97 protein-coding genes and 4 pseudogenes are annotated in these 100,367 nt (G+C 36.2%); all 101 read right to left on the bottom strand.

What is annotated here, in order from left to right:
* Positions 1–88 precede the first annotated feature (88 nt).
* Entirely contained in the window at positions 89–886 is a 798-nt protein-coding gene (locus tag KTHG_RS03355) for a TIGR00282 family metallophosphoesterase (protein ID WP_020189513.1), read from the bottom strand.
* Between the two features lie 110 nt (positions 887–996).
* Entirely contained in the window at positions 997–2,556 is a 1,560-nt protein-coding gene (gene rny / locus KTHG_RS03350; protein WP_020189512.1) for a ribonuclease Y, read from the bottom strand.
* 285 nt (positions 2,557–2,841) lie between these two features.
* On the bottom strand, positions 2,842–3,909 hold the full coding sequence (recA, locus tag KTHG_RS03345) for a recombinase RecA (protein ID WP_020189511.1): 1,068 nt from the start codon (positions 3,907–3,909) through the stop codon (positions 2,842–2,844).
* A gap of 164 nt (positions 3,910–4,073) precedes the next feature.
* Entirely contained in the window at positions 4,074–5,333 is a 1,260-nt protein-coding gene (locus KTHG_RS03340; protein WP_020189510.1) for a competence/damage-inducible protein A, read from the bottom strand.
* An 83-nt stretch (positions 5,334–5,416) separates the two neighbouring features.
* Positions 5,417–5,995, bottom strand: a complete 579-nt coding sequence (gene pgsA, locus KTHG_RS03335) for a CDP-diacylglycerol--glycerol-3-phosphate 3-phosphatidyltransferase (protein ID WP_020189509.1) — start codon at positions 5,993–5,995, stop codon at positions 5,417–5,419.
* A 55-nt stretch (positions 5,996–6,050) separates the two neighbouring features.
* The gene (locus KTHG_RS03330) at positions 6,051–7,022 is read right to left on the bottom strand and encodes a helix-turn-helix domain-containing protein (RefSeq protein WP_020189508.1); all 972 of its coding nucleotides are present in this window, start codon (positions 7,020–7,022) and stop codon (positions 6,051–6,053) included.
* Positions 7,023–7,038: 16 nt separating this feature from the next.
* Positions 7,039–7,848 (bottom strand): DUF3388 domain-containing protein, encoded by an 810-nt coding sequence (locus tag KTHG_RS03325; RefSeq protein ID WP_020189507.1) that lies wholly within the window; start codon positions 7,846–7,848, stop codon positions 7,039–7,041.
* A 219-nt stretch (positions 7,849–8,067) separates the two neighbouring features.
* On the bottom strand, positions 8,068–8,790 hold the full coding sequence (gene ymfI / locus KTHG_RS03320; RefSeq protein ID WP_020189506.1) for an elongation factor P 5-aminopentanone reductase: 723 nt from the start codon (positions 8,788–8,790) through the stop codon (positions 8,068–8,070).
* A complete protein-coding gene (gene yfmH / locus KTHG_RS03315; protein ID WP_020189505.1) occupies positions 8,790–10,094 on the bottom strand; it encodes an EF-P 5-aminopentanol modification-associated protein YfmH in 1,305 nt (434 codons plus the stop codon). Before yfmH ends, ymfI begins: the two co-directional genes overlap by 1 nt.
* A 2-nt stretch (positions 10,095–10,096) precedes the next feature.
* On the bottom strand, positions 10,097–11,359 hold the full coding sequence (gene yfmF / locus KTHG_RS03310) for an EF-P 5-aminopentanol modification-associated protein YfmF (protein ID WP_020189504.1): 1,263 nt from the start codon (positions 11,357–11,359) through the stop codon (positions 10,097–10,099).
* A gap of 153 nt (positions 11,360–11,512) precedes the next feature.
* Positions 11,513–12,472: an ABC transporter permease gene (locus KTHG_RS03305; protein WP_020189503.1), complete on the bottom strand. Its 960-nt coding sequence runs from the start codon at positions 12,470–12,472 to the stop codon at positions 11,513–11,515.
* Position 12,473: 1 nt separating this feature from the next.
* A complete protein-coding gene (locus KTHG_RS03300) occupies positions 12,474–13,541 on the bottom strand; it encodes an ABC transporter permease (RefSeq protein ID WP_020189502.1) in 1,068 nt (355 codons plus the stop codon).
* Positions 13,541–15,082, bottom strand: a complete 1,542-nt coding sequence (locus KTHG_RS03295; protein WP_020189501.1) for an ABC transporter ATP-binding protein — start codon at positions 15,080–15,082, stop codon at positions 13,541–13,543. The genes KTHG_RS03300 and KTHG_RS03295 overlap by 1 nt, the downstream gene beginning before the upstream one ends.
* 189 nt (positions 15,083–15,271) lie before the next feature.
* Positions 15,272–16,333: a BMP family lipoprotein gene (locus KTHG_RS03290; protein WP_020189500.1), complete on the bottom strand. Its 1,062-nt coding sequence runs from the start codon at positions 16,331–16,333 to the stop codon at positions 15,272–15,274.
* A gap of 75 nt (positions 16,334–16,408) precedes the next feature.
* Entirely contained in the window at positions 16,409–17,137 is a 729-nt protein-coding gene (locus KTHG_RS03285) for a GntR family transcriptional regulator (protein ID WP_020189499.1), read from the bottom strand.
* A 210-nt stretch (positions 17,138–17,347) separates the two neighbouring features.
* The gene (locus tag KTHG_RS03280; RefSeq protein WP_049894850.1) at positions 17,348–19,633 is read right to left on the bottom strand and encodes an FtsK/SpoIIIE family DNA translocase; all 2,286 of its coding nucleotides are present in this window, start codon (positions 19,631–19,633) and stop codon (positions 17,348–17,350) included.
* A 191-nt stretch (positions 19,634–19,824) separates the two neighbouring features.
* Positions 19,825–21,492, bottom strand: a complete 1,668-nt coding sequence (locus KTHG_RS03275; protein ID WP_020189497.1) for a ribonuclease J — start codon at positions 21,490–21,492, stop codon at positions 19,825–19,827.
* Positions 21,493–21,660: 168 nt separating this feature from the next.
* Positions 21,661–22,563: a 4-hydroxy-tetrahydrodipicolinate synthase gene (dapA, locus tag KTHG_RS03270; protein ID WP_020189496.1), complete on the bottom strand. Its 903-nt coding sequence runs from the start codon at positions 22,561–22,563 to the stop codon at positions 21,661–21,663.
* Between the two features lie 20 nt (positions 22,564–22,583).
* Positions 22,584–23,624: an aspartate-semialdehyde dehydrogenase gene (locus tag KTHG_RS03265; protein WP_020189495.1), complete on the bottom strand. Its 1,041-nt coding sequence runs from the start codon at positions 23,622–23,624 to the stop codon at positions 22,584–22,586.
* Positions 23,625–23,820: 196 nt separating this feature from the next.
* Complete coding sequence (locus KTHG_RS21755) at positions 23,821–24,525, bottom strand: M16 family metallopeptidase (RefSeq protein WP_020189494.1); 705 nt, start codon at positions 24,523–24,525, stop codon at positions 23,821–23,823.
* Entirely contained in the window at positions 24,522–25,046 is a 525-nt protein-coding gene (locus KTHG_RS21750) for a M16 family metallopeptidase (RefSeq protein ID WP_020189493.1), read from the bottom strand. The genes KTHG_RS21755 and KTHG_RS21750 overlap by 4 nt, the downstream gene beginning before the upstream one ends.
* A gap of 141 nt (positions 25,047–25,187) precedes the next feature.
* Positions 25,188–27,311: a polyribonucleotide nucleotidyltransferase gene (gene pnp / locus KTHG_RS03255; protein ID WP_020189491.1), complete on the bottom strand. Its 2,124-nt coding sequence runs from the start codon at positions 27,309–27,311 to the stop codon at positions 25,188–25,190.
* Positions 27,312–27,464: 153 nt separating this feature from the next.
* A complete protein-coding gene (rpsO, locus tag KTHG_RS03250; RefSeq protein WP_010286308.1) occupies positions 27,465–27,734 on the bottom strand; it encodes a 30S ribosomal protein S15 in 270 nt (89 codons plus the stop codon).
* A gap of 200 nt (positions 27,735–27,934) precedes the next feature.
* Positions 27,935–28,885, bottom strand: coding sequence for a bifunctional riboflavin kinase/FAD synthetase (locus KTHG_RS03245; RefSeq protein ID WP_020189490.1), 951 nt, complete (start codon positions 28,883–28,885; stop codon positions 27,935–27,937).
* A gap of 12 nt (positions 28,886–28,897) precedes the next feature.
* A pseudogene (gene truB / locus KTHG_RS03240) lies at positions 28,898–29,808 on the bottom strand (tRNA pseudouridine(55) synthase TruB).
* Positions 29,809–29,910: 102 nt separating this feature from the next.
* Positions 29,911–30,267: a 30S ribosome-binding factor RbfA gene (gene rbfA, locus KTHG_RS03235; protein WP_020189488.1), complete on the bottom strand. Its 357-nt coding sequence runs from the start codon at positions 30,265–30,267 to the stop codon at positions 29,911–29,913.
* A gap of 18 nt (positions 30,268–30,285) precedes the next feature.
* Positions 30,286–30,564, bottom strand: a complete 279-nt coding sequence (locus tag KTHG_RS03230; protein WP_020189487.1) for a DUF503 domain-containing protein — start codon at positions 30,562–30,564, stop codon at positions 30,286–30,288.
* Positions 30,564–32,516, bottom strand: coding sequence for a translation initiation factor IF-2 (gene infB, locus KTHG_RS03225; RefSeq protein WP_020189486.1), 1,953 nt, complete (start codon positions 32,514–32,516; stop codon positions 30,564–30,566). The genes KTHG_RS03230 and infB overlap by 1 nt, the downstream gene beginning before the upstream one ends.
* Positions 32,517–32,670: 154 nt before the next feature.
* Positions 32,671–32,985 (bottom strand): YlxQ family RNA-binding protein, encoded by a 315-nt coding sequence (locus KTHG_RS03220; protein ID WP_020189485.1) that lies wholly within the window; start codon positions 32,983–32,985, stop codon positions 32,671–32,673.
* Between the two features lies 1 nt (position 32,986).
* Positions 32,987–33,259 carry an RNase P modulator RnpM gene (rnpM, locus tag KTHG_RS03215; protein ID WP_020189484.1) on the bottom strand — a complete coding sequence of 91 codons (273 nt, stop codon included), beginning with the start codon at positions 33,257–33,259 and terminating at the stop codon, positions 32,987–32,989.
* Positions 33,260–33,289: 30 nt separating this feature from the next.
* Positions 33,290–34,429: a transcription termination factor NusA gene (gene nusA / locus KTHG_RS03210; protein ID WP_020189483.1), complete on the bottom strand. Its 1,140-nt coding sequence runs from the start codon at positions 34,427–34,429 to the stop codon at positions 33,290–33,292.
* A gap of 24 nt (positions 34,430–34,453) precedes the next feature.
* On the bottom strand, positions 34,454–34,942 hold the full coding sequence (rimP, locus tag KTHG_RS03205) for a ribosome maturation factor RimP (protein ID WP_020189482.1): 489 nt from the start codon (positions 34,940–34,942) through the stop codon (positions 34,454–34,456).
* Positions 34,943–35,074: 132 nt separating this feature from the next.
* The gene (locus tag KTHG_RS03200; RefSeq protein WP_044527265.1) at positions 35,075–39,406 is read right to left on the bottom strand and encodes a PolC-type DNA polymerase III; all 4,332 of its coding nucleotides are present in this window, start codon (positions 39,404–39,406) and stop codon (positions 35,075–35,077) included.
* Between the two features lie 134 nt (positions 39,407–39,540).
* Positions 39,541–41,250, bottom strand: a complete 1,710-nt coding sequence (locus KTHG_RS03195) for a proline--tRNA ligase (RefSeq protein ID WP_020189480.1) — start codon at positions 41,248–41,250, stop codon at positions 39,541–39,543.
* Between the two features lie 115 nt (positions 41,251–41,365).
* Entirely contained in the window at positions 41,366–42,625 is a 1,260-nt protein-coding gene (rseP, locus tag KTHG_RS03190; protein ID WP_020189479.1) for an RIP metalloprotease RseP, read from the bottom strand.
* Positions 42,626–42,689: 64 nt separating this feature from the next.
* Positions 42,690–43,835: a 1-deoxy-D-xylulose-5-phosphate reductoisomerase gene (gene dxr / locus KTHG_RS03185; RefSeq protein WP_020189478.1), complete on the bottom strand. Its 1,146-nt coding sequence runs from the start codon at positions 43,833–43,835 to the stop codon at positions 42,690–42,692.
* A gap of 12 nt (positions 43,836–43,847) precedes the next feature.
* Positions 43,848–44,648 (bottom strand): phosphatidate cytidylyltransferase, encoded by an 801-nt coding sequence (locus KTHG_RS03180; RefSeq protein WP_020189477.1) that lies wholly within the window; start codon positions 44,646–44,648, stop codon positions 43,848–43,850.
* Between the two features lie 3 nt (positions 44,649–44,651).
* Positions 44,652–45,437, bottom strand: a complete 786-nt coding sequence (locus KTHG_RS03175) for an undecaprenyl pyrophosphate synthase (RefSeq protein WP_020189476.1) — start codon at positions 45,435–45,437, stop codon at positions 44,652–44,654.
* A gap of 137 nt (positions 45,438–45,574) precedes the next feature.
* Positions 45,575–46,132: a ribosome recycling factor gene (gene frr / locus KTHG_RS03170; protein WP_020189475.1), complete on the bottom strand. Its 558-nt coding sequence runs from the start codon at positions 46,130–46,132 to the stop codon at positions 45,575–45,577.
* Positions 46,133–46,150: 18 nt separating this feature from the next.
* Positions 46,151–46,867, bottom strand: coding sequence for a UMP kinase (pyrH, locus tag KTHG_RS03165; RefSeq protein WP_020189474.1), 717 nt, complete (start codon positions 46,865–46,867; stop codon positions 46,151–46,153).
* A 93-nt stretch (positions 46,868–46,960) separates the two neighbouring features.
* Entirely contained in the window at positions 46,961–47,839 is an 879-nt protein-coding gene (gene tsf / locus KTHG_RS03160) for a translation elongation factor Ts (RefSeq protein WP_020189473.1), read from the bottom strand.
* Between the two features lie 95 nt (positions 47,840–47,934).
* Complete coding sequence (rpsB, locus tag KTHG_RS03155) at positions 47,935–48,663, bottom strand: 30S ribosomal protein S2 (RefSeq protein WP_020189472.1); 729 nt, start codon at positions 48,661–48,663, stop codon at positions 47,935–47,937.
* A gap of 171 nt (positions 48,664–48,834) precedes the next feature.
* Positions 48,835–49,338 carry a hypothetical protein gene (locus tag KTHG_RS03150; protein ID WP_186439487.1) on the bottom strand — a complete coding sequence of 168 codons (504 nt, stop codon included), beginning with the start codon at positions 49,336–49,338 and terminating at the stop codon, positions 48,835–48,837.
* Between the two features lie 8 nt (positions 49,339–49,346).
* Positions 49,347–49,655 carry a hypothetical protein gene (locus KTHG_RS03145; protein WP_020189470.1) on the bottom strand — a complete coding sequence of 103 codons (309 nt, stop codon included), beginning with the start codon at positions 49,653–49,655 and terminating at the stop codon, positions 49,347–49,349.
* An 18-nt stretch (positions 49,656–49,673) separates the two neighbouring features.
* The gene (locus tag KTHG_RS03140) at positions 49,674–50,441 is read right to left on the bottom strand and encodes a FliA/WhiG family RNA polymerase sigma factor (protein ID WP_020189469.1); all 768 of its coding nucleotides are present in this window, start codon (positions 50,439–50,441) and stop codon (positions 49,674–49,676) included.
* Between the two features lie 229 nt (positions 50,442–50,670).
* The gene (locus KTHG_RS03135; RefSeq protein WP_020189468.1) at positions 50,671–51,015 is read right to left on the bottom strand and encodes a hypothetical protein; all 345 of its coding nucleotides are present in this window, start codon (positions 51,013–51,015) and stop codon (positions 50,671–50,673) included.
* Positions 51,015–51,512, bottom strand: coding sequence for a chemotaxis protein CheD (locus tag KTHG_RS03130; RefSeq protein ID WP_020189467.1), 498 nt, complete (start codon positions 51,510–51,512; stop codon positions 51,015–51,017). The genes KTHG_RS03135 and KTHG_RS03130 overlap by 1 nt, the downstream gene beginning before the upstream one ends.
* Before the next feature lies 1 nt (position 51,513).
* Positions 51,514–52,143 (bottom strand): chemotaxis protein CheC, encoded by a 630-nt coding sequence (locus tag KTHG_RS03125; protein WP_020189466.1) that lies wholly within the window; start codon positions 52,141–52,143, stop codon positions 51,514–51,516.
* Between the two features lie 14 nt (positions 52,144–52,157).
* The gene (locus KTHG_RS03120; RefSeq protein ID WP_020189465.1) at positions 52,158–52,610 is read right to left on the bottom strand and encodes a chemotaxis protein CheW; all 453 of its coding nucleotides are present in this window, start codon (positions 52,608–52,610) and stop codon (positions 52,158–52,160) included.
* A 14-nt stretch (positions 52,611–52,624) separates the two neighbouring features.
* Positions 52,625–54,691 (bottom strand): chemotaxis protein CheA, encoded by a 2,067-nt coding sequence (locus tag KTHG_RS03115; protein WP_020189464.1) that lies wholly within the window; start codon positions 54,689–54,691, stop codon positions 52,625–52,627.
* A 15-nt stretch (positions 54,692–54,706) separates the two neighbouring features.
* Positions 54,707–55,831 carry a protein-glutamate methylesterase/protein-glutamine glutaminase gene (locus tag KTHG_RS03110; RefSeq protein ID WP_020189463.1) on the bottom strand — a complete coding sequence of 375 codons (1,125 nt, stop codon included), beginning with the start codon at positions 55,829–55,831 and terminating at the stop codon, positions 54,707–54,709.
* A gap of 1 nt (position 55,832) precedes the next feature.
* Positions 55,833–56,696, bottom strand: coding sequence for a MinD/ParA family protein (locus tag KTHG_RS03105; protein ID WP_020189462.1), 864 nt, complete (start codon positions 56,694–56,696; stop codon positions 55,833–55,835).
* Between the two features lie 3 nt (positions 56,697–56,699).
* Complete coding sequence (flhF, locus tag KTHG_RS03100) at positions 56,700–57,812, bottom strand: flagellar biosynthesis GTPase FlhF (protein WP_020189461.1); 1,113 nt, start codon at positions 57,810–57,812, stop codon at positions 56,700–56,702.
* Positions 57,809–59,842 (bottom strand): flagellar biosynthesis protein FlhA, encoded by a 2,034-nt coding sequence (gene flhA, locus KTHG_RS03095; RefSeq protein WP_020189460.1) that lies wholly within the window; start codon positions 59,840–59,842, stop codon positions 57,809–57,811. Before flhA ends, flhF begins: the two co-directional genes overlap by 4 nt.
* Positions 59,843–59,858: 16 nt before the next feature.
* Positions 59,859–60,947 carry a flagellar biosynthesis protein FlhB gene (gene flhB, locus KTHG_RS03090; protein WP_044527264.1) on the bottom strand — a complete coding sequence of 363 codons (1,089 nt, stop codon included), beginning with the start codon at positions 60,945–60,947 and terminating at the stop codon, positions 59,859–59,861.
* 1 nt (position 60,948) lies between these two features.
* Positions 60,949–61,725, bottom strand: a complete 777-nt coding sequence (gene fliR, locus KTHG_RS03085) for a flagellar biosynthetic protein FliR (RefSeq protein WP_020189458.1) — start codon at positions 61,723–61,725, stop codon at positions 60,949–60,951.
* A gap of 4 nt (positions 61,726–61,729) precedes the next feature.
* The gene (gene fliQ / locus KTHG_RS03080) at positions 61,730–61,999 is read right to left on the bottom strand and encodes a flagellar biosynthesis protein FliQ (RefSeq protein WP_020189457.1); all 270 of its coding nucleotides are present in this window, start codon (positions 61,997–61,999) and stop codon (positions 61,730–61,732) included.
* Positions 62,000–62,012: 13 nt separating this feature from the next.
* Positions 62,013–62,678, bottom strand: coding sequence for a flagellar type III secretion system pore protein FliP (fliP, locus tag KTHG_RS03075; RefSeq protein WP_020189456.1), 666 nt, complete (start codon positions 62,676–62,678; stop codon positions 62,013–62,015).
* Positions 62,671–63,339, bottom strand: a complete 669-nt coding sequence (locus tag KTHG_RS03070; RefSeq protein WP_044527204.1) for a flagellar biosynthetic protein FliO — start codon at positions 63,337–63,339, stop codon at positions 62,671–62,673. Before KTHG_RS03070 ends, fliP begins: the two co-directional genes overlap by 8 nt.
* A 4-nt stretch (positions 63,340–63,343) precedes the next feature.
* On the bottom strand, positions 63,344–63,706 hold the full coding sequence (locus KTHG_RS03065) for a response regulator (protein WP_020189454.1): 363 nt from the start codon (positions 63,704–63,706) through the stop codon (positions 63,344–63,346).
* Between the two features lie 20 nt (positions 63,707–63,726).
* Entirely contained in the window at positions 63,727–64,905 is a 1,179-nt protein-coding gene (gene fliY, locus KTHG_RS03060; RefSeq protein ID WP_044527263.1) for a flagellar motor switch phosphatase FliY, read from the bottom strand.
* Complete coding sequence (gene fliM / locus KTHG_RS03055; RefSeq protein WP_020189452.1) at positions 64,898–65,896, bottom strand: flagellar motor switch protein FliM; 999 nt, start codon at positions 65,894–65,896, stop codon at positions 64,898–64,900. Before fliM ends, fliY begins: the two co-directional genes overlap by 8 nt.
* A gap of 31 nt (positions 65,897–65,927) precedes the next feature.
* A pseudogene (gene fliL, locus KTHG_RS03050) lies at positions 65,928–66,358 on the bottom strand (flagellar basal body-associated protein FliL).
* Positions 66,351–66,569 (bottom strand): flagellar FlbD family protein, encoded by a 219-nt coding sequence (locus tag KTHG_RS03045; protein WP_020189450.1) that lies wholly within the window; start codon positions 66,567–66,569, stop codon positions 66,351–66,353. The pseudogene fliL and the gene KTHG_RS03045 overlap by 8 nt, the downstream one beginning before the upstream one ends.
* A gap of 62 nt (positions 66,570–66,631) precedes the next feature.
* Positions 66,632–67,423, bottom strand: a complete 792-nt coding sequence (flgG, locus tag KTHG_RS03040; RefSeq protein WP_020189449.1) for a flagellar basal body rod protein FlgG — start codon at positions 67,421–67,423, stop codon at positions 66,632–66,634.
* Between the two features lie 82 nt (positions 67,424–67,505).
* Complete coding sequence (locus KTHG_RS03035) at positions 67,506–67,874, bottom strand: TIGR02530 family flagellar biosynthesis protein (protein ID WP_020189448.1); 369 nt, start codon at positions 67,872–67,874, stop codon at positions 67,506–67,508.
* Between the two features lie 5 nt (positions 67,875–67,879).
* On the bottom strand, positions 67,880–68,581 hold the full coding sequence (locus tag KTHG_RS03030) for a flagellar hook capping FlgD N-terminal domain-containing protein (RefSeq protein WP_020189447.1): 702 nt from the start codon (positions 68,579–68,581) through the stop codon (positions 67,880–67,882).
* Between the two features lie 3 nt (positions 68,582–68,584).
* A complete protein-coding gene (locus tag KTHG_RS03025) occupies positions 68,585–69,952 on the bottom strand; it encodes a flagellar hook-length control protein FliK (protein WP_020189446.1) in 1,368 nt (455 codons plus the stop codon).
* A 22-nt stretch (positions 69,953–69,974) separates the two neighbouring features.
* Positions 69,975–70,469: a MotE family protein gene (locus KTHG_RS03020; protein ID WP_020189445.1), complete on the bottom strand. Its 495-nt coding sequence runs from the start codon at positions 70,467–70,469 to the stop codon at positions 69,975–69,977.
* An 11-nt stretch (positions 70,470–70,480) separates the two neighbouring features.
* Positions 70,481–70,630, bottom strand: a complete 150-nt coding sequence (locus KTHG_RS21745; protein WP_255512337.1) for a hypothetical protein — start codon at positions 70,628–70,630, stop codon at positions 70,481–70,483.
* A gap of 5 nt (positions 70,631–70,635) precedes the next feature.
* Positions 70,636–71,085: a flagellar export protein FliJ gene (gene fliJ / locus KTHG_RS03015; protein ID WP_020189444.1), complete on the bottom strand. Its 450-nt coding sequence runs from the start codon at positions 71,083–71,085 to the stop codon at positions 70,636–70,638.
* Between the two features lie 3 nt (positions 71,086–71,088).
* A complete protein-coding gene (gene fliI, locus KTHG_RS03010; RefSeq protein ID WP_020189443.1) occupies positions 71,089–72,411 on the bottom strand; it encodes a flagellar protein export ATPase FliI in 1,323 nt (440 codons plus the stop codon).
* A 6-nt stretch (positions 72,412–72,417) separates the two neighbouring features.
* Positions 72,418–73,203 carry a FliH/SctL family protein gene (locus KTHG_RS03005; protein WP_044527203.1) on the bottom strand — a complete coding sequence of 262 codons (786 nt, stop codon included), beginning with the start codon at positions 73,201–73,203 and terminating at the stop codon, positions 72,418–72,420.
* Positions 73,187–74,203 carry a flagellar motor switch protein FliG gene (gene fliG / locus KTHG_RS03000; RefSeq protein ID WP_020189441.1) on the bottom strand — a complete coding sequence of 339 codons (1,017 nt, stop codon included), beginning with the start codon at positions 74,201–74,203 and terminating at the stop codon, positions 73,187–73,189. Before fliG ends, KTHG_RS03005 begins: the two co-directional genes overlap by 17 nt.
* A 15-nt stretch (positions 74,204–74,218) precedes the next feature.
* Positions 74,219–75,825: pseudogene (gene fliF / locus KTHG_RS02995) on the bottom strand (flagellar basal-body MS-ring/collar protein FliF).
* A gap of 47 nt (positions 75,826–75,872) precedes the next feature.
* Positions 75,873–76,175 (bottom strand): flagellar hook-basal body complex protein FliE, encoded by a 303-nt coding sequence (gene fliE, locus KTHG_RS02990; protein WP_020189440.1) that lies wholly within the window; start codon positions 76,173–76,175, stop codon positions 75,873–75,875.
* A 24-nt stretch (positions 76,176–76,199) separates the two neighbouring features.
* Entirely contained in the window at positions 76,200–76,664 is a 465-nt protein-coding gene (gene flgC, locus KTHG_RS02985; protein WP_020189439.1) for a flagellar basal body rod protein FlgC, read from the bottom strand.
* A 2-nt stretch (positions 76,665–76,666) separates the two neighbouring features.
* Entirely contained in the window at positions 76,667–77,062 is a 396-nt protein-coding gene (gene flgB / locus KTHG_RS02980; RefSeq protein ID WP_020189438.1) for a flagellar basal body rod protein FlgB, read from the bottom strand.
* A gap of 474 nt (positions 77,063–77,536) precedes the next feature.
* Entirely contained in the window at positions 77,537–78,316 is a 780-nt protein-coding gene (gene codY, locus KTHG_RS02975; protein ID WP_020189437.1) for a GTP-sensing pleiotropic transcriptional regulator CodY, read from the bottom strand.
* Between the two features lie 77 nt (positions 78,317–78,393).
* On the bottom strand, positions 78,394–79,788 hold the full coding sequence (hslU, locus tag KTHG_RS02970; RefSeq protein ID WP_020189436.1) for an ATP-dependent protease ATPase subunit HslU: 1,395 nt from the start codon (positions 79,786–79,788) through the stop codon (positions 78,394–78,396).
* Positions 79,785–80,330, bottom strand: coding sequence for an ATP-dependent protease subunit HslV (hslV, locus tag KTHG_RS02965; RefSeq protein ID WP_044527260.1), 546 nt, complete (start codon positions 80,328–80,330; stop codon positions 79,785–79,787). The genes hslU and hslV overlap by 4 nt, the downstream gene beginning before the upstream one ends.
* Before the next feature lie 27 nt (positions 80,331–80,357).
* A complete protein-coding gene (gene xerC / locus KTHG_RS02960; RefSeq protein WP_020189434.1) occupies positions 80,358–81,254 on the bottom strand; it encodes a tyrosine recombinase XerC in 897 nt (298 codons plus the stop codon).
* Between the two features lie 256 nt (positions 81,255–81,510).
* Positions 81,511–82,821: an FADH(2)-oxidizing methylenetetrahydrofolate--tRNA-(uracil(54)-C(5))-methyltransferase TrmFO gene (gene trmFO, locus KTHG_RS02955; protein WP_020189433.1), complete on the bottom strand. Its 1,311-nt coding sequence runs from the start codon at positions 82,819–82,821 to the stop codon at positions 81,511–81,513.
* Between the two features lie 306 nt (positions 82,822–83,127).
* Positions 83,128–85,215, bottom strand: a complete 2,088-nt coding sequence (gene topA, locus KTHG_RS02950; RefSeq protein ID WP_020189432.1) for a type I DNA topoisomerase — start codon at positions 85,213–85,215, stop codon at positions 83,128–83,130.
* A 93-nt stretch (positions 85,216–85,308) separates the two neighbouring features.
* Positions 85,309–86,193, bottom strand: a complete 885-nt coding sequence (gene dprA, locus KTHG_RS02945) for a DNA-processing protein DprA (RefSeq protein ID WP_020189431.1) — start codon at positions 86,191–86,193, stop codon at positions 85,309–85,311.
* 73 nt (positions 86,194–86,266) lie between these two features.
* Positions 86,267–87,187: a succinate--CoA ligase subunit alpha gene (gene sucD / locus KTHG_RS02940; protein ID WP_020189430.1), complete on the bottom strand. Its 921-nt coding sequence runs from the start codon at positions 87,185–87,187 to the stop codon at positions 86,267–86,269.
* A gap of 17 nt (positions 87,188–87,204) precedes the next feature.
* Positions 87,205–88,365 (bottom strand): ADP-forming succinate--CoA ligase subunit beta, encoded by a 1,161-nt coding sequence (sucC, locus tag KTHG_RS02935; protein WP_020189429.1) that lies wholly within the window; start codon positions 88,363–88,365, stop codon positions 87,205–87,207.
* 156 nt (positions 88,366–88,521) lie between these two features.
* Positions 88,522–88,818, bottom strand: a complete 297-nt coding sequence (locus tag KTHG_RS02930) for an EscU/YscU/HrcU family type III secretion system export apparatus switch protein (protein ID WP_020189428.1) — start codon at positions 88,816–88,818, stop codon at positions 88,522–88,524.
* Positions 88,815–90,899 (bottom strand): hypothetical protein, encoded by a 2,085-nt coding sequence (locus KTHG_RS02925; protein WP_020189427.1) that lies wholly within the window; start codon positions 90,897–90,899, stop codon positions 88,815–88,817. Before KTHG_RS02925 ends, KTHG_RS02930 begins: the two co-directional genes overlap by 4 nt.
* A gap of 4 nt (positions 90,900–90,903) precedes the next feature.
* Positions 90,904–91,677, bottom strand: coding sequence for a ribonuclease HII (locus tag KTHG_RS02920; protein WP_020189426.1), 774 nt, complete (start codon positions 91,675–91,677; stop codon positions 90,904–90,906).
* An 88-nt stretch (positions 91,678–91,765) separates the two neighbouring features.
* Positions 91,766–92,621 (bottom strand): annotated as a pseudogene (ylqF, locus tag KTHG_RS02915) (ribosome biogenesis GTPase YlqF).
* A gap of 13 nt (positions 92,622–92,634) precedes the next feature.
* The gene (gene lepB, locus KTHG_RS02910) at positions 92,635–93,207 is read right to left on the bottom strand and encodes a signal peptidase I (protein ID WP_020189425.1); all 573 of its coding nucleotides are present in this window, start codon (positions 93,205–93,207) and stop codon (positions 92,635–92,637) included.
* A gap of 127 nt (positions 93,208–93,334) precedes the next feature.
* Positions 93,335–93,679, bottom strand: a complete 345-nt coding sequence (gene rplS, locus KTHG_RS02905; protein WP_020189424.1) for a 50S ribosomal protein L19 — start codon at positions 93,677–93,679, stop codon at positions 93,335–93,337.
* Positions 93,680–93,827: 148 nt separating this feature from the next.
* Positions 93,828–94,559, bottom strand: a complete 732-nt coding sequence (trmD, locus tag KTHG_RS02900) for a tRNA (guanosine(37)-N1)-methyltransferase TrmD (RefSeq protein ID WP_044527259.1) — start codon at positions 94,557–94,559, stop codon at positions 93,828–93,830.
* The gene (gene rimM, locus KTHG_RS02895; RefSeq protein ID WP_020189422.1) at positions 94,559–95,074 is read right to left on the bottom strand and encodes a ribosome maturation factor RimM; all 516 of its coding nucleotides are present in this window, start codon (positions 95,072–95,074) and stop codon (positions 94,559–94,561) included. The genes trmD and rimM overlap by 1 nt, the downstream gene beginning before the upstream one ends.
* 69 nt (positions 95,075–95,143) lie before the next feature.
* Positions 95,144–95,377 (bottom strand): KH domain-containing protein, encoded by a 234-nt coding sequence (locus KTHG_RS02890; RefSeq protein ID WP_020189421.1) that lies wholly within the window; start codon positions 95,375–95,377, stop codon positions 95,144–95,146.
* 31 nt (positions 95,378–95,408) lie between these two features.
* Positions 95,409–95,681, bottom strand: a complete 273-nt coding sequence (gene rpsP / locus KTHG_RS02885) for a 30S ribosomal protein S16 (protein ID WP_020189420.1) — start codon at positions 95,679–95,681, stop codon at positions 95,409–95,411.
* 222 nt (positions 95,682–95,903) lie between these two features.
* Positions 95,904–97,274 (bottom strand): signal recognition particle protein, encoded by a 1,371-nt coding sequence (ffh, locus tag KTHG_RS02880; protein WP_020189419.1) that lies wholly within the window; start codon positions 97,272–97,274, stop codon positions 95,904–95,906.
* 12 nt (positions 97,275–97,286) lie between these two features.
* Positions 97,287–97,619 carry a putative DNA-binding protein gene (locus KTHG_RS02875; protein ID WP_020189418.1) on the bottom strand — a complete coding sequence of 111 codons (333 nt, stop codon included), beginning with the start codon at positions 97,617–97,619 and terminating at the stop codon, positions 97,287–97,289.
* A gap of 121 nt (positions 97,620–97,740) precedes the next feature.
* Complete coding sequence (gene ftsY, locus KTHG_RS02870) at positions 97,741–99,021, bottom strand: signal recognition particle-docking protein FtsY (protein ID WP_020189417.1); 1,281 nt, start codon at positions 99,019–99,021, stop codon at positions 97,741–97,743.
* A 16-nt stretch (positions 99,022–99,037) separates the two neighbouring features.
* The coding region (locus KTHG_RS02865; RefSeq protein ID WP_044527202.1) for a chromosome segregation protein SMC at positions 99,038–100,367 on the bottom strand (1,330 nt) is incomplete at its 5' end.

Genomic DNA, 100,367 nt, shown 5'->3' with positions numbered 1-100,367 from the left:
AAAAGAAGGAATCACGCCCACGCGCGATTCCTTCTTTTTTATTGCGAACCATAATAAAATCAATCCAGAATTTACCTTGGATTTTTTATTAGCCCTTAAATGGATTATCTGGATTAATATAAATACGTTCCATTTGTTTCGCTTGACCTGTTTTATCATCCAGCTCAACAAATACAGCACTTAATACCGCGTCGCCTTTTGTTGGTACTTCAAAACGAACAGGTAAATTTGTTTGGAAGCGATAAAGGACACTTTCTTTTTTCATCCCTAATACTTCATTATAAGGACCTGTCATTCCTACATCACTAATATAGGCTGTTCCGCCTGGTAAAATGCGAGAATCAGCTGTTTGAACATGTGTATGCGTGCCGACAACACATGATGCTTCTCCTGCTAGATGCCACCCAAGCGCAATTTTTTCACTCGTTGTTTCAGCATGGAAATCAACGAAAACAAGTGGTGATACTTTTTTTGCTTCTGCTACAAGCTCTTTCCCCACTTTAAACGGATCTTCATGCGGTGGTAAAAAGACACGACCATGTAAGTTAATAATTGAAATGGTTTGACCATTTTTTGTTACTGTCGTCATCCCTTTACCTGGCGCATCCTCTGAGAAGTTTGCTGGACGTACTAAATAATCTGCGTCATCGATAAAATCAAAAATTTCGCGTTGGTCCCACGTATGATTCCCCATTGTCATAGCATCGACACCCATCATTAATAAATCTTGATAAATACGACGTGTTAACCCGCGTCCTTTTGCGGCATTTTCTGCATTTGCGATGACAACATCAATAGCATATTTACGCTTTAATTTTGGTAGATATTTCTCTACAGCATCTAAACCGATGTCCCCTACGATATCGCCGATAAATAAAACTTTCATTGTTTAAGCTCCTTAATAATACAAGTTATCTTTACTTTACCACAATACGCTTCTGCTTTGGAAAATGCATTAAAAAAGAAGAGATTTGCCTAAGCACTCTCTTCTTCCATTTACTTTGCATATTCAACAGCGCGTGTTTCACGAATGACCGTAATTTTAATATGTCCTGGGTAATCCAGTTCATCTTCAATACGTTTTCGAATATCGCGTGCAAGACGATGTGATGATAAATCATCTACAGCATCTGGACGTACAATAATACGAATTTCACGACCTGCTTGAATCGCATATGATTTTTCGACACCTTCATAAGATTCGGAAATCTCTTCTAGCTTTTCAAGACGACGAATATAGTTTTCAAGCGTTTCACTACGAGCACCTGGGCGTGCAGCTGATAAGGCATCAGCGGCCGCTACAAGCACCGCAATAACAGATGTTGCTTCTGTATCACCGTGGTGAGAAGCAATACTATTAATAACGACTGGATGCTCTTTGTATTTTGTAGCAAGCTCTACGCCGATTTCAACGTGTGAGCCTTCTACTTCATGATCAATTGCTTTACCGATATCGTGCAGTAACCCTGCACGCTTCGCAAGCATCACATCTTCACCAAGTTCAGCAGCAAGTAACCCTGTTAAATGCGCTACTTCGATTGAGTGTTTTAAAACATTTTGACCGTAACTTGTGCGATACTTCATACGACCTAAAATTTTCATTAAATCTGGATGTAAATTGTGAATGCCAAGGTCAAATGTTGTTTGTTCCCCAGTTTCACGAATTTGTTCATCAATTTCACGACGAGATTTTTCCACCATTTCCTCGATACGCGCTGGGTGAATACGGCCGTCTTGTACTAATTTTTCAAGAGCTAGGCGGGCTGTTTCACGGCGAATCGGATCAAAGCCTGAAAGAATAACTGCTTCTGGTGTATCATCGATAATCAAATCAATACCTGTCAATGTTTCAAGTGTACGAATGTTACGACCTTCGCGGCCAATAATACGGCCTTTCATTTCATCGTTTGGTAAATTCACGACCGAAACGGTTGTTTCAGCCACATGATCTGCAGCAAAACGTTGAATTGCTAATGATAAAATTTCGCGCGCTTTCTTATCTGCTGTTTCTTTAGCACTTGATTCCGCTTCCTTTGTCATAACAGCGATATCAGTAGTAAGTTCTGTTTCTACGTCTTTAAGAATAATTTCTTTTGCTTCATCGCGTGTTAGAGCTGAAATACGTTCAAGTTCAGCGCTTTGTTTAGCTACAAGCTCTTCTGCTTTGCCTTCCATCTGTTCAATATGCTGTTGTCTGTCAGCTAGAGACGTTTCCTTACGCTCTAAAGCTGTCTCTCGATTATCGAGAGATTCATCCTTACGATCTAAGTTTTCTTCACGCATTAACAAGCGGTTTTCTTGTTTTTGTAATTCAGAACGACGATCACGGATTTCAGTTTCTGCTTCTGTTCGAAGTTTGTGAGTTTCATCTTTTGCTTCAAGAAGTGCTTCCTTCTTCAGTGCTTCCGCTTCTCTTTTACCATCTTCGATAATCATTTCTGCGGTACTTTTAGCACCTGTCACTTTTGAATCATTCACTTTTTTCATGACGAAATAGATAACAGCGGCACCGACGATGAGTCCAAGCAAAGCGGAGATTATGATTTCAATGCCCATTCGAACACCTCCTCTTGCTATTTTAAAAAAACATTTCAGTCGGCTATACATTGCATATTACAATATACTGCCTATTTCATTTCAGTTTAGAAATAATACAATTTCATTGTATAGATGAAGAAAAGGACTGTCAAGGATTCACAGTATTTGGATATTCTTTTCTTTCGTCACACGAATTATTTTCATATTATAAAAAATGTGTATTTTTTTATTAAAAACACATAAAAAGAGAGCTGTTCTGATAAGAAGATACTTACAGAACAGCTCACTTATAAATCGATAGTCTTATTCTTTGTCTAAACCTAAATCAGCAGCTAATGCTGGATCCATTTTTTCTTCCTCTTCTTCAGGGACAACATATTCTTCGCTGGCAATACCTGCTGCCACACGAATTTTTTGTGCGATTTCTGCGCAAACTTCTGGATTTTCTTTTAAGAATTGTTTTGCATTTTCACGGCCTTGACCTAAACGTTCGTCACCGTAAGCAAACCATGAACCTGATTTTTGAACGATTTCATATTCAACACCAAGGTCAACTACTTCCCCAACGTATGAAATCCCTTCACCATACATAATATCAACTTCTGCTACTTTAAATGGTGGCGCTACTTTATTTTTCACGACTTTAATCTTTGTACGGTTACCGACCATGTCACTACCTTGTTTAATTGTTTCAGCACGACGCACTTCTAAACGAATTGTTGAATAGAATTTAAGTGCACGACCACCTGTAGTTGTTTCAGGGTTACCAAACATAACACCGATCTTTTCACGTACTTGGTTAATGAAAATAGCGATACAGTTCGATTTGTTAATGATACCTGATAATTTACGTAAAGCTTGAGACATTAAACGAGCTTGTAGACCCATGTGAGAGTCGCCCATTTCACCTTCGATTTCAGCTTTTGGTACTAATGCTGCAACAGAGTCAATGATGATAATATCGATAGCTCCACTACGTACTAATGCTTCAGTAATTTCAAGTGCTTGTTCACCTGTATCTGGTTGAGATAGTAATAGTTCGTCGATATTAACGCCTAATTTTTCTGCATATGCCGGGTCTAATGCGTGCTCAGCATCGATGAATGCTGCTTGACCACCATTGCGTTGTACTTCAGCAATTGCATGAAGCGCAACCGTTGTTTTACCTGATGATTCGGGTCCATATACTTCAATAATACGACCTTTAGGGAAACCACCAACTCCAAGAGATAAATCAAGTGTTAATGAACCAGTTGATGATGTAGAAATTTTTCTATCTGCTTGTTCCCCTAATTTCATTACTGAACCTTTACCAAATTGTTTTTCAATTTGCTTTAATGCCATATCTAAGGCAGCTTTACGATCGTTCAATGTATTTCCTCCTTCATTACACGTCTGTTGTGTCTATACATATACTATACTTCAATTTCATAAAATACTCAAGAAAAAAGCGAACATTTATTCGCACTTTTTTCTGCTGTTCTGTAATTATAAGTTGTTTTTTTTATCCATTCAAACGAAACGGCCCAAATTTACTAGCTATTTTTTAATTTTGAATAACCCTGTTCACTTAATAACTGGATAATAAAATTTTGACATGCTTTGACAGCTAACAAACGATTGGTATTGCGCTGAGCTGACAGCTGAAGCTTATACGTATGCACTGTATCTTTTATCGCAATTCCAATCCATACCGTACCAGCTGGGCTACCATCATGTGCATCAGGACCTGCAGCACCCGTCAAACCAACTCCAATATCCGCATCAAATTTCTCACGGGCACTTAAAGCCATTGCTTCTGCACACTGTGAGCTCACAACCGTATATTCTTCAAGAAGTTCTCGAGAGATATCTAGTTGTTTAATTTTCATTTCTTCATTATAAACAACAACACCACCTTGTAATGCTTCTCCTACTCCAGGAATATCCGCTAATGTTGCCATAAAACGTCCTGCAGTTAAGCTTTCTGCAGCAGCTATTGTTAACTTATTATCGATAAGCATTTCCACTAGCTTAGACGATAGTGAATCGTCATTAATACCGTAAAAGTGTTTCCCAACACGTTGTAAAATTTCTTGTTGAATTGGTTCAATTAACTCACGGGCACGTATTTCACTCTCTGCTTGAGCTGTAATTCGTAGCATGACTTCTCCGTCACTAGCAAGCGGTGCAACCGTTGGATTCGTTAAATCTAACAAGTCCGATACTTCTACCTCGAGTGCGGATTCCCCAATACCATAAAAATGAAGCACCTGCGATACGATTTGCTCGCCATCACTAACAATCGATGCTAATAAAGGTTTTGCCTCAAATTGAAACATTGGTTCTAACTCACTCGGTGGCCCAGGTAATAACATATAGAAATGCTTATCTGTTTCATAAAACATCCCGGGTGCCATCCCATGACGATTTGTCAACACCGTCGCACCGTCTAGGACAAGTGCTTGTTTTTTATTATTGTCTGTCATCACGCGATTTCTCACATCAAAAAAATGTTGAATACTCGCCATCGCCTGATCGTTTTGTACAAGATTTACATTTAAATGCTGTGCAATGGTCTCCTTCGTTAAGTCATCCTTTGTTGGACCCAATCCACCACTAAAAATAATGATATCTGCTCGGCTCTCAGCAATCTCAATCGCTTGCAACAATCGTCTCGGATTATCCCCAACAACTGTATGATTGTAAATATGAATTCCTAATTCCGTTAATTGACTTGAAATAAATCGTGCATTCGTGTTATTGATTTGCCCAAGTAATAGCTCCGAACCTACCGCAATAATTTCTGCATTCATGCGTTTTCTCCTCCAAATAAAAAAATACTTTCTATACATATTTACCATAAAGTATAGAAAGTATTCAAAATTGATTAATTAAATTACATTGAGTCTAATAAAAGACGACGATTTTTCCAGAAATAATCGAGACCTGATAACAATGTAAAGAAGAATGCTACATATAACATGATTTGGTCAAATGGGAAATTCCACATTTCAAAAATGATGTTGTGCAATAGTAAAAACGCTAATGCTACCATTTGAGACCATGTTTTAAGCTTTCCTAAGTTACTTGCAGCAATAATGACATTTTGCTCCGCGCCAATTGAACGAAGGCCTGTAACAGCAAACTCACGCGCTACAATGACGATGATTACCCATGCAGGTGCTACACCCCATTGCACTAAAATAATAAATGCTGCTGTGACTAATAATTTGTCCGCTAATGGGTCTAAAAATTTCCCCATATTCGTTACTAAATTATATTTACGAGCTAAGTGACCATCAAAGAAATCGGTAATTGATGCAATAATAAATACAATCGCACCGACTAAATGTTCAATTGGCATTGTAGCGCCAAGTAACGTAATGTTACCCCATCCAAAATTGACAACCATTAAAATAACGAAAATCGGAATCATCACGACACGAGAAACGGTTATTTTGTTTGGTAAATTCATTTCTTTCACCCTTTTTCAAAGAAAATAGCCATCAAATGATGACTATCTTCTGACATTATTTCATTTCAATAACAATATTTTGCGTTGGACGACTTGAAGCAGGAACTAATAGTTTTACTTCTTTGTTGTTAATAAATACTTTCCCTGCTGAAGCAGCACCTAAACGAATTCGAATTGATTCTTGGTCTTTTGCATTATATTCTAACTTTTGACCACTTGAATACATTTTACCTGTTACAAGATTTGCACCTGCAGCAGTTGTAATACCAACCCAGTTTTCGCCAGTCATTTCAACACGAACTTTGAAGTTTTTCGTATTAGATAATGTGTATTTCGTTGTTGCACCATCGCCAGCATCTGTACCTTTTGATAACTTACCAGCTTTTTTCTTTTCTTTCGCTGCTTTTTCTTTAGCAGCTTTCTCTTTCGCCGCTTTTTTCTTAGCAGCAGCTTCTTTTTTCGCTGCTTTTTCTTCTGCTTCTTGATCTTTTACTTCTTGTTCTTTCGTTGTATCTACTTTAGTTTCTGTAGATGTAGCTGCTTTTTGTTCTTGCTTCACGTCATCTGTTACATCATTATTTTTAGATTGATGATTCGCTAAGAACCAAATAACTGCAATCACAACAATGACAACGACAGCCACCGCAATTTTTGGCATTAAATCGGTCATTTTACGTTGTTGCTTAGCTGTTTGCTTAATTTTCGCTGCAGGTTGTGCTGTACGTTGATTCGTACCACCTTTTGGTTGCTGAATCGCAGTTGATACTGTTCCAGCCGCCTCTGCTGCTTTATTCGCAGGAATTTCAGATTTATATGTTTCTAAAATTTCATTGGCATCTAATCCGACTGCCTCTGCGTATTGTTTAATAAATGCACGTACATAAAATGCACCGGGCATTACGCTAAAATTGCCTTCCTCGATGGCAGACAAATAGCGTTTTTGGATTTTTGTGATTTCTTGTAAATCTTCCAAACTATACCCTTTGGCCATTCTCGCTTCTTTTAAGCGAGTACCTAGTTCTGCCAAGTTAAACACCTACCTGTTAAAAGTTAAAGTCTCCAAAACCGCCGAAACCACCTGATTCGTTGAAGAAATCATTTTGTTGCTCATGCTTTTCAAGAATCTGATATGTAATTTCTTCCTCTGGATGATGTCTCAATTCGATTATATAATCGAAATCTTCTAGCGTGTATTCCGAATGTTGAACGAAAATATCAGGATGCTCCACTACTTTAATGGATGGTTGTTGCATCATTTCTCGCACTAATTGTTGATGTCGTTCGTCTGGCGAACGACGCGTCACTGCTCCGTCAATAATAAATACATTATTACCACCATATTCATCACCATGTAGCTTCTGACGCACCGTCTGTTTAATCATTGTAGACGATAAAAAGAGCCATTTTTTGTTCGCACAAACACTGGCTGCTACAATAGATTCCGTTTTTCCAACACGAGGCATACCACGTACCCCAATTAATTTATGTCCTTCTTTTTTAAATAGTTCGGCCATAAAATCAACTAAAATCCCTAGTTCATCGCGTACAAAACGAAATGTCTTCGTTTCGTCGCCCTCACGTTGAATGTAACGACCATGACGAATTGCTAACCGATCTCGCGTTGTTGGTTTTCTAAATTTTGTCACACGAATCATTTCCATCGTAGAGACAATATTTCGAAATCGTTCAATTTGCTCAGCCTTTTCAGCGCGAATCAACATACCGCGACGCACTAAATCGACACCATTAATTGTAACAATATTGACACGCAGCATACCTAATAGCGACGCAATATCTCCTAATAAACCCGGACGATTTACCTGTATCTCATATTCAAAATACCATTCGTTCATACAAGGTTCTCCCTTCATATATAACGATTAAAACATTTCTATGTTTCATAATAGCGGATTTTGTAACAGATTAAAAGAAAAAAAGGAAAACTACGACAAAACGATGACATTCCTTTCATTTTCAAAATCTATTTCATACTTTTTTTATGTACATTGCCAAATACTTGTTGAATGAAAAAAAGCTGAAATCGTCACCTTGTACGTTTCCAGCTTTTTTCATTAAATATACCAGCCACCATTAACACGCATGATTTGTCCGGTCATATAGTCTGCTTTTCCAGATAATAAAAATGATACAAAATGTGCCACTTCTTGTGGTTGGCCTGCTCGTGCCATCGGAATTTCCGATACAACATCCGCAAGCTCTTGCTCGGTTAAATGCCCATTCATCGATGTTTGAATCATCCCCGGTGACACAGCATTTACTTTCATACCATTAAAAGCGACTTCCTGTGCATAGGCTTTTACAAAACTATGCACCGCACCCTTAACCGCTGAATACATCACTTCGCCAGCGCCACCCGCTTCGCCCCAAATTGAGCCAATCATGGCGATATAGCTCGATTCATGACGACGCATTTTAGGTGCTAGTTCTCGAATAATTTCTACAGGCGATTGCACATGCACCATCCAAAGCGACTGCATATCACTCGCAGTTGTATCATCAATTAATTTATATAAGGCTTGCCCACTCGCTACAACAATCGCTTCGATATCAAAAATAGACTGTGCAAGCTTTTCTGCAGCTCCTGGTATACTGAGCTCCGCTTGAATCATCATAAATTCTTGCTCAGGATAACACGCCATTAATTCTTCAGCTAATGCTGTCACGGGATGGCGATTGTATTGTAAGTATAAGCTAAAACCATCCTTCGCAAGCTCACGAGCCGTCGCCGAACCAATTGCACCTGAAGCACCTAACACTAAACAAAAGCGTTTCATTAAGCTTGCGCCTCTTTTGTTAATGGATTAATCGTAAAGACAGATTGTTGGCTTTCACCTGTGATCGATGTTAATGCTTGCTCGACATCCGCTATCGTTAACTCTTCAATAACTGGGACAATATCAAATAGATTCATATCATTGAATTTATAACGTGTAAATTGGTTCGCAATAAACTCGATTGAATTTAATGCACGTAAATTAAAGCCAATTTTACGACGTTTCACACGGTCTAAATCTTCTTGTGTAAATGGTAGTTGTACGGCTGCATCCTCCATAACTTGTTTCATTGCTGCAATCAATTCAGTCGGATAAGCAGTATCTGAACCTACCATTGCAAAACCGAAACCTTCTTCTAATGAAAAGTCATAGGAATACGATTCATCAATCCAGCCTTGTTGGTACACTTCTTCATAAAATGCAGAAGAGCGACCATATAATAAATCAAGCGCTAACTGGATAGCTAATTCATGCTTCATCATTTCCGCACCCTGCAAGCTCACTTCACGCGCTTTAAATGATACATACGCTTTCGGTTTTAATACGTCCATTTCTAATGTACGTTCTTTTACCGCTACATCCGATGCTTCCTCTACATGAATACGATTGATTGGCTGTGGCGCTGCGAATGTTTTCGTTTGTTGATTATCACGAATCGTTTGCATCATTTCCTCTGGATCCACATTCCCAATCGCAAATAATAGCATATTTGATGGATGGTAGAATGTGTTGTAGCACGTATATAAATGCTCTGCTGTAATGCCATCAATCGATTCAACAGTACCCGCAATATCAATTTTCACAGGATGCTCGTGGTAAAGATTTTCGATTGAGCCAAAATAAACGCGCCAATCTGGTTGGTCATCGTACATTTGGATTTCTTGTCCAATGATGCCTTTTTCTTTATTAACCGTTTGCTCTGTGAAATAAGGCTGTTGCACGAAATCTAATAATGTATTCGTGCTTTCCTTAATATGGTCCGTTGCTGAGAATAAATACGCTGTACGTGTAAATGACGTAAAGGCATTTGCTGAAGCCCCGTACTCACTAAATTTTTGGAAAATATCGCCCTCTTCTTTTTCAAACATTTTATGCTCTAAGAAATGCGCGATACCATCTGGTACAGTTACTGCCTCTTCCTCACCTAATGGCACGAATGAACGGTCAATTGAACCATATTTTGTTGTAAAGGTAACGAATGTTTTCGAGAAGCCTTTTTTCGGTAAAATATAGACCTCTAAACCATTCGGTAATTTTTCATAATGTAATGTTTCTTCTAATTGATCAAAGTGGATTTTTTCCATTACTATGCATCCTCCCCGCTTAAGAAGTAAACAGTTTCTTTTTTCAATTGTGCTGCCATTGCTACAACATCCTCTTTCGACACTGCATCCCATTTCGCACTCATATTTTCAACTGTAAATTCTTCTGGTAATTCACGATATTGATTGTAAAGCTCGATTTGGCCACGAGCTGAATCTAATGCTTCTTTTAATTGATTTTTCAGCATTGCCTTTGTTTGCATAATTTCTAAATCCGAAATATCACCTTGACGGATTGCTTCTAATTGTTCATCGATTAAACGACGCGCTTTTTCTTCATTTTCTGCTTCAATTCCTGACATCACGTACATTAAACCGTACTGTGCTGAGTATGAGCTTGAGCAGTAGTAAGCCAGACTTTCTTTTTCACGCACATTCATAAATAATTTCGCATGTGGGTAACCACCAAAAATCCCGTTAAAGATTTGCATTTTCGGGAAATCCGGGCTTGTAAACTGCACCGGCGTTGAATAACCGATATGTAGTTTCCCTTGGCGTGTATCAAATGTTTCTTTTGTGTAGTCTGCTGTTGCATGTGATTCTGGTAATGCAGGTGCCACTTTTGGTTTACGTGCACTAAATGGGAATACTTCTTTCAGCGATTGAATCATTTGTTGTTCGTCAATGTCACCAATAACGAAAATATCAATTTCATCTTCATTTAGCATCGCTTCGTATGCTTCTTTTAAGCTCGCTGGTGTAACAGCTTGAACCGTTTCAACCGTACCATTTACTGATGTTGATACTGGATGATTTGGACGTAAGATTTCTTGCAGACGTTTTTGTGCATAACGTGATTTATCGTCAAATACAGATTGAATACGTTCAACAACCATTTCGCGTTCACGTTCGACAATCGTTTGTTGGAAAAGTCCTTGTTCATCAAGATTTGGTTCAAACAGCACCGTATGCATTAATGATAATACTTCATTCAATACATCGCCTGTTTTTAAATAATGGTCATTTACTGTTTCAACATTTAATAAAACGATTTGCTCATTTCCTTGTTTTGTCGTATCTAAGTAGAGCACCGTACCATATAAATCATCTAATTTCATGCGCATCGCTGCCGCTGATTGGAATTTCGCATTACTATGTTGTAATACATTTGTCAGCACTGTACGATTTGCCGCTTCTTCTGTATTTAATGGTCGCTTTAATTTAATTGAAAAATTAATTGTTTTAAATTGCTCTGATTTACGCGTGAAAATTGTAACACCTTCCGCGATTTCCGTTCTGTTAAACATGTGACCCCTCCTAATTCTCCTGGGTAAAACACCATTAGTACCACTATATATGAGTTTTCTTTGCTTTGGCAACTAATGGTGGCTAAAAACACTAAAAAACGAAGCACAACGCAAAAACACTGTGCTTCGTTCTTTATTTTATGCGAAAAACCACTAACGTTTTCCTTTAATATAAGGCTTACCAGACGCCTTTGGTGCATTGGCTTTCCCAATGAATCCTGCAAGCGCTAGAATCGTTAAGACATACGGTAAAATCAATAAGATTACTTCCGGAATATCTTTTACGTACGGAATCGAAGCACCCGCGATACTTAATGACTGCGCTAAACCGAAGAATAACGCCGCACCTAATGCACCTAGTGGATGCCACTTACCAAAGATCATCGCCGCAATGGCCATGAAACCTTGTCCTGAAATGGTTAATGCACTGAAGTTACCAGCGATAGCCTGTGCATAGATTGCGCCACCAATACCACCTAGTGCACCTGAAATCATTACCGCGATATAACGCATTTTCGTTACATTAACACCCATTGTATCTGCGGCAACAGGATGTTCCCCTACTGCACGTAGACGTAAACCAAATGGCGTTTTATAAATAACGAACCATGCAAGAAATGCAACAGCAATTGCTAACACAGATGTCATGTGTAAATCATGGAAGAACATACGGCCAATAACAGGAATATCGCCTAATACTGGCACATCATAACGTCCAAAACGCTCTGAAATCGAATCCGTTTGTCCCTTATCATAAATCATTTTCACAGAGAATACAGCAAGCGCTAACCCTAACATGTTAAGCGCTACCCCAGTTACGGTTTGATCCGCTCGGAATGAAATCGCTGCAACAGCTAATAATAGTGAGAAGATGGCACCGACTACCATGGCAACTACTAAGCCTAACCAAGGGGCCCATCCTGCTAGTTTATCTGCAAATGTTAAGTTGAAAATAATACTAATGAAGGCACCGATAATCATAATACCTTCAAGCCCGATATTAACAACACCTGAACGCTCCGTGAATACACCACCGATAGCTGTCATAATAAGCGGGGCCGCATAGAAAATGGCAGAAGGGATGATGAAGTATAACACATCTAAAAAACTCATGTTATTTTCCCTCCTTTATTTTCTGAGTATCTTTATTTTTCTTGCCGAATTTTTCAAGACCTAATCGAATAAGGTAACCTGATGCGACGAAGAAGATGATTAATGCGATAACAATCGATACGATTTCTGTTGGAATACCTGCTTCATTTGGCATATTCAAACCACCATTTTTCAGTGCACCGAATAAAATGGCACCTAATAGCACACCAAACGGTTGGTTAGCGCCTAATAATGCAACGGCGATACCATCAAAACCAATACCTGTTGCAGCGGTCATTTTCATCATGTTGCCGAATGTACCAAGTGCTTCCATCGCACCACCAACACCCGCAAACATACCTGAGATGACCATTGCTAAAATAATATTACGACTAACATTCATCCCTGCATACTCAGAGGCATTCTTGTTGAAACCAACTGATTTCAACTCATAACCTAATGTTGTTTTTTCTAATAAAATCCACATAATAATAACAGCTAAAATTGCGACAACAAAGCCCCAGTGTAAACGAGAGAATTGTGTCATTGATGATAGCCATTCAGATGCAAGTGACGCAGATGGATAAATTTTATCCGTTTTCTCGCCGCCATCGCTAATTGCTGAAATGGCTGCGTTAGCTGTATGAAGAGCAATATAGTTCATCATAATTGTTACGATAACTTCATGCACTTGTAATTTTGCTTTTAATAATCCTGGAATAAAGGCCCAAATACCACCCGCTACTGCAGCCGCTAAAATTGCGACAACAGCATGTAAGCCTGTTGGCATTTCGAAGGCTTGACCAACATACGCTGCTGCAAGCCATCCCATAATTAATTGGCCTTCAACACCGATATTAAACATCCCTGTACGGAATGCAAAAGCGACCGCTAAACCAGAAAAAACATACGGTGTAATCGTACGAACGGTTTCACCTATATTATAAGTGTCACCAAATATCCCATTCCAAAGCGCTGAATACCCTGCTACTGGATTAAATCCTGAAACAAGCATCACAATCGCGCCGACAATTAATCCTAAAATAACTGAAACAACTGGCACGAGAATATTGACCATACGTTGTGACATTATTCTCCACCTACCTTATCTAATGATGGTTTTTTCACTGTTTGACCAGCCATTAATAAACCAAGCTGTTGTTCTGTTGTTTCTTGTGGTTTTACCGTATCAATAATATGTCCGTCATGAATAACTGCAATTGTATCCGATACGTTCATAACCTCGTCTAATTCAAACGAAATCAGTAATACGGCTTTTCCTTTATCACGTTGCTCGATTAGACGGCGGTGAATAAATTCGATTGCCCCTACATCCAACCCACGTGTTGGTAATGCCGCAATCAATAACTCTGGGTCACGATCGATTTCACGACCAATAATTGCTTTTTGTTGGTTACCACCTGATAATGCACGTGCCTCAGTTGATACACTTGGTGTACGCACATCAAATTCTTGAATGATTTTTTCTGCTAATTTATCGATTTTTTTATAATCGATAATACCACCTTTAGAAATAGGCGATTGATAATAGGTTTGAAGTGCAATATTATGTCCAATTGGGAAATCCAATACCAGACCATGCTTATGACGGTCTTGTGGAATATGCCCCAAGCCAGATTCTGTAATCTTACGTGGCTTCAACCCTGTAAGTTCTTGACCTTTTAAGAGTACCTTACCTGAAGATATCTTTCGAAGACCGGTGATTGCTTCGATTAGCTCGGATTGTCCATTACCATCAATACCAGCAATCCCCACAATCTCTCCAGCTCGGACGGTCAAACTTAAATCTTTCACGCGATCGACGCCTCGATTGTCTTTCACATTTAAACCTGTCACTTCTAAAATCGTTTCTTTCGGCGTAGCAGCCGTTTTTTCTGTTTTAAATACTACTTGACGACCTACCATCATCTCAGCTAGTTCATCTGGATTTGTCTGTGCAGTTGTCACAGTACCAATCCCTTGCCCTTTACGAATAATTGTTACACGATCTGAAACTTCCATAATTTCTTTTAGCTTATGCGTAATTAAGATAATCGACTTACCTTCTGAAATTAAGCGCTTCATAATTTGAATTAATTCCGTAATTTCTTGCGGTGTTAACGAAGCGGTTGGTTCATCGAAAATCAAAATCTCTGCACCACGGTAAAGCGTTTTTAGAATTTCCACACGTTGCTGCATACCTACTGAAATATCTTCAATTTTTGCATAGGCATCAACATTCAAACTATATTGTTCTGACAGTTGTTGCACTTTTTTAGCAGCTTTTTTAATATTTACTGTGCCGAACGCTGTTGGCTCATTTCCCAAAATAATATTTTCCGTCACCGTGAAGTTTTCAACTAACATAAAGTGTTGGTGAACCATGCCGATACCTAAATCATTCGCTTTGTTTGGATCTGAAATCTTCACTTCTTCTCCACGAACTTTAATCGTACCTGCTTCCGGTTGATATAAACCAAACAGAACATTCATCAACGTCGATTTCCCTGCACCATTTTCTCCTAATAATGCATGAATTTCTCCTTTTGCTAATTGAAGGGTGATATTATCATTTGCTACAAAATCCCCAAATTGCTTACGGATATTAAGCATTTCGATCACATATTCCAATGTGCTCACTCCTTCAAAATTCTCTTAAAAATAGTTTGTAATGGATTTATAAGGTTAATTAAATTAACACATGTAAAAATTCGAAATGTTCAAATTTTTACATGCAATAAATTAAAAATTTATTACAAAATAAACATGAGGGCAGACATTTGCCCTCATGAAATACCGGACATAATCGCGGCAATACTACTATTTTTCTGGTTGCTCAGGAACTTCAATTTTACCAGCGATGATATCTTCTTTTGCTGCGTCAACTTCTTTTTGTGTTTTATCAGAAATTGCACCGTGTGAATCAGCAAGACCTACACCATCATCTTTAAGACCGTAAGTTACTGTTTCGCCACCTGGGAAATCACCATCAGCTGAACGTTTGATCATATCTTGCGCAGCAACGTCAACGCGTTTTAATACAGATGTCATCACAATATTTGTTTTATCGTCAACTTTACCTTCATCATATTGGTCACGGTCTACACCGATTGCCCATACGTCATTACCAGATTTTTTCTGAGCAATTGCTTCAGTGAATAAACCTTGACCTGTACCACCAGCTGCATGGAATACGATATCCGCGCCACCGTCATACATACGTTTAGAGATTGCTTGGCCTTTCGCTGCGTCACCAAATGAACCAGCATATTGAACGTCAACTTTCACTTTAGGATCAGCTGCTTTAGCACCTGCTACGAAACCTGCTTCAAAACCACCGATGATATTACCTTCCATACCACCTAAGAAGCCAACTTTACCAGTTTTTGATTCTAATGCTGCGGCAACACCCGCTAAGTAAGAAGCTTCGTTTGCTTTAAACATAATTGATGTAACATTATCTAAATCTGGTACTACTGAATCGATAATAGCGATTTTCGCATCTTTTTGTTGAGCGGCTACTTCTTTCACTGAGTCTTCTAATTTAAATCCTACTGCAAATACTAAGTCAAAGTCACGACGAACTAAGTTGTTAATATTTGTTGTAAAATCAGAGTCAGAAGCTGATTGTAAATAATCGTAACCACCATCGCCTTTTTTCAGACCAGCCTCTTTCCCATAAGCTTGTAGACCTTCCCAAGTTGATTGGTTAAATGAACGGTCATCAATACCACCTGTATCCGTTACCATTGCTACTGAGAATGAATCTTTGTTGTCTCCACCTTTAGAATCGTCTTTCGAATCACTTGAACCACAAGCTGCCAATAAAGTACCTGACGCTAATAATGCTGTCAATGCTAAACCAATTTTACGCTTTTTCAATTTGGAGTCCTCCCAAAAAAGTGAAATTTTTATTTTTTGTATTGCTACGATAGCAGAAATAAATACGCTGATTTGTTATACACGCTTACGAACTACATGAAAGCTAAATTTATCAGCTCGGAAATAGTTGCGTGAGTAAAGAACCACTCGATCGTTATCATCATAGTGGAACTGCTTTAATACGAGTAAAGCTTGATCTGCTTTACAATTTAAGATTGGAGATACTTCATTGTGATAGCCAATAGGGTCAATATATGTCACTGCATATGACACGTGAATATCACCTGATTGTTCTAAAGATTGAAAAATCGATGGATTCTCCATTGTTAAAAAATCTGCCGATAGATAACTACTTGGCACTTGGTCTACACAATAGACGACGGGTTCCCCATCCGCTGTACGAACACGTTTAATCGTCATTATAGATTCATCTTCATCGCATTGAAAGCGCTTAATATCTTCTTCAGTCGAAATAGAAGCCGTGGAACTAATATATGTTGTGCCAGGCTCCATGCCTACTTCTTCGATCATTGAAGAAATGCTCGAAAGTTGTTCAATTCCTGATGTGAACACGGGTTTTGGGTTAACGAAAGTACCTACACCATGCCTGCGAACAATGATATTTTCCTCTTCCAACAGTCGCAATGCTTCACGAAGCGTTGCGCGACTGACTCCTAATGATTTAGAAAGTTCAAATTCTGATGGTAGTTTTTCATTTTCTTTAAAAACACCATTTTCAATATCCGTCTTTAAATGATCAATTACTTGGAGATACAGATGACGATGATCTGATTTTATAGCCATTCAAATCACCACCAATCAGTCATCAGACATCAGACGTAGAACATTTCTGCTAATCAGACAATACTATATCACTTTTAATTTAATAAATAAATAGCTTTAAACAAAAACTGTGTTAAAACAGCGAAAATTTTCTAACATTTATAATTTTTTCGTCAATTGTATAGTAAAAAAATGCAGGGATTCCAAAAACTTCCCTGCATTTATATCAATTTACTTACTTATTAATATTTGACGTGGCTTACTTTTTTCCGCAGGACCTACAACACCATGTTCTTCCATCTGATCCATGATGCGAGCAGCTCTCGCATAGCCAATTTTTAACTTGCGCTGTAAAAATGATACAGATGCATTGTCCTGTTCTACAACAAGGCGCACCGCTTCATTATAAAGCTCATCTGTATCCTCATCTGCCTCAGGTGCAATGTCCTCATCTGTTGGAATCATTTCTTCTTGGTATTGTGCTTTTTGCTGACTAATGACATATGCGACAATATCTTGTACTTCTTCATCTGAAACAAATGCACCTTGAACACGTGTCGGTTTTGATTCACCAGAAGGTAGGAATAGCATATCCCCACGTCCTAGTAAACGCTCTGCCCCGCCCATATCCAAAATAGTACGTGAATCAATTTGTGACGATACAGCGAATGCAATACGAGATGGAATATTCGCCTTAATAACCCCCGTTAACACATTTACAGAAGGTCTTTGAGTGGCAATAATTAAATGAATGCCTGCCGCACGCGCCATTTGTGCTAAACGCATAATCGAATCTTCTACATCGCCTGCTGCTACAAGCATTAAATCAGCAAGTTCATCCACAATCACAACAATAAAAGGTAAATGTGGATGCTTTTCATTATTTTCTTCGTTAAATCGATCTACATGTTTATTATAACCTTCAATATTTCTTGTGCCTGTATGTGAAAATAAATCATAGCGTCGTTCCATCTCACTAACTACTTTCTTTAGGGCTTCAGAAGCTTTGCGTGGGTCCGTTACAACGGGTGCCAATAGATGCGGCACACCATTATAAACACTTAATTCAACCATTTTAGGGTCAATCATCATCATTTTTACTTCATGTGGTTTAGCCCGCATTAAAATACTAATAATAATACTATTAATACAAACTGATTTACCACTACCAGTAGAACCTGCTACTAATAAATGTGGCATTTTGTTTAATTTTGTTAGTTTTGCCTCTCCTGAAATATCGCGACCTAAGCCAACAACCAATTTTTCATCTGGTTTATTACTTGGAGAAGCTTCTAATACAGAACGTAAGCTAACCATTGAAATTTCTTTATTCGGCACTTCAATCCCCACAGCAGATTTACCTGGAATTGGCGCTTCAATACGAATATCTTTTGCAGCTAATGCCAATGCCATATCATCTTGTAAATTAACGATTTTACTAACCTTCACGCCACGTTCAGGTAAAACTTCATATTCTGTAACAGCTGGCCCCAAATGCACTTCTGTCACATTAGCCTGAACACCAAAAGCATCTAATGTTTGCTCAATCGTTCTAGCATTTTGTTCAATAACTTCAAATTCAGCAGACTGATCTTTTACGGGCGGCAAGGCGAGTAAATCCATTTTTGGTAAATCATAAGCCTCATTTTGTACTATACCCGCTTCTGACATAATAGTATCTTGTTGTTTCTGTGAATTTTTGTCTATTTTTTCCTCTTCTTTAACTACTGGTTGTTCTTCTTCGACTGCAATATTTTGCGTATAAGCTGAAATGTTCAACGCTGGTTTTTTTATACTGTCAGATTTACTATCTGCTATAACAGTTTCTTCTTTAGCTTTCTGACTAGTTTTGTGTTGTTTTGACTTATCAGAAATAACTGGCTCTAGCTCTTCTTCCATTTTTTCTTCACGAGCATACATAACCTCGTCACGTCTTTTAGCAATTTCCTCACGCCACTTTGGAATTTGTTCCATTAAATACGGTACAAGTGCTTTCCCTGTCAATAAGATGATGCCAATCGCAATAAATAATACAGCTACTATTTTCGACCCTGTCATGTCCACGAGATTGTGAAATACTGCATACAAAACTGTTCCTAAAAGGCCGCCTCCAAGAAACCCATCTGGTTCTATATACGATTTTTCATGTACAATTAAGCCCCAGCTTTCGCTTAAAATACTTGTATTACGGTCAATCGATTCTCCATTATATAAATCATTAAACATCGCAATATGACTAAACAATGTCACACTACATAATAAACTGACGACACCCCAAATATAGCGATTTTTAAATGCTGGTAGCGTACGTCGCATCATCAAATAAACCGCATACCAAATCATAAAGATTGGTAATAATAAATACCAATTACCAATTAATAATTTACTGAGTCCTTGAAAAAAACGCCCAATTAAACCAAACTGAAACATTGTAATAAAAGCAACTGCTATTAAAACTAGTCCGACAATTTCATAAGACAAGGAAGGTCGCTTTTTTGCTGTCGCTTGTTTTTTCATCGGTGTTTTACGAGCATTAGGCTTCTTTGAAGACTCACGCTTCGTTGTTGTCGTTTGTTGTTTGCGAGTCGTCGTTTGCTTTGTCTTGTTCGACGCCATGCCGTCACCTACTTTCTTTCTTCATTATACCTTGTAGTAAAAATGAAAAAAAGGATTCCCTGCCAAGAGGCAAGGAATCCCTTTTAGAATAATTAATATTCCATGATAATTGGAATAATCATTGGACGACGTTTTGTTTTTTGGTATAAGTAACCATTTAACGTATCACGAATTTCTTGTTTAATACTTGTCCATTCATAAGAACCTTTTGTTACGTATTTTTCAACAACGCCTCGTACAAGTTTTGCTGATTCATCCATTAGCTCTTCAGATTCACGTACATACACGAACCCACGAGATAAGATTTCTGGACCTGAGGCAATTTTTTTCAATTTACGATTAATTGTTACAACAACGATGAAAATACCATCTTGTGATAGTAATTTACGATCACGCAATACGATGTTACCCACATCGCCGACACCAATACCATCGATTAAAACGTTCCCCGCTGTTACGCGGCCAGCCATACGCATTTTACCATTTTTGTATTCGACAATATCACCTTTATCCGCGATAAAGATTTGTGATTTTTGTAAACCGACATCTTGCGCTAATTTTGAATGCGTAATTAACATACGATATTCACCTTGGATTGGGATAAAGTATTTAGGTTGCATTAGATTTAGCATTAATTTTAAATCTTCTTGTGAACCATGTCCTGATACGTGAACTTTTTTATCTGCTGAGAATACTTTTGCACCTAGCTTAGATAATTCATTCATTGTATCAGCCATTTGCACTTCCATGCTTGGAGATGGTGTAAATGTAATTAAAACCGTATCATTTTGTTTAATGCGTAAATCGCGGTGGTGTTTACGGATAATTTTTTCTAATCCTTCAAGTGGTTCACCTTGATTACCTGTAATAATTGCAACGATTTCATTATCTTCATAATCAGACATTTTATTAACTGGAATGATTTTTTCTGAATCAATTTCTAAATAGCCTAAACGCATACCTACTTCAAAAATTGTTTCTAAGCTACGACCTACGATTGCCACTTTACGACCTGAAGCAATTGCCTGATCAAATACTTGTTGAATACGAATGAAGTTAGATGCGTATAACGCTACTAGAATACGGCCTTCTGCTTTGTGGAATGTTTTTTCTAAACGAGTTTTTACAACGTTCTCTGATAATGTATAGCCTTCTTTTTCAGCTTCTGTAGAATCTGACATTAAGATGAATACACCTTCATCACCAAGCGCTGCCATTTTAGCGATGTCTGGGCGATATTTACCTTTTGCTGATTGATCAAATTTAAATTCACCTGTATGAACGATAGCACCCTCTGATGTATGGAATACAACACCTAATGAGTCTGGAATACTATGCGTTGTATGGAAGAATGTCACATACGTCGTTTTAAAGTTCATACGGCTTTTGTTTGTTACCTCAAAGAATTTTACTTGATGAGGCGCTGGATTTGCTTTTAAATGTTCTTTTGCTAACGCAATTGTTAAACGAGAGCCATATACTGGTGCATTTACTTTACTTAATAAGTAAGCCACCGAACCGATAGCATCTTCGTGACCATGTGTTAAGAAAATCCCTTTGACACGATCTTTATTTTCTACTAAGTAACTCATATCTGGAATGACATAATCAATCCCTAACATTTCGTCCTCTGGAAACATTAATCCACTATCTACTACGAAAATATCATCGTCGATTTCGACAACGTACATCGCTTTACCGATTTCACTCACGCCACCTAGTGGAATAACGCGAATCGTTTCATTTTTAATTTTTGCCACTTCTTTTCCTCCTAAAATATATCCCGTACAGCAACCACTTACACTCATTATAATTGTTTACCCAATATTACACAATTAAAAAAATGTCAATTCATGCCGTTATATCACGTTTCCAAAAAAAAAGAGTATCTAGATTTTCTCTAGAATACTCTCGGTCAATTAATCTACTTAAACCGTAGCAAAAGATTTTTGTTGTTCAAAATAAGCATCCCATACAATATCAAATGCTGCCTTCTCTTCATCTGTTAACGCTACGATTGGTAAACGTACATTCTCATTACATAAACCTAATTTTGATAACGCATATTTAACTGGTGATGGACTTGGTTGCGCGAATAATGCTCGAATTAACGGTAATAATGCTTGATGAATTTTTGCTGCTTCTGCATGACGGCCCTCTTTAAATAAAGAAATCATCGTTTGCATATCATTCCCAACAACATGTGCCGCTACTGATATAACACCATGTCCACCAACTGCTAATAATGGTAATGTAATGCCGTCATCCCCACTATACACTTTGAAATCATCTGGAGTTGAAGCAAGGATTTCAGACATTTGGTCTAAATCACCACTTGCTTCTTTAATGATTTGGATATTTGGTACTTGTGCCAGTTTGGCAACCGTTTCCGGTGCAATATTAATGCCTGTACGTCCTGGAATATTATAAAGCATTACTGGAATATCTACAGACTGCGCAATATCAACAAAGTGAGCGTAGATTCCGCGTTGATTTGGCTTATTATAGTAAGGTGCTACTAGCATAACACCATCTACCCCAGCAACTTCAGCTTTTTGAGCCATAATTTTTGAATAGTATGTTTCATTATCACCAACACCTGCAATAACTGGTACACGACCGTTAACGCGGTCTACTGTATATTTTAAAACATCTAATTTTTCTTCCGTTGACAATGTTGGAACTTCTCCTGTTGTGCCTAATACAACAATTGTATCTGTTCCAGTTGAAATTAAATGTTCAATCATACCCGCTAAATGTTTATAGTCTACCATTGCTCCATCTTTCGTAAATGGTGTGACCATTGCTGTTCCAATATTACCTAAATCCATTTTTGCCATCCCCTTAAATTTTATAGTAAGCCGTCTTCAAGCATTGCTTCTGCAATTTGCACTGAGTTAAGTGCTGCACCTTTTAATAGATTGTCTGATACAACCCACAGATGGAAGCCTTTATCATTATTTAAATCTTTACGAATACGACCTACAAACGTTTCACCTTTACCTTCTGCTTCAAGTGGCGTTGGATATTCTTGGTTTGCTGGATCATCTTGTAATACAACCCCCGGTGCAGCTTTTAAGACGTTTTGAATATCTGCAACTGTAACACCTGCTTGAGCTACTTCAATAAAGATTGACTCAGAGTGCCCTGCCACAACTGGTACACGTACACAAGTTGCTGCTACTGGTAATTCAGGTGCATGCATAATTTTTTTCGTTTCATTAATCATTTTCATTTCTTCGTATGTAAAACCATTATCAGTGAAAACATCGATTTGTGGTAATACATTACGCGCAATTGGGAAGTGACGTTTATCGCCTTTAACCGGTAAAATAGTTGCTTCTACATCTTTCCCTTTTTCCCATTGTACACTTTGCTCATGCAGTTCTTCGATTGCACTAACACCAGAGCCTGATACAGCTTGATATGTCGACACAATTAAATTATTTAAACCGTATGCTTGACGAATTGGCTCAAGTGCTACCATCATTTGAATTGTTGAACAGTTTGGATTTGCAATAATTCCTTTATGTTCTTTAATATCTGCACGATTTACTTCTGGCACAACAAGCGGAACATCGGGGTCCATACGAAATGCACTCGTATTATCAATTACGACCGCGCCTCGTTCTGCTGCAGCATGTGCTAATGCCGTTGATACAGAACCACCTGCTGAAAATAATGCTACATCGACTCCTTCAAATGATTCTGGTGTTGCTTCTTCAAGTACATATGTTTCGCCATTGAATGATAACTCCTTGCCAGCAGAACGCTTTGATGCAAGTAACTTCAATTTACCTACTGGAAACTTTCTCTTTGAAAGTTGCTCCATCATTTTTGTTCCTACTGCTCCTGTAGCACCGACAACTGCTACTGTTAATTGTTTCGTCATCATCCATCTCTCCCTATGTTTATAAAAAACTATAATTGGCGTTATTGTATCACAATAATTCAGTATTGTGTATAATAATCCGACTATTTTGGATATTCTAGCATTTTAAAGCGTTTACATAACGAAATATAACATGAACTAAAGTTTTCATTTAAACAAAAAAGAAATAAGATGCATTTGACTGCATCTCATTTCTTTATTTTTCTTTATCATTAAAAATAACGGATCTAGCATGTGGTTTCGTTAAAATACGTTCAATTACACGTTCAACACTTGCCTCTGATACCGCAGCCAATTCCGCTAAAGATTGTTCTACTGTTCGCTCTTCCCCGTATGTTAATTCATTTCGTGCATTACGGTTCATGTAATCAAAACTCGTTTCTAAGCCTAATAATAAACCACTTTCTAATTGAATTTTTGCACGTTGAATTTCTTCTAACGTTACACCATTATTTTTAATATCCTCAATAACCGCAAGAATCGTTTCTTCCATTTGAGCAAGCTGTTTCATCGATGTACCACCATAAATCATCCATGCGCCCATATCTTCATAAGAAGAATAATATGAATAAACACTGTATGCTAATGCTTTTTCTTCACGAACTTTTTGGAATAAACGTGAAGACATCGAATCCCCAATAATATTGTTTAATACAAGTAAGCTAACGATGTCTGGATCCGAAACTGCTAGGCCTTCATACCCTAGTACAAGATGAGCTTGTTCAATCGCCATTTTTCGTTCTACTGCATCTGCATGGAAGATTGGTTTTGTATGATGTACCTGTTCACGTGCCTCATTATCAAATTGATTAAATGTTTCTATAACAAAATCAATGAGTGCATCATCAATATTACCCGCTAATGAAATAATCACTTCACTCGGTGTATAATGTTCATTCATAAATGCTTTAATTTTTCTTTCGTAAAAGTGCGAAGTGTTTCCTCTGTCCCTAAAATGGGTGCCGCCATTTGTGAACCGGCAAACATTGTTTGCCATAAACGTTCATCTACGCTATCCTCTGGATCATCCTCACTCATCGCAATTTCTTCTAATATAACTTGGCGTTCTTTTTCAATATCTTCTTCACGAAATGCTGAATTAAAAAATAAATCAGCTAAAAGGGCAATCGTTTTTCGTGCCTCGTAATCAAGCGATACAGCATAATAACAAGTCTGGTCCTTTGAAGTAAATGCATTTGTCTGTGCACCTAATCGGTCAAATTCCTCTGCTAGTTGTTTTGCTGTACGTTCAGCTGTCCCTTTGAACAACATATGTTCAATAAAATGTGTTAACCCATTGTCTTCGGGTTTTTCATAGCGAGAACCCACATTCACAAAAATACCAATTGCTACCGAGCGCATATGTGGCATTTTTTCTGTAATAATTCTTAAGCCATTAGGGCATACTTGTTTTGTTGTCATATTCGCCTGCTAATTCATCTGTTACAATTAAATTAACAGCTTTCACCTCACTTTTAATCTCCATTTTACTCAGCCTACTATAGCACAACAACACAAAAAAAGCGCAATACATGGCGTATTACACTTTATTTTATAAAAAGACTAAATTTCTTCTACAGCTGCTTTCTCTTCTTGAATAACAACTTTACGTGATAAGTTCACACGATGTTTCGCATCAACTTCAATACATTTCACACGTAATTCATCACCTAATTTTAAAACATCTTCAACATTATTTGTACGTTCTTCTTGGATTTCAGAAATATGAAGCAAGCCGTCTTTACCTGGGAAAATTTCTAAGAAAGCACCGAATTTTTCAATACGTTTTACTTTCCCCATGAAATATTCGCCAACTTGTGCTTCGCGAACAATTCCTTCAATCATTTCTTGCGCTTTTTGAATCATCTCTTGATCAACAGAAGCAATGAAAATCGTACCATTTTGTTCGGTATCAATCTTAACACCCGTTTCATCAATGATTTTATTAATTTGCTTACCCCCAGGTCCAATAACATCACGAATTTTTTCTGGTTTAATTTGCATTTTTTTGATTTTCGGAGCATGTGTTGATAACTCTTCACGAGGACCTGATAATGTTGCAAGCATTGAATCTAAAATAATCATACGACCACGTTTTGCTTGTTCTAAAGCTTCTTCTAAAATTGCACGGTTAATGCCATCAATTTTAATATCCATTTGAAGTGCCGTTACACCTTTAGCTGTACCTGCTACTTTAAAGTCCATATCACCAAGATGATCTTCCATACCTTGAATATCTGTTAATACCGCATAGTTGTCACCTTTTTTCACAAGACCCATTGCGATACCTGCTACAGGTGCTTTTAATGGTACACCAGCATCCATCATTGCAAGACAAGAACCACAAATTGATGCTTGTGACGTCGAGCCATTTGATTCAAGCACTTCTGATACACAACGAATTGTGTAGGGGAAATCTTTTTCATCTGGAATGACAGCAAGTAATGCACGTTCACCTAAAGCACCATGCCCAATTTCACGACGACCAGGACCACGCATTGGACCAACTTCACCAACTGAGAATTGAGGGAAGTTGTAATGATGCATGAAACGTTTATTCTCTTCGACACCTAAGCCATCAATTAATTGCACTTCTGATAATGAGCCTAATGTACAAACAGATAACGCTTGTGTTTGACCACGTGTAAATAAGCCTGAACCATGCGCACGAGGAAGTAAATTAACTTCTGAAGAAAGTGGACGAATTTCATCTAATTTACGACCATCAGGACGAATTTTTTCATCCGTAATTAAACGACGTACTTCATCCTTAACCATTTTATCCAATACCTGTGAAACTTGTTTTAATTGCGCTTCTGCATCTGCAACATCGCCAATTTTCTCAGTATAAGCTTCCATTACAAGTGCTTTTACTGCATTAATTGCTTCATCACGTGCATGCTTCTCATATGTTTGAATAGCAGCGATCATTTGAGGTTCATATGCATCATTGATTTCTGCAATAAGCGTAGCATCTAACTCATGTAATTCCACAGCCATTTTTTCTTTTCCACATTCAGCTGCAATTTTTTCTTGGAAAGCGATGACCTTTTTAATTTCTTCGTGACCGAAAAGAATTGCTTCAAGCATTGTTTCTTCAGGAACTTCTAGTGCTCCCGCTTCTACCATGTTGATTGCTTCCTTTGTACCAGCTACTGCTAAGTTAATTAACGATACGGCTTCTTGTTCTGGTGTTGGATTGACAATAAATTCGCCATCAATCAAACCAATTTGCACGCCGGCAATTGGTCCATCAAATGGAATGTCGGATACCATAAGCGCTAAAGAAGATCCCAACATAGCAGCCATTTCAGTTGAACAATCTGGATCTGCAGACATAACCATTGAAATAACTTGTACTTCATTACGGAAGCCATCTGGGAATAATGGGCGAATTGGACGGTCAATTAAGCGTGACGTTAAGATTGCTTTTTCAGAAGCACGACCTTCACGTTTAATAAAGCCTCCTGGAATTTTACCTGCCGCATACATCTTTTCTTCATAATTCACTGTTAATGGAAAGAAATCTGTTTGCTTTGGTTTCTTTGATGCTGTCGCATTACATAACACAGCTGTATCACCATAGCGAACCATTACTGCACCATTTGCTTGTTTTGCTAATTGACCGACTTCAATTTGAAGTGGACGGCCAGCCCATTCATAGGTATACACCTTTTTTTCGCTCATTGTAAAATGAACTCCTCTCTACGATTATCTAACACCATTTTTTATCTATGTAGTAGTATATTTTATCAAATTTCATCATTTTTAACATCTAGGAAATGTTTGAAAACATAAGAAAAAGCGGGGCTAGCCCGCTTTTGTGTGCTGAATTAAATTCTAGCGACGTAAACCTAATTTTTGAATAGTTTCGCGGTAACGAGTTACATCGTTTTCACGAAGGTATTTTAATAGGTTACGACGACGACCTACCATTTTGAATAAACCGCGACGAGAGTGGTGATCCTTTTTGTGTGTACGTAAGTGATCGTTTAATAAATTGATTTCTGCAGTTAGTACAGCGATTTGTACTTCTGGAGAACCAGTATCACTTTCGTGTGTGCGGAATTCCGCGATGATTTCGTTTTTACGTTCTTTTGTTAGAGCCATGCTCTACACCTCCTAAAATTATAAAAACCCCCATTTACTGAGTTCATCGTTGGAGAATCGATTGACCAAGTAATGGTTGTCCGTGATTAAATCACTTAAAGAAGTGTATCATATAAAGGCTTTATGTTGCAACTATATTCACATCATTTGCAAGTATAGTTCTTTATTTTTAGCCATTACATTCTTATCACGCGTATGGATTATTTTTGTGCCTCAAAATATTCCATACATTGTTGTTTGTCCGCTTGTAATTGTGCAATAAGCGCTTCAATACCATTAAAACGTTGTTCATCGCGCAAACGTTTATACCAATCAATCGCTACTTCTTCTCCGTAAATATTACGATCAAAATCAAAAATATTTACTTCAATTGTTAGTAGTTTTTCATCTGGATTTTTAAATGTTGGTTTAAAACCAATATTACACATACCTTCATACCATTCATCTTGCACACGAATTTTCACAACATAGACGCCATTTGCCGGAATAAATGTTCCTTCAGGTACTTGAACATTTGCTGTTGGGAAACCAATTTGACGACCTCGTTTGTCCCCATGAACGACGACACCTGGTGTTTGATATGGTCGTCCTAATAATGTTTGAACTTCTTCAATATTGCCCTCTTTTAGTAGTCCTCGAATACGTGTTGAACTCACCTTATCGTCACCATCCTCTAATTTTTCTACAACTTGTACGGAAATATCCGTACCACAAAGCTCTCTCATCACATCCATATTACCGCAACCTCGACTACCAAACGTATAATCAAAGCCTGCAGTTACATGAACTACATTTAAATCTCTTACAAATAATTGTACGAAATCTTCTGGACTTAATTTAGCAAAATCAGATGTAAAACGTACGACAAATAATGTATCAACACCTAATTTTTCTAAAACCTCGATTTTTTGTTGAAGCGGTGTAATGTAAAAAATAGCTTCTTTACGTCCCCCTAAAACAAGCGAAGGATGCGGATCAAAGGTCATTACCGCTAACTTTGTATTCGTTTGTTGTGCCTTTTCTTTCGCTGCATTGATTACCTTTTGATGACCTCTATGTACGCCGTCAAAAAAGCCTAATGCGAGTGAATAAGGGCCACTCACTTCTTCTGTGTGAATGTGATGTGGATACATCAATTGAATCACTTGCATTGAACGTTCCTCCTAATCTATGTTTGGAAACATTTTTTCAGGTTTCATTTGATTTTTTTAGATGGATGTTTCACATATACCGCCACGGCTTTTTGCTGTTCTACAAAGACTAGTTTATCATGTTCTACTAGCTCTGGGTGCATTGGAAGGACCATACCATTTTTCACTTGTTTTTCATTTTGCTCTGTTATTTCTTGTTGAGGAAAATCAGACAGTGCTGTTTCTAATGGACGAATCACTTCATTTAAGCGCTCTTCATCAGCCAGTAACTGTAGTTCTGCTAAAGTTACACATTGCTCGCGTGTATAACTACCTGACATCACACGTGTTAATTGCGCCATGTGAGCAGGGTAGCCTAATAACTCGCCGATTTGAACAGCTAATGTACGAATATACGTGCCTTTACCACAATGAATGCGTACAGAAAAAGTTACTTCTTTACCCGAATAGGCATCTTCATTATCAAGTAATTCAATACTATAAATCATCACTTCACGACTTGGACGCTCAACTGTTTCACCTGCACGAGCATATTCATACAATTTACGGCCATTCACTTTAACAGCTGAAAACATCGGGGGGACTTGTGTAATCTTCCCTGTTAACTTTTCAAATACTGTTTCTAATTCTTTACGAGAAAAATGTTTATCCTCAACATTTTCTTCAACCGTATCGCCTTCTGCATCTTCTGTCGTTGTTGAACGTCCGATTGAAATCACTGCTTGATACACCTTACCTGCATCGGTAATATATTCTGCTAAACGTGTTGCATTACCTAAACAAATCGGTAATACACCATCAACACCAGGGTCAAGTGTTCCAGTGTGCCCTACTTTTTTCATTTTTAAAATTTTTCTCACTTTAAATACGCAGTCATGTGACGTCATTCCGCGTTCTTTCCATAAAGGTAAAATCCCGTGCATGTTCATTCTCCTTTGTTGCTATTCATTCTTTAAGAATAGCTTTTTGCGTGTATGATTTCAATAAAAAAGACTGAGGAGCCGAAGCTTCTCAGTCTTTTAATATTAATAATCTTTTTCAGATTCATGTAGTTGACGCAGTAATTGGTCAATTTTATTACCATATTCAGTTGAAGCATCAAATTCAAATGTTAATTCTGGTGTAATGCGCAAACGAATACGCTTTGCGATTTCTGAACGAATGAAGCCTTTTGCTTTTTCAAGCCCTTTTAATGTAGCTTCTTTCTCACGTTCGTTGCCTAGGCTTGTAATATAAACCGTAGCTTGTTGCAAATCACCTGTTACTTCAACATCTGTAACTGTAATAAAGCCTACACGAGGATCTTTTAACTTTCGACCGATAATGTCGCCTAGCTCTTTTTTCATTTGCTCAGCAACTCGGTTTGAACGTACTTGTGACATACAAGTCTCACCTCTTTGCTATAAATACTCGATGTTGATATTTGTACACTCCCACTCGGAGTTTGTTTCTAAAAATGCAATGGCTCGGTCTAGTTCTCGCCTCGCAGCAACTGTATCTGATGCAACTGCTACAAGTGCAACAACCGTTCTTTGCCATACATTCTGATAATTAATTTCTGCTATAGAAACATTGAAGCGTTGTTTTGCACGCATTGTCATACGTTGTAACACAGCTCTTTTTTCCTTTAGCGAATGCACCGTCGGAATAAAAAATTCACATTCGGCGTAAACAATCATTATCGTTTAATTTCTTCCATTACGAATGCTTCAATAATGTCGCCTACTTGAATATCGTTGTAGTTTGCGATAGTGAAACCACATTCGTAACCTTTTGCAACTTCTTTTGCATCGTCTTTGAAACGTTTTAATGAAGATAATTCACCTTCAAAAATAACGATTGAGTCACGAATAACACGTACGCCAGCATCACGAACAAGTTTACCCTCTGTTACGTAACCACCTGCGATTGTACCCACTTTAGAAACTTTAAATGTTTCACGTACTTCTGCATTACCAATGATTTTTTCTTCGTATTCTGGATCAAGCATACCTTTCATCGCTTGTTCGATTTCTTCGATTACTTTGTAAATAATACGATGTAAACGAATATCTACGCCTTCTTCTTCAGCAGCGCGTTTTGCGTTTGTATCTGGACGTACGTTGAAACCGATAACGATTGCATTAGAAGCAGCTGCTAATGCGATATCTGATTCAGTAATTGCACCAGCACCAGTGTGAATGATTTTAACATTTACACCTTCAACATCAATTTTCATAAGTGATGCAGCCATAGCTTCTACTGTACCTTGAACGTCGGCTTTAACGATTAAGTTTAACTCTTTCATTTCGCCTTGTTTCATTTGTTCGAATAAGTTATCTAATGTTACACGAGAACCTTCGTTACGGTGTTCTTGGATAGCTAATGTTTGACGAGCTTCACCAACTTGGCGTGCGCGTTTTTCGTCTTCAAATACAACGAATAAGTCACCAGCTTGAGGGACGTCGTTTAAACCTGTAATTTCAACTGGAGTTGAAGGACCTGCAGATTTAACACGACGACCAAGATCATTCACCATAGCACGTACACGACCAAATGTGTTACCTACTACGATTGGATCCCCAACGTTTAATGTACCGTTTTGAACTAATAGTGTTGCAACAGAACCACGACCTTTATCAAGTTGTGCTTCAATTACTGTACCCATAGCTAAACGTTTTTCATTTGCTTTTAATTCTCCTACTTCAGAAACTAAAAGAATCATTTCTAAAAGTTGGTCAATTCCGTCACCTTTAAGTGCTGAGATTGGTACGAAGATTGTATCGCCGCCCCAATCTTCTGGAATTAAACCATGTTCTGTTAATTCTTGCATTACACGATCAGGGTTTGCAGAAGGTTTATCCATTTTGTTTACTGCTACGATAATTGGCACTTCTGCCGCTTTCGCATGGTTGATTGCTTCTACTGTTTGAGGCATGACACCATCATCAGCTGCAACAACTAAGATTGTTAAATCCGTGATTTTTGCACCACGAGCACGCATTGTTGTGAAAGCTGCGTGTCCAGGTGTATCAAGGAATGTGATTTTTTTGTCGTTAACTTTTACTTGGTAAGCACCGATATGTTGTGTGATACCGCCTGCTTCACCTTCCGTAACTTTTGTATTACGAATTGAGTCAAGTAATGTTGTTTTACCATGATCGACGTGACCCATGATTGTTACAACTGGTGGGCGTTCTTTAATATCTTCTGGGTGCTCTTCTTCGTCTTCGAAGTACGTACCTAAGTCCGTACGGTCAATACGAATTTCTTCTTCAACTTCTACACCATAATCAGCACAAATTAATTCGATGGCATCTTTATCAAGTTCGTTGTTGATTGTAGCCATGATACCTAACATGAATAATTTTTTAATGATTTCAGAAGGTTCGCGACCTAATTTTTTCGCTAACTCCCCAACAGATAATGATTCATAGAACGTAATTTGTTCTGGCAATTCTTTTTTCACTGGTGGTGGAGGTGTTGGACGGTTTTTACGACGTTGTCCGCCATGAATACCTGGTCGACGGCGTTGGTTTGGACGTCCACCTTGACCTGGACGTCCACCACCGCGGTTATTATTGTTGCGAGAGTTACTATTGTTAGTGTTACTATTGCTATTATTGTTTTTAGATGATGAATTATTAGTCATAGTACTTCCTTACTTGTTGTTTAGTTTTGTCTTTTTACGATAAACGACATTAGATCGCCATCCCGTTTATCGTAGGACGAGTTCCTGGCTGTCCTTCGGCTGTAATGATGGCCTTTCTGAAGTGGTCAACACCAGTATCTCATAGACAGACAACTTACGCTAACTCATTGAAGTACTGCGATAGCTTTTTAGCAAAGCCGTTATCCATAATTGCTAGAGATACACGCGTTTCACGTCCTGTCGCATGACCTAATTGCTCACGCGAACCAAAGACATAAATCGGCACATTATAATATGCACATTTATCGTGCAATTTTTTTGTTGTGTTTTGTGAAGCATCTGCTGAGATAATGACAAGTTTGGCATCATTCCCACGTACTTCTTTTACCACTTGTTCTTCGCCTGATACGACTTTTCTTGCACTGGCAGCGATTCCCAATAAATTAAAAATGGCTTGTTCTGTTGTCATTTTACGATTCCTTTCGAATAACTGCTAGTAAGTCTTCATAAATTTGTTCTGGAATTTCTACTTCAAGCTGATGCTTTAATACATTTTTACGTTTTGCTTCATTAACAGCATATTCTGTTTTTGAAACATAAGCACCCCGTCCTGATTTTTTGCCTGTTACATCTACTGATACTTCGCCTTCTTTTGAGCGTACAACACGAATCATCTCTTTTTTAGGATGCATTTCATTTGTTGCAACACAACGGCGCAGTGGCACTTTACGATTTGTTGGCATACTTTTCACCCTCCAAATTGATTCGGACGATTATGCTTCTTCGCCGTCTTGGTATAAATCGATTTCTACTTCTTCAGAAGCAACTGTTTCATCTTCTACTGGTACAAATGTAGAATTTTCGTTAGGGTAAATACCTAATTCGCGTGCATCCGTTTCTGATTTAATATCGATTTTCCAACCAGTTAATTTTGCAGCAAGACGAGCATTTTGACCGCGTTTACCGATTGCTAATGATAATTGATAATCCGGTACAACAACTGTTGTTGATTTTTCTTCTTCATTTACTTGAACATCAAGAACTTTTGATGGGCTAAGTGCGTTCGCAACGAATTCGATTGGATCTTCTGACCATTCAACAATATCGATTTTTTCACCGTTTAATTCATTAACGATTGTTTGAACACGTGCACCTTTAGCACCTACACAAGCACCTACAGGATCTACTTCTTCATTATGAGCTACTACAGAGATTTTAGAACGATCGCCCGCTTCACGTGAAATCGATTTAATTTCTACAGTACCTTCAAAGATTTCTGGTACTTCAAGTTCGAATAAACGACGAAGTAAGCCAGGGTGAGTACGTGATACGAATACTTGTGGACCACGAGTAGAGCGTTCTACTTTTGTGATATAAACTTTGATACGATCATGTGGTTCGTACGTTTCGCCTTGAATTTGTTCGTTTTGCGGTAATACAGCTTCGATTTTGCCAATACCTACATAAATATTGCGAGCATCCATACGTTCAACAACACCATTAATGATATCATCTGCACGGTCTACGTATTCTTCATAGATAAGACCACGTTCTGCTTCACGGAAACGTTGTGTAACGATTTGTTTAGCAGTTGTTGCTGCGATACGACCGAAATCACGAGGAACTTCTTCTTTTTCTACAACATCGCCAAGTTCGTATGATGGGTTCACTTCTTTAGCATCTTCTAATGAAATTTGTAAACGTTCATCTTCTACGATACCGACTACATCTTTACGTGAATAAAGGCGCATTGTTCCTTTTTCTAGGTTTAAGTCAACGCGTACATTGGCAGCTTGATCATAATTTTTTTTGTAAGCGTTGATTAATGCCGCTTCAATTGCATCTACGATAATTTCACGAGAAATCCCTTTTTGTTCTAGTGCTTTTAATGCACCAACTAATTCCTTACTCATTTTATTTTTTCACTCCTACAATATTTAAAATTCTTTGTGTTTCGAAAAGTCGATTGCTAACCTAGCATTGGCAATTTTATCTTTTGGAATAAGAACTTTCACTTTTCTAGTTTTAATTAGCATATCAATTTCGGCGCCTTCATCGGTAAATGATTTTAAATATCCTTCAAAGACTTTCATTCCATTGACTGCCTCATATGTTTTCATGTGAACGAATTGGCCGATTGCTTTAATGTAATCTGCTTCCTTTTTCAGAGGACGTTCTGCTCCTGGTGAAGATACTTCAAGGAAATAGTTTTGCGAAATAGGATCCGATTCGTCTAACTTCTCGCTCAGTTTTTCACTAACTTGGGCACATTGATCAATATCAATATTTCCTTCAGGAGTATCTACATAGACGCGTAAAAACCAATCGCGCCCTTCTTTCACAAACTCTACATCGACAAGTTCTAGTTTTAACTCTTCAACGATTGGCATTGCGAGCTGTTCAATTTCAGACGTAACTTTACTCATACTCTCCTCCTGACTAGTTATTGTCATAGACAAACAGAAAAGAGCGGGAAATCCCACTCTTTTGCCGTCGTACTATCAACAAATAATTACTTAAATCCTATCACAAATAGCGCTACAATGCAATAGAATAGGCTAGAACAGTGATAATTGGTTCGCTTCTGGTAATCCTTCAAGACAACCTAAGCGGTCCATATACTCGATTAATGATTTTGAAACACGCCCACGAATTTGTAAATCTTCTTTTGATAAGAATTCACCTTGTTCCCGCGCTTTGACAATCATCTCTGCTACACTATTCCCTAAACCAGGAATCGCATTAAATGGTGGAATTAAACTTTGCCCATCAATTACAAATTCTGTTGCCTTTGAACGATACAAGTCAACTTTTTGGAAATGCATGCCACGTTCACACATTTCTAGTGATAATTCAAGTACTGTTAATAAACTTTTTTCTTTAACAGAAGCATCTAAGCCTTTATCACTCACTTCTTTCATTTGTGCTTTAATCATTTCTGGTCCATTGACCATCGCGATTAAATCAAAATCCGAAGCACGTACAGTGAAATAAGCACAATAATAAAGAATTGGTAAATGCACTTTGAAGTACGCAATACGAATCGCCATCAATACATAGGCTGCCGCATGGGCTTTCGGGAACATGTATTTGATTTTTTTACATGATTCGATATACCATTTTGGTACATTTTCAGCCATCATTGCTGCTTCCATTTCCTCAGTTAAGCCTTTCCCTTTACGCACATGCTCCATAATTTTGAAAGCTAATGAAGGCTCCAAACCTTGATAAATTAAATACACCATAATATCATCACGACAACCAATTACTTCAGATAACACACATGTACCATCGGCAATTAAATCACTTGCATTCCCTAGCCATACATCCGTTCCATGAGACAATCCCGAAATTTGCACAAGCTCAGAAAACGTCGATGGTTTCGTTTCTTCTAACATACCACGTACAAACTTCGTACCAAATTCCGGAATTCCTAGCGTACCTGTTTTACACATAATTTGTTCAGCCGTTACTCCAAGAACTTCTGGACCAGTAAAGATTTTCATTACTTCTGTATCATCGGTTGGAATCGTTTTTGGATCGATACCCGATAAGTCCTGTAGCATACGGATAACGGTCGGATCATCATGTCCTAGAATATCGAGTTTTAAAATATTATCGTGAATCGAGTGGAAATCAAAGTGTGTGGTACGCCATTCTGCATTTTGATCATCTGCAGGGTATTGAATTGGCGTAAAATCATAAATATCCATATAGCTTGGTACAACAATAATCCCACCTGGGTGCTGCCCGGTTGTACGTTTAACACCCGTACAACCTTGTACAAGACGATCCACCTCAGCACCACGGAAGTTAATGTTATGGTCTTGACCATATCCTTTTACATAACCGTAAGCTGTTTTTTCTGCTACCGTACCAATTGTTCCTGCACGGAAAGCATAATCTTCACCGAATAAAATTTTTGTATAATTATGTGCCTGCGGTTGATATTCACCAGAGAAGTTCAAATCAATATCGGGTACCTTATCCCCTTTAAATCCTAAGAACGTTTCAAACGGTATGTCTTGCCCATCTTTTTTATAAGCCGTACCACATTCTGGACAATCCTTATTCGGTAAGTCATAACCCGAAGCAACCGAACCATCCTCGAAGAATTCCGAGTGCTTACAGTTTGGACAAATATAATGAGGTGCTAATGGATTTACTTCTGTAATCTCCATAAATGTTGCAACAAGGGAAGATCCTACAGAACCACGTGAACCTACTAGATAACCATCAGATAATGATTTTTTTACGAGCTTCGCAGAAATTAAATAAATAACACCAAATCCATGTCCTAAAATAGACTTCAATTCTTTTTCAATTCGTTTTTCTACGATTTCCGGTAGTATCTCACCGTAGATTTCATGTGCCATTTTGTATGTTCGTCGAGTTACTTCTTCATCTGACCCTTCAATTTTAGGTGTATATAAATCATCTTTAATTGGCACTACCTTATCAATCGATTCAGCTAAAGCTTGTGAGTTTGTCACAACAATTTCTTTCGCTAAATCTTCGCCTAAGAAAGCAAAGTCTTCTAGCATTTCATCGGTTGTACGGAAGTGACTCTCAGGCAGTTCCGCACGATTTAATGGATTCGCTCCACCTTGTGAACGAATCAGAATTTTACGGAAAATCGAATCCTCTTTGTGGAGGTAATGTACATTTCCTGTCGCAATAACCGGCTTGTCCAGCTTTTTACCGATTTTCACAACTTTACGCACAATATCCTCCATATTCCATTCATCTTTAATTAATTCACGTTCTAATAAAGGCTTATATACGCCCTTGGGATGTACTTCTAAATAATCGTAAAATTTTGCCACTTCCATCGCTTCATCAACGGATTTCTGCATAACAGCTGTAAAAAATTCACCATCTGAACAACCAGAACCCACTAATAATCCTTCGCGATATTTTTGTAATGATGAACGCTTGATACGAGGGACGCGATAAAAAGTTTCTGTATGCGCCTCACTAATTAGTTTAAACATATTTTTCAAACCGTCTTGTGTTTGCGCTAAAATCGTACAATGCGTTGGGCGAGAACGTTTATAAGAATCTCCGCCGCCAACATATTTATTAAAATCATCATGGAATGCGATGTCTTTTTCTTTCACGGCATCCTTTAATAGATGAAGTAATAAATAACCTGTCGCTTCTGTATCATAAATCGCACGGTGATGTTGCGTTAGTTCGATATTTAGCTTTTTACACAATGTATTTAAACGATGATTTTTCATCGTTGGATAGAGCATGCGAGCTAATTCCAGTGTATCGATTACAGAGTGATCAAAGTGGTCGATTCCAGCTTTTTTATATGCTTCATATAAAAACCCAATATCAAATGAAGCATTATGTGCGACGACAATTCCATCTCCAATAAAATCGTGGAATTTCGCAATCATCTCTTCTACTTCTGGTGCATCACGAACCATGTCATCTGTAATTCCTGTTAATTCAATTGTTGTAGCAGATAATGGGTGATGTGGATTTGAAAAACTTTCAAATGTATCAATCACTTCACCGTCTACAATCTTCACAGCAGCCAATTCAATAATTGTATCGTATGCAGCTGATAAACCTGTCGTTTCTACATCAAAAACAACGAATGTTGCATGCTCAAGCTCAATATGACGAGGTTCATAAGCAATCGGCACCCCATCATCCACTAAGTTAGCTTCAACGCCAAAAATCGCTTTAATGCCATTTTTCTCTGCAGCGCCATAAGCTTCTGGAAATGCTTGTGCTCCACCGTGATCTGTAATCGCTACTGCTGGATGTCCCCATTTAGCTGCCTGTGTCACAAGCTCTGCTGCTGAAGATGTCGCATCCATTTGGCTCATTGATGAGTGCATATGGAGCTCTACACGACGTTCTCCTTCTGGCGCTTTATCCGAACGAATTTGCGGACGAATTTCTTGCATGTCTTGCGCCATCATAACTAAATCACGTACAAACGTATCATTTTGGATCGACCCACGTGCGCGTACCCACATGCCTTTTTTTGCTTTTTGCATAATTGATACATCATCTTTATCACGTGAAAACATCTTCACTAAAATAGAATCCGTGTAGTCACTAACTTTCATCGTTAAGAGCGAACGACCACTACGTAGCTCTTTCACTTCTACATCAAATACAAATCCTTCAATTGTCACACGACGTTCTTCATCTTGAATTTGTTGAATTTCCATTAATGTATCATCAGGCTTCATTGCAATACCAAGTTGGAATGGACGGTCATCATCTTCGTCTCCACTATTCGCTTTTTCTTGCTCACGTTTTTGCATATCTTCTACAGCTTTTTTCGCAAATTGTTCTTCTTCAATACGACGCTGCTCTAAAAATTTCTGTTGTTCCTCTACCAATTCTTCTGTAGCTTCACTTAAAGCAAACGCTACAGGCAAATTTGGAAATCCATAATAACCATAATTCATTGAGATTTTATCAGTATATTTATGTTTATAGGCTTCAAGTTCAAAATCACGTTTACATGTTAACGAAAGTTTTTGACCATTCCATTGCGGTATTTGCTCTGCTAAACCTTTTCGTAATGGTGGTGAAATCTCTTCTAAATCATTAACAACTGTCATCCAATAATCTTGAATTAATTGTTCTGTCACTTGTGGCTGTTCTGTCGTAAATTGCAGTTGTACTTGTGCAATTTGTGAAAATGCTTTTTCCACATTCATTTTAAATAATTGATACACACGATACGGTAAAATATTTGGTGTTTTCAAAGTAAACTTCCAAACACGTTGCTGTTTATGCACCGTCATTCGTGTCATTTCTGCCGCTTCAAAAAACGGCATGTAAACATCATCTGTCAGACCAATTTGTTGTAATAAGATCTGAAAACGTTGTTTTGCTTCATGTTCATTAGACATGCTTGCACCTACTTTCTTTAAACGTTCATCTTCTATTGTACGTGAAATCGTAGCATCATACAAAGGCTCATACTTCCAATTTAGACAAAAGAAAAAAGCTTGATTGCTCAAGCTTTTTTCAGGCTATCTATAAATTAGTTTGTTGTTTTTAATAGATTATTTAAACGATCAATTAATTCTTCTTTTGCCCATTCAAATGTTTCGCCTGTTTGACGAACTTTTACTTCAACAATACCGTCAACCGCTTTTTTACCTACTGTTACACGCACTGGTAACCCAATTAAATCTGAATCTGCGAATTTAACGCCCGCGCGTTCTTTACGGTCATCATGAAGTACATCATAACGATAAGAAGTTAATAGTTTATAAAGATCTTCTGATAATTCATTTTGTGCATCATCTTTTGTATTCACTGTAATTAAGTGCACATCATACGGTGTTACTTGTTGAGGCCATGTGAAACCATATGCATCTTGATATTGTTCTGCTACTGCAGCCATTACACGTGATACACCGATACCATAGCAACCCATGATAAATGGTTGATTACGACCATTCTCATCTAAGAACATGCCATTTAATGCTTCAGAATATTTTGTGCCTAGTTTAAATACGTGGCCTACTTCAATTCCTTCAGCAAATTTAATTGTACCTTCACCATCTGGAGAAGGATCGCCTACTTGAATGAAGCGAATATCTTCATATGCATCAACAGCAAAGTCACGACCTGGGTTAACCCCTGTATAATGATAGCCATCTTCATTTGCGCCGGCTACACCATTACGAATCGATTTAATTGCATGATCTGCTACTACTTTAACGCCAACTGGTAATTTAATTGGGCCAAGTGAACCTATATGGCTACCTAATAATTCAACGATTTCTTCATCTGTTGCTAATTCTGCTGTTTCTGCATCTAGTGCATGTTTTAATTTAATATCATTTACTTCATGATCGCCACGAGCAAGAACAACTACTAATTCTTCATCTACTTTAAATACTAATGTTTTCACAATATTACTAGCAGGTACTTCTAGGAATGCTGCAACATCTTCAATTGTTTTTTGATCTGGTGTTTCTACTTTTTGAAGTTCTGTCATATCAACATCTGGTGCTGAATAATCTACTTTTACTTCTGCCATTTCAATGTTGGCTGCATAATCAGATGTATCAGAGTAGGCAATTGTATCTTCACCAATTTCAGATAACACCATGAATTCATGTGTATCTTTACCACCAATTGAACCTGAGTCAGCAATAACTGCACGGAAGTTCAAGCCTAGACGTGTGAAAATATTTTTATATGCTTGAACCATATCATCATATGTTTCATCAAGGCTTTCTTGTGTTGCATGGAAAGAATAAGCATCCTTCATAATGAATTCGCGACCACGTAATAATCCGAAGCGAGGACGTTTTTCATCACGGAATTTTGTTTGAATTTGATAAAGTGTTAATGGTAATTTTTTATATGATTTCACTTCATCGCGAACTAATGCTGTAATAACTTCTTCATGAGTTGGTCCTAATGCAAAATCACGGTTATGACGATCTTTTAAACGCATTAATTCTGGGCCGTAATGTTCCCAACGACCAGATTCTTGCCATAATTCAGCTTGTTGTAGTGCTGGAAGTAATACTTCGTTACCACCTACTGCATCCATTTCTTCACGAACGATTTTTTCAATGTTTGCAAGCACTTTTTTACCTAATGGTAGGTATGAATAAACGCCTGATGTACTTTGGCGAATAAATCCTGCGCGAAGTAATAATTGATGTGACTTTACATCAGCATCTGCTGGTACTTCACGTAAAGTTGGGATAAATGTTTTAGATTGTTTCATGTTTAACCTCACCTTTGAATATAGTTGACTCTATTATACAAGACAAAGAGCCTTTTGTTATGTTTTTAAGCAATAAAAGTTCATTTGCTGTGCAAATGAACTTTTTTCTCACTATCTAAAAGAAGAATCTCTGAATGTCGTTCCATGTTACCGCGACCATTAAGACCATCAGACATGCAAATCCAACAAACGTAATAATACCTTCTTTATTTTTATCAAGTGGTTTACCACGTACTAATTCATAGAAAAATAATGCAAGTCGTCCACCATCTAGTGCGGGGAATGGTAATAGGTTCATAATACCAAGATTTACACTAAGTGCGGCAGCCCAACTTAATAATGTTACGAAACCATATTTAGCCACTTCAGATGTTGCCTCATAAATACCTACAGGACCAGATAAAGCGTCTAGCGTAAATCCACCTGTTACGAGCACAACTAAAATTTTCACAATTTGAACAAGCCAAGTCCATGTTTGTTCAAATCCATATGGAATTGCTTTAAGTGGATTTTTATCATACGTATTCGCATACTGAATACCAATTTGCCCCACTTTTTCTTTATTTACTTCCACTTCTTTTGGCGTTACCTTCAAGGTTTTATCTTGCCCATCACGTACGACACCAATCGTAATTTCCTTACCAGGGCTTCCTTGAATAACTGCTGATAAATCCTGGAATTTATCAACTTTTTTACCGTTAACAGACGTGATTAAATCTTTTTCTTCAAAGCCTGCTACAGCAGCCGGACTATCATCTACTACTTTAGCAATTAAAGGTTCATTCGTCGGAATCCCTTGCACGAAACCAATGATGACGAAAATCACAATCGCTAAAATAAAGTTAAATAATGGCCCTGCAAAAATTGTAATCGCACGTTTGCCCAGTGATTTTGCATTAAATGTGCGGTCATATGGTGCAATTTGTGTTTCTTGACCATTTTCCTCAATGATACAGTCACGCGCGACATTGTAACGTACGAGCTGCTCATCTTCATCATAGCCTTCCACCCATAATTCTTTTTGAAGTTCTGCTTTCTCAACTTCTAAAAAAAGCATATCGGGCAATTGCTTGTTTTGATTCATGACAAGACGAGTAATTTCATCATTTTCATTTAGTGTAAACCCGATACGATAGCCTGGCTGTAATTCAACATTATCTAAATCATCGCCAGCCATCCGTACATAACCGCCCATTGGTAGCAGACGAATTGTATATAGTGTTTCACCCTTTTTAATGCCTAATAATTTCGGTCCAAAACCGATTGCAAATTCACGTACCATAATGCCAGAGCGTTTTGCAAAAATAAAGTGTCCTAACTCATGGAAAAAAACGATCATACCAAATACGAATATAAATGCAATTGCTGATTGCATCAAATCCCACCTTTAATAATAAAGTTGACTTTCATGCAAGATTGCACGCCCCGTCATCTGTATGCTATTTTATCATGCCTTCAACAATTTTTCTTGTTTCCTTATCTACAGCTAAAATTGTTTCTAAATCTGGATTTTGAACATTGTCATGTGTTTGCATCACACGTTCAATAACATCTTCAATTTGAAGGAATGTAATTTTTTCTTGTAAAAACGAACCAACAGCTGCTTCATTAGCTGCATTCATTGCTGTTAAAATCGTACCGCCCATACGTCCTGCTTCATATGCAAAGCCTAGGCAACGGAAACGATCAAAATCAACATTTTCAAAATGTAATTGACCAATCTTAGCTAAATCTAATCGTTCAGCTGTTGAACGTGGTAAACGTTCTGGATAACTTAAAGCGTATTGAATTGGTGTACGCATATCCGCTGTACCAAGCTGCGCCATAACACTTGAATCGTGATATTCAACCATCGAATGAATAATTGATTCGCGATGAATTAAAACATCAATTTTATCATATGACATGCCATACAATACAGCAGCTTCAATTACTTCCAGCCCTTTATTCATTAATGTCGCTGAATCAATTGTGATTTTTGCACCCATTGACCAATTCGGGTGATTCAATGCTTGTTTGACTGTCACACCTTCAAGCTCTTCACGTGTTTTATCACGGAAACTACCACCTGATGCAGTTAAAATCAAGCGTTCTACAGATTTTGGATTTTCGCCATTCATTGATTGCCAAAGTGCTGAGTGCTCACTATCCACTGGTAAAATAGGTGCTCCATATTTTTTTGCTTCCGCCATTACGAGATGCCCTGCTGTCACAAGGGTTTCTTTATTTGCAATTGCAATAGCTTTCTTTTGACGAATTGCAGCCAGGGTAGACTCCAATCCAATACTACCTAATACAGCATTTAATAACACATTTGAATCGCTATATGTCGCGACATCAATTAATCCTTGTGGACCATGCGTTACTTCTAATCCCGGAAATTCTTTTGATAGAGCTCGTGCATCTTCTTCTGATTGCATAGAAACAAGTTTTGGAGAAAATTCACGAATGATTTCCTTCGTTTTTTCAATATTTTTACCTGATGCTAATGCAGCAATTTCAAATTCTTCTTGATGATCTTTTACAATATCAAGTGTTTGCTGTCCAATTGAACCTGTTGCACCTAACAAACTAATCGACTTCATAATGATGATCTCCTATCCAACAAAATGTAAAAAATGTAGCAGTGGTAATACAAATAATAGACTATCAAAACGGTCTAAAATACCACCATGTCCAGGTAAGATTTTCCCTGAATCTTTTACGCCATAATGACGTTTAATAGCTGATTCTACTAAATCACCCATTTGCCCAACAATAGAAGCAACAATTGTGACAACAATTAACTTCCACCACTGCACTTCAAGATGTGTAATCATTTCAAAGATGAAAACAGCGATGATGGCGATAATAATACCACCTACAAAACCTTCAACCGTTTTTTTCGGTGAAATTTCTGGCCAAAGTTTATTTTTACCAAGTTTACGCCCTACAAAATAGGCTCCTGAGTCAGTTGACCATACAACAACTAATGCAAAGACAATATATAACAGGCCATCTGATGCATCTCGTGTTGCCATAAAGTAATAAAACCCTACACCAACATAAAATACAGATACAAGTAAAAAACCAACATCGTCAAATGTAAATTTATTTTTCTTTAATACAACATAAATTAATAATAATGCTGTAACAAGGACAAGCCATTCCAATTTTGAATAACTTGTTGCGTCGATAATAGCACTTTCCCATCCTTCAGGCATTAACATAGCAAATAAGCCAACTAATGCTAATATACCCGGTACAGAGAATAGTGATAGATTGCGCATTTTAAGCATTTCAAAAAGCCCTACTGCTGCGATTATATAAATAACGATTGTTAATGGCGTTCCGCCATATACAACAAACGGTACAAATAATAATGCCGCAATAATGGCTGTAATAATACGCTGTTTCACGATTTATTCTCCTTTCAATCCACCATAACGGCGATTGCGCGATTGATAACTTTCTACTGCTTCTAGCAAATCTTTATCGCTAAATTCAGGCCAATGCACGTCTGTAAACCAAAATTCACTATAAGCAAGCTGCCATAATAGGAAGTTACTTAAGCGAAGCTCTCCACTGGTACGAATAAGCAAATCTGGATCTGGTAGCTGTGATGTCATTAAATGATTCGAAATTGTTTCTTCTGAAATGTCTTCCAAGCTTAACGTTCCATTTTGAACTTGGGTAACAATTTCTTGAACAGATAAAACCATTTCACGACGACTACCATAATTTAATGCAAAATTAAGTATCATACCTGTATTACTTGCAGTCGTATTCATCGCATTTTGAACAGCTTTTTGCGTATGTGTAGGTAATGCATCTATTTCGCCAATCATTCGAACACGAATATTTAACTCCATTAATTCAGGTAAAAATGAAGTTAAAAATTCTTCTGGTAAGCGCATTAAAAATTCTACTTCTTTACGTGGACGTTTCCAGTTTTCTGTTGAGAAAGCATACAATGTCAACGCACCAATACCTACTTTATTTGCACAGCGCGTAATTGTACGTATATTTTTCATCCCTTCATGATGTCCTGCTACACGCGGTAGAGCACGCTTTTGTGCCCAACGACCATTACCATCCATAATAATCGCAATGTGTTGTGGTACGCTCTCACTACGCACTTTTAACATGCGTTCTTGTAATGTAGCGTCCTTTTTATCTGTTTTTCTCCATCCGAGTTTATCTAACATTTAAAATCCTCCACTAGCTTGCATATCGGAACGTATACTTCATCTATCATAACAAAAATAACATTCTTTTTCCTCTATATCACTAAAAAAGACGTCCCTATTATATAGAGGACGTCTTTTTATTTTGGAAAGTTCTATTAAACTGATAGAATTTCTTTTTCTTTTTCAGCAGCTAGTTCATCAATTTCTTTGATGTGATCATCAGTTAATTTTTGAACATCATCGCTATATCCACGTAAATCATCTTCTGTAATTTCGCCAGCTTTTTCAGCTTTTTTGAAATCATCATTTACATCACGACGGATATTACGAACAGCAACTTTCGCTTCTTCAGCTTCTTTTTTTACCACTTTTACAAGATCTTTACGACGTTCTTCTGTAAGCGCTGGGATTGTTAAGCGAATTACTGAACCATCATTTGTTGGTGTAATACCAAGATCTGATTTTAAGATTGCTTTTTCAATATCGCCTAAAATTGTTTTATCATATGGTTGGATGACTAAAAGTCGAGCTTCAGGAACTGAAATACCTGCCATTTGATTTAATGGTGTTGGAGCTCCGTAATAGTCAACAGAAATACGGTCTAATAGTGAAGCATTTGCACGACCTGCGCGGATTGCCGCAAGTGCACGAGAAAATGCATCAATTGCTTTAGACATACGATCTGTTGCTTGATCGATAACTTGTTTTGACATGTTTAATCCTCCTGAGTTTTATTTATGCACTGTAGTACCGATTTTTTCGCCCATTACAGCACGTTTGATGTTTCCATCTTCTAATAATGAGAATACTACTAAATCGATATCATTGTCCATGCATAGCGTTGAAGCAGTTGAATCCATTACTTGTAATCCTTTTTGAATAACATCTAAATATGTCAATTCTTCGTACTTAACAGCATTTTCATCAACTTGTGGATCTGCAGAGTATACACCATCTACATTATTTTTCGCCATTAAAATGACATCTGCGCCAATTTCAGCTGCACGCAATGAAGCCGTTGTATCAGTAGAGAAGTATGGGTTACCTGTACCGGCAGCAAAAATTACTACACGTTTTTTCTCTAAATGACGAACTGCTTTACGACGAATGTAAGGTTCAGCAACTTGTGTCATCACAATTGAAGATTGTACACGAGTTGGTACACCTAGGTTTTCTAATGAATCTTGTAAAGCTAAAGCATTCATAACAGTCGCTAACATGCCCATATAATCTGCATTGGCACGCTCCATACCCATTTCTGCTCCAATTTTACCTCTCCAAATGTTCCCGCCACCTACTACTAAGGCAACTTCCACTCCTAAGTCTACTACGTCTTTAATTTGCGCTGCTACTGATTTAACAACTTTTGGTGCTAGGCCGAAACCTGCTTCACCAGCTAGTGCTTCCCCACTTAATTTAATGACTACGCGTTTATATTGTTCTGGCATAAGCTCTTTAGACCTCCATATTTTTTTCTTGAAAAATAGGGAACACGGTGTTACTGTGCTCCCTACTTTAATAAAACTATTTGATTGAAAAAATTAGTTACCTTTAACTTGGTTCATAACTTCTTCTGCAAAGTTATCTTCACGTTTTTCGATACCTTCGCCTACTTCGTAACGTACAAATTCAGTTACTTTAGCGTCGCCTAAGAATTTAGCAACAGTTTCATCTGGATTTTTAACGAATGGTTGGTCAAGTAAGCAAATTTCTTTGAAGTATTTGTTTAAACGGCCTTCTACCATTTTAGCAACGATGTTTTCAGGTTTACCTTCATTTAAAGCTTGTTCAGTTAAAACTTTACGTTCGTGTTCAACTTCTTCAGAAGAAATTTGGTCGTGAGAAACATATTTAGGGTTGATTGCAGCAATATGCATAGCTACATCTTTCGCTTTAGTAGCGTCAGTAGTGCCTTCAACAACAGTTAATACACCAATACGACCGCCCATGTGTAAATAAGCGCCGAAAGCATCAGCATCTGTTTTAGTTTCGATTACGAAACGACGAAGAGTAATTTTTTCACCGATAGTAGCGATTGCTGATGAAATATGTTCAGCAACAGTTGCGCCACTTTCCATTTTAGATTCTAAAGCTGCTTCAACATTTTCAGGTTTTGCAGATAATAATTGTTCAGCTAATTCTTTAACTAAAGTTTGGAAACCTTCGTTTTTAGCAACGAAATCAGTTTCAGCATTTACTTCTAAAAGTACAGCTTCATTACCTTTTTCGGCGATGAAAGTAGTACCTTCTGCCGCGATACGGTCAGCTTTTTTACCAGCTGCAGCTAAGCCTTTTTCGCGTAAGAAATCTACAGCCGCTTGGATATCTCCATCAGTTTGTACTAATGCTTTTTTACAATCCATCATTCCAGCACCAGTTTTTTCACGTAATTCTTTAACCATTTTAGCAGTTACTGCCATTGATAGTTCCTCCTATACAATTGAAAAGTTTATTTTTCTCAAAAAAAGGTGATAAGAGGGATTATCCGCTTATCACCTGTCTCTAAAATAAGAAATTACTCAGCTGAAGCTGCTTCTGTAGCTTCAACTTGCGCTTCTTCTTCACCTTGTTTAGACTCGATTAAAGCATCAGCCATTTTAGAAGTGATTAATTTTACAGCGCGGATTGCGTCATCGTTTGATGGAATAACGTAATCAATTTCATCTGGATCACAGTTAGTATCAACCATAGCCACGATTGGAATGTTTAATTTGTGTGCTTCTGCAACAGCAATACGTTCTTTGCGAGGATCAACAACAAACATTACATCTGGAATAGCTTGCATATCACGGATACCGCCTAAGAAGCGTACAAGACGTTCATGTTGTTTTTTAAGTTGAACAACTTCTTTTTTAGGAAGTACTTCGAAAGTACCGTCTTCTTCCATACGTTCGATTTCTTTTAAACGAGCGATACGTTTTTGAATAGTACCGAAGTTAGTTAATGTACCACCTAACCAGCGTTGGTTGATGTAGTAGTTACCTGAACGTTCAGCTTCTTCTTTAATAGCTTCTTGAGCTTGTTTTTTAGTACCAACAAAAAGAACTTTACCGCCTTCTTCGCCAACTTGACGCATGAAGTTATAAGCTTCTTCTAATTTTTTAACTGTTTTTTGTAAATCGATAATGTAGATACCGTTACGTTCAACAAAGATGAATTTTTTCATTTTTGGATTCCAACGGCGAGTTTGGTGACCGAAGTGTACACCAGCTTCTAGTAATTGTTTCATTGAAATTACTGACATGATTTGGTTCCTCCTAAAGGTTTTTGATTTAATTTTCCTCCGCATTCATCATTTATATAGAGAACTTTAATTATTCAAAGCACCACCCTATATATCAGAATGCGTGTGTAATAATAACACCAATTGTTAATATACCATAGTCCCTATTCACTAGCAACTATTTTTATTTAGTTATTGTTGAAATTTTAGTAATAATTCAATTTCTGTTTTACCTCTATTTACTCTTTTAGCAATGTCTGAAATAGAAAGTCCTTTTTTATACATTTGAATTACTTGCTCTTCAACTGTAAGTTCATTTTCATCAAGTTGTTTGGTTTGATATGCTTTTTTAGCATAGGCTTTAGGGACCTTGAAGTTGTTTTGTATCGTTTCTATTTCATCGTCACGATCAGTTGTATTTTCTGTATACACTGAGCTATCTTGCTTATTAATAAACGATGGTGAGTTATTAGTAGATTGTTTTTTTATCGTTTTCATCTCTTGAATCAAACGATTATTTTCATCTTTCATTTCAGCTAAATAAGCTCCTATAGCATCATCCATATCGTCTTTCATGCGCTGTTGTTTTTCTTCTACTTCTTTTAAAGAAGAAATCTTCAGGTTTAAAAGAACGATAAAATAAAAACTTAGACACTGAGCAATGACAAGAAAAATAATAATTATGCTGAGCATCATTGTATCTCCTAACCACTAAAATCAAAAAAATTACCCTTAAATGGATGTTGCGTTGAATGTTCTTTTGATTGGTATTTTTCTTTTTTTGAATGTGATGATTCATTAGATTTTTTTCGTTTATCTGGGTGTTCATCTCCGACTTTCGATGTATCTTCTGACTTTAAAACAGTCGTCCGATTTTTCAACGTCTGTTTTTCTGTAGCCATTTGAGCCATTGATTGATTACCATTAACATATTGCTGCGCATTATCAGCCATCTTACCAGCTTCAAACGTTTTAGGTAACGCAATTTGAAGTTCAATACTTTTTAATGACATTACATTCCCCCCATTAAATTATAAGTTTCTCATTTCTTCTGTTAGTAAGTTACGTAATTTAAATAAGGCTTTTGAATGTATTTGTGAAATTCTGGAAGTTGATAATTCTAACATTTCACCTATTTCTGTTAGCGTCATTTCTTCTGTGTAAAAAAGACTTAATACTAATTGCTCTTTATCATTTAATTTTAAAATACTTGCAGATAAATCTTGTATTAACTCTGCTTGCATTGCTTCTTGTTCCGGTGTTTTGATTGAATCATCTCGAATTGAAAAAGTTTTATTATCTGATTCATCATCCTGTAATTGTTCATCCATTGATAAAATATTTGAAGCAAAATGTTCTCGAACCGTTTGAAACACTTCATCAACCGTTATATTTAATTCAATCGCTACTTCCTCAGGTGTCACATGCCTTTGCAATCTTTGTTCCATTTCTTCAATAAGCATATCCATTTTCTTTGTTTTCTCACGCGCTGAACGTGGTAGCCAATCTTCTTTTCTAAGTCCATCAATAATAGCACCACGCACTCGAAATGAAGCATACGTATCAAATTTCAAATCCCGTGTAGGATCAAATTTATTTAAAGCATCAAATAATCCCATCATACCTAAACTATTTAGTTCATCACGCGACACACTTTTAGGTAATCCAACAGCAATTCTTTGCACATGGTAAGATACTAATGGCTTATACTTTCGCATTAGTACGTCTCCTGCATGAGGATCTCGATTGGTCTTCCAACTTTGCCATAGTTTTTGCTCTTCTACTGAAGTTGTTTGCATCAAATTACCCTCCTCACTCTATCTACATTCCCTTCAATTATTATAGCAAATCTCACCTATATTTTGGAATGTATATACAACAGAATATGCGTAAATAAAAGGATTACCCCTAATAAATTTACTTACCATTTAAGAATTTGTAGAATTCAGAGAAAAATCTTCTAATAAAATTTCCCTTTACAATTTTCAGATTCTTAAGGTGATTAGAAATAGGGATAATCCTTCTTTTTTAGCTTTCTTGGGCCATTAACGTTTTCACTACTTTTGCTACTTCTTTTGCCTGTGTTTCTTCTATATCATTTTTCTCTATAGTTATTGACTGGTTTGTTACTTGATTTTGTTCTTGTTGTTCAGCTACTTGTTCTTCTATTAAAATTTCTTCTGATTTTGGATTATAGAAAGCATAACCTATTAAGAATCGAACAACGAACGTTGTAATAAATACAACAAATGCTACAGTGAAAGATTGAATAAGAATCTCACCTGGTGTGCGAGCTGTTTGAAATATTAATAAAAAGTAAATGGCAAAAGATCCAAGTGCTGCCCAACAATTAATATAAAATGAGCCTGCCATTAAATATCTTTCACTCCTTGATTTACAGTACGTATTTGTAATTTTGAGGTTTGAGGATTAAATTCAATCGTACGACCACTATTACCCCCAGTATCCTCAGAAACAATTGGAATACCAAATTTTCGTAGTTGATTTTTTACGGCTTCTACATTACGTGGTCCTATACGCATAGAATCTTGATTTGATGTGAATTTAAACATTTGCGCGCCACCAGCAATTTTAGCTTTCAACTTAACTGCAGTAGCGCCCTTCAATTTCATTGCATCAATTAAAGCGGGAACACCTGTGTCAGCAAATTTCGCAACGGTCAGCTGACCACTTCTACTCAAAGATGAATCTGGCAACATAACATGGACAAGACCTGCTACTTGCTTTACCTCATCATATATAACAACACCTACACAAGAACCTAATCCTGATGTTCGAATCGTCTGCTTTTGCGTTGCTACATCTAATTGTGCAATCCCTACTTTAACAACATCTAGACTTGTAAACATATTATCCAACACCTAATGATGTAAAAATTGTAGAAAATGAATTTGGGTCTGGAATCAAGAAAAAGTGACCGCTGACTTCTTCTTTAGCATTTTCTTCATGTTCAATAATTGATGTATCTATTACAATTACATAATCACTAATTTGAGATACTTCTATTAATCCGATACTAATAATTGCACCAAACATATCGCTCGCTAACGCAGGAGGAGTTGGATATAATTTTAGCTTTGTAAAGTCCGAAAGTGCAGATAAATACGAACCCGATAAAATATTTCCCATTTCTTGCATAGCTGAGAGTCCTAATTCTGAAGGTGATTGCGCAAAATCAAAAGATTTTTCATGGATTAATTTTCGAATTAATTGGTTCGCTTGTTCTACTGGCATGATAAAAAACATTCCTCCAGCTACATCCCCCTCGATTCTCAAATAAATTCCGGTAACAAAAGTTTCTGCTCCGCCTACACGTTCCATCATATCGTTGAATGATACCATTTCTACTTGAGGTACATGCATATCTATCTTCGTATTAAGTAATGTAGATAAAGCTGTTGCCGCGTGTGCAGCTCCGATATTCCCAATTTCTTTCAGGACATCTAAATGAAAAGAGGTAATATTTTGTTGAATATCCATCTAAAAATCCTCTCTTATTTTAACGTACTTAGTACTTTTTCTAAGTTTAATAGAATCAATAGACGATTTCCTATGTTTGCGACACCTGAAATAAATTCTTCTTCTAATGAACCAACGACTTCTGGCTGTGGTTCAATTGTCTCTTTTTGAATATCCATTACATCGTTCGCTGCATCTACAATAAATCCAACTTCCATATCTTCTTCAGAAATTATAATAATACGCGTATTTTCGCTGCTCACAGTTGTTGTAACACCAAAACGATCACGTAAATCAATAATTGGTGTTACAACTCCACGTAAATTAATGACGCCTTTTACATAATGCGCTGTACGTGGTACACGCGTAATATGCATCATTTTTTCAATTCCTTGAACTTGTTCAACAGGTAATGCATATTCCTTGTCTCCTAATTGAAAAACAATTACTTTCATTACTTCGACGTCCATTGCTACATTTTCTGTCATTTCTAACACCTCTCTTATTTAATAAGTGAATTACAATCAATAATTAGTGCTACTTGACCATTCCCTAAAATTGTTGCTCCTGAAATCGCAAAAACATTTGTCAAATAATTTCCTAGAGACTTAAGAACAATCTCTTGTTGACCAATAAATGAACCAACAACTAATCCTGCCATTTTGTCCCCTTTTCGTACAATAACAACAGAGTGGAAATCATCTCCTGGATCATCAGTGCGTGGAACTTCAAAAATTTCTTCTAAAAATACAAGTGGTACTACTTTCCCACGGAAATCAATCACTTTCTGATTATGAGCATTCATTATATCTGCCTTACGAATAATTGACGTTTCAATAATTGACGTTAAAGGAATTGCATAAATTTCTTGTTCAATTTCAATTAACATAACCGAGATGATTGATAAAGTCAGCGGTAATTGAACAGAAAATAACGAACCTTTTCCTTCTTCCGATTCAATTGTAATGGTTCCTCCCAATGATTCAATTGTTGATTTTACAACATCAAGGCCAACACCTCTACCAGAAATATCCGATAATACTTCAGCTGTTGAGAATCCTGAAGCTAAGATTAATTCATTAATTTGAGTATCTGTTAGTTTTGATGCTAACTCTGAGGTAACGACGCCTTTTTCTAATGCTTTACTTAAAACACGTTCTTTATTGATACCGGCACCATCATCTTCAATTTCAATAAACACATGATTCCCACTATGATAAGCACGTAGTTCAACACGTCCTTCTTCAGGTTTTCCAGCTGCTACTCGAACCTCTGGACTTTCAATACCATGATCAAGTGAGTTTCGAATTAAATGAACAAGAGGATCTCCGATTTCATCAATAACTGTTCGATCTAATTCAGTTTCTGCACCAATAATATCTAATTTGATTTTTTTATTTAAATCACGTGATAATTGTCTAACCATTTTAGGAAAGCGATTAAAGACCGTTTCTACTGGTACCATACGCATATTCAAAATAATATTTTGTAAGTCGCTCGAAACGCGCGACATGCGTTCAACTGATTCATTTAATTCATTATGATTAAGCTCTGCTGCAATTGATTGTAAACGTCCTCGGTCAATTACTAATTCTTCGAATAAATTCATCAGTATATCCAGTCTTTCAATATTTACTCGAATTGTTTTACTTGTGGCATGAGAAGATTTAACTGGCTTTTCAGATTGCTTAGCAGTTGAGTTGGTTACGATTTTTGTTGCTTCTTGGGAAATCACTTCCACATCAATACTTTTGGCTGTTGAAGAAGCAACAACAGGTTCTAAAGCATTTTCCTCTACTAAATCAAAGAACATTTTTTTAACAACTACTTCTTTTACTTCTGACACTTTTTTAATAGCTTCTTCTACAGTCTCAATAGCTTCTTTTGTAACAAAAGCAATTGAAAAATCTGTATCAAACTGTTCTGCTTCTAATTGTTCTACTGCAGGGACAGATTTAATTACATCTCCGCATTTTTCAAGAACTTCAAATACCATAAATACTCGTGCTGCTTTTAGTAAGCAATCATCGCGTAGAGTAATTGCGATTTCATATGTGCCAAAACCTTGTTCATTAGATTGTTCAATAATTGTACGTTCAAAATCATCATAAGTAAGTGCTGTTACTGAAACCAATCTATCTTCACTGCTATCCTCTACAACAGCTTTGGCATTTGAACCATCAATTAGTTCTCCATTTTCAATACGCTTTAATTTTTCAACAGTCTCGCTAACATTTCTTTTTCCATCTCCACCCTCAGAAATATCTCCAATCATGGCTTCAAGGTGATCAATAGACTCAAAAACAACATCTAAAATCTCAGGTGAAACTTCGATTTTTTCATTACGAATCCCATCTAAAACATTCTCCATTTTATGCGTCAAATCCGCCAAATCTTCAAATCCCATTGTTGCAGACATGCCTTTTAATGTATGTGCATTACGAAAAATCTCGTTTACAATTGATAAATCATGTGGATTTTGCTTCAGTGCTAATAAATTTTCGTTACATGATTGTAAATGTTCCGTACTTTCATCAATGAATACTTCTAAGTATTGGTTTGTATCCATATTTTAAGCCTCCTCTTATGGAATATATTTCATAATTGTTTGTGCAATATCATCAACATCTTCAACATTATCGACTAACCCGGTTTCAAATGCCGATTTAGGCATACCATATACAACACATGTATTAGCAGATTCTGAAATAGCTTTAACATTTCCTGTGGTTTTTAAAATTTTAAGCCCCTTAGTTCCATCTGAACCCATACCTGTCATAATAACAGCTAATTTATCATATTCTTCTAACTTACTAGCACTTTCATACATAACATCAACAGCTGGCCTGTGACCTCCTCTAGGAGCTTCTATATTATCTAATTTAATTCCAACTGACATTCCAACTTTTTGTAATTTCATATGATATCCACCAGGAGCAATATATGCTACTCCAGATTGTAAAATATCTCCATTTTCTGCTTCTTTAACAGTTATCTCAGACAAATTATCTAACCGTGTTGCTAAAGATTTAGTGAACCCTGCTGGCATGTGTTGAACGATTAAAATTGGCGCCATAATGTTTTGCGGTATTTTAGTAATGACTTCCTGTAAAGCTCTTGGACCACCAGTAGATGTTCCTATTAATACCAATTTTTTCTTTCCATGTAAATTCCAATTATTCGTATTAATCACTGAACGTTCAAGTGGTTTAGATGGAGTAGTTATTTCTTTAGTAGAAATATCTTTATTAAAAAATGTATTTGCTGCTTTAGAAAGAGTTGCTGGCTTACGTAATTTTGTCACCGACACATTCGTTGCTTGAATGACTTTATGAACAAGTTCATCCTTAATCTTATGTAGATCTAAAGAAATTGTTCCACTCGGTTTAGCAATAAAATCTACTGCTCCATTCGCCATTGCTTCTACAGTAATTTCTGCGCCAGCTTTAGTCATACTAGAAAGCATGACTACGGGAGTTGGACAATCTACCATGATTAGTTTCAAAGCCTCTAATCCATTTAATTGAGGCATTTCAACATCCAACGTCACAACATCTGGTTTTAAAGCTTTAATTTTTCCAAGTGCATCTTGTCCATTTCGTGCAGTACCTATTACTTCAATATTTGGAACATCTACAAAAAAATCTCCAATCAGTTTTCTCATAAATGCTGAATCATCAACAATTAATAATTTTTTTATTACTGTCATGTTATTCACGCCCTTTATTAAAAATACTTTTTAATGCATTTATAAAACGATTTGTGTCTAGTTCATTCAAATTTTTTGATTGACCTGATGTGTAAGTAGTAGTAATTTTTTGAACTGCTTTTGTAGCAGGAGCACGTTCATATAAAATTGAAAACAATTTTTGTTGCTGTACAGCTTTCCTTACATGAATATCTTCTGGAATAGAACCCAAAATATTTAAATTTTTGTTTAAAAACTGCTGTGCTGTACTTTTTAAACGATGTAGTGTTTGATTTGCTTCGTCTGTTGTCAATGCTCGATTACACACAATATGCATATTTTTAAGTGGGTTTCTTGTGTTCACATATTTCATCATTGAATATGCATCCATAACTGCTGTTGGTTCTGTAGTAGAAATAACGATTATATCGTCTAAAGCCTCAAGTAATTGCAATGACCATTCTGTAGCTCCCGCACCCATGTCAAAAATAATATAGTCATAGCGCTGTTGAAGTAGTTCAAAAGCAGATAGTAAACGATCAAACATTGAATCATTCCATTCAATTACGTTCGCCATTGCAGAGCCACCGCTTAAATAGTCAATATTACTTAAAAAAGATTCTATTACATCTTCTAAAATATATTCTCCACTTAAATAATCGATTAAAGAATATCTAGACTTTTCTCCTAATAATATATGAATATTCCCCATCCCGATATCCATATCCACTATAACTATCTCATATCCTTTTTTTGCTAAATTGAATGAAAAATTAGTAGAAAAGTTACTTTTTCCGACGCCTCCTTTACCACTTATTACCCCTATAGATGTGGAAATATGTTTATTTTCCATTTTTAATCGCAATTTTTCTGCTTGATTTCCCATTGACTATTCTCCTTGGAAAATTAATTCAACTATTTTATCAAGAGTTGCTTCCACAATATCTTCTGGTACTTCTTGTCCATTAGTATAGTAAGCAAGTCCTTTATTATATTTAATCATTAAATTGACTATAGGGCCAATAGAATTTGTTTCATCTAGCTTTGTAAAAATTAACTTTGTAATTGGAAGTCTTTCAAATTGCTCGATAATCACTTCTAGATCACGCTGTTTTGCTGTAAGTGCTAAAACTAAATAATTTTCAGTTTCTTTATTAATATCGATTAATTCAACTAAATCATTAATATATTTACTTTCGTTGTAATTTCGTCCTGCAGTATCAATAAAAATCAAATCACAATGTTTTAAATTATCAATTGCTTTTACATAATCCTCATGTGAGTAGACAACTTCTACAGGTGCTTGTAGCAAATTAGCATATGTTTTCAATTGCTCAATCGCTCCAATTCGATATGTATCCGCCGTAATAAATCCAATCTTCTTACGTTTTTCCAATACTGCACGAGCAGCCATTTTAGCAATAGTTGTTGTTTTTCCAACACCTGTAGGACCAACCACATTAATAAATCGTTTATCAAAAGATTGATTTCCTATTGAAAACTGATCTAGCTCTTGACGTAATGCCATTTTAGCAAATCGTATTAATTGTTGTGTTGTTAACTCTTCACGACTATTTTTATACATGTCAAAAAGCTCATCACTAATTGATGTGATGAGCTTTTTGTCTAATTCTTGATGTTCCATTTGCTCAATAATAGATGTGAAAATAACCGGATACTTTGTAGTTGCTGTTTGCTGTTTCTTTATTAAATCTTTTAATGTCACTAACTCATGTCTAATTTCTTCAACATGCGTTGGTTGTAGAGTAATAGAATTTTTTTCTATTACATCATTTGATTTTAATTCTATATTTTCTATAGATGACATTGTCGTACGTTCGATTCCAATGACAACTTCAAAGTATTTCTTTTTAAACAAACCTAGAAACCCTTTTGAATATATAGGCTTTGAACTAATAATAATCGCTTCATCACCAAAATCTTTTTGTACTTTTTTCATTGCTTCTGCCATTGTAGAAGCTGTATATTTTTTCATCTTCATTCTACATTCACCACTCCAACACTTTGAATTTCAATTGATGCTTCTAGCTCATTATACGAAAGAATTGGAATTTGTGGGAAGTAGCGTTCTGTTAATTGTCGTACATACATGCGCACAGCAGGTGAACATAAAATTACAGGTGATTGTTCAAAAAATGCTATGCGTTCCACTTCTTTAGAAATGGCTTCTAAAATCATTTGAGACATTTGTGGATCTATTGCTAAATAATTACCATGCTCTGTTTGCTGAATACTATCTGCTACTATTTTTTCTACTTTAGCAGATACCGTTAACACTTTTAATTCAGGTTGATTACCAACATATTGAGTAGTAATTTGACGAGCTAGGCCTTGTCGAACATATTCTGTTAGCACATCTACATCTGATGTTAGTTTTGAATAATCAGCTAATGTTTCAAAAATAATTGGTAAATTACGTACAGATACGTTTTCTCTTAGTAAATTAGCTAATACTTTTTGTATTTCACCTATCGCCATTGGTGTAGGTGTTAATTCTTCTACAAGAATAGGGGATGTTTCGTGTAAGTGGTCAATCAATTGTTTTGTCTCTTGACGTCCCAATAACTCTGATGCATTTGCGCGAATAATTTCTGTTAAATGCGTAGAAACTACACTTGGTGGATCCACAACAGTGTATCCCAGCATTTCAGCTTCTTCTTTCACTAATTCAGTAATCCATTTTGCAGGAAGGCCAAATGACGGCTCAACAGTATCAATACCATCAATTGAATTCTCCTCACCAGGACTCATCGCCAAATAATGATCTAACAAGAGCTCTCCATTAGCCATTTCATTCCCTTTAATTTTGATACGATATTCATTAGGTTGCAGTTGAATATTGTCTCTAATACGTACTACCGGTATAACAATACCTAATTCTAAAGCTAATTGACGACGAATCATAACTACTCGGTCAAGTAAATCTCCACCTTGAGCTGCATCAACTAGAGGAATTAATCCATATCCAAATTCAAATTCAATCGGATCAACATTTAATAAATTCACAACATTTTCTGGACTCTTCAGATTATCTGTAACAACCTCTTCTTCGATTTCTTCTTGTTCTTCAACAGTTTCTGTTGTAGAACGTTTTTGTTGATATGCTAGTAATGCAATAATTGCTGCCACAGGAATTGTCACAAAATCACTAACAGGTGTTAGTAATCCTAATAAAAAGATTGTACCAGCTGCTACATATAATACTTTTGCATCTCCAAATAATTGACGCATAATATCCGTACTAAAATTACCATCTGATCCAGCACGTGTCACGACAATACCTGTAGCTGTAGAAATAATTAATGCAGGAATTTGTGAAACTAATCCATCCCCGACTGTCAATGTAGTAAATCGACTAATAGCGTCTGCAAATTCCATTTCCATTTGCACAACACCAATAACAATACCGAACAAAATATTAATAATAACAATAATGATACCAGCTATTGCATCACCTTTAACAAATTTCGTTGCCCCATCCATTGCTCCATAAAAATCGGCTTCTCCTGAAACTTTCTCACGACGTTCGCGCGCTTGCGTTTCAGAAATCAAACCTGCATTTAAGTCTGCATCAATAGCCATTTGTTTACCTGGCATTGCATCTAATGTGAATCGAGCAGCAACTTCAGATACACGTTCAGAACCTTTTGTAATAACAAGGAAGTTTATAATTACTAAAATAATAAATACTACTAATCCTACTACAAGATTTCCGCCAACAACAAATGTACCAAATGTTTCTACAACATTCCCTGCTTCACCACCACTTAAAATAGCTCGTGTAGTTGAAACATTTAAGCCTAATCTAAATAATGTTAAAAGCAAAAGAATTGTGGGAAAAATAGAAAACTCAAGTGCTTCTTTCATATTCATAGCAATTAATAAAACAAGAATTGCCAATGCAATATTCATGATAATTAAAAAGCTTAATAGCCATGTTGGCAGAGGGATAATCAGCATCGCTACAATCATAATAACGGCTGCTAAAACACCTATGTCGCGAAATTTCATGTTTGTCCCTCCCTAACTAAATCTTACGTTTAATGCGATATACATACGCAAGTACTTCTGCAACTGCTTTAAAAAATTCTTCTGGTATACGGTCATTAATTTTAACTTGGTCATACATAGCTCTGGCAAGGGGCCGATTTTCTACCATGACAACCTTATTTTCTTTTGCAATTAATTTTATCTTTTGTGCAACAAAATCTGTTCCTTTAGCAACGACTTTGGGTGCATCCATAGCATCCTCATCGTATTTTAAAGCAATTGCATAATGAGTTGGATTTGTAATGACTACATCTGCTTGAGGTACTTCCTGCATCATTCTACGCATTGACATTTCTCTTTGCCTTTGTTTAATTTTTGATTTGATTAAAGGGTCACCTTCAACATTTTTGTATTCATCTTTAATATCTTGTTTAGACATTCGAAGGTTTTTTTCATAATCATATTTTTGATACATGTAATCTAAAATCGCAATAACCATCAATACAATAGAAGCTGCTATACCCATGTATGCCACAAGTTTTGAAACTGTTATCAAGGCTGCTCCTGGGGTTTTATGTGCTAAGCTTAAAACTTCCTCAATGTTAATATATAATACTAAAAATGTTGTGGTACCTATAAAAGATATTTTCAAAATTGATTTTAATAACTCAACAATTGCTTTGAGCGAAACAATTCGTTTTAACCCCTTTATCGGGTCAATTTTTTTTAAATCAAATTTTAACGTTTCAGTTGTAAATAGTAATCCGAACTGCATAAAATTAGCCGCAATTGCTGCAACAACTGCAACTATAAAAATTGGCACTACAATCATAGCTAATTCTTTTAGTATATCCCAATACATTTCCATAATGGAAGAAATAGTAATCGTTTTAACAGTCATATTATGTACAATAATTTCTCTGAAAAAAGACATCATTTCTTCTTTCATAGATCCTGCCACAAAAGTTAAATATAAAAATATCGCTAATAGTACTATTGCGCTTGTTACATCTTGACTTTTTAATACCTGCCCTTTTTTTCTAGAGTCTTGACGTTTTTTTGGTGTTGCTTTTTCAGTTTTCTCACCTGCAAAAAACTGTATATTTAATTGAACTAACATATTCATTTTAGCCAATACCTATCAACTCCATGTATTGCCGCATCGAGACAAACATAAATTTAAATAACTGCTGCATCACCTCAGACATTACTGTAAACATAACAACCATTGTGACAAACGCCACAAAAATCTTCACTGGAAAACCGATTACAAAAATATTAAGTTGTGGCACAGTTTTTGCAACAATTCCTAGGGCTAAATCAGTCAAAAATACAGTAGCTACAATAGGAATAGCTAATTGAAACGCAATAATAAACATTCCAGTGAACATTTGTATTACAAACATAACTGTATTTTCTGTTGCAAGTTTCGGCCATGTCTGTGCAACAGGTACAAATTCATAACTATAATAAATTGCATCTAATAAAAGATGATGGCCATTAGCACTCAATAATAATAATAAAGCTATAACATTAAAAAATTGTCCAGTTAAAGGACTTTGTGTTCCCGTTTGTGGATCAATAACATTGGCAATAGCAAATCCTATTTGGAAGTCAATAAAACCTCCAGCTATTTGCACTGCTGACATTACAATATACGCTAACAAACCTAATGTTAGTCCCACAAGTGCTTCTTTAACAATCAATAAAGCATAATTACCATCAACTTCAATCATTTCAGCATCCATAGGAAGTGCAATAATTACTGAAAATAAAACTGCTAATCCAATCTTTACTTGATTTGGAATTGTTCGATATGAAAAAAAAGGCACTGTTGCTAAAAAAGCACTTAATCGGACAAGAATCAATATGATTAATGGAATTTTTGCTACCAATATTTCCATTCTCTCACCCTATATACCTTGTTAAGTTTTCAAAAATATCTTTTGTGTATGTAACAACCTTTGTTAGCATCCAAGGGCCAAAAAATACGATGGCTAATAATACAGCGATAATTTTTGGAACAAAAGATAATGTTTGCTCTTGAATTTGAGTCGTTGCTTGAAAGATACTCACAAGTAAACCAACTACTAACGCTACAAGTAAAAGGGGCCCTGAAGCCATAATCACAACAGTAATTGCACGTTCGGCAATTGATATAACTAGTTCTTGTGACATTTTTATTCATCCCCTAAAAGCTTTGTAATAGTGACTTCATCACGAGTGACCAGCCATCTACTAATACAAATAATAAAATTTTAAAAGGTAGCGAAATCATTACTGGCGGTAGCATCATCATCCCCATAGACATTAAAACACTAGCTACAATCATATCAATGACTAAAAATGGTATAAAAATCATAAATCCCATTTGAAATGCTGTTTTTAATTCACTTATGGTGTATGCCGGTACTAATGTCGTTAATGGTATATCCTCTACTTTTTCAGGCATTTCTTGATTTCTATAACTTAGAAATAAATCTAAGTCATTTTGGCGTGTATGTTTAGCCATAAACTCTTTAAAAGGTGTAGCTGCATTATCATATGCCTCATCTAAAGTTATTTCTTCATTAAACAATGGTTGTAAAGCGCCTTTATTCACTTCTTGTAGAGTTGGTGACATAATAAAAAATGTTAAGAACATTGCTAAGCCTATAATTACCTGATTAGGCGGCATTGTATTCGTTGCAAGAGCTGTTCTTACAAACGACAAAACAATGACGACTCGAGTAAAACAAGTCATCAAAATCAAAATACTTGGTGCAATAGAGAGTACTGTCAACAATAGCATTAGCTTCACAGAAGTCGAAACATTGGCAGCACTACTATCAGAAAAATAATTTATAAAATCACTCATCTTTCAGGCTGCTCTCCTTCTGTTTCAACACTTGTAATTCTTCATTACGTTGTTGTTTAATTTGATCTAAACGGCTTACAAATTCCGTTTTAAAATCATCCTTACCATCCATTTCTACCGTTTTTTTCTTTTTTAATAATTTTAAAAAAGGTGTTCCTTGAATTGGTTGAATTTGCTTTTCATTGTATAGAGCAATAAGTGAATTACGTTCTTGCTCATCTGTAATTTCTTTTAGCATATTTACATCTTCGCCTACACCAACTAGATAAAGGGAATTTCCTACTTTAACTAGTTGTACGGATTTTTGTGATCCTACAGAGATCCCGCCTAAATTTTGCATCATTTTAGTATGTTGATATTTTGTATTACGTTTATTTAAAACCCGTAATACAAAATACAGTAATCCAATAACAAAAATTAAAGCAAAAATCATCTTAATGTATTCTCCAGCAGACACACCAACAGCTGTCGATTCTTTATCATTATCGACAGCTGCCTTTGTATCCTCTTTGCAGGCTTCATCTTTCTTGTTTCCTATACAGTCATCTACCATAATATTAGATGATGCATAACCCACTTCAGAAAAAGGTACCGTTTCAGCAAATGGCAAAACATTACACAATACAAAGAAAAGCAATATAAAGCATACTTTTCTAAACATCACCTTACCCCAAAGCTTTTTGAATAGCTTCAATAACTCGATCTGCTTGGAATGGTTTTACGATGAAGTCTTTAGCTCCTGCTTGAATAGCATCAATTACCATTGCTTGTTGTCCCATTGCAGAACACATAATAATTGTTGCGTTCGGACTTGTCTTTTTAATTTCTTTCAAAGCTGCAATACCATCCATTTCTGGCATTGTAATATCCATTGTCACTAAATCTGGTTGCAATTCATTATATTTTTCAACAGCTTGAGCACCATCTGCTGCTTCTCCTACTACTTCAAATCCATTTTTTGTTAAAATATCCTTAATCATCATACGCATAAATGCTGCATCATCTACGATTAAAATTTTCTTTGCCATAATTAGATTCCTCCAAACGATTATCGTAAGTTATTTAGTCTATCTGCCTTACTTAAGATATCTGTAATTCGCACACCAAAATTCTCATCAATAACAACTACTTCACCTTTTGCTATTAAACGACTATTTACTAAAATATCAACCGGTTCACCAGCTAATTTATCTAATTCAATAATTGAACCGCTTACTAATTCTAATACGTCTTTTACTGAACGTTTTGTACGACCTAATTCAACTGTTACCTGCAAAGGTATATCTAGAAGCATATTTAAATTACGCGCTTCTGTTTGTTTTAATGATGGTTGTGTAAATTCTGTAAATTGTGCCTGTTGAACATTCATTGGTTGTTGTTGATATTGTTGAGGTTGTGCATACATCGGCTGTTGCATTGTAATTGCTTCCTGCTGTTGCATCATAGGCTGTTGCATTGGTTGTTCTTGTGAAGTCACTGGTTCAGAAACACTTTCTTTCTCTATTGAAATTTCTTCTACTGGTTCTGGATTCAATAGTTGGTGAACTAAGGATTGACTAAATTCCAAGGGTAATAACTGCATAATATTCGAATCAATTAATTCACCTATACGTAAACGGAAAGATACACGTACCAGCAAATCCTCTTCTGGAATATTTTCAGAACCTTCATCTTCACGAATATTCATTAGATCAATTGATGGAGGAGAAATATCTACTTTTTTATTAAATATTGTAGACATCGAAGTAGCTGCAGAGCCCATCATCTGATTCATTGCTTCTTGAACAGCACTTAAATGTATTTCACCTAATTCCTCTGATGGATTCAATCCATCTCCACCTAGCATCAAATCTGCAATAATAGCCGCATCGGATTGTTTGATTACAAGTAAATTCATTCCTGTTAAACCGATCGTATATTCTACTTGAATAGCAACATACGGATGGGGAAATTCCTCCTCCAGTTTGTCACGATTAATCATTGAAATAGTTGGTGTGGTAATATCAACTTTTTGACCCAGTAAAGAAGATAGTGCAGTTGCAGAACTGCCAAATGAAATATTACCTATCTCTCCTAAGGCGTCCTGAGACATTTCATCTAAATAGTCTCCTACATTATACTGTTCTTTTTGAGCAGACGCATCATCATTTTTATCATCACCTTTATCAATTGATTCACCACGAAGTAGTGCCTCAATTTCTTCTTGTGATAACATATCATCACTCATCATCATCGTCTCCTCCTCTCAAAGACTCAATTACTTGAACAGCCATTTTTTTCTTCACTTTACCTGGCTGAGCAGTAAATTTTGGAATATTGTCTACTTTAATTGTTAATGGATTGGTAATGTTTTGATCTAACTGAATAACATCACCCTGTTGTAAAAATAAGAAATCTTCAATACTAATGTTTGTAGAACCTAATTCAGCTGTAACATCCACCTCAGATCGACGAATATTTTGCTCAATTCGAGCTTTTTGTTCTGGTGAATTTTCCCTAGTATTCGATTGCATCCAATATCGGACAGATAAATTTGGAACAATTGGTTCTAATACAACATGTGGAATGCAAATATTTATCATTCCACTAGTTTCACCAATGATAGAATTGAACGAAATAACGACTACCGTTTCATTTGGTGATATCATTTGTAAAAATTGAGGATTCACTTCTAACTCTGTTAAAATCGGGTCAATATCAGCAATATTTGCCCATGCTTCACGTAAATTATCAAATGATCTCTCAAAGAGATTTGTCATTATTTTTTGTTCGATTTCCGTCAAATTATCTACATTACTATGACTTGTTCCTGCTCCACCCATCAAACGATCCAACATTGAATAAGCAATATTTGGATTAATTTCCATTAGAATATTGCCATCTAAAGGTGGCACATCAAATACATTGATTAATGTAATATTAGGTATGGAACGAATAAATTCTTCAAATGGTATCTGATCCACCGAGGCTACGGTGATTTGAACATAGCTGCGCAGCTGGGCAGAAAAATATGTTGTTAATAGGCGTGCAAAGTTTTCATGAATTCGCGTTAAGCTACGGATTTGATCTTTAGAAAATCGTAATGCTCGTTTAAAGTCATATACTTTTACTTTTTTCGTTTCTTCTTCTTTTTTCATATCTTCCGCTGACATTTCACCTGTTGATAACGCTGATAACAATGCATCAATTTCGGATTGTGATAACACATCTCCGGCCATTTGCCCACCTCCTTAAAAATTCATTTCTTTTTTATTGAATAATACATGATGTAATATACACACGTTGAATTTGACCTTCTTGCATTAATTCATTAAATTTTGTTTTTAATGTGTTTTGTAAAACCGCTTTTCCTTTTTTCCTTCTAAATTCTCTTTTGATAACTCTGAAAGTTCTTCAATTAAAATATCTTTCATTTGAAAATCACGTTTTGTTAATTCTTCTGCAGCATCCTTACTATCCGTTTGTACTTTCAAAGAAATTTTAACAAAATTACTGCCTTTTAAGTTTGTAGTTAATTCTTCTACATCAACAGAAGACTCTAGTACTGTATCAATATCTGGCTCCGCATTTGCCGTATCTTTCCCACCAATTTGGGTAATAACTACGGTGGCTACAACACCGATTAAAGTTAGCGAAACCAACACAATAAGCATAATTGTTAGCACTTTATTTTTATTCATCTTCTTCACCTCTTAAATGCGGATTGGATAGGAGTTGAACACTTTTATAAAACTTTGTAACTCGATTTAATACTTCGTTCCCAGATTCTAATACAACATATTTTCTTCCAGTCGTTAATGTAATGGTCGTATCTGGAAACTCTTCGACTGTTTCTATGTATAATGCATTAAGCGAGAACGCCTTGCCATTTAACTTTGTTAAAGAAATCATAAAATGGATAGGACTAAGAAATTAACTTAGTCCTTCCTCCCTTCTTATAAAAAGGTTAAAAATTATCGTTTTAAATTTACTAATTCTTGTAAAATCTCATCAGATGTCGTAATAATGCGTGAGTTTGCTTGGAAGGCACGCTGCGCAATAATCATTTCGGTAAATTCTTCTGACATATCAACATTTGACATTTCAAGGAATCCTGATTGAATGACGCCATTTCCCTCTACACCTGGAGTTTTTTCCTCACTTGGTGCTCCTGAGTTAGCAGATGGTTTAAAGAAGTTTGCTCCTACTTTTGTTAGACCACCTGGATTAATAAATTTAGTAACTCCTATTTGACCTAACGGAGTTAACTGTCCTCCAACAATGGCATTAACTGTTCCATCTTGTGAAATAGATACTTCAGTGGCTTCGGCGGGGATATTAATATTACCACTACCAGCTGCTTGAATATAAGCTCCATCACTTGTTACTAGAGCCCCATTGCTATCTAAATAAAAATTACCTGAACGCGTATACATCGTTTCACCATTTTTTGTAACTTCAAAATAGCCATCTCCTTCAATAGCTAAGTCAAGCACGCGATTGGTTGTCTGTAATGATGATTGATCTGCAATTGTATCAATTGAAGCTACTGCAGAACCTAATCCAATTTGTTTTGGGTTTGTACCACCCATTGTATCTGTAGCGCCGCCAGCACCTGCAGAAGTTTGTGAGATTAAGTCTTTAAATGTCGTACGGCCTTTTTTGAAGCCATACGTATTAACATTGGCGATGTTATTACCAATAACATCTAACTTCGTTTGAAAATTTCGTAAACCACTAACACCTGAATACATTGAACGTAACATAATAAATTTTCTCCCTTCGATTTTAAAAAATATATTACCTCTGTCAATCGGTAATACGAAGGCACCCTTTTACAGGTCCTGCCTATGATAAAATAATTGTTCCATCAATATTAGTAAACAATTGATTTTCAGATTCTTCTCTACTCATTGCTGTAATGACTGTCATATTTTTAGCGCTAACAATCATTGTTGTTTTGGGTGTTACAACAAGCGGTTCCTGAACTCCTTTTTCTTTCGCCTCTAGTACTTTACTTGTGATTTTCTGCCATTCTACTTCATTTATTTTTATATTTCGCTGTGCCAAACGTTGTGATGCATGTTTACTTATTTTCAACGAATTATGTTGATTTAAAACATCTTGAAAGTTTTGTGTAGGTACCTTTTTATAGGGCACTACATTTGGTGATTGCTTAACAGTGTTTGCTGGTTGTAGTGGTTGAATATATCGCAATAAATTTATGCTTTCTGAGCGATTGCTACAATTTGATCTGCTGTTGTTTGAAGACCGCCTGATAAATTGAAAACAATTGAGTTGTCTTTTCTAGATACCGATTCAACCATCGCTGTTTGCTCTTCACCTTGTTCGTTTTTGAATGTAACATTTTTCCCAATTAACATGCTTGAGTCTACAAGAGAATTACCTGCACTACTTGAAGAACTTCCAGATAATACTTCTGATATATTAGATGCTTGAATGATTTTTCCATTATCTAATACAAATTTTGCTGTTGAGCCGTCGTATTTGACACTTACGATTGTTCCAGTACCACTTTCAACACCTGCTGTAGATTGTGTTATCGAATCTTTAGCAGACTCTACAACTTCTCCAGTTTCTTTTCCAGTTGTCGTTGTTGTAATATGATACTTTACCGTTTTACCAACAAAAGAATTAAATTGAATCATCTGTGTTTGCTGTGTGACTGCTGTTAATTCTTCAATTGATGACGAAACATTTTGCATTTGTTCTAAAGAAGAGAACTGCGCCATTTGTGAAATAAATTGTGAGTTATCCATCGGACTAGATGGATCTTGATATTGTAGTTGTGTTACTAATAACTTTAAAAATGCGTCTTTACCTAAAGAAGTATTTTCACCTTCTGCAACTACTTTAACGCCATTACTTGGCATACCATATTGTTTTTGAATAGTTGTTGTCATAACTTACACCTCTAATTCTGCTAATAGTTCTTCAAACGTCAATCCATCATCATCTTGTCTATTTTCTTTTTGATTGCTATGATTCTGCTGATTCATAGACGATTGTTGATTAAATTGTTGTTGGCGCTGCTCGCTACGTGACGGTTCAGATAATGCTTGTGAAATATCAATTCGATCCAATTGAATATTTTGATTCACTAGCCCTGTTTTTAATTGATGTAATTGACTTTCTATCATTTGCTTACCAGTAGCTGTTGATGTCAAAATACGTGCACTCATTATTCCATTTTGCTGTGAAAACTCTATACGTATTGAACCCAAATGCTCTGGATATAGTTTAATCAATAAGCGTTGTCCTTGAGCATTAGTTGCTAATTGGCTACGATTCATAATTTGTTCAAATTGTTTTACAAAGTTTTCAGATTGTGAAGTTGGCGTTGTTTGCGGTAAAGAAATTGTTATAGTTGTTGTCTGTGGAATGATTTTTGTAATCGCGTTACCTACCAATTCAGGCGTCACTGATTTTGTTGTTGAAATTTCTTGCTGAACGACTGGTTTCACCACCCCAATAATTTCTTGTTCCTTCATATTGGGTGACAATTCTTTTTGACCTATAGTCGGTGCTTGTACTTCTGCCACTTTTATATTCACAAGTGCCTTGTTAATCATTTCTTTAACATCTTGTTGCGTTTGTGCAGTTTCAATAACTCTTGAAGCAATTGTAGTCATCCAGTTTTTAACTTGTGAACTCTGCATTTCTTGTTGTAATGTTAAATCTGTTTTTGGAGCCGCCAATTCAACAAATTTTAACATTTTAACAACATCCGAAATTTCTTCTTTTGTAAGTGGTCCTTTTCCTTCTAATGAAGTCGTTACATTTTGAATAAATTTGAATGCACTCATATCAAGTTGGGCTAAAATATCCCAAAGGTTATTCCCCGTTACTTCTTCTGCAATTAGTTCACTAAATGCTTTTTTCAACTGATCTATATCTACCTCAAGTACTTCTGCTAATTGATTTAATGAAATCTGTTTTGTCATTAGCTCTGTATCAGAAATATTAATTCCTAATTCTTTCAAATTCGAAGCGTTCAATAAACTTTTTATATCTATATCTACTGTTTCAACTTTTGTCTGATTATTACCCAACAATGCACCTAATCCTAAATTCATTTGAAATTTTTTAGATGTATTTCCATCATCAAGTGTTTTTTGCTGATTTGGTACTACTGAATTTGTATCATTAATAGTTGCGGCATTTAGTCTTTCATTAAATGATACACCTTGATCATTTACAGAAGCATTTGTTGTATTTACTGTATTCATTGATTGTTGCATTGTGTTTGCTAATTGCATCGTTGCAAGATTCATTTATTCACCTCCTTTCAATTTTTTAATTTGTTGAAGTTTTTGTTACATTTTTATTGTCGACTTTTTTTACAGATAATAAAGTAGTAAATCGAGCAGCTTCATCTGGAGACATTTTTTCTAAAATGGCGGCTAATGTTTCTGTTTTTAATTTACTCATGATTGCAATAGCTTCTTCATCCTTAAGCGCAACTAAAGCTGGCGCGGCAGATTTCGGTCGCATTTGTTCATATGTAGCAACAAGCGAATCAATACTTGCTGTTTCATCTTTAGAACCTGACTTTAATTTTTTTATTTCTTTTTTCAAACGACGTTTTTCTATTCGTTCTTTTTTCGCAGTTATTTTTTGTTGATCAATTTGATCTTGCAAACTCTTAATTTCAGCTTCTTTTTCTTGTTGCTGAGCTTTCAAATTCACAATTTGTTCTTCGTAATTTTTATTATTAATTTCATTGCTTTCTTCATTTTGAGAAACACCTGCAATATCTTTTGCCTTTTCAAAAATATTTGTACCTGTCACTTCAAAAACAATTAATAAAATTGCTGAAGCGAATAGTAACGGTATAATAATCCAGAAAAAAGCTTTTTGGAATTTTCCCGGTGTTTTTTTTCTTCTCCCAAACCTTCACGGCCCTTAGGTGGTCTTTTATCTTTTACAGGTCGTTTTTTTTGTTGTGCCACTAGAATCACCTAATTTCTTTATTGTAATAAGCGATTTGCGAGAGCTCATCTAATTGAAGCATTTCTAATCGATTTTTTTCTAATTTAAATAATTCATAATCTTTCTCTCGCATTTTTTCATATTTTCTACACTCTAATGTTTGCTCAAGTAACTTTCCTTCAAACCATTCCATTTTAGAACGTGCTTGAATTACCTTATTTTGAATATCAACAATCGCTTTTTCCATGCTATGTAAAAACTGTGCATTACTATGCATTTCTTGGATGCTCATACCTATTTTCATTTGTTGCTCTTGATAGCTAATTAAATCTTCTTTTCTTTTTAAGGAATCATATAAGTTTTGAGCAACTGCTTCAAAATCTTGTACAGCTTTTTTATAAGCCATTTCAACTTCATTCTTTTCTTGTTCTTTTACAACAATAATGGAATCAAATCGATATTTATACTTTGGCATCTATTATCCTCCTCGATTTGCTAAGTGAATAAGTTGATTAACGCTTTCTTCTAAAGAAACCGGGTCTAGATACCCCTGTTTTAAAAAATTCGTAATCAATGGTTCATAAAAAATAGCTTCATCAATTTCTTTTGATGTTCCTTTTTTATAAGCTCCTATATTAATCAAATCTTCGGATTTACTATAAGTGAAATAAAGTTCTCTTAATTTTTCTGCGGCAATTTTATGATCGTTTGTAACAATATGATTCATTAGTCGACTTACACTTTTCAAAACATTTATTGCAGGATATTGCCCTTTATTAGCCAAGACACGGTCTAAAACAATATGACCATCTAATATTCCACGTACAGTATCTGCAATTGGTTCATTCATATCGTCCCCATCTACTAGTACTGTATAAAAAGCTGTAATAGAGCCATATTCATTTGTTCCTGTACGCTCTAATAGTTTAGGTAAAATAGCGAATACTGAAGGCGTATAGCCTTTTTGTGCAGGAGGTTCTCCTGTAGCAAGACCTACTTCTCGTTGTGCCATAGCCACTCGTGTTACCGAGTCCATCATTAACATGACATTTAATCCCTTATTACGGAAATATTCTGCTATAGCTGTAGCTGTAAAAGCACCTTTTATACGCATTAATGCAGGTTGATCAGAAGTAGCAGCAACAATTATCGAGCGTTTCAGCCCCTCGGGTCCTAAATCTCGTTCTATAAACTCTCTTACTTCTCTACCACGTTCTCCAATTAATGCTATGACATTTAAATCTGCAGTAGTATTTCTAGCAATCATTCCTAATAATGTTGATTTACCTACACCCGAACCGGCAAAGATACCAAGACGCTGCCCTTTTCCGACTGTTAACATACCGTCAATTGCTTTAACACCAACCTCTAATTTTTCTTCTATAGGTGGTCTAGTTAATGGGTTCGGTGGTTCTCCTTCAGTATCTACAACTGCTAATCCTTTAGGTAATATCGAGCCATCTAAAGGATTTCCCATTGAATCTAAAATTTTCCCAATTAATTCTGGCCCAATTTTAATTTCAAGTGGCTTATTTGTGCTTTCAACAAGACAACCAATAGAGATATCTCTCAATGAAGTAAAAGGCATTAAGACAACCGTTTCATCTCTAAAACCCACTACTTCTGCTAAAATTTTTTGATGCCCTGTATGCGCAGAGAAAACATGTATTTTACATACATCACCTATTGAACTTTCAGGGCCTTGCGCCTCAATCATTAATCCAACAACTTTTGTCACTCGACCATATTTTTTAAATGTAGGTACGGCATGTAATTGTTCTAATAATTCCACAGCCTTCATTCCAAATCACTCCGCACTCTCTAATATTTCACTTAGGTGGTGACGTAACTCATTTAACTGTTCATCAATGCTAGCTATAAGGCGACCATGATTTGTATCTATATAGCATTCTTGAATTGATAATGTATCATCAATAAAAATCATAAATGGCATATCTGCTGGGAACATTGCTACTAATTCTGCTCTGTTTTTTGTAAGCAATGCATGATTTTCTGCAGAAACATACACTTTGACAAAATCACTTTCACGAACTTCTTTCAATGCTCGTTTAACAATTGGCATATATTTTGTAGCATTTTCTTCTAACTCTAAATTTAAAATCCGCTCAGCTGAACGCATAGCCAATTCTAAAATAACGCCCTCTTGACTTTCTAGATATGCATAGGCATTTTGCTCTGATTGAGCCATTGTTTCATTAGCTATTTGAATATCAGATGCCATATTCGATAACGCTTTATTTCTTCCCTCATCTATACCTTGAGAAAAACCTTCATCATATGCTTGTTGCTGCAATTGGATTTTTTCATCTTCCCATTGTTGCTTGGACTTTTTTAATGAAGTTTCTTTTTCTATACAAAATACTTCAAACTGCTTTTTTTTCAATTCAATTTCTTGCCGAGCTTCTTCTAATAATCGATCTCGCTCAGCATACAATTGTTCTAGTGAAATATCTGGAACGACGTCATTATCTTCATCGACAGTAGGAATCATGAATTCTCGAATTTCAATCGTGCGAATATTTGGTTGGTGCATGCCTGCGCCTGGGCGATAAATTCTAGACAATAATGTCATCTCCTCCACCACGAGCAATAATAATTTCTCCGGCATCTTCTAAACGACGAGTTACTGCGACAATACGTGATTGTGCTTCTTCAACATCACGTAAGCGAACTGGTCCCATAACCGCCATGTCTTCTTTAAAAGTTTCTGCCATACGTTGAGACATATTTTTGAATAAGATTTCTTTGACATCTTCGCTTGAAACTTTCATAGATAATAATAGATCTTCGTTTTCGACATCGCGTATAACACGTTGAATTGAACGGTTGTCCAATGTAACCAAGTCTTCGAAAACAAACATACGTTTTTTGATTTCTTCTGCAAGTTCTGGATCCTGAATTTCGAGTGCATCGAGAATTGTTTTTTCTGTTTGACGGTCTACCCCATTCAGTACTTCTACAACTGCATCTACACCGCCCGTTTCTGTATAATCCTGTGTTACTGTAGAAGATAATTTTCTTTCTAATACAGATTCAATTTCACTAATAACTTCAGGTGATGTTGATTCCATTGTTGCTATACGTTTTGCGATATCTGCCTGTACTTCTTGTGGCAGTGACGATAAAATTGTTCCTGCCTGCTGAGGCTCAAGATACGATAAAATAAGTGCAATTGTTTGTGGATGTTCATTTTGAATAAAGTTGAAAATTTGAGCTGGATCTGTTCGGCGCGCAAAATCGAATGGTCTTACTTGTAATGATGATGTCAAACGATTAATAATTTGCTGTGCTTGATCATTTCCTAATGCTTTTTCAAGAACTGTTTTTGCATATCCAATACCCCCTTGCACAATATAATCTTGTGCAAGGGCAATATTATGAAATTCTTCAATTATCTCTTCTTTTACTTCTGGGTCTACTTTTTTCACGCCTGAAATTTCTAGAGTTAAACGTTCAATTTCCTCTTCGGATAGATGTTTATATACTGCAGCAGAAACTTCAGGTCCTAATGAGATTAATAGGAGTGCGGCTTTTTGTTTACCAGAAAGCTCTTTATCTTTTTTTGCTACCAACGCATTTCCCTCCCATTAGTCTTCTGAAATCCATGTACGTAATAATTTTGCAAAGTCTTCTGGCTTATCTTTCGCCATTTTCTCTAACTGTTTACGACGAACTGTTGATTCAGAATCTTTTTCGTCTGCTATGTCTTCAATTTCCATTTCCTCATCATAATAGTCTTCTTCATCATAATAATCTTCTTCATTTTGACGACGTGAACGGATAATAAAGAATGTTAATAATCCAATGGCTACAACTAGAACACCACCAATGACCCAAATCCACCAAGGAATTGTTGTACCTGTTGCTGTTGCTGTTGTAGCTTTACCATTTAATTTTTGAACGGAAACATTAATTTTTTGTGATACATCTGCATTTGATAAGTTTCCTGCTGAGTTTTTATCAATTGATGTACGTACAATTGATGTCAACATATCTTGAACAGCCGTTTCTGTATCTGCTGGTAGAGATGTTGGGTCATCTGATGTTGGGGGTTCTAAAACGACTTGAATCCCTAAATCACGTACACGATACGGACTTTCAGTAATTTGGCGTTTAATACGATTCACTTCATTATTAACAGTATCTTCTGTTCTTTCATAATCTCCAGAACCCGTATCTCCAGCAGCTTGATAATCTGTAAAATTATCTGTAGCTCCATCTGCCTCTGACGTTCCTGCTGCTGCAGCTCCAGTACCTGAGTACGTTTCAGAGATCTTTTGAGCACTAATTGTAATACCCGCCATATTTTCTTTATCAACTGGTTCTACTAGTTTCTCAGTTCTTTGTTCTTGTGTGAAATCAATATCAGAAGTCACTGTAACAACGGCTTTTCCAGCGCCCATAATATTACTTAATAATGATTGAACTTGTCTTTGTAAATCACGTTCAATTTGTTTTTTACGGCTAATTGACTCGCTGCATTCCCAGCTCCATTCGCTCCTGCAATAGAATCTGATGTTAAATCAAAATATTCATTATATTGATTTGTAATAACAATATTATCTGTATTCAAATTGGGTACTGATTTTGCCACTAAATTGTATAATGTTTTAATTTGCTCATCAGAAAATTGTTGTCCTGCCTGTGTATCTAACACAATAGAAGCACTAGATTCTTCTGCATTCTCACTACTTGTTACAAATGTGCTTTTTTCAGGTATAGATAACATAACTTTTGCATCTTTAATTCCATCCATTTGTTTTAATAATTTTGCTAATTCAGTTTGAACTGATGCAACTTTTAGCACATTAAATTCGTTGTCAGTCATACCAAATCCTGCGTTTTCAGAGAAGAAAGAGTAGTCAATTTCACCCGATTGTGGATAGCCTTGTGAAGCTAAACTTACGAGTAAATCATCTGCTTGATTTTCTGGAACTAATATTGTGGTTCCACCTTCTTCAATTTGATACTTAACCCCTTCAGCATCTAATTGTTCTTTAATTTGTCCAACTTCACTAGCTGTTAAATTTGAATACAAAGGTTTGTAAGTAACGCGGGTTGCAAAATATGTAATAATTGCTGCTAACGCAATAATTGCTACGATGCTACTAATTAATGCAATCTTTTGCTTTTTTGAACGACTTCCCCAAAATCCAGAGAACTTCGTTTTAATATTATTTACTCTTTCGTTCATTTTATGCCTCCGGGTACTTGTAAATGCAGCGATTCAAAGGTTTAAGCTTATACTGACATACGCATAACTTCTTGATAAGCTTCGACTGCTTTATTACGAATCGATAGAGCCGTATTCAATGTAACATTTGCTTTTTGTGCAGCAATCATTACATCATGCAACTCCACATCTTGCCCATTCACTAATTTATTTGTATACACATCTGATGTTGCTTGTGTGTCATTTACTTCATTAATTGCATCTTTTAACATCGTGCTAAACGATGTGTCTGTTTTAATGTTATCTGTTGCTGCTGTTTGCGTCACAGCAGGAGTAACAGGTTGAGTTAGCGCCACAGAAGATATGGCCATCATTAACAGCTCCTTCTAATTCATTTATTTACCTATTTCTAAAGCTTTTGACAGCATTGATTTATTTGCGTTAAATGCAGTTACATTCGCTTCATAAGATCTTGTTGCCGAAATCAAGTTTGTCATTTCTTTTAATGAATCCACATTTGATGTTTGAACATACCCTTCATCATTTGCATCCGGATCAGTTGGATCGTAAATTAATTTAAACGGTGTTTCTGTATCTTCATTAATTTGAGTTACTTTTACACCTTTACCTGTGGACTGATCACTTCGACCAATTGCTGCACTTAAATAGTTGGAAAAAGCAGGTCCTGATTGTTGAGAAGCTAATGTTACCGTTTTACGACGGTATGGTTCCCATTCTCCATTAACTTGTTTTGCTCTTGTTGTATCTATGTTTGCTAAGTTTGATGAAACAACATCCATTCTTAATCGTTGCGCAGTCAATGCACTTCCTGTTGTTTCCATACTACTAAAAATCGACATGGTTAACTTCCTCCCTTAGCAACTGTTAACAATGAATTAAGCTTTCCACTTACACGATCAATTAATGCATTGTAATAAATTGTATTTTCCGCTAAACTTGCCTGTTCTTTATCCATATCAACACCATTACCATTTTGGCGATAACTTAAATTTGTATAACTATATACACCTGGTGTTTTTGTTGAACTGGTAGTGAAATTAATATGCTTATTATCTGTTCTATAAGCTGATACAGATGATGTTTTCGCATCTTCTAACATTTTGGCAAAACTAACATCTTTTGCTTTATAATTAGGTGTATCACTATTTGCTATATTTTGTGCAACTACTTTATTCTTAGTTGAAGCATATGATAGACCATATTCTAAATTACTAATTGTCCCACTAAATAACCCCACTTTTTTCACCTCAGTTCAATATTCGCTGTAAACAAAGCCCTATAATATCAATATGTTAATTGTAATAAATAAGCGACAGTGTGTCTATTGATTCTACAGCTTTTTTAATGATTCCAAGGTCCTATCTTTAGTTCTATAATACTTTCAACTCAATGTTATATTCACTATATTATATTGTTTTTAGGCTGTTTATTCACACTATCAATACAGTGTAAACCTTAAACATAGGGATTTTGAAGCTGTTTCGAATTTTACTTTTTATTGAAATAAAATATTACTTTTATCCTTTGTAATATTTTATGCCTAAATTTGTATTTAAAGAAAATTAATTACATAAAGATACATGAATTTATTTTTAAGAAGTTTAATTTGTATTTTTATGATAATTCTTTAGTTTCTTATTAGCAGTTATTTTTTCAGCAAATAAAAAAGAAGGAATCGTAATAAATACGATTCCTTCTTTCAATTTAATAATTAACGCATTTTGATTTCTTCTAAAGCAGTAAGGAATTTATTGTTTAAAACTTTAATATAAGTTCCTTTCATACCTAGAGAACGTGATTCAATAACCCCAGCAGATTCTAGTTTACGTAAAGCATTTACAATCACAGAACGTGTAATACCAACACGGTCAGCAATTTTAGAAGCAACTAATAGACCCTCTGAACCATCTAATTCTTCAAAGATATGTTCAATTGCTTCAAGTTCTGAATAAGAAAGTGAATTGATAGCCATTTGTACAACTGCTTTTGAACGTGCTTCTTCTTCAATTTCTTCCGCTTTTTCACGTAGAATTTCCATACCTACTACTGTTGCGCCATATTCAGCTAATACTAAATCTTCATCTTCAAATGAGTTTCCGATACGACCAAGTACTAATGTACCTAAACGTTCTCCACCACCAACGATTGGAACGATAGTTGTTAAACCATCTTTGAATGTATCTTTATTTTCTACAGGGAATACTGTATGTTCATCATCGATACCTATGTTTGCAACTGTTTCTTGAAAATCATATAAATTTTTAGTATATGCTTCTGGGAAACGACGTTCTTCAAACATTTTTTTAATACGTTCGTTTTCGATTTGTTGATTAATTGTAAGACCTAATAGTTTACCTTTACGACTTACGATATATACATTACTATCAATTACTTCGCCAAGTGTTTCTGACATTTCTTTAAAGTTCACAGGCTTACCAGCTGACGCTTGAAGCATTGAGTTAATTTTACGAATTTTTGCTAATAAATTCATTTTAAAAGTGTTCCTCCTGATTGAATTGTCCTTTATTTACGGAATATTCAAAAGTTTTTATACATTTCAATTATAAACTATAAAATAAACTCTGACAAATCTTTGTTCTTAACGATTTTTCCGAGCTTACTGTTCACATACTGAGGTGTAATATCAATATGTGCTGGTGCGATATCAGAAGCCTCAAATGATAGGTCTTCTAATAGTTTTTCTAAAATAGTGTGCAAACGACGAGCACCAATGTTATCAGTATTCAGATTTACTTCCATCGCGATATCTGCTAAACAATCGATGGCTTCGTCGGTAAATGCAATTGCAATACCCTCTGTTTCAAGTAATGCTTGATATTGTAAAATTAATGAATGATCTGGTTCTTTCAAAATTCGTACAAAGTCTTCTTTCGTTAATTTTTCTAATTCAACACGAATTGGAAAACGACCTTGTAATTCTGGAATTAAATCAGATGGTTTTGACATATGGAAAGCACCTGCTGCAATAAACAGCATAAAATCTGTGCGTACAGTACCATATTTCGTATTTACTGTTGAACCTTCTACAATTGGTAAAATATCTCGCTGTACACCTTCTCTAGATACACCAGGTTGACCACCATTATTACCTCTAACTGCGATTTTGTCGATTTCATCAATGAAAATAATACCCATTTGTTCAGAACGACGAACAGCTTCTTCAGCTACCTCATCACTATCAATAAGTTTATTCGCTTCTTCAATCGTTAATACGCGGCGCGCTTCTTTTACTTGTAAGCGGCGTTTTTTCTTTTTCTTTGGCATCATACTAGACAATAAATCGCCCATACCTGTGCCATTCATATCCATACCAGGCATTCCTGGCATCATCATCATGCTCATTTGTTCTTCAACTTCAACTGTGACCCATTCGTTTTCAAGTTTTCCGGCAGCTAAATCTTCAGCAATTTGGGAACGTTTAACACGGACTTGTGTATCTTCCGTTGTATCTTCATCCTCCTCTTGTTGATTGCCAAAAAACATTTCAAAAGGATTCGCCATATTTGGTTGTTTATTTTTGCGCATGCTTGGAACTAAAAGTTTAACAATTTGTTCATTCGCTAATTTCTCAGCTTGATCATGAACTTCTTCTTGTTTTTCTTCTTTTACAAGACGATTCGCAACTTCTACTAAATCTCTGACCATTGATTCTACATCTCGCCCTACGTAACCAACTTCAGTAAATTTTGTTGCTTCCACTTTTAAAAATGGCGCTTTTACTAACTTAGCGATACGACGTGCAATTTCAGTTTTACCAACACCCGTTGGTCCAATCATTAAAATATTTTTAGGAATCACTTCTTCGCGCATTTCTTCTGATAAACGTTGGCGACGATAGCGGTTGCGTAAGGCTACTGCTACAGATTTTTTTGCCTCTGTTTGGCCAACAATATAGCGATTTAAGTATTCAGTCATTTGTTTTGGTGTTTGTTGTATTGTCATACGTCTAAATCCTCCACAATGATATTATGATTTGTAAAAACACAAATATCTGAAGCTGTTTCTAAAGAAGCTTTTGCAATTTCTTTAGCAGTCATATACTCTCCAGCGTGTTTTTGCAATGCTCTACCTGCTGCAAGTGCGTAGTTCCCACCTGAACCAATTGCTAAAATCCCATCATCTGGCTCAATAACTTCTCCTGAACCAGAAACAAGAAGTAACGTTTCTTTATTCATGACAAGTAATAATGCTTCAAGCTTCTGAAGCATTTTATCTCCACGCCATTGTTTCGCTACCTCTACAGCAGCTCGCTGTAAATTTCCATTATACTCTGTTAATTTGCCTTCAAACATTTCAAATAATGTAAAAGCATCTGCCACAGAACCAGCAAAACCTGCTAGTACTTGACCATTGTATAAACGACGAACCTTACGAGCAGTATTTTTCATAATAACTGATTGGCCTAATGTTACTTGACCATCACCAGCCATTGCACTTTGGCCTTTATGTTGAACTGCAAAAATAGTTGTTGCGTGCATTTGCATATCCACAATCTTCACTCCTCTTTATCATTACGCTCTCGGATGAGCATTCATATAAGTATTTCGAAGATGTTCTTTCGTTACATGTGTGTAAATTTGCGTAGAAGATAACGAAGAGTGTCCAAGTAATTCTTGGACTGTTCTTAAGTCCGCTCCATTATTCAACAAATGCGTAGCAAATGTATGACGTAACATATGCGGATATATCACCCCGTGCATCTCTGCCTTTTTCAGCATTTCGTTTAAAATATAACGAACGCCACGTGATGTTAGTTCCCCACCACGCATATTTACAAATAATTTACTATGTGGCTGCTTCATCAATGGTGTGCGCACTTCATTTATATAACGCACAATAGCTTCATGAGCATAATGACCAAACGGTACATACCGTTCCTTTCTCCCTTTCCCCATGACACGTACAATATCCAATGATAAATCAACATCTTTTACTGTTAATGATGTAAGTTCACTCACGCGAATCCCCGTTGCATATAGCAATTCTAAAAGTGCTATATTCCGCAACGACTTTACATCATCCCCTTCATTTCTCTCAAACAAATTCGTTAATTCTTCCTCATAGAAAAAGCGCGGTAAGCGGCTTTCTTTTTTCGGATGATATAACGCTTGGAATGCAGCATCATCCAATTGATACTCTTTATTTAAAAAGCGGAAAAACGAACGAATCGCAGAAATCTTTCGTGAAATCGTCGCACGCGCTTTTTGCTCATCATATAACTGTGTTACATATAATCGCGCATGAAGATACGCTACTCTTTCTAAATCTTCGACACCTTCTTGTTTTAAAAATTCAAAAAAGTAATATAAATCTTTTTCGTAATTTAAAACAGTTGAAGACGTGTAATTTTTCTCAAGTTTAATATATGCTATAAACTCATTAAGCGCTTGAATCTTCTGAATCTCCATTCGAACACCTCACATCGAGCAATCTATCTTTATTCTCTCATTGTCTCACTATTAAATAAAGCGAGAAGGCTCTAAGCAAAACATAGATTGTACTTATTTTCTGTCAATTCGTGACGATTTTTTGAACAACCTATTACTAAGTGAAGGTATCTTACTTGAAGCATTAAAAAAGCCCTTCAAAGTATAACAACTTTAAAGGACCGAATCAAATTTATTTCTAGAGAATACAATTGTGTACCATAGAAAGATTATCGAATTAAAGTACAGTTGAATCTTTAAATTGCTTTAATGCAGCTAACGCACGAGCTGCATGACGTTCGCCACGTTCTTGTTTTGATTTAATGCGTTCTCCTAGTTCAGGGAATAAACCAAAATTCACATTCATTGGTTGGAAATGTTTTGCATCTGCTTCAGTAATATAGCGCGCCATACTACCAAGAGCTGTCTCTTTAGGGAAGATTACAAGTTCTTGCTCTAATGCCATATGTGCTGCATTAATCCCTGCCACTAAACCTGCTCCAGCTGATTCTACGTAACCTTCAACGCCTGTCATTTGACCTGCAAAGAATACAGTTGGTTGTGCCTTTAGTTGATATGTTGGAGCTAATACTTTGGGTGAGTTAATGAATGTGTTACGATGCATAACACCATAACGTACAATTTCAACATTTTCTAAACCTGGGATCATTCTAAATACACGTTTTTGTTCGCCCCATTTTAGATGTGTTTGGAAGCCTACAATATTATAAAGTGTGCCAGCTGCATCATCTTGACGAAGTTGAATTACTGCATATGGACGTTTGTCTGTTTTAGGATCTTCAAGACCTACTGGTTTCATTGGTCCGAATAACATTGTTTTTTCGCCACGTTCAGCCATTACTTCAATCGGCATACAACCTTCGAAGTATTTTTCTTTTTCAAATTCTTTTAGTGGAGCTTTTTCCGCTCCGATTAGTGCTTCACGGAAAGCATAGAACTCTTCTTTATTCATTGGGCAATTTAAATATGCTGCTTCGCCTTTGTCATAACGTGATTTTAAATATACTTTATCCATATCAATTGAATCTTTTTCAATAATTGGTGCTGCTGCATCATAGAAGTATAAATAATCTTGACCTGTTGCTTCACGTACTTTTTCAGCTAATGCCGGTGATGTTAATGGACCTGTTGCAATAACCGTAATACCTTCTGGAATTTCTGTTACTTCTTCGTTAATCACTTCAACATTTGGATGATTTTTTACTTTTTCAGTAATATATCCTGAGAATTCGTGACGATCAACTGCTAATGCGCCACCTGCTGGTACTGAACAATTATCTGCCGCATCAATAATTACTGAATCTAATTGGCGCATTTCTTCTTTAATTACGCCAACAGCATTTGTTAAAGAGTTTGCACGTAATGAGTTTGAACATACAAGCTCTGCGAATTTATCTGTATGGTGCGCTGGAGTTTGTTTTACTGGACGCATTTCATATAAGCGTACCTTTACGCCACGTTTTGCGATTTGCCATGCTGCTTCACTACCAGCAAGACCTGCTCCGATTACATTTACGATTGGTGTCATGTTACATACCTGCCTTTTTTTCTTTTGCGTTTTTCGCAATATAAAATTCATTTTAACAGTACACTAAATAAAACGCTACTATGTTTTACCAAGAGAATCATTGTTTAGGATAGAACTGTTTTATCACATAGTAGCAGTTGCTCACTTTTTTTCATAATTAAAAAAGCGACTGAAACACAATTGTAGCTCATTTCAGTTTATTGGTGCACAAAAAAGGAATCACGCGTCAGCACGATTCCCTCTTTTATTATGCTTATATGTTTAAGCTGAGCTTTCCCTTTTGGCCTAGCTTCTTACATAGCACTCTTATTTTTCAACTGTTTCTTCTTTATAATCACATTCTGTACATTGTACTTGTGTGCCTTTTTTAACTTTCTTCTCAACTAATAAATGGTCACCTTTTGGACATTTACGAGCAATTGGTTTATCCCATGATACGAAATCACATTCCGGATAACGATTACAGCCATAAAAGACACGTTTCGTTTTGCTCTTACGTTCAACAATTTCGCCTTCATGACAAGTCGGACATTTCACACCGATTTCTTTTACAATCGCTTTTGTGTTGCGACATTCTGGGAAATTACTACATGCCATAAACTTACCATAACGACCAAGTTTGAATACCATTGGATGGCCGCACAGTTCACAATCTTCACCAGCAGGTTCATCTTTGATTTCAACTTTTTCCATTGCAACTTCAGCATGTTTTAAACTTTTTTCAAAATCTTGATAAAAGGCATCAATGATTTTAACCCATTCTATTTTGCCTTCTTCAATACTATCCAAATCTCGTTCCATTTTTGCCGTAAATTCAATATTAATAATTTCTGGGAAAAATTCATTTACTAATGAATGAACGATTTCACCAAGCTCTGTTGGTACAAAACGCTTCGTTTCAAGCGTCACATAGCCACGCTTTTGAATCGTATCTAGCGTTGGCGCATAAGTTGATGGTCGACCTATACCTAGCTCTTCTAAGGTTTTTACTAACCGCGCTTCAGAAAAACGTGGTGGTGGTTGTGTAAAATGTTGTTTCGGCGCAATTTCAAGGCTTTTAACAATATCGCCTTCTTGCATCGGTGGTAACAATTTATCTTTTGATTTATCTTCTTTCGAATCGTCATTACCTTCAATATAGACTTTCATAAAGCCTGAAAATTTTACATGTGATCCTGTTGCACGGAATGTAATATCTCCATTAATTAAATCAGCTGTTACGGTATCTAATACTGCTGGTGCCATTTGGCTCGCAATAAAACGTTCCCAAATTAGACGATACAGACGCAATTGATCACGTGATAACACTGCTTTTAATTGATCTGGATGACGTAATGTAGATGTTGGACGAATCGCTTCGTGCGCATCTTGTGCTTTCTCAGATTTTTTAGCTTGTTGTGAAACAGGCGTTGTATATTCTTCACCATATGTTTGCTCAATATAACTAAATGCTTCTTTTTTTGCTGTTTCTGAAATACGCGTAGAATCCGTACGCATATAAGTAATTAAACCTGTAATACCTTCTTTTTTACCTAGGTCAATCCCTTCATAAAGTTGCTGCGCTAACATCATTGTTTTCTTTGCGCGGAAATTTAACTTACGCGCAGCTTCTTGTTGAAGAGAAGAGGTTGTAAATGCCGCCGCAGCATTACGCTTACGTTCACGTTTTACAATTTTTGTAACTTTGAAATCTTCACCGTCTATTTGTTTTAAGATTGCATTTACTTCTTCTTCATTTGTTAATTTTACTTTGTCAGTGCCTGTGCCATAAAATAATGCATCAAATTGTTTTTTGTCCTTTTCAAATTGTGCATCGATTGTCCAATATTCTTCTGGTTTAAAATTATTGATTTCATTTTCACGGTCAATAATTAAACGTAAAGCAATAGATTGAACGCGACCTGCAGATAACCCTTTTTTGACTTTCTTCCATAGTAATGGGCTAATGTTATAACCTACTAAACGGTCTAAAATACGGCGAGCTTGCTGTGCATCAACTAAATCCATATCAATTGGACGTGGATGTTTAAAAGATTCTTTAATCGCATCTTTTGTAATCTCATTAAAGACGACACGACAATCCGAATCTTTATCAATATTTAATGCTGTAGCTAAGTGCCAAGCAATTGCTTCCCCTTCACGATCTGGATCGGCTGCGAGAAAGATTTTTTTCGCTTTTTTTGCTGCGTTTTTTAAATCTTGTAAGACAGGGCCTTTACCACGAATCGTAATATATTTCGGTTCGTAGTTATTTTCCGTATCAATACCCGTTTGACTTTTCGGTAAGTCACGAACATGACCTATAGAAGCTTTTACCTTATATTTTTTTCCTAAATATCGCTCGATTGTTTTGGCTTTCGCGGGCGATTCTACAATAACTAGATAATCTGACATGTGATTTCCCCCTTATGAGAGGTGAAGTTTCTTATTGAAAACAAATACCTGTTGCAAAATGTATAACAGAAATCCAAGTTTTGCAACCATTTTTCATTTCAAAAATAAAAAATCGGCCATTTCTTCAAGGATTTGAGAGCCATTCCATACAAGCGTAGCACCCTCTGAGGCCAATTTATGGGGTAATTCAGAGAGTGGTGACAAAATATTTCCAGGAAGCACAAAAATTGAGCGTCCGTGCTCTAATCCATAGTCAACTGTCGATAAAGTGCCACTCTTTTTTTGAGCTTCTGTCACAAGAATTCCCCAACTTATCCCACTAATCAATCGATTTCTCATTGGAAATTGCCATTTTTTTGGCCCCATATACGGTGGATATTCGCTAATCAGTAATTGTGTTTGACTCATCACTTTTATTAATCCCTCATGTTCCTTAGGATAAACATGTTGAAATCCATAGCCTAATACACCAATTGTAGCCCCTCCAAGCGTAATTGTCACATCATGAGCCATTTTATCAGCTCCTCTTGCCAAACCGCTTACAACGACAAATTCTTCGTTTAAAAGTGGTGGCAGTAAATGTTCTAGCGCATCTTTTGAATATTGAGTTGCTTTTCGAGATCCTACAACGGCAATTCTCCGTTCATTTTGTAAAATATTTATGTTTCCCTTTGTATAAATAACACTCGGTGGATCATAAATATGGCGCAAATTTTTAGGATAGGCTGCATCAAAAAAAGTAATCGGGATGATTTTTTGTTGTTTATAATATGAAGAAAAAGAAAAATGTCTATGTGCATTTAAAAATTGTTGTAATTTTAAGGCTTTTTGAGGTGTAATTTTGAGGAGTTTTGATAGTTGCATAGAAGAAATTTTTTCTAATGATGCGCATGATAACAAGGGCCATAAACGATTGATAGAAGCAGGCATAACATAATGTAATGCTAGTAAAAATTCTCTTAGTGATTGTTCGAACATACTTTTCATCCTCTCTTAAAAACACAAAAAGGACCGCGTATATAACGCGATCCCGATTTATTTATTTTAAAAATTAAACATGTTGTTTTTCAGCATGTGTTTTTACTTGGTCGTAAAGACCTTGCTCTTTTACAACTTTAATAAATGTTTCACCAATTGTTGATGGTGTAGGAGCAACTTCAATACCTGCTGCGTTCAGTGCTGCGATTTTATCCGCTGCTGTACCTTTACCACCTGAAATAATTGCACCAGCATGACCCATTCGTTTGCCTGGAGGTGCTGTTTGACCAGCGATAAATGCAACAACTGGTTTTGTCATATTGTTTTTTACGTATTCAGCTGCTTCTTCTTCCGCTGTACCACCAATTTCACCAATCATAACAACACCTAATGTTTCTGGATCAGCTTCAAATTCTTTTAATACATCGATGAAATTTGTACCATTTACAGGGTCTCCACCAATACCAACTGCTGTTGTTTGACCAATACCTGCTGTTGATAATTGATGTACCGCTTCATAAGTTAATGTACCAGAACGTGATACAACACCTACATGGCCTTTTGTATGAATATATCCTGGCATAATACCAATTTTACATTCATCTGCTGTAATAACACCTGGGCAGTTCGGTCCGATTAAACGTGTCTTCTTGCCTTCCATATAACGTTTTACACGAACCATATCTAATACAGGAATATGTTCTGTAATACAGATAACCATATCTAATTCAGCTTCTACAGCTTCTAAAATTGAGTCAGCTGCAAAACGTGCTGGTACATAAATTACTGATACATTACATCCCGTTGCGTCAACAGCATCTTTTACAGTATTAAATACTGGAACACCTTCAACCTCAGTGCCGCCTTTACCTGGTGTAACGCCCGCTACGATTTTTGTACCATATTCAAGCATTTGTTTTGTATGGAAAAGTGCAGTTGAACCAGTAATACCTTGAACAAGCACTTTTGTATCTTTATTAATGAAAATACTCATGTTTATTCCACCCCTTCTTAGCCTACAAGCTCTACGATTTTTTGTGCGCCGTCTGCAAGTGATGCTGCTGCTACGATATTTAATGTTGAATTTCGTAGAATTTCTTTACCTAACTCAACATTTGTACCTTCTAAACGAACAACAAGTGGCACTTCTAAACCTAGTTCGCCTGCTGCTGCTACAACACCTTCTGCAATAACATCACATTTCATAATGCCACCAAAAATATTAACGAAAATACCTTTTACATGTGCATCTGAAAGGATGATTTTAAATGCTTCTTTAACTTTCTCTGCTGTCGCGCTACCACCAACATCTAAAAAGTTTGCTGGACTGCCGCCGTAGTAACCGATTGTATCCATAGTTGCCATCGCAAGTCCGGCACCATTTACTAAACAACCAATTGAACCTTCTAGTGGAATATAGCTTAAATCATGTTTTGATGCTTCAATTTCTTTCGGATCTTCTTCATCGTAGTCCCGTAGTTCTACTACATCTGCATGACGATATAGACTATTACCATCAAAGTTGAATTTCGCATCTAATGCGATAACTTCATCCCCATTTGTTACAACAAGTGGATTAATTTCAACAATAGATGCATCTTTTTCGATGAATGTTTTATATAAACCTAGGAAAAGGTCTGCTGCTTTATTTATCAAATTATTCGGAATATTAATATTAAATGCAAGACGTCGTGCTTGGAAAGCTGTAAGGCCGACAATCGGATCCACCACTTCTGTGAAGATTTTTTCAGGTGTTTCTTCCGCAACCTCTTCGATATTCATACCGCCTTCTTCAGATCCCATTAATGTAACACGAGAAGTAGCACGGTCAACGAGTAAACTTACGTAATACTCTTTTTTAATATCTGAGCCTTCCTCTATGTAAAGGCGCTTGATTTCTTTACCTTCTGGACCAGTTTGGTGTGTCACCAATACTTTACCTAAAAGTTCTTTTGCATATTGTTCTACTTCGTCTAGTGATTTTGCGATTTTAACACCGCCTGCTTTACCACGCCCCCCAGCATGGATTTGAGCTTTCACTACTACTACCTCGGTGCCTAATTCTTTAGCTGCTTTCACCGCTTCTTTTGGTGAAAATGCAACGATACCTTTAGGAACCTTTACCCCATTTTGACGAAGAATCTCTTTCCCTTGATACTCATGGATATTCATGAAACTTCCTCCCATCTCTTTGTAAAACTTTCTGTTACCTATTTCATTGTATATAAAATATTCTGAACTGTCTATGTTTTATACTACAATATCTTTTATATTTTCTATAAAATTCTTCTTTAGACACAAAATCCGCTAAATTTCGCACCACGAAATTTAGCGGATTTTTTTTTGAACACCATCATATGTACGATCTAATCGATAAATAAAAGCAAAAACCTCTGCAACTGCTTGGTACAATTCTTCAGGTATCGATTCATTTAAGTCCAATTGTCCAAGTAATTGAACAAGTGAGGGGTCTTCTTGAATTGGAATGTCATGCATTTTTGCCTGTTCTAAAATATTTTCAGCAATTTTCCCTTTACCTTTTGCCAGGACTTTTGGTGCTCCACCATCAGTTGGATCAAAACTTAATGCAACTGCCTCATGTCTTTTTTCATATTGTTCCGTCATATGCGCAAATCAACACCGCCTTCTCCATTAGTTGTTGTTGCATGAAAAATTGGTTTCACTTCTTTTTCCACACGTTCAAATGATTTTATTAAAACACCTGATAACTTATAATCATGTGTTTGTAATCCTTTTTCTAATGACTCACGTAGCGGTTCTGCAAATAATGCTAGATTTTGTTTTTCATTATACACAGTTACAGTAACTACGCGACTTTGAACTTGCATATCAATAATTGTTTCCTCTAGTGAAGCTAAATCTAAATAGAACATAACACGTGCATAATCCGTATCAATTTTACCATTCTTTTTCATACGTCCATTCCATTGCAAAGTTGCATCAGTTTGTCTACCAAATAATTCAAGAGGTACTTGCATAATCAATTGATGTTGTGGTCCATTCTCACCCGATAAAAAATGCATTCCATTCATACGAGATATGATATTTTCCGCTGCTTGACGTGTTGCAGAATGCGCTGATTCATCTTGTAATAGCGCCATTAATTGCGGTTTTAATTGTTGCTGCAATTGTTCTAAATTTGTCTCTTTATTATTTAAATTTGCTTCATAATTAAGTCCTAAATTTTGTAAGGTATGCCGTAAGATCGTTTCAAACGCTTTTCCATTCAGCTGCTGTTGTAATTGTAATTCAGTATTTTGCAATAGTTGCTGTGCTGTAGCATTTACATTTTTTGTTGTTTGATACGTTAGTGCTTCTAATGCTTCATCCATTAGCTTCGGTTGAACACCTAATAATTGCATCAATTGTGTTTTAGTTTGTTGTGACGCATTTTGTTGAAAAGGCTGTTGCTGTAGTTGGTCACTATAGTCTTTTACTAATTCTTGCTGAACTAGTTTAGCCAAATTTTGAATAGATTGTGCCGTTGCTGGCGTCGTATTAAATTTTTGGACCAATGTTTGGATAGCTTCTTTTGTAGCTACAGATAATTGCGTATCTTGATTCACAGATTGTGTTAATTGTGTTAAAACAGGTGCTATATTTGTTGATTTTGTTTGTACTACAGCCGTTAATAATTGTGCTGGCGTTAAAGAATCTGCTGTTTTCATTGCATTCGTCGTCGCTGTATTTAATTGAGCCGTATACGTATTCGTCGGTGAAATCTGCACCCGATTTAATGCTGTTATAATCGCTTCTTTGGAAGCTGTATTTAATCCTGTGTGATTTAAAACAGCCTGCTGTAATCCTATTCTAGCTTCTACATTTTGTGGACTTTGTTGAACAAGTTGTAACGCATTTTGTAGCGTCTGTGTTGGATTAGCATCAACTTTCCCTAAGGCGCCTGATAAGAAATTCATCATATTGGCATTTTGAGGTAATACGCCTGCTTGACGAAGCATAGATAACATCGCTTGTTTTGTTGACGCATTGGTTGCAGTAGAAATTAGACTATCTAGCATTTTCGCTAGCATTATACTACCTGTTTCAATCGCTAATGGTTTCTCCAAACGCAATAAACTATTTAATAATGTATCTTTAAGTCTCGTACTTAATGTTGCATCATTTTGAATCAATTGTTGCAAGTTATTTAATGCTGCCTGGAATCCTGTTTTAGCACCACCTTGAACAATCGCTTGCAATGAACTTTCTGTCATCGGTAGTTTTAATTGAACAATTTTGGATAAAGCATCTAGCGCTTGTGTCGTTGGAATCGTTGTGGCTCTCAACACTTGCTCTGCTTGAATAAGTTGTTCGCGTGACATTGGTACATCATTTTTCAAAAATTGCTTTACAATTTGCTGCATTTCTTTTGAATCCGGTAAATCCATGCTATTTATTAATTGTAGCGCCTGTTGTGACGCTGATTGTGACGTTAAGGGCCCTGAAACTACTTTTAAGGATAAATTAGGTGAAATAACCGTCACTTGAAAGAAATGCGCGTCACCGGCTTTTAATGGCGTTTCAAGTTGTGCCATCATTTTTTGATTCCCTACTTGAATTTCAACTTTCTGGTCCGGGTACAATTTTGTAATTGTGCCATGTAACACTTGTCCTTCTTTTACAACAACAGCTTGTTGTGTTGTTTGCATTTGTGACTGCTGTACATTTACACCTGTTAAATTCATCGTCTCATCCTTTCAAAAGCATTGTTTTTATCGGTTCAAATGTTTTACGGTGAATCGGTGTGACCCCAAGATGTTCCAACGCTTCTAAGTGTTGTTTTGTTCCATATCCTGCATGTTTTGCAAAACCATAACCAGGATATTTTTCATCCATCTCTTCCATATAATGATCTCGTGCAGTTTTGGCCAAAATAGAGGCTGCTGCAATAGCTAAGCTTTTTGCATCTCCTTTGATAATTGAACTTTGTGCTATTTCGATATCTAGCTTCATAGCATCGGCCAATACATAATCGGGCTTTACTGCCAAACGCTCAATAGATGTCTTCATTGATTCACGTGTTGCTTCATAAATATTAATATCATCAATCACTTCGACTGATTGAAAATGAACGGCGGTTGCTACTGCAGTTTGCATAATCTTCTCAATAAATTCTTCACGTTTATCATATGATAATTGTTTCGAGTCGTTTAACCCAAGCAATGCTTCACATGCATTATTCGGTAAAATCACAGCAGCTGTCACAACGGGGCCGGCTAGTGGTCCTCTACCCGCTTCATCAGTCCCGGCTATAAGAGAAGAACTGTTCTCACGAAATGATTGATCAAATGCTAACTTCGACTGGTGCTCATCTATTAATTTTTGCTGTTTCTCTTGTGCACGTTTCCATGATTTTAATGCATTTTGAGCGCCTGTACGTTCATCTTTGGCTAATTCATCCATCCAACTTTGCCATACTGTCTCTGTTGATAATTTCTCTTTAATTTCTTTAATCGTTGTCATCTACACTTACTCCTTTTATCGGTTAAAATTGTCACGATATAATGAAAAAATCGACAATGCCTAAAAGACATTGTCGATAAAGTGGCATTTACTCGTAATCTTCTACAAAATCAAATGTTAATTTTCCTAAATGTTCATTTCGAATGTCACGAACGATTAATTCAGATACCATTGAATAATCAATATCGCCACCTGACATTTTAATGTTGCGTAGTTTACCGATGTGATCAAATGTGCCAACAATTGGATCTGTTAAACCTTCAATTTGATAACGTTCATGTAAACGTTGAGGGTAATATGTTTCTAAAAAGTTTAGCCCAAAAATCGCTAAATCATCCATATTCATAATTGCATCTTTAATGGCCCCCGTTACCGCTAATTTAGCTCCTACACGCTGATCTTCAAATTTTGGCCATAAAATCCCTGGTGTATCAAGTAATTCTAACTCTTTCCCAACCTTGATCCATTGCTGAGATTTTGTTACCCCTGGCATGTTACCTGTTCGTGCGATATTTTTTTTCGCTAAGCGGTTAATCATTGTCGATTTCCCAACGTTTGGAATCCCCACAATCATCGCGCGAATGGCACGCGGTTTTAAACCTTTTTTACGCATACGATCCCATTTTTCTGCCAACACATCTTCCGCAGCTTTTGTAACGCGTTTTAATCCTTTACTATCAAGTGAGTTTACAGCTACTGCTTTATGTCCTTTTTCTTCAAAAAAATTGAATCCAACGCTTAGTTTGCGTTTCATCTGCCATATCGGCTTTATTTAAAATGAGTAATCGTTTTTTTTGATGAATAATATCATCTAGCATGGGGTTACGAGATGACATTGGTAAACGTGCATCAATTAACTCAAAAACAATATCTACTAACTTTAAATTTTCTGTAACTTGTCGGCGGGCTTTAGCCATATGCCCTGGAAACCATTGAATTGTCATAATATCTCTCCTCTTAATCTATCGTACCAAAGTTTTCAATTGGCCAGAAGACAACGCTTGCCTTCCCTACAATTTTTTCTTCTGATACTAGTCCAATATGTCGACTGTCTTTACTATTTCGTCGATTATCACCCATTACAAAATAATATCCTTTTGGAATTATTTTTTTACCTGTGTAATCTAATAGGCTAAAATCTTCGGTTAGTGTACCACCATCAACAATTTGGTTTTTATAATCTTGTAAATACGTTTCATTTACTTTCTTGTCGTTAATGTATAGTTGATCATTTTTATATTCAAGTGTATCACCAGGAACCCCTATCACTCGTTTAATATAATCTTTCTTTTCAGGTGCGTGGAAAACAACAATATCAAAACGCTGAATATCTCCAACTTTATAATTTAGTTTATTTACAATCATACGTTCGCCACTTTCAAGAGTAGGCATCATGGACTCACCATCAACAACAATTGGTGTAAAGAGTACAAAGCGGATCAATGCTGCTAATAAAAAAGCAATAATAAGCGCTTTAATCCATTCCCATAAGTCGCTTTTTTCTTTTTTAATTTTTCCTCTTCCATACAACCACCCCTCACTCTACATTATTTATTGTACAAGTATTTCTAAAAGCAGGCAAAAAGATTCTCTCTTTTAGACATGAAAAAAGTGTAGAGCAAATTGCTCTACACTTTTTTTTGCTAGTAAAAAGAAATTAGCGAATTTCTTTGATACGAGCAGCTTTACCACGTAAGTTACGTAGGTAGTATAATTTAGCACGACGTACTTTACCACGACGAGTAACTTTAAGTGCTGCGATTTTTGGTGTGTTAACTGGGAATGTACGTTCAACGCCTACACCGTAAGAGATTTTACGAACAGTGAAAGTTTCGCTGATACCGCCACCACGACGTTTGATTACAACACCTTCGAATTTTTGGATACGTTCGCGAGTACCTTCGACAACTTTAACGTCGATAGATACTGTGTCACCAGGACGGAAAGCTGGCATATCAGTACGTAATTGTTCTTTTGTGATTTCTGTAATAATGTTTGACATTTTATTTTCTCCTTTGACAGATGCTCATATAGTTCGCTTAATGGTTGCTACAGCGGAACACCGTAATACGGCATTTCTTTAAGAAATGCACTTTAAATACTAACATATCTATACGTTTGTTTCAAGTCCATTTCCTTGTCACAGATGATTATTTTTCATACCCAAGTGAACGTAAATAGCTCTTTTGTTTTGGTGTAAGATTAATATTCTCTAATAAATCAGGTCGACGTTCGAATGTACGTTTTAATGATTGTTCTTCACGCCATTCTGCAATTTTCGCATGATTTCCAGACATTAAAACATCCGGAACTTTCATCCCACGAAAGTCTGCTGGGCGTGTGTAATGTGGATGCTCCAATAAACCTGTAGAGAATGAATCATTAATATGTGAAGCTTCTTGTCCCAATACACCTGGTAAAAGGCGCACTACACTATCAATGATTGTCATGGCAGCAAGCTCACCACCTGTTAACACAAAATCACCAATTGAAATTTCATCGGTAACAAGGTGCTCACGAATACGCTCATCGTACCCTTCATAATGACCACAAAGGAAAATCAAATCTTCTTCTAAAGATAGTTCTTCTGCTTTCTTTTGAGAATATCGTTCACCTTGAGGACACATTAAAATAATACGAGGTTTTTTGCCTTGTGCTTGCAATGCTTCTACAGCATTAAATAATGGCTCAGGTTTCAATACCATACCCGCGCCACCGCCGTAAGGGTAGTCATCTACTTGATTATGTTTATTGTTTGAAAACGAGCGAAAATCCGTTACATCAAATGTTACAGCACCTTTATCTTGTGCTTTTTTCATAATAGATGCATTAAAAACACCATCGAACATATCTGGAAACAATGATAAAACTTGAATATTCATCATGATAATAAACCTTCCATTAATTCAATTGTGACGCGTTTATTTTCAACATCTACTTCTTTAATTACTTCAAAAATAACCGGTAAATAATGCTCTTTACCATCTATGCCTGTAACAGTCCAAACATCATTGGCACCCGTTTCAAAAATTTCTTTAATTTTACCAATTTCATTGCCATTTTCATCAAATACGTCACAACCAACGATTTCATGATAATAAAATTCATCTTCTTCTAATTCTTCAAGGAAGTTTTCATTTACTTTTAGCATGCTTCCTTTGAATTTTTCAACATCATTAATATTTGGATAACCTTCAAATGAAAGTAGAATAAAGTTTTTATGTTTTCGAGCAGTTTTAATAATAACTGTTGTAGGACGTTTTTCACCCGGCGCAAAAATACCAAGTTTTGCACCTACTTCATAACGATCTTCTGGAAAATCTGTTTGTGAAATCACACGAATTTCACCACGAATACCATGTGTATTAACAATTTTACCAACGTTGTACCATTTCATACTAGGACACCTCTTTTTTATACTTATATACAACAAAAAAGGAAGGAACCAATGCTCCCTCCTTTTACGCTAATCTATGATGTCGACATATGTCTTCTTCATATGGTGACTGCTTGCAGCAGAATAAACAATTGTTCGAATCGCTTTCGCGACACTTCCTTGTTTACCTATGACTTTGCCGACATCTTGAGGATGGACAGCAAGTTTATAAACGACACGATTTTCTGATTCATTCACCGTAATGCGAACATCATCTGGAAAATCGACTAGTGGTTGTACAATTGTTTTAATCAGCTGTTCCACAACGTCACCCCCGATTATTTATAAGGTAAAATTATTTACCTTGTTTTGATTCATGGAATTTAGCCATGATACCTTGTTTCGAGAACAAGTTACGTACAGTATCAGATGGTTTTGCACCATTAGCTAACCAAGATAATGCTTTTTCTTCATCAATTTTAACTTCTTCTGGAGAAGTTAATGGATTGAATGTACCGATTGTTTCAATAGAACGACCGTCACGTGGAGAACGTGAATCAGCAACTACGATACGGTAGAAAGGAGCTTTTTTAGCACCAATACGTTTTAAGCGAATTTTTACTGCCATGTTTCTTTGCACCTCCGAATAAGTTTCACACAAGATAGTATAATATCAAGCTTTCGATTGTTTGTAAAGTGTTTTTTCTTAACACAAGTTATTCTACAGGATTCTGAGTAAGATTACAAGTGTTTGTAAAGTATTTTTTCTTAACAACTAAAAACAATTAATTCTACGGATTTTTTAAGCTATTTAGCATACGAAAAACTCTACAAATGCAGAGCTTTTGTATTACATTTTAAATAATGAATCCATACCTGGTAATTTCAGCTTTTTCTTTTTACCTGCACCAGGTGCACCGGCTAATCCAGACATTTGTTTCATCATTTTTTTCATTTCATCAAATTGCTTAATCAAACGGTTAACTTCTTGTACTGAACGCCCAGATCCTTTAGAAATACGTTTACGACGGCTCGCATTAATAATTTCTGGATTTGTGCGCTCTGCAATCGTCATTGATTGAATAATCGCTTCAATATGATTAATTTGTTTATCATCAAAGTTCATTTTATCTAACCCTTTGACTTTGTTCATACCAGGAATCATTTTAATAATATCTTCCAATGGACCCATTTTCTTCACTTGACTCATTTGATCAAGGAAATCGTCAAAAGTAAAACTTTGTGTTTTGAATTTTTCTTCTAACTCTTTTGCTTTGTCCGCATCAACCGTTGCTTGCGCTTTTTCAATAAGTGATAATACATCACCCATACCTAAAATGCGCTGTGCCATACGTTCTGGGTGGAATGGTTCAAGTGCATCCATTTTTTCACCCATACCAACAAATTTGATTGGTTTCTCTGTAACTGAGCGAATTGATAATGCCGCACCACCACGAGTATCCCCATCTAATTTAGTTAATACGACACCTGTAATTCCGACAGCTTCATTAAAGCTTTCCGCTACGTTTACAGCATCTTGACCTGTCATTGCATCAACAACTAAGAATACTTCATCCGGCTCTTTAAGTGCTCGAATATCTTTTAATTCTTGCATTAATGCTTCATCGATGTGTAATCGACCAGCTGTATCGATGATCACAACATCGTGATGCTCTTCTTTAGCCAATTCAATTGCTTCACGAGCAATCTCTACTGGTGAAACATCCGTTCCTTTGTCAAACACTGGGATTGACAATTGTTTTCCTAGTGTTTGTAGTTGTTGTACAGCTGCTGGACGATAAACATCGGCTGCTACAAGTAATGGCTTTTTATTGTATTTTTTACGTAATACATTTGCTAGTTTCCCTGTAGTAGTCGTTTTACCGGCACCTTGTAAACCTACCATCATAATAACAGTCGGCGGACGAGTCGAGAATTTAACAGGTGATTGTTCGCCGCCCATTAATTGTGTTAATTCTTCTTGAACAATTTTAATAACTTGTTGACCCGGCGTTAAGCTTTGCATAACGTCAGAACCTACTGCACGTTCACTAACTGATTTCACGAATTTTTTTACTACTTTTAAGTTAACATCGGCTTCGATTAAAGCAAATCGAACTTCACGCATCATTAATTTAACGTCTTGTTCTGTTACTTTACCTTTACCTTTAATTTTGGCAATTGTACCTTGGAGTCGCTCTGATAAGCCTTCAAATGCCATAGTGGTCGCCCCCTAATCCCATTCTTTCAATTGTTCAATATAACGTAATGCATCCTCTTTTGGCGCATTTTCTTCAATTGCTGCAATTAATGCCAGCGCAATTTGCTGTCTTTTTTGAAACTTTGTAAAAAGTTGAAGTTTTTCTTCATATTCTTCAAGCATTGCTTCCGTACGTCGGATATTATCATAAACTGCTTGGCGTGATACTTTATATGATTCTGCAATTTCTCCTAATGACAAATCATCTAAATAATAAAGTTGCATATAGCTTCTTTGTTTATCCGTTAGAAGTGCTTGATAAAAGTCAAAGAGAAAGTTCATACGTGTTGTTTTTTCTAATAACATACATAACCTCTCCTTTACATACATATTCCATCGTATCATATAAGAAAAGCGAGGACTCTGTCAAGGTAAACCCCTTGTCCAAAACCTCGCTTTTTATTGATATATCAACGTTTATCGTTGCTTATACGTCTTTGTGTTGTTCATCCAATTCATCGATTTGTTTATCTAATGAATCTGCGAATAAACCATACACATAACGTTCCGCATCAAATGGTTGTAAGTCATCCATTTTTTCACCAAGACCAACAAATTTAACTGGAATATGCAATTGATTACGAATAGCTAATACAATACCACCTTTTGCAGTACCATCTAGTTTCGTTAATACAATCCCTGTTACTTTTGTAGCTTCCTTAAATGTTTTTGCTTGTACAAGTGCATTTTGTCCAGTTGTAGCATCTAAAGCTAATAAGACTTCATGCGGTGCACCTGGTACTTCACGTTCGATAACACGATGTACTTTTTGAAGTTCATTCATTAAGTTAACTTTATTTTGTAAGCGACCCGCTGTATCACAAATTAAAATATCTGCTCCGCGGTTCTTGGCTGCATTGATTGCGTCATACATAACAGCTGCTGGATCTGAGCCTTCTGATTGTTTGATTACTTCAACACCTACTCGGTCGCCCCAAACTTGCAATTGGTCGATTGCACCAGCACGGAATGTATCACCAGCTGCCAGCATAACTTTTTTACCTTGTTGTTCAAAACGATGCGCTAATTTGCCAATTGTGGTTGTTTTACCCACACCATTTACACCAACAAATAAAATAACTGTTAATTCACCATCTGGTTGCATATTTAAATCAGTAATATCAGCTTCACCTTGCTCATAAATTTCCACTAGTTTTTCCGAGATAACTGCTTGAATACCATCTGTTGATTTAATATTTTTGCGTTTTACTTCCATTTCAAGTTCATCGATTAATTGCATTACTGTTTCAAATCCAACATCGGCTTGTAGTAATAATTCTTCTAATTCCTCGAAAAACTCTTCATCTACTGTACGGTAACGTGCTACTAAATCATTTACTTTTGAAGAAAATGAATTACGTGTTTTTTCAAGACCATGCTTGAATTTTTCAGTAATTGCTGCTGGAGAGAACCAATGACGCTTTTGCTCTGATTCTTCTTTAGTTTCTGACTCTTCTTCAACAATCGTTGGTAGTTCTTCTAAAGCCTCTTCAACGACTGGTTCTTCGATTACTTCAGGTTCTTCCACAATTTCTTTGACAGGCTTTTCTGCCGATTCAATTACTTTTGTTGTTTCCTCTGCTTGGCTTTCTTCGATTTCAGCATTGTCCTCTATGGCATCTGCTTCATTTGTTTCTTCTAGTTGTTCTAACTGTTCTTCATCTTTTTTACCAGTTAGCTTTTCTTTCATACGTTGTAAAAAGCCCATACTTCATTCCGCTCCTTTAGGACATCTCTTGTTCTAATTTTACTGATACGAGTTTTGAAACGCCGGATTCTTGCATCGTAATACCATACAACACATCGGCGCCTTCCATCGTACCTTTACGGTGCGTGATCACGATAAATTGTGTATCATCGCTGAATTTTTTCAAGTATTGACTATAGCGACTAACATTCGCTTCGTCAAGCGCTGCTTCGACTTCATCCAAAATACAGAAGGGTACTGGACGAGTTTTTAAGATTGCAAATAATAAAGCAATTGCTGTCAATGCACGTTCCCCACCAGATAATAAACTCAAGCTTTGCAATTTCTTACCAGGTGGTTGCGCAACAATTTCAATACCCGTTTCTAATAAGTTTTCTGGGTCTAACAAAATTAAATCTGCTTTACCACCACCAAATAATTCACGGAAAACTTCTTGGAAATGTGTGCGAATAGACATAAATGTCTCACTAAAACGAGCTGTCATTTCTTCATCCATTTCACGAATGGCTTCATGCAACGTATCTTTCGCCTCCAATAAATCATTGCGTTGATTTGTTAAGAATTCATGACGTTCAGACACGGTTTTGTATTCTTCAATAGCGTGTACATTCACATCGCCAAGCTCATCAATTGACTGACGTAATAACTTCACTTTACGCCGTGCTGTATCAATATCAACATCAACAGCTTCCTCAAGCAATGCTTCTTGGAATGTTAAGTCGTATTCTGTTAACAATTGATTTTCTTGATTGCTACGGTTTGCATCAATACGATTCATTTTCACATCGATGTCACGAATAGCGTTTAGCACGCCCTGGTGAACACGTTGTGCTTCTGTAAGCAATGTATCGACGTTTTGAATCGTTTTTTGCAATTCTGCACGTTTTACTTTTGCATTAGCAATAGAAGTGTTTAAAGTATCTCTACGCGCTTTCAATGATACAGTACGCTCTGTCAATTCTTCCTCAGAAGGGCCTTCTTCTCCTTCGCTTGTTAATAACCATTCACGTTCTTGTTGTTGAGCATGCAAATGCTGTTTACTTGTCATTAATTTATTTGTTAAGTCTTCTACTTGCATACGAAGTTGTAGTACTTGCTCAGCTTTTACAGCCTGCTGTGCTTTTGCATCAGCTAAATCACTTTGCAATTGATCACGTTCGGTTATACTTTGTGCTTTTAATGACTCTAAGCGCTCTACATCTTTATTTAATGTAGCTGTCTCTTCATCTAAAGATACTAAACGTTTTTCAAGGGTGATTTTTGAATCTTCCAATGAACCTAAACGACTTGTGACATCTTGCTGTTCAGAATCAAATAAAGAAACACGTTGTGATAAGCGCTTAACC

Source organism: Kurthia sp. Dielmo, from assembly GCF_000307285.2.
Taxonomy (GTDB): Bacteria; Bacillota; Bacilli; order Bacillales_A; family Planococcaceae; genus Kurthia; species Kurthia populi.
This window is presented reverse-complemented; position numbering and strand designations above follow the sequence as displayed.

What these genes read in the sequence shown, in the direction of transcription:
- KTHG_RS03355 (WP_020189513.1), bottom strand. Translation starts at nt 886, where the DNA reads ATGAAAGTTTTATTTATCGGCGATATCGTAGGGGACATCGGTTTAGAT.
- rny (WP_020189512.1), bottom strand. Translation starts at nt 2,556, where the DNA reads ATGGGCATTGAAATCATAATCTCCGCTTTGCTTGGACTCATCGTCGGT.
- KTHG_RS03340 (WP_020189510.1), bottom strand. Translation starts at nt 5,333, where the DNA reads ATGAATGCAGAAATTATTGCGGTAGGTTCGGAGCTATTACTTGGGCAA.
- pgsA (WP_020189509.1), bottom strand. Translation starts at nt 5,995, where the DNA reads ATGAATTTACCAAACAAAATAACCGTTTCTCGTGTCGTGATGATTCCG.
- KTHG_RS03325 (WP_020189507.1), bottom strand. Translation starts at nt 7,848, where the DNA reads ATGAACGAATGGTATTTTGAATATGAGATACAGGTAAATCGTCCGGGT.
- ymfI (WP_020189506.1), bottom strand. Translation starts at nt 8,790, where the DNA reads ATGAAACGCTTTTGTTTAGTGTTAGGTGCTTCAGGTGCAATTGGTTCG.
- yfmH (WP_020189505.1), bottom strand. Translation starts at nt 10,094, where the DNA reads ATGGAAAAAATCCACTTTGATCAATTAGAAGAAACATTACATTATGAA.
- yfmF (WP_020189504.1), bottom strand. Translation starts at nt 11,359, where the DNA reads ATGTTTAACAGAACGGAAATCGCGGAAGGTGTTACAATTTTCACGCGT.
- KTHG_RS03305 (WP_020189503.1), bottom strand. Translation starts at nt 12,472, where the DNA reads ATGAGTTTTTTAGATGTGTTATACTTCATCATCCCTTCTGCCATTTTC.
- KTHG_RS03300 (WP_020189502.1), bottom strand. Translation starts at nt 13,541, where the DNA reads ATGTCACAACGTATGGTCAATATTCTCGTGCCAGTTGTTTCAGTTATT.
- KTHG_RS03285 (WP_020189499.1), bottom strand. Translation starts at nt 17,137, where the DNA reads ATGGCTATAAAATCAGATCATCGTCATCTGTATCTCCAAGTAATTGAT.
- KTHG_RS03280 (WP_049894850.1), bottom strand. Translation starts at nt 19,633, where the DNA reads ATGAAAAAACAAGCGACAGCAAAAAAGCGACCTTCCTTGTCTTATGAA.
- dapA (WP_020189496.1), bottom strand. Translation starts at nt 22,563, where the DNA reads ATGGATTTAGGTAATATTGGAACAGCAATGGTCACACCATTTACGAAA.
- KTHG_RS03265 (WP_020189495.1), bottom strand. Translation starts at nt 23,624, where the DNA reads ATGACGAAACAATTAACAGTAGCAGTTGTCGGTGCTACAGGAGCAGTA.
- KTHG_RS21755 (WP_020189494.1), bottom strand. Translation starts at nt 24,525, where the DNA reads ATGAATGAACATTATACACCGAGTGAAGTGATTATTTCATTAGCGGGT.
- KTHG_RS21750 (WP_020189493.1), bottom strand. Translation starts at nt 25,046, where the DNA reads ATGACAACAAAACAAGTATGCCCTAATGGCTTAAGAATTATTACAGAA.
- pnp (WP_020189491.1), bottom strand. Translation starts at nt 27,311, where the DNA reads ATGAGCGAAAAAAAGGTGTATACCTATGAATGGGCTGGCCGTCCACTT.
- rpsO (WP_010286308.1), bottom strand. Translation starts at nt 27,734, where the DNA reads ATGGCTCTAACAAAAGAACGTAAAAACGAAATCATCGCGGAATTCCGC.
- KTHG_RS03245 (WP_020189490.1), bottom strand. Translation starts at nt 28,885, where the DNA reads ATGCAAGTGATTCAATTGATGTATCCACATCACATTCACACAGAAGAA.
- rbfA (WP_020189488.1), bottom strand. Translation starts at nt 30,267, where the DNA reads ATGTCACAAGTACGTTCAAACCGAGTTGCTGAGCAAATGAAAAAAGAG.
- KTHG_RS03230 (WP_020189487.1), bottom strand. Translation starts at nt 30,564, where the DNA reads ATGATTGTTTACGCCGAATGTGAATTTTTTATTCCGACGGTGCATTCG.
- infB (WP_020189486.1), bottom strand. Translation starts at nt 32,516, where the DNA reads ATGACTAATAATTCATCATCTAAAAACAATAATAGCAATAGTAACACT.
- KTHG_RS03220 (WP_020189485.1), bottom strand. Translation starts at nt 32,985, where the DNA reads ATGACAACAGAACAAGCCATTTTTAATTTATTGGGAATCGCTGCCAGT.
- rnpM (WP_020189484.1), bottom strand. Translation starts at nt 33,259, where the DNA reads ATGCCAACAAATCGTAAAGTGCCACTGCGCCGTTGTGTTGCAACAAAT.
- nusA (WP_020189483.1), bottom strand. Translation starts at nt 34,429, where the DNA reads ATGAGTAAGGAATTAGTTGGTGCATTAAAAGCACTAGAACAAAAAGGG.
- rimP (WP_020189482.1), bottom strand. Translation starts at nt 34,942, where the DNA reads ATGAGTAAAGTTACGTCTGAAATTGAACAGCTCGCAATGCCAATCGTT.
- KTHG_RS03200 (WP_044527265.1), bottom strand. Translation starts at nt 39,406, where the DNA reads ATGTCTAATGAACATGAAGCAAAACAACGTTTTCAGATCTTATTACAA.
- KTHG_RS03195 (WP_020189480.1), bottom strand. Translation starts at nt 41,250, where the DNA reads ATGAAACAATCTAAAACATTTATCCCAACTTTACGTGAAGTACCAGCA.
- rseP (WP_020189479.1), bottom strand. Translation starts at nt 42,625, where the DNA reads ATGCAATCAGCAATTGCATTTATATTCGTATTTGGTATGATCGTTTTT.
- dxr (WP_020189478.1), bottom strand. Translation starts at nt 43,835, where the DNA reads ATGAAGTCGATTAGTTTGTTAGGTGCAACAGGTTCAATTGGACAGCAA.
- KTHG_RS03175 (WP_020189476.1), bottom strand. Translation starts at nt 45,437, where the DNA reads ATGTTAGATAAACTCGGATGGAGAAAAACAGATAAAAAGGACGCTACA.
- frr (WP_020189475.1), bottom strand. Translation starts at nt 46,132, where the DNA reads ATGTCAAAACAAGTTATCGATCAAGCAACAGATCGTATGTCTAAAGCA.
- pyrH (WP_020189474.1), bottom strand. Translation starts at nt 46,867, where the DNA reads ATGCCAGAACAATATAAACGCGTAGTCATTAAATTAAGTGGGGAAGCA.
- tsf (WP_020189473.1), bottom strand. Translation starts at nt 47,839, where the DNA reads ATGGCAGTAACTGCTAAAATGGTTAAAGAATTACGTGAAAAAACTGGT.
- rpsB (WP_020189472.1), bottom strand. Translation starts at nt 48,663, where the DNA reads ATGTCAGTAATTTCAATGAAACAATTACTAGAAGCTGGTGTACACTTC.
- KTHG_RS03150 (WP_186439487.1), bottom strand. Translation starts at nt 49,338, where the DNA reads ATGATGCTCAGCATAATTATTATTTTTCTTGTCATTGCTCAGTGTCTA.
- KTHG_RS03145 (WP_020189470.1), bottom strand. Translation starts at nt 49,655, where the DNA reads ATGTCATTAAAAAGTATTGAACTTCAAATTGCGTTACCTAAAACGTTT.
- KTHG_RS03140 (WP_020189469.1), bottom strand. Translation starts at nt 50,441, where the DNA reads ATGCAAACAACTTCAGTAGAAGAGCAAAAACTATGGCAAAGTTGGAAG.
- KTHG_RS03135 (WP_020189468.1), bottom strand. Translation starts at nt 51,015, where the DNA reads ATGGCAGGCTCATTTTATATTAATTGTTGGGCAGCACTTGGATCTTTT.
- KTHG_RS03130 (WP_020189467.1), bottom strand. Translation starts at nt 51,512, where the DNA reads ATGTTTACAAGTCTAGATGTTGTTAAAGTAGGGATTGCACAATTAGAT.
- KTHG_RS03125 (WP_020189466.1), bottom strand. Translation starts at nt 52,143, where the DNA reads ATGGATATTCAACAAAATATTACCTCTTTTCATTTAGATGTCCTGAAA.
- KTHG_RS03120 (WP_020189465.1), bottom strand. Translation starts at nt 52,610, where the DNA reads ATGACAGAAAATGTAGCAATGGACGTCGAAGTAATGAAAGTAATTGTT.
- KTHG_RS03115 (WP_020189464.1), bottom strand. Translation starts at nt 54,691, where the DNA reads ATGGATACAAACCAATACTTAGAAGTATTCATTGATGAAAGTACGGAA.
- KTHG_RS03110 (WP_020189463.1), bottom strand. Translation starts at nt 55,831, where the DNA reads ATGACAGTAATAAAAAAATTATTAATTGTTGATGATTCAGCATTTATG.
- KTHG_RS03105 (WP_020189462.1), bottom strand. Translation starts at nt 56,696, where the DNA reads ATGGGAAATCAAGCAGAAAAATTGCGATTAAAAATGGAAAATAAACAT.
- flhF (WP_020189461.1), bottom strand. Translation starts at nt 57,812, where the DNA reads ATGAAGATGAAAAAATATACAGCTTCTACAATGGCAGAAGCAATGAAA.
- flhA (WP_020189460.1), bottom strand. Translation starts at nt 59,842, where the DNA reads ATGAAATTTCGCGACATAGGTGTTTTAGCAGCCGTTATTATGATTGTA.
- flhB (WP_044527264.1), bottom strand. Translation starts at nt 60,947, where the DNA reads ATGAATATGTTAGTTCAATTAAATATACAGTTTTTTGCAGGTGAGAAA.
- fliR (WP_020189458.1), bottom strand. Translation starts at nt 61,725, where the DNA reads ATGGAAATATTGGTAGCAAAAATTCCATTAATCATATTGATTCTTGTC.
- fliQ (WP_020189457.1), bottom strand. Translation starts at nt 61,999, where the DNA reads ATGTCACAAGAACTAGTTATATCAATTGCCGAACGTGCAATTACTGTT.
- fliP (WP_020189456.1), bottom strand. Translation starts at nt 62,678, where the DNA reads ATGAGTGATTTTATAAATTATTTTTCTGATAGTAGTGCTGCCAATGTT.
- KTHG_RS03070 (WP_044527204.1), bottom strand. Translation starts at nt 63,339, where the DNA reads ATGTTTAGAAAAGTATGCTTTATATTGCTTTTCTTTGTATTGTGTAAT.
- KTHG_RS03065 (WP_020189454.1), bottom strand. Translation starts at nt 63,706, where the DNA reads ATGGCAAAGAAAATTTTAATCGTAGATGATGCAGCATTTATGCGTATG.
- fliY (WP_044527263.1), bottom strand. Translation starts at nt 64,905, where the DNA reads ATGAGTGATGATATGTTATCACAAGAAGAAATTGAGGCACTACTTCGT.
- fliM (WP_020189452.1), bottom strand. Translation starts at nt 65,896, where the DNA reads ATGGCCGGAGATGTGTTATCACAATCCGAAATTGATGCATTGTTATCA.
- KTHG_RS03045 (WP_020189450.1), bottom strand. Translation starts at nt 66,569, where the DNA reads ATGATTTCTTTAACAAAGTTAAATGGCAAGGCGTTCTCGCTTAATGCA.
- flgG (WP_020189449.1), bottom strand. Translation starts at nt 67,423, where the DNA reads ATGTTACGTTCAATGTATTCAGGTGTTAGTGGTTTACGAAATTTTCAA.
- KTHG_RS03030 (WP_020189447.1), bottom strand. Translation starts at nt 68,581, where the DNA reads ATGACAACAACTATTCAAAAACAATATGGTATGCCAAGTAATGGCGTT.
- KTHG_RS03025 (WP_020189446.1), bottom strand. Translation starts at nt 69,952, where the DNA reads ATGAATCTTGCAACGATGCAATTAGCAAACACAATGCAACAATCAATG.
- fliJ (WP_020189444.1), bottom strand. Translation starts at nt 71,085, where the DNA reads ATGCCAAAGTATAAATATCGATTTGATTCCATTATTGTTGTAAAAGAA.
- fliI (WP_020189443.1), bottom strand. Translation starts at nt 72,411, where the DNA reads ATGAAGGCTGTGGAATTATTAGAACAATTACATGCCGTACCTACATTT.
- KTHG_RS03005 (WP_044527203.1), bottom strand. Translation starts at nt 73,203, where the DNA reads ATGACATTATTGTCTAGAATTTATCGCCCAGGCGCAGGCATGCACCAA.
- fliE (WP_020189440.1), bottom strand. Translation starts at nt 76,175, where the DNA reads ATGGCCATATCTTCTGTGGCGCTAACTCAACCTGTTACTCCTGCTGTG.
- flgC (WP_020189439.1), bottom strand. Translation starts at nt 76,664, where the DNA reads ATGTCGATTTTTAGTAGTATGGAAACAACAGGAAGTGCATTGACTGCG.
- codY (WP_020189437.1), bottom strand. Translation starts at nt 78,316, where the DNA reads ATGAATTTATTAGCAAAAATTCGTAAAATTAACTCAATGCTTCAAGCG.
- hslU (WP_020189436.1), bottom strand. Translation starts at nt 79,788, where the DNA reads ATGACAATACAACAAACACCAAAACAAATGACTGAATACTTAAATCGC.
- hslV (WP_044527260.1), bottom strand. Translation starts at nt 80,330, where the DNA reads ATGCAAATGCACGCAACAACTATTTTTGCAGTTCAACATAAAGGCCAA.
- xerC (WP_020189434.1), bottom strand. Translation starts at nt 81,254, where the DNA reads ATGGAGATTCAGAAGATTCAAGCGCTTAATGAGTTTATAGCATATATT.
- trmFO (WP_020189433.1), bottom strand. Translation starts at nt 82,821, where the DNA reads ATGACACCAATCGTAAATGTAATCGGAGCAGGTCTTGCTGGTAGTGAA.
- topA (WP_020189432.1), bottom strand. Translation starts at nt 85,215, where the DNA reads ATGTCAGATTATCTAGTTATTGTAGAATCGCCCGCGAAAGCCAAAACA.
- dprA (WP_020189431.1), bottom strand. Translation starts at nt 86,193, where the DNA reads ATGTTCGAACAATCACTAAGAGAATTTTTACTAGCATTACATTATGTT.
- sucD (WP_020189430.1), bottom strand. Translation starts at nt 87,187, where the DNA reads ATGAGTATTTTCATTAATAAAGATACAAAAGTGCTTGTTCAAGGTATT.
- sucC (WP_020189429.1), bottom strand. Translation starts at nt 88,365, where the DNA reads ATGAATATCCATGAGTATCAAGGGAAAGAGATTCTTCGTCAAAATGGG.
- KTHG_RS02930 (WP_020189428.1), bottom strand. Translation starts at nt 88,818, where the DNA reads ATGACGGAACAATATGAAAAAAGACATGAGGCAGTTGCATTAAGTTTT.
- KTHG_RS02925 (WP_020189427.1), bottom strand. Translation starts at nt 90,899, where the DNA reads ATGAATTTAACAGGTGTAAATGTACAGCAGTCACAAATGCAAACAACA.
- KTHG_RS02920 (WP_020189426.1), bottom strand. Translation starts at nt 91,677, where the DNA reads ATGACAACGATTAAAGAAATTAAAGAGAAATTATCAACAGAGACAGTA.
- rplS (WP_020189424.1), bottom strand. Translation starts at nt 93,679, where the DNA reads ATGTCAAACATTATTACAGAAATCACAAAAGAACAATTACGTACTGAT.
- trmD (WP_044527259.1), bottom strand. Translation starts at nt 94,559, where the DNA reads ATGAATATTCAAGTTTTATCATTGTTTCCAGATATGTTCGATGGTGTT.
- rimM (WP_020189422.1), bottom strand. Translation starts at nt 95,074, where the DNA reads ATGAAATGGTACAACGTTGGTAAAATTGTTAATACACATGGTATTCGT.
- rpsP (WP_020189420.1), bottom strand. Translation starts at nt 95,681, where the DNA reads ATGGCAGTAAAAATTCGCTTAAAACGTATTGGTGCTAAAAAAGCTCCT.
- ffh (WP_020189419.1), bottom strand. Translation starts at nt 97,274, where the DNA reads ATGGCATTTGAAGGCTTATCAGAGCGACTCCAAGGTACAATTGCCAAA.
- KTHG_RS02875 (WP_020189418.1), bottom strand. Translation starts at nt 97,619, where the DNA reads ATGTTATTAGAAAAAACAACACGTATGAACTTTCTCTTTGACTTTTAT.
- ftsY (WP_020189417.1), bottom strand. Translation starts at nt 99,021, where the DNA reads ATGGGCTTTTTACAACGTATGAAAGAAAAGCTAACTGGTAAAAAAGAT.